The sequence below is a fragment of the Erythrobacter aureus genome (assembly GCF_003355455.1).
Lineage (GTDB): Bacteria > Pseudomonadota > Alphaproteobacteria > Sphingomonadales > Sphingomonadaceae > Qipengyuania > Qipengyuania aurea.
On sequence record NZ_CP031357.1, the window covers coordinates 1,800,151 to 1,913,636 of the forward strand.

Here is a 113,486-nt window from a genome sequence, read left to right on the forward strand (position 1 = left end):
TATCGCGTGCCTATTCCGACCGGGCCGGGTGGGATGCCTCGTTCAGGGGCGGTGCCTTTCTTCGGGCCAGCGATGCGATAGCTCTGCGCGCGGCGGCCTATTCGGGCTTGCGCTTGCCGACGCTGAACGAACTCTACCGGCCATTCGTCGTCTTCCCAATCGTGACCGAGGCCAATGCGGCCCTTGAAAACGAACGGCTCGAGGGGGTCGAGGCCGGTGTCGATCTGACCCCGGCCGACGGGGTGGCGATCGCGCTCACCGCCTTCGACAATCGCGTGAAGAACGCTATCGCCAATGTCACCATCGGTACGAATTTGCGCCAGCGCCGCAATATCGATGCGATCCATGCGCGCGGGATCGAGCTTTCCGCGTCGGCGACGTTCGGGCGTTTCGATGCGATAGCGTCCGCGGCCTGGACCGATGCGGAATCGCAAGGGTCCGGCTTTGCCGCTGCCCTCGACGGAAACCGTCCGTCGCAGACGCCCCGCTTCGTTGGCGAGACCACCTTGTCTTACCGACCGGCCGAGAACTGGGTGTTTTCCATGAGCTTGCGCCATGTCGGCGCGCAGTCCGAGGACGATCTGGAAACCGATATTCTACCCGCCGCAACGACGCTCGATGCTTTCGCGCGCGTTCCGATCTCGGACGGGATATCCCTCGTTTTTCGCGGCGAGAATCTGACTGGCGAAACGATCGTCACGCGCAATCAGGGCGGTTCGATCGACTTGGGCGTTCCGCGAACCGTGTGGGGCGGGGTGCGGTTCGGGTTCTAGAGCGCTCAGGTCTCCTCATCGACCGCATTTGCGACCGATTTCAGATCGTCGCCAAGCCCGCGAACAGTGTTGCATCCGCCGAGGATAAGCGTTGCCGTGAGAAGTGCGGCGATGGTTGCGCGTCGCATCGACTGGTTTCCGTCCCTTACTTCGAACGCCGCGGACTTGCGACGCGCGCGCCATCGCGCATGGATGCTTGCTGTACGATGAAGGGGAGCTGGACGTCCGACAATGCTGTTGGAGATGGCACGCATGTGCGGCGTTGCAATATGGCTCGTGTCTTGGCCTGCACTTCCAGCCCCGCATGGCGAGATTGCGAGCCGCAGTAAATATTCAACGTGTATTGAATATACGATCGGCTGCCCTATATCCCCTCCTCCAAGGAGCGATAGATGGCGCAGCGACGCGGCCGCGGGCGGCCTCGACAAACCGAACAGGACACGAGTCAGGCCTTGTCCAGGGCGGCGCTGCTGCGCTTTGCCGCGCAAGGGTATGAGGCCACGTCGCTGCGCGAAATCGCAGCCGACGCGAATGTCGATGTCGCGCTTATTTCCTATCGATTCGGCGGTAAGGCGGGTTTGTGGAAATCGATCGTGTCGGACGCTGCCTCCGACTTGCGGGATGCCCTTGCCCATGCGCTTTCGAATGCCGAGGCGGAGACGGATGCCGAACGTCTGCGATATTCGATGAAAGCGTTCCTTGCCTACCTTCTGGCGCGCCCCGAAGTACCACGTCTGCTGTTGCGCGATATCACTGTCGATACCGATAGATCCCGGTGGCTTCTCGACGAATTGACGACGCCGCTCCATCGGCATTTCTTCGAGCTGGCGCAATCCGCGGCAGGCAGCGTTGCAAACCCGCCTTCGCATATGCAGTTCCGGATCGCCAATTTCATCTATTCGGCGGCCAGCACGGTCGCGCGGCGCGAACGGCTGGCCAGGCTTGTCGAAAGCCTGGCGGACGATGCGGCATTCGAAGAGGCGCTGGTGACGACCCTGATCGACGGAGTATTGCCGGGTGACTGACCGCCACTCCCTTGTCGATGACGTGGACGGCTATCGCTTCAAGCCGCACGAGTTACCGATCCTCCCTGGATCACCGGCCAACCCGGATCATCCCCCGGGGCGGCGCGCGGCCTATCTTGGGATCGGCATCCTGCTGGGCCTGATCGGAGGCGCGCAGAACGGTTTTCTGATCGCCAATTCGCCCGCCTTGCGAGCCGGTTTCGCGCTGACTCCGGTCGAGGAGGGGTGGCTGACCGTTGCCTTCTATTCGACCTATGCCTGTATGAGCATGCTGCTGTTTCGCGTCCGGCAGGAGTTTGGCGTTCAGCCCTTCGTTCGCTGGGCCATGGCGGGATTGGTGGCCGCCAACTTCGTCCAGATGATGGGCCTGGCTATTACCCGGAGCTTGCCGCACGGGCAGTCGCGGGGATCGCCGCGAGCGGGTTGTCCGCGCTGTCGGTCTACTATTTGATGCAAGGGTTGCCACCTGCCTTGCGGGTCGGTGGCCTGATTATCTCGCTGGGGCTCATCCAATTCGCTTTCCCGTTGACGCGGGCCATATCCCCCGCGCTTCTCGTGGATGGCGATATGGATCACGTCTTCCAGTTCCAGTTCGCGATGTCCCTGCTGGGATTCGGCCTGGTCTACTGGCTGCGTTTGCCACCCGGCCTGCGCAAAGGCACTTTCGAAAAACTCGATATACCCAGTATCGCCTTGTTCATGCTGGGGGTGGGGGCACTGTGCGCATTCCTCGTTCAGGGACGTATCCAGTGGTGGGACACGCCGTGGCTCGGCTATGCTCTCGTGGCAGCGATCATCGGCCTCGGCGGGTGTTTTCTTATCGAGGCCAACCGCAAAAGCCCGATGCTGGATCTGAGCTGGTTGTCGAGCCGCGCCATTCTGGGTCTTGCAGCGATCGGCGCGACGGTCCGCATTCTCGTCGCCGAACAGGGCTTCGGGGCAAGCGGCCTGTTCGCCGCGTTGGGCTATGGCAATGAGCAGTTGACGGGATATTTCTGGATACTCGCCGGTGCGACGTTCGGCGGCGTGGTCCTTTCCGTCGTCCGGCTCGACCCCAAGGATCTCACGCGGCCGGTTCTCTTTGCCGTGGCGGTGATCTGTGTGGCTGCATTCGCCGATACGCGAACCGGTGTGATGACGCGCCCGCAGGATTTGTATGCCACCCAGGCGGCCATCGCATTCGCTGCGGTTTTCGCCATGGGTCCGATCATGATGGAAGGTATGCTTCGTGCGCTGGCGGCGGGGCAAAGCTATGTGATCAGCTTCATCGCCGTCTTTTCGCTCTCGCAATCGATCGGAGGGCTTGCGGGGATCTCGCTGCTGTCCGCTTTCCATACCATCAGGTTGAAAACGCATCTCATCGATGCCGGAAGCACATTGACACTTGGCAATTCAAAGTTCGCGGAGGCTCTGTCGAATGCTGTACAGCGGGTCGCTCCCGCGCAGGCAGACCCCGCGCTGCAACAGCAAGCGGCAGCGTCAAATATCTCGCAGCAGGTTGGGCGCGAGGCCGCCGTGCTCGCATTCAACGATGTCTTCTTTCTCATCGGCATGCTGGCCGCGGCGACCTTCGCGGTTCTGGCCATGCCCTGGCTCATCAACAAGATTCGCGGGCACAATCCGCTCGCCAAGGAACTGGCCTTTCTCGAGGCCATGCTTGCAAGGACAAGGAAATGACGAATTCCGCTCTTCCGCCTGCGGCAGACGCCGAGGTGAACGAGGACGAACCCCTTGAAGCGCAAACCGACAAGGGCTGGTCTCCCAATGCGTCGCGGCGCCGGATAGGCGTTGCGGTCCTGTTTATTCTGGCCGGTATCCTCGCAGCGCTCTTTGCCTGGAATCTCCCCCCCTTTGCGGGTGGCGATGAAACCACGAACAATGCCTATGTCCGTGGCCGGACGACAGTGGTCAGTCCGCAGGTCGCGGGATATCTCGTCGACGTGCCGGTCACCGATTTCCAACGCGTTGAGAAAGGCGACCTGTTGGCCCGGATCGACGACACGCCGTTCCGGGAAAAAGTGCAGCAAGGTGCGGCCAATACTGCCGCGCAGAAGGCTTCGCTGGCAAACAGCGACCAGAGCCTGCGGTCGGCCCAGGCCCAAGTCGAGTTGCAGGACGCCGCAGTGGCGAGTGCCCAAGCCGCCTTGAAAAGGGCGCAGGCGGACATGAACCGTATTGCCGAACTGGTCGGTGAGGGTTCGGTATCCCTGCGTGAGCGCGATCAGGCACGGGCCGCTCTCCAGCAGGCGCAAGCGGCTGTTCGGCAGGCACGGGCGCAGCGCGCCATCGCGCTCGAGAATGTGCGATCGGTGAATGTGGGCCGACGCGCGCTGGAAGCGCAGGTCGCCGGTGCCCAGGCCGCCAAGGGGCTCGCCGAGTTCGAACTTTCGCGCACCGAAATCCGTGCATCGCGTCCGGGCCGGCTAAGCGAAGTGACTGCCCGCGTGGGCCAGTTGGTGACCGCCGGTACGCAGCTCATGTACATCGTCCCGGACGAATTGTGGGTGGTGGCGAATTTCAAGGAAACGCAGACTGCGGACATGGCTGTGGGGCAACGTGCCACACTCGAAGTGGATGCGCTTGGCGGGCTCGAACTCACCGGGCGCGTTCAAAGCATCGCTCCGGCGGCAAGCAGCGAGTTCAGCCTGGTGAAACCGGACACTGGCGCAGGCAATTTCGTGAAGGTTCCGCAGCGCATAGCCGTACGCATCGTTATCGATGGCGGTCAGGAGGAGGCGGCGCGACTTGGCCCTGGGATGTCTGTCATCGCAACCGTTCACACAAAGGATTGACCGTGATCCGCCGAGCCAGTCTTTATCTTGCAACCTCTGCACTGTTCCTGTCCGCTTGCGCCCCGACGCTGCAGGATGCGCCACCAGGCACGGCAGTTGTTACCCCCGCCGATTGGCGCACGTCGCTGGGCGTGGCCGTGCCTGTCGAAACCCATTGGTGGGAAAGCTTCGGGGACCCCCAGCTCTCCAGACTTGTCGAGCAAGCACGCCGCAACAATCCCGATGTGCAGCTCGCCGCAGCTAGGGTGGAGGAAGCCCGCGCTACCGAACGCGGCTCGCGCGGTTTGCTTCTGCCTGCGCTGGGCGTGGGGGTCGACGGCGGTATTCGGCGCGAGGTTTCGCCGTTCGGGCGAGCGCAGGAATCGGTAGCCGTGCAACCGGCGTTTCGCGCATCCTACGAAGTCGATTTATTCGGCAAGAACGCCGCGCGTATCGATGCGGCGGAGGCGGGTGTGGCTGCGAGTGTCGCTGGCGCCGAAGCCGCGCGCCTATCGGTGACAGCAGCCGCAGCCAGCGGCTACATCACCTTGCTCGCACTCGACGCTCGTCTGGCGGTGCTCGAACAGACTCTCGACGCTCGTGGCCAGGCACGCAAATTTGCGCGCGACCGGGCCGAAGTCGGCTACACCTCGCAACTCGAATTGCGACAGGCCGAGGCCGAATACCAGGCGACGGCGCAACTGGTTCCCCAGCTCAAAGCGCAGATCGCGCGGCAGGAAAACGCCCTTGCAGTGCTGACCGGCCGGTTGCCGGGTGAAATCGAGCGCGGCGGGACTTTCAACGATTTGCGCGCGCCCGCACCTCCGGCAGCTCTTCCATCCGAGCTCTTGCGGCGTCGGCCCGACATTGCCGCTGCGGAATATCGGATCGTGGCCGCGGATGCGAATATGCGCGCGGCCCGAGCCGATTTCCTGCCGTCGATCGATCTCGGTGCCCAAGCAGGCGTCGCCCTGTCGGATCTGCTCGCCAACCCCATCGGCATCTGGTCACTCGGCGGCAGTATCCTGGCGCCGATCTTTCAAGGCGGGCGGCTCGAAGCTCAACTCGAAGGCGCCACCGCGCAGCGCGACCAAGCGGCATGGGCCTATCGTTCGACCGTGCTCAATGCCTTGCGGGAAGTGGAGGACCGCATGGCGGTACTGGCGCATCTCGGTGAACAGGAAACCGCCCTTCAGGCCCAGCGCGCGGCGGTTGCCGATGCGCTACGCCATGCCCGCAATCGGTATCGAGCGGGCTACACACCCTATATCGAGCAGGTCGATGCCCAGCGTGCCTTGCTGGGCGTGGAGCTCTCGCTCGTCCAGACGAGGGCGGACGAACTCACCACGCTTGTCGGGCTGTATCAGGCAGTCGGCGGCGCGCCTGGCTAAGCAGGACCGGCGTGCCGTTTCTCGGCGCAGCAGGAAATCCGGTGGACAATTGACGCCTGCGGGGCAGGGACCTAGCATTTTGCGATGCCAGGACGAGCTTCCATCGGTGAGGGTGAGCATCGCGATCCGGCGGATGGCGCATCCGCCATCGATCCCGATCTGTCGCCCTGCGAATATTTCGGCATGATGCGGGTGCGGCTGGCGGAAATCGAGGACGAGACCTGCGCCTTGTCGAGCAGGCCGCTCTTGCTCGGTGCGACCAATCTCGTTGGCGAACGTATTCGCGATGCGGCCAGCCTCGCCGATGCCATGCGCCTTTCCGCGCAGACTTACAATCTCCTCCACGGCGGGAGCTACAATCGTATCGAACGACAGGGCAACCGCATCCTCTACCGGATGGACGATGCCGAATTTCCCTTCACCTTCGCTGGCGGCCCTTCGACCCGCGCGACGGTGATGGAGGGGGTCCTGATCTTCGTTCACACATTGCTGGAGATGTGGGCAGGACGCGAGCTGACCTCGCATCTGCGCGCGGTACACAGTCGCCGGTCCCGGCGCGGAGGCGATGCCATGCTGGGCTACTGGTCGGTGCCCGTCCGATTGGGAGCGCCAGCCTATATGCTTGAATACGCCGGAACGGCAGGCGATCTCGCCCCTGGCTCTACGGCTCAGACGCTCGATTCAATCGACGTCTATGATCGCATCCTGACCTCTCTGGCTCGCTCGGATGGAGCGGATGCACACCAGCCGGGCGACTTGGTCTCAAGAGTTCGCAGCAAGCTTGAAAGCGGGCTGGACGATCAGGGCCAGGTCGCAAGAGCACTCGGCATGAGCGTGGCCTCCCTGCGCCGAAAGCTATCCGAGACCGGCCATGGTTTCCGCCAGCTCCGGGCCGAGATGCTCGATCGCCGCGCGAGGCGCCTGCTGGGGGCGGGGCGCTCGCCGGAAGCGGTCGCCGACCTGCTCGGTTTTGCCGACGCGCGCAGTTTTGCGCGGGCCTTCAAGCAATGGACCGGAACGACCCCCGCGCGCTTTGCCGCCGATACTTTGAGCGAAAATGTCCTCTCTGATTGCGCGAGCGCGTCCTCGACACCGTAGCCGGCTTCCGCGCACTGTCTCCCGTAAATAACGGACGCCGAATAGACGCGGCCGAATGGGAGGACATCTATGAATATCGCGAAAAAGCGGGCGCGTCTCGTAAGCACCCTGTGTGCCACTACGGCCCTGATCCAAGCCCTGCCGGCCTTGGCGCAGCAGGAAATGCCGACTGCCGAACCGACTGCCGAGGAAGCGAACACCATCATCGTGACAGCCCGTCGGCGAGAGGAATCGCTTCAGGAAGTGCCCATCGCGATTTCCGCCTTTGACGACGAAGCGCTTTCCAACCTCCAGGCGGATACGCTGTCGGGTATCCAGTATGCCACGCCCAATCTGTATCTCGACCAGGGCGATGCCGGTAATGCCGTTATCTATATCCGCGGTGTCGGCCAGAACGATTCGCTCGCCTTCGCCGATCCCGGGGTCGGCGTCTATGTCGACGATGTCTTCATCGCTCGCTCGCAGGCGGCGTTTCTCGAACTGTTCGATGTGGAACGGATCGAGGTCCTGCGTGGGCCGCAGGGCACGCTTTACGGCCGCAACACGATCGGCGGTGCGATCAAGTTCGTGTCCACCCGGCCGACCAATTACCTGTCGGGATATATGGAGGCGGGGGCTGGCAATTTCGGTTTCGTCACCGCCAAGGGCCGGATCAGCGGCCCGATCGCGGGAGATGTGCTGAAAGGCAAACTGGCCGCAGCCTATACCAAGCGGAACGGGTATGCGCGCAACAGCGTCACCGGCCAAGATGACGGCGATGTCGAAACGTTTGCGGGCCGCGCGACCCTGCTGTTCCAGCCGACCGACACTCTCGAATTCCTGCTCAGCGGCGATGTTCGGATCGACCGGCCGGATACCTCGCGCAGCCCCGTGCGCGAAACGCCGATCACCGGTTTCGATGGGACGGGCAACATCACCTATCCCGCATCGGACGATCCCTACCGCGTCGATGTAAATGCCAACGGTCTCAACGATCAGACCGGCTATGGGTTCGCGCTGACCAGCCGGTTCGATGCCAGCGACCGGATCACGCTGGAATCGATCACGGCTTTCCGGTCGTTCGAATTCGACCTGAATCTCGACACCGATGGATCGCCCTTGCCCATCCTCGATATCCTGCTGCTTCAGGAACAGGAACAGTTCAGCCAGGAACTGCGGCTGACCTATGACGATCGGGACCGGTTCAGCCTGACTGCTGGCCTGTATTATTTCCACGATGACGACACGACCTTTTCAGGGGTCGATAATGGCGCGGCAACATTGTTCGGCTTTCCGGTCACCGCTTTCGGGTTCCCGACATCCAGCCTGGCGGAAACCCGCCAGAAGACCGATAGCTATGCGATCTTCGCCGACCTCACCTATGCGCTAACCCCGCGGCTCACCCTCTCGGCCGGCGCGCGCTATACCTGGGAAAACCGCACCTCGGCGCGCTTGTTCGAGAACATCTTCGATCCCACGGTCTCGGTAATCGAGAACACGCCCGATTTCCTGACGGGCGTAGGTGTAGCCGGAACCCCGATCTCCGGCGAGGCGAGCTTCGAGGCCTTCACGCCCCGCGCTTCGATCAGCTATGACGTGACATCGGATGCCATGGTCTACCTGTCCGCCTCGCGCGGGTTCAAGAGCGGCGGGTTCGACGGGCGCGCGAATACCGATTTCGGGTTCAGGCCGTTCCGTCCGGAATATGTCTGGAGCTACGAGGCAGGGGCGAAGACGAGCTGGCTCGATGGCCGCCTGATGGTGAATGCAGCGCTGTTCTATAACGATTATACCGATGTTCAGGTGACGTCCTTCGGCTCCGATCCCGTGACCGGCGTATTCGTCAGCCTGTTCACCAATGCCGCGTCGTCGCGCGCTTATGGCGCCGAACTCGAGCTCTCCGCCCGCCCGACCGACGAGCTAACCCTGACCGGATCGCTCGGTCTGCTCGATGCGAAGTATCGTGAATTCGATATTCTGGTCGGCGGTGCGGTTACCGACGTCAGCGACAGGCGCCCGGTCAACGCGCCCGATTTCAACGCCAGCCTCGGCGCGACCTGGCAGCGGCCGATATCCGACAATCTGGCTCTGACAATCCATATCGACGGATCGTACCGGTCGGAAGTGGCGACGGAGATCACGGATTCTCCAGTGCTGCGCCAACCGGGCTATGAACGCATCAACGGGTTCGTGGCCATCGGCGATCTGGACGAACGCTGGGAACTTCGTGCCGGTGTGGAGAATCTCACCGACAATGCCGTGCGCGTTCAGGGCTTCAACCTGGCCGATTTTCCGGGGGTGCAGCTTGGCTTCTACGGCGCGCCGGCAACCTACGATCTGCGTTTCGTCCTGCGCTTCTGATGACCCGGACCACGCCTGAGGAACAGGGACCGCTGGACCGGCAGTCCCGGGCGCTGCTGCGCGATTACGATGCGATGCGCAGCGAATGGACGCCGCGCATCGAAGCGGAAGGCATGGCGGCGTCGAGAGCTTTCGCCGATGCCGTCTTCGATCGCTTTCGCGGTCCCGATCGCGACATCGCACCGGCGAAAGTCGTCGATCTCGCTGTGCCCTGCGGCGATGGGGAACGCAGTGCGCGGCTTTATCGGCCGGCGATTGCCGATGGCGCACCCGCACCGCTGGCGCTGTTCCTTCATGGGGGCGGCTGGTCGCTCGGGGGAATTCCCGCCTATGACGGGCTGGCCGGTTCGCTGGCTGCGCTGAGCAAGATTGCTATCCTCAGCCTCGATTACCGGCTTTCTCCCGAACACCGCTTCCCCGACGGACTGAACGATGCGTTATGCGCGCTCGATTGGCTCCATCGCCACGGCGCGAGCATCGGCGGCGATCCCGATCGGCTCGCGGTAATCGGTGACAGTGCCGGGGGTAATCTCGCCGCCGTGCTCGCACGGGAATCCGCCCTCGGCCATGCTCCGCCTCTGGCCTGTCAGGTCCTGATCTATCCGATGACCGACATTGCCAGCGCTCACGCCACCTTTCCGTCTCGTATGCGGTTCGGGCAGGGCGACTATTTCCTGGTCAGCGAAGCGATCGAATTTGCGCGTGACAATTACCTCGGCAAAAATGTCGGCCTGGCGGGCGATCCGCGCATCTCGCCGCTGCTTGCACCCGTCCCCGCGAATCTGGCCCCCGCGATGATCGTGACGGCAGGGTGCGATCCCTTGCGCGACGAAGCCATCGCCTATCACGACAAGCTTCGGGCCGCCGGTGTCGACAGTGTCCATCACTGTGCCGAGGAGACCATTCACGCCTTCCTGTCTTTCGGAGTGCTCGACACCGCTCAGGACATGCGTCGCAGGATCGCCGATTACCTTTATCGGAAGATGGAGTTCGCAAAACCATAGGGCAATCTGAAGGAGAGGGACGATGAAGCATGTTTGGAAACTATTGCTGGCGCTGGGTGCGCTGGCGTGGGGGCCATCTACCCATGCCGGATCGACCACGCTGGAGGCGACATACTCCAGCGGTATCGATAATGGATGGGTGCGGGTCGAACGGTGGCGCGACACTCTGACGGCCTTTACTCAGGAAAGCTTCCCCACCGACGGGCGCGGCGATCAGACGGGCCAACGGGCGACTTTTTTCGGAACGGCCCGGCCGCACAGCTCGCGATTTCTTCTCTACTATGCCCCCAATTGGAACGTGGGTACGAAAGTGCCGGTGCTGCTGGTGCATGGCGCCAACCAGGATGCCGATCTTGCCTGGGCCGATCCGAACGAGGCGGGCAGTTACGGCTGCGGCCGATCGAGCTGCCCGTCGACAGGTCTAATGCAGGATCTGTCGAGCCGGGGCTACCGCGTCTTCGCTCTCGGACTGCCGCACAAGAATGGCGATGGCTACTTCTGGTCGGAGCAGATCGCCGATGCGATCGCCATCATCAAGTCTCGCACCGGCGCAGGCCAGGTCGACGTGGTCGCCTGGTCGAAGGCTGCATCGAACGCGCGCATGTATATCTCGGGCGTGCGCAAATCATGGGGCACGGCCTATCGCGGCGACGTCCGCCGTCTGATCCTGCTGGGATCGGCCAACAATGGTATCGACCTGTCCTTCCGCCATGGATGGACCTTCAGCCTGACCGTCTATCCCGCCTGCGGCGGCGTGATCAACGGACCGACACCGCACGACAAGCTGATCTGCTATGGTTTCTGGCGCTCCGGCTCGGAATGGACTTATGATTCGCCCTATTTCCCGGGCTCGGCCCAGTTGCTCAAGGACTGGAGCGGCACCTATGGATTGCCGACTTACGAACAGGATTGGTACACCACGTTCCACGGTGGACAGGGCTTCTACAGTGCCGGGCCGGGCCTCGCCGCTTATCTGTCCAAATCGCTGGTTGACGTGATCCGTCAGGCGCCGTCGCCCTCGGCTGTGCGGATCCACAATATCTGCGGTAACCAGGCCGACATAGCTCTTCTGCACAACGAACATACCGGACCTTCGGACGGGGTGGTCTTCATTTCGAGTTGCCGCGACACGACCGGGATGACGACGCATGGCGGCAGCGTTACGACAGCGGTGAACCACTTGGAACTGGGATGGGTCAGCACGTCGACCAGCTATGTCAGGCAATACCTATCGGCGCCTTGATCCGAAAAAAAACGCGCGCTTGAGCCGGGCGAGGGGGCTGCGACGTCGCTTTAGACGAAGCACAAGCCACCCGCGCGGCTCCGCATCCATTCCCAAGCCGCAGTCGGCTGTGGTTCAGGCCTCACCGGAAACCGCGCAAGTACTTGAAAAATGGTCGGGGAGAGAGGATTCGAACCTCCGGCCCCTGCCTCCCGAAGACAGTGCTCTACCAGGCTGAGCTACTCCCCGACCGGATCGGACCGGGCCATCTGCGAAGGCCACGGCTGCGAGGCAGGCGCGCCCTATAGGTGTGGATTGAGGGCCGTGCAAGCGGGCAATTTGCACAAATCGGCATTACAGCGGCGTGACACATCCAGCGAGACTAAAACCGTGCCCGGACCGCACTTCGAACAGCAATATCTCGACCTCATGCGCAGGATCTGGCGCGAGGGAGGCGAGCGTAAAGACCGAACCGGCATCGGCACCCGGTCGATCTTCGGCGCGACTCTGCGGTTCGACCTCGCGGGCGGCGCGATGCCGCTGATCACGACCAAGCGTGTCTATTGGAAGACCGCCACGCGCGAGTTGCTCTGGTTCCTCACCGGGGCCACCAACATCCGCCCGCTGGTGCTCCAGAACGTCAAAATCTGGAACGAGTGGCCACATGCTCGCTACGTCGAGGAGACGGGCGACGAGATCGCACTCGACATCTTCGTCGAACGAGTCAGGGAAGACGAGGAGTTCGCAGCCAAGTGGGGCGATCTCGGCCCCATCTATGGTAAACAGTGGGTGGATTGGCCCACTTACCAGCCGGTTGCCGGAGGGCTGTTCCGCAAGGGGCCGGGCATCAATCAGGTCGCCGAGGTGGTCGATTCGCTGAGAGACAATCCGGGTAGCCGCCGACACATCATCGAGGGATGGAACGTCGCCGAGGTGCCGCAGATGGCGCTGCCACCGTGTCACAAGACATACCAGTTCCATGTCGAGGGCAATCGCCTGAACTGCCTGCTCTACCAGCGCAGTTGTGATGTCGCACTCGGCCTCCCGTTCAACCTGTGGTCGGCGGCGTTGCTGCAGTGCATGATTGCACAGCAGGTCGATCTCGAACCGGGCGAGCTGGTCTGGATGGGGGGCGATACGCATCTCTATCTCAATCACGAAGATCTGATCCGCGAGCAGCTTTCACGGGAACCGCAAGGCGCTCCGCGGCTTGAAATAGTGCGGCGCCCGCCTTCGATCTTCGACTATGCGATCGAGGATTTCGCGGTTCACGACTACGCGCCGCACGGGCCAATCAAAGCGCCCGTCGCGGTGTGATGCGGCGATGACTTGACCGTTTCCCACCGGTGAAATAAAATAACGCGCAAGCGTAAGATTGCGTCTGGGAGACGATTCTATGGCCGACAGGCCCGAGGGTAATGCAGCCAAGGGCGACAACCGTCCCAAGCTGTCGCTGCATGTTCCCGAACCGAAGTACCGACCGGGCGACGCGGTCGATTTTTCGCATATCGACGTGCCCGAGGCCGGGAGCATGGCGCGTCCCGACGAGGCCTGCGACCCGGCCGAAATGCGCGACATGGCTTTCGGCCTCGTGCGTGTGCTGGGCGAGGACAACAAGGCGCACGGTCCCTGGGACCCGAAACTGGACCCGGACACACTGCGCACCATGCTCGGCCATATGGCGATGACCCGCGCCTTCGATGAGCGCATGTTTCGCGGCCAGCGGCAGGGCAAGACCAGCTTCTACATGAAGTGCACGGGCGAAGAGGCGACCAGCGTTTCGGCCAGCATGGCGCTTGCCGCCGACGACATGGTGTTCCCCAGCTACCGCCAGCAGGGCATCCTGATCCAGCGCGGCTATCCGATGATCGAGATGATCAACCAGATCTACTCGAACAAGGGCGATAAGCTGAAGGGCCGCCAGCTACCGATCATGTATTCGAGCCGCGAACACAGCTTCTTCACCATCAGCGGCAACCTTGCAACGCAAACGCCGCAGGCGGTGGGCTGGGCGATGGCGAGCGCGATGAAGGGCGACAGCCGCATCGCCGCGACCTGGGTGGGCGAGGGCAGCACCGCCGAGGGCGACTTCCATTCGGCCTGCACCTTCGCAACGGTGTATAATGCACCGGTTATCCTCAATGTTATCAACAACCAGTGGGCGATCTCGAGCTTCAGCGGTTTCGCGGGCGCAGAACGCACCACCTTCGCCGCGCGCGCGCTGGGTTACGGGCTTGCCGGCCTGCGCGTCGATGGCAATGATGCGCTTGCCTGCTACGCCGCCGAGCAATGGGCCGCCAATCGCGCGCGCGCCAATGCCGGGCCGACGTTGATCGAATTCTTCACCTATCGCGCCGAAGGCCATTCCACATCGGACGATCCCAGCGGCTATCGCAGCGCGCAGGAGCGCGAGGAGTGGCCACTCGGCGATCCGGTGATGCGCCTCAAGAACCATCTCATCGCGATCGGCGAATGGGACGAGGAGCGCCAGGAAAAGATGGATCTCGAGGCGGCCGAGCACGTCAAGAAGGTTACCAAGGAAGCCGAAGCCAACGGCATTCTCGGTCATGGCTTGCACCACCCGTTCCGCACCATGTTCGAAGACGTGTTCGAGGAGTTGCCGTGGCACCTCCAGGAACAGGCCAACCAGGCCGTGCGCGAGCGTGAAACCAAGTTCCCGGAAGGGCTGCCGGCCAAGGGAGTGCAGGGCTGATGAGCGAGACCGCAACCCAGGACGCACCAGCTACCGAAGGCGCAACCGAACGCCGCCTCAACATGATCGAGGCGATCAACGATGCGCTCGACGTATCGATGGGCCGCGACGAGGATGTCGTCGTCATGGGCGAGGATGTCGGCTATTTCGGCGGCGTATTCCGATGCACCGCGGGCTTGCAAGAGAAATACGGCAAGACGCGCGTGTTCGACACGCCGATCAACGAATGCGGTATTATCGCAGTGGCCGTGGGGATGGGGGCCTATGGCCTGCGCCCGGTGCCCGAAATCCAGTTCGCCGATTATATCTACCCCGGTTTGGATCAGCTAATCAGTGAAGCGGCGCGCCTGCGCTACCGATCGGCGGGAGAGTACATCGCGCCGATGACGGTGCGCTCGCCTTTCGGTGGAGGCATCTTCGGCGGTCAGACGCACAGCCAGAGCCCGGAAGCGATCTTCACCCACGTCTCCGGCCTCAAGACGGTAATCCCAGCAACACCCTATGACGCCAAAGGTCTGCTGATCTCGTGCATAGAGGACAATGACCCGGTCGTTTTCTTCGAGCCCAAGCGGATCTATAACGGCCCGTTTTCCGGCTATTACGACAAGCCCGTACAGCCGTGGAAAAAATTCGACGCGAGCGTCGTGCCCGAGGGTTATTACAAAATCCCGCTCGGCAAAGCGCGCCACGTTACCGAGGGCGAACAGCTCACCATCCTCGCCTATGGCACGATGGTTCATGTGGTCGAAGCGGTGTGCAGGGAGAAGGGTGTCGAGGCCGACATTCTCGATCTGCGCACGCTGGTCCCGCTCGATATCGAGGCGATCGAAACCTCGGTCGAGCGGACCGGACGCTGCCTGATCGTTCATGAAGCCACGCGCACCAGCGGTTTCGGCGCCGAGCTTTCCGCGCTCGTTACCGAGCGTTGCTTCTACCATCTCGAAGCCCCGGTCGAACGTGTGACCGGCTTCGACACGCCCTATCCCCATAGCCTCGAATGGGCCTATTTCCCCGGCCCGATCCGCATCGGCGAGGCCATCGACAAGATCCTCAAGGACTGATCCTCATGGCGAAATTTACCTTCAACATGCCCGATATCGGCGAAGGCATTGCCGAGGCTGAAATCGTGCAATGGCACAAAAAGGTCGGCGACACGGTCAGGGAAGACGAGGAATTCGTCGACATGATGACCGACAAGGCGACCGTGCCGATGGAAAGCCCGGTCGATGGCAAGATCCTGGAAATTGCAGGTGCTGAAGGCGACATGGTCTCGATCGGCTCGATGCTGGTTGTGATCGAGGTCGAAGGCGAGGTGCCCGACGACGTGGCCGAGGAGGCTCCGGCCCCCGCGCCTGCTCCCAAAGCGGAAGAAGTCGAAGAGCGCATCGAGGTCGAGACTTCGGACGCCAGCGATGCCGATGACGCGCTCGCCGCAGATCCCGAGCCCGAACCGATCCCGGAACCGACCCCGGCGCCCGAGCCGACGCCGCAGGCTAAGGTTCTCGCTACCCCGGCGGTGCGCCAGCGCGCCAGGGATCTCGGTGTCGATCTCGCCCAGGTCAAGCCCGCCGAAGACGGTCGCATCCGCCACGGCGATCTCGACCAGTTCCTGTCTTACAATTCGGGATATGGCGCCGCCGCCAAGACCCGCGCGGACGAGGAAAAGAAGGTCATCGGCATGCGCCGTCGCATCGCCGAGAACATGGCTGCATCCAAGCGCAACATCCCCCATTTTTCCTATGTCGAGGAATGCGATGTCACCGCGCTGGAGGAACTGCGCGCGCAGCTCAATGCCAATCGCGGCGACAAGCCGAAGCTGACCATCCTGCCGCTACTGATCACCGCGATTTGCAAGACGCTGCCCGACTTCCCGATGATCAATGCCCGCTATGACGACGAAGCGGGTGTGGTCACGCGTCATGGAGCAGTGCATTTGGGCATGGCCGCGCAGACGGATGCGGGCCTGATGGTCCCGGTCATCAAGAATGCGCAGGCCAAAAACCTGTGGCAGCTTGCGAATGAGATTTCTCGCCTGGCCGACGCAGCCCGTGCCGGCACGGCCAAGTCGGAAGAAATGCAGGGAGGTACGCTCACCGTTACCTCGCTCGGTCCGCTCGGCGGTGTGGCGACGACACCGGTCATCAACCGTCCGGAAGTCGCCATCATCGGCCCGAACCGCATCATCGAGCGCCCGATGTACGTGACCGGCACCGACGGTGTGGAACGGATCGAGAAGCGCAAGCTGATGAACATCTCGATCAGTTGCGATCACCGCGTGGTCGATGGCTGGGATGCGGCGAGCTTTGTACAGGCGCTCAGGAGGCTGCTGGAAACCCCGGCGCTTATCCTCGTCGACTGACGGCTCACCCCAATCCTGGGGTGAGCGGAAGGATTGAAAAAAGGGCATCGGAGCACGGCTCCGGTGCCCTTGTTCGTACCGGAATACCGCTTGTGACGGGTCGCCAAATCGCTCCTCGCAAAAAGAGCAAAAAAGCGCGATATAGGCCATTGACAGGAATCGGAGCCGCCCGTAGATGCGCGGCTCCCAAGTGGCTACGCGGGTGTAGCTCAGTTGGTTAGAGTGTCGGCCTGTCACGCCGAAGGTCGCGGGTTCGAGTCCCGTCACTCGCGCCACTTGGGTTTCTTTTCACAGCAATTCGTCAAGTTCCCCGACTGTCCGTTCGCGGACCGGCGCAGGGGTGGCGTTTTCTGCAAGTCAGGGCCCCCCGGACCTGCTACGATGTCGCGCTGGTGATCCCTTTCTTCGAATTCTGACGATCAGGCGTGGAGCGAGTGTCTCGTAAACCGCTGTATCGCCACCTTGGCGAACCGGATCGGGTAAGAGCATCGCTCGTGATCGTGCTAGCGCATGTGTCCTTTCCGTTTGTCCATCTGGCGATCGGCGCGCCTTTCTCAGAGACGGTTCCGTTCGCGGGGAAGGGAAGGAGTATTCCCTTGCGATCAGCCCCAGCGGCCGGTTTCCATCCAGATCAGAAAGCGGCGCAGCGGCAGCAGCCAGACGAGGCCGAGAACTATATAAACGATCGTCTGCAACAGGGTCGGCCAATCGCCGATCAACTCCGGCGCATAACGAGCGATGACGAGGCCATAGATCGAAAGGCCCAGCAGGAGGCCAAGCAGGCCGACCGGAATGCGCCAGGTTGGTTCTTTCCTCATGCGAAGGGTCCATAAATACGGGTTGGAGTGACGATGGCGGACAGCGGGACGTCGTGCGGCTCGATCGGTAATTCGTCTACCAGTTGCGTGTCCCAGGCAAGGCCGATGGCGGTCGTGCCGGGATTTGCGGCGAGCCACCGGTCGTAGTGCCCGCCACCCTGTCCAAGCCGCGCGCCATTTGTAGTAAACCCGACGAGCGGGACGAAGAGGACGTCCGGTGCGGCCGGCTCTGCTGTGGCGCTTGGCTGCGCAATGCCGAAGGGACCGTTTTCGAGATCGCTTTCCTCAAAGGGATCGGTGAACCGTGCGAACTCCATCGCTCCGCGCCTGTCCGCAAACCGGGGGAGGGCGATGGCGTGACCCTGCTCTAGGAAGTAACGGGCGTAGGACGCTGCTGGCGCCTCGGTGGCTGTAGCCCGATAGAGTCCGATGATGGCGTCGTCAGGAACCAGTTTCAGCAAGGGCGCCGGAGGGCGCATGAACACGAGTGTGCGCATGCTGGCAGGCAGCGCCGCCACATGCTCGCGGCGCGCGGCGCGGAGTTGTTTGCGGAGTTCGTCTTTGGTCACGGCAGAGCTCTCTAGAGGCAGACTCCCTTGGCGTCTATTCGCGCCCTTCCGGTCCCTCCATCCTGCTCCCCGTCCCGGCCACCCACGGCACCGCTTCTTATGGGTGGTCGGGAGGGGAAGCGGGATGGCACAGCAAGGTAAGGACGGATGTCCTGACCGCACCAAGCTGGAAAAGTGGCGGGACCACCATGGGTCGTTTCCGGCGAAATCCTCTGACGCCTAAAACGTCAGGTGGGTGCCGTATGCCCCAATCCCACGGCCGAACCGGTGGACCAGGGCAGGGACAGCTCCCTTGGATTGCTTATAGCCTCAGGGATGTTCATGCGGCTCGTGCCGGGCAGCCCCGCCACCGCTTATTTAGGATGCACCCGCGCCACTCTCAAGAGTAGAGGCGGCATTCTCAAGCGCTATAGCAATGCGTTCGAGCTGACCGGCCAGCTTATCCGCGTCGATTGCCGGTTCCGCTGGATCGACAGCCGCTTTCTTCGCTTCGTCGAGCTCATCGGCCAGCAACAGCGCGGCAAAAAGCAGGTTCTTTGCTTCTTGGCCGGAAAGATTGGCGCCCATCGATCCGAGCTTTTCGTCGATCACACGGGCAAGCCGCTGGACGTGGTCTTCCTGTCCGTCTTCGCAGGAGACGGTATAGTTGCGACCGCCGACGGCGAGGGTGACATTGCTCATGCCTCGAGCCCTTTGATCAGTCCGTCGAGTTCCGAGATACTGGCAGCCACGCTTTCGCGAAGCGCTTCATGGCGGGCGACGAGTTCGGCATTGGTTGGCCCGCTCGATACGGGAGAATGCGCCTTAAGCGCTGCCTGAGTCTCGATCCGCGCCAATGCACGATCGATCCGGTCAAGAGCATTTTGAATACGTTCGGAATTCATGGCGGGGACGGAGTACCAAGATAGCCGCTGTCATGCAAAGGCTTGGGTCCTTCTGTTGACAAGTGGGGTGAGCAGATGGGCGGTGACAATGGCTGCGCGCGCGGGTTGACCTCGCGCGCGCGCTCCGCGAAGGCTTCGCGCGCGTCGAATCGCCGCTGTTTTCCGGAGAATATATTCTATGAGTCTCGACACTGCTCGCATGGTCCAGATGGCCAATGCCATCAGGGCGCTTTCTATGGATGCGGTGCAGGCGGCGAATTCGGGGCATCCCGGCATGCCCATGGGTATGGCCGATGTCGCGACCGTGCTGTGGAGCGAATATCTGAAGCACGATCCCAAGGCACCAGACTGGGCCGATCGCGATCGCTTCGTCCTGTCGGCGGGTCACGGATCGATGCTGATCTATTCCCTGCTCCACCTATCGGGCTACGAACGCCCGACGATGGAGGACATCCGGAATTTTCGGCAACTTGGGTCCCCCTGTGCGGGGCACCCGGAGAACTTCCTGCTTGATGGGGTCGAAAGTACGACTGGACCGCTGGGGCAGGGGCTGGCAATGGCGGTGGGCATGGCAATGGCCGAGCGTCATCTCAACGCGGCCTTCGGTGACGATCTGGTCGATCATCGTACCTGGGTGATAGCGGGTGACGGATGCTTGATGGAAGGCATCAATCACGAGGCGATCGGCCTCGCCGGACATCTCAAGCTCGGCCGGATGGTGGTGTTGTGGGACGACAACAACATCACCATCGATGGCACAACCGACCTGTCCACCAGCGAGGACATAAAGGCCCGGTACGAAGCGACGGGATGGCATGTCGTAAGCTGCGACGGTCACGATTTCGCGGACATCCGGCGCGCGCTCGACGAAGCTGTTGCTGACGACCGCCCGTCGCTCGTCGCCTGTAAGACGGTCATCGGCAAGGGGGCGCCCAACAAGCAGGGCACCAGTGCCACCCATGGCGCCCCGCTTGGCGACGACGAGATTTCCGCTGCGCGCGCCATGCTGGGATGGGATGCGAAACCCTTCGAAGTGCCCGAGAAGGTTCTGACCGACTGGCGTGACACCGCGGAACGCGGGCGCCAGTCCCATTCCGAATGGGACGTTCGCTTAGCCAACCAGGAGCAGAGGGGCGAATTCGAACGTCGAATGGCGGGTGATCTCCCGAAAAACTTCAGCCTCGACAATTATATCCAGTCGCTGATGGCCGAGCCGCAGAAGGTCGCGACCCGCAAGGCGAGCGAAATGACCTTGGCGCAGATCAACGGCAAATTGCCCGAGACCATCGGCGGCAGCGCCGACCTGACCGGATCGAACAACACCAAGGCGGGCGGTATTACCGCCTTCACCGCCGACGATTATTCGGGCCGCTACGTCTATTACGGTATCCGCGAATTCGGCATGGCCGCCGCGATGAACGGCATGGCGCTGCATGGCGGCGTCATTCCCTATGGCGGCACCTTCCTCGTCTTCACCGATTATTGCCGCGCGGCCATTCGCCTTTCGGCTTTGCAGCAGCAGCGTGTCGTCTATGTGATGACTCATGACAGCATCGGGCTTGGCGAGGACGGCCCGACCCACCAGCCTGTCGAGCATGTCCAGTCGCTGCGGATGATGCCGAATGTGCTGGTGATGCGCCCGGCCGACGCGGTGGAGACAGCCGAATGTTGGGAGATCGCCCTGCGGCAGAAGGCCCGTCCAACGGTTCTCGCGCTTAGCCGTCAGGGCCTGCCGCAAGTCCGCAACGCCCCCGACGAGATCGGCATGTGCTCAAGGGGCGCCTATCGCCTCAAGAAGAACGGCAACGCCCCCAAGGTCACGTTGGTCGCAAGCGGCAGCGAAGTGCATGTCGCGCTCGACTGTGCTGAACAGCTCGAAAAGCAGGGCGTTGGCGCGCAGGTCGTCTCGATGGTTTGCACCGAGCTTTTCGACGAGCAGGACGATGCGTATCGCAGCGATATTTTACCCGACAATACGCTCAAGGTTTCGATCGAGGCAGGCACCACCTTCGGCTGGGAACGCTATGTCGGGATCGATGGATTGACGATCGGGATCGACCGGTTCGGCGCCAGCGCCCCGGCTGGCGATCTGTTCGCGAAATTCGGTCTTACCGCGGAGGCCATCGTTCCGCAAATCATGAATAAACTGAACGATTAAGCAGGAGTTCTTATCAATGGCGACCAAGGTTGCAATCAATGGCTTCGGACGTATCGGCCGCCTCGTGGCGCGCGCCATTCTGGAACGTGACGATCATGATCTCGAGCTCGTTTCGATCAACGATCTGGCCGATACCAAGTCGAACGCCCTGCTGTTCCAGTACGACAGCACGCACGGCCGTTTCCCCGGCACGGTCGAAGTCGGCGACAATGCGATCATCGTGAATGGCAAGTCGATCGCGGTGACCAGCGAGCGCGATCCGGGCAACCTGCCGCATGGCAAAATGGGCGTCGATATTGTCCTCGAATGCACCGGCGTCTTCCAGAGCCACGAAGCGGCCGAACCGCATCTCAAAGCTGGCGCCAAGCGCGTGCTGATCTCCGCTCCGGCGAAAAATGTTTCGGCCACAATCGTATACGGTGTAAACCACGAAACGCTGACCGCCGAGGACGTGATCGTCTCCAACGCTAGCTGCACCACCAATTGTCTCTCGCCGGTTGCCAAGGTGCTGCACGACACCGTGGGTATCGAGCGCGGCTTCATGACCACCATTCACAGCTACACCAACGACCAGCGCATGCTCGACCAGATGCACGGCGACATGCGCCGTGCCCGCGGCGGTGCGCAGAACATGATCCCGACCACCACCGGCGCAGCCCGCGCGGTCGGCCTCGTGCTGCCCGAACTGGCCGGCAAGCTCGACGGCAGCTCGGTGCGCGTACCGACGCCCAACGTCAGCCTTGTCGATCTCGTCTTCACGCCCGGCCGCGATACCAGCGCCGAGGAACTGAACGCAGCCCTAAAGGCGGCTTCGGAAGGGGCAATGAAAGGCGTGCTCGACTATACCGACCAGCCGCTCGTCAGCAGCGATTTCAACCATCATCCGGCCAGTTCGACAGTCGACAGCCTGGAAACCAGCGTGATGGAAGGCAAGCTTGCCCGCGTCGTCAGCTGGTACGACAATGAATGGGGCTTCTCGAACCGCATGATCGACACCGCCGGCGTGATGGCGAAGTTCCTTTAAGGACGAGAAAAAATGAGCAGTTTCAGGACCCTGGACGACCTTGGCGATATTACCGGCAAGGTCGCATTGGTGCGCGTCGATCTCAACCTGCCGATGCAGGAAGGCCGCGCCTCCGATGTGACCCGGGCAGAGGCGGTCAAGCCGACCATCCTCGAGCTTGCCGACAAGGGTGCCAAGGTCCTGCTGCTCGCTCATTTCGGTCGTCCCAAGGGCCAGCGTCATTCGACCATGAGCACGAGCATGGTGCAAGGCGATGTGGAACGCGTGCTCGACCGCGAAATCATGTTCATCCCCGAGGTGATGGGGCCGGTTGTCGAACAGTCGATCGGTATCCTGCGCGATGGCGATATCGGCTTGCTCGACAATGTCCGTTTCTGGCCGGGCGAGGAGGCCAATGACCCGGAATTTGCCAAGGGCATTGCCGCTCACGGCGATTTCTACGTCAACGATGCCTTTTCCGCTGCGCACCGCGCGCATGCCTCGACCGAGGGATTGGCGCATCGCCTCCCGGCCTATGCCGGCCGTGCGATGGAAGCCGAGCTGAAGGCGCTCGACGCCGCGCTTGGCAACCCCGAAGCGCCGGTGGCTGCTATCGTCGGCGGAGCCAAGGTCTCGACCAAGCTCGACGTGCTCCACAACCTGGTCGGCAAGGTCGAGCATCTCGTTATCGGCGGGGGCATGGCCAATACCTTCCTCGCCGCGAAGGGCGTCGATGTCGGCAAATCGCTGTGCGAGCATGACCTTGCCGACACGGCCAACCGGATCATGGATGAAGCGGATCATGCCGGTTGCACCGTCCACCTGCCGTATGACGTGGTGGTGGCGAAAGAGTTTTCTGCCAACCCGCCATCTCTGCGGACATCCAACGTTCATGAGGTCGCCAAGGACGAAATGATCCTAGATATCGGTCCGTTGGCGGTGGAAGCCTTGGGCGATGTCCTCAAAACCTGTCGTACGCTGGTATGGAACGGTCCGCTGGGTGCATTCGAAACCGAACCTTTCGATGCGGCCACGGTCTCCCTAGCCAAAACGGCGGCTGCTCTGACGCAGGATGGTTCGCTGATTTCCGTAGCTGGTGGTGGCGATACCGTCGCCGCGCTCGCGCATGCCGGGGTCAAAGATGACTTCACCTTCGTATCTACTGCGGGCGGCGCGTTCCTGGAATGGATGGAAGGCAAGGATCTGCCCGGCGTTGCGGCGCTGACCGCATGAGCGAGAACGAAGCGGTAGGATCGAGCGGTGGTCTCGTGCCTGTCACCGAAGGGGACTGGGCAGGATGGTCGGTATGGCAGGGCGACGCCTTCGAGCAGCGCGCGGGGCCGTTTTACGAGCGCCGCGAGGACGATGGCTCGATGGTTGCGGCCTTCCGCGCCGAAGAACGCCATATGAATGGCGCAGGCTTCATGCACGGTGGCTGCATGATGACCTTTGCCGATAGCGCTATCTTCACGATCGCGACCGATGCTCTTGCCGGTTCGCACGGCGTGACCATGCATCTGGCAGGCGACTTCCTCGATCCGGCGCGCGTCGGCCAGTTGATCGAGGCGCGCGGAGAGGTTGTGCGCGCGGGCGGCAAGACGATCTATGTCGTCGGCATGATCCGGGCCGATGGTGCCCCGGTGCTCAGTTTCAACGGGATCATCCGAAAGATCACCAGGCGATAGGCTCGCATGCTTTTTTGGTGAGATTCGCTTGCTAGCGATATTCGGGATTGGGCGCGTCGAAGCGTCGTCCCTTGTTCCACAGATCGACCGAATTGCCATGCGCTGGGATGCCGCCCGCGTCCTTGAGCATCCGCGCCATGTGCATCAGGTTCCAGGTCATGAAGGTCGTGTTGCGGCGGGTGAAATCATTGTCGAAACCGACATAGCCCGACCCATCTTCCTTCGCGTCGCCATAGCTCGGCCCGGGGCCTGCTTCGCCGATCCAGCCGGCATCGGCCTGGGGAGGAATGGTGTAGCCGACATGCTGCAGGGAATAGAGCACGCCCATGCCGACATGCTTTATTCCGTCTTCATTACCGGTAACGATACAGCCACCGACCTTTCCGTAGAAGATATATTGGCCGCGATCGTTGGTGTCGCCCGAATGGCCGTAGAGCCGTTCGATCAGGCGCTGGCAGACCGAACTTTTCTCGCCCAGCCAGATCGGTGTTCCGACGACAAGGATGTCGGCTGCACGCACTTTTTCCCAGATTGTCGGCCAGTCGTCGCGCTCGGCGCCGTGCTCGGTCATATCGGGATACACGCCCGGGGCGATATCGTGGTCGACAAGCCGCACGCTTTTTAACGCGACATCGTTCCTCACCAAAATTGCCTCCACAACGCCGAGCAGCTTGTCGGTGTGCGAACCTTGCGGCGTCGGCTTCAACGTACAGTTTATCGTCAAGGCCTTTAGGTCTGAAAAATCGGACGCGCTTTCGTCGCAGAGCTTTTGCTGGATGTCGTCGAGCATGCAATCTCCCCATGTCCGTCGAGAATACGTTTGAGGACCGAGATAGTTACAGTTGCCGGTGCTCGCGGTGGCGGGGCCGCTCGCATTGACCGGGCACTGGTCCGGATGTCGCAGTACACTCGGTTCCTGCAACGTCTCCGCGATAGCTGACCATGGCTCGCCAATAAGTCACGCACCGCTGTTGCAGGCGCGAAATCGCTTTTGTATGGCGCGCGCGTACGAATGCACGATCAGTACCAGACGCGGGGTTTTCCAGATGACTTTTGATGAGATGAAGGCGCGTATCGCCGAAGGCCAGGGCTTCATTGCAGCACTCGATCAGTCGGGCGGTTCGACCCCCAAGGCACTCAAGGGGTATGGAGTCGATGATACGGCATGGAGCACGGAGGACGAAATGTTCGGCCTGATCCATGAAATGCGCCAGCGCATTATCGAAGCGCCCAGCTTCGGCAATGGCAAGGTGATCGGCGCCATTCTGTTTGAAAAGACCATGGAAGGGGTGAGTGGCGGTAAGCCGGTTCCGGCGCGCCTCAAGGAGCGCGGAATCGTACCGTTTCTCAAGGTCGACAAGGGGCTCGAAGACGAACGCGACGGTGCACAGCTGATGAAGCCCAATCCGGGCCTCGAAGCTATGTGCCATCGCGCCAAGGAACTCGGCGTTTTCGGCACCAAGATGCGTAGCGTCATCAAGTCGGCCAATCCGGTCGGAATCAAGGAAGCCGTCCACCAGCAGTTCGCCGAAGGCGCGCGTATCCTCAGCTCCGGTCTGGTGCCGATGCTGGAGCCCGAATACGACATCACCGCTGACGATCGTGCCGAAGGCGAAAAAATCCTGCTCGACGCGATCGAGGAAGGGCTCGATGCGCTGCCCGAAGGCCAGCAGGTCATGCTCAAACTATCGATCCCCAAGGAAGCTGGCCTCTATTCCGGGCTTACCAAGCACCCCAAGGTGCTTCGCGTTGTCGCTCTGTCGGGTGGGTATTCGACTGACGAAGCCTGCCGTGAGCTGGCAAAGAACCCCGGTATGATCGCCAGCTTCAGCCGCGGTCTGCTGCAGGACCTGCGCGCCACGCAGAGCGATGAGGAGTTCGACCGGACCCTCTCGGGCGCGATCGACCAGATCCACGCGGCCAGCGTCGCCTGAAGCTCAGCGTCTCTCGAAAATAAAGCGATAATCGCCGGGAGCGATCTGGCCGTCAGTGGTCTGCTCCGGCGTAGCGGACACCAGCACGTAGGTCCGCCCCATCACCTCATAGGGTTCGCCCAGGGTGAGCGGGGCGGTCTGCGTCCAGTGCGTGGCCGCAATGCGTGTCGAGACGGTGAGCTTGCCCGCCCAGACGCAGCGTGCGTTGACCGGGCAGCGGCTGTCTTCCTTCACCGCCAAGGGTGTCAGGATCGCATCGCCCGCCCAGACCGGCTGCGCTGTCGCAACCGCCGTACCCTGCGCTGCGGCCTCGCTGCCGGACATCGGCGTATCGGGAATGATGGCACAGGCGGTGAGGGGGATAAGCAGCGCGGCGGCAAATAGCGTTTTCATGCCTGCCATTAGAAGTGCCACACGCTTTCGCAGGTCTGAATGCGTGACGAAATGCGATCGGCGTTCTAGAGAGCGCCTCCGATGACTGATACCATGCCCTCGACCCAGCTCTATCTCATCTCGCCGCTCGATGTATCGGGCGATTTCCCAGCGCGGCTTGAACGCGCGCTCGATGCCGGACCCGGTCTCGTTACCGCCTTCCAATTCCGGGTAAAAGGTATCGACCAGCACGAGGCCGCAACGCTCGCCGAACCGTTGCAGGCTATTTGCGCGGCGCGCGACGTCGCCTTCATCGTCAACGATGACATTGCGCTTGCAAAGCGTCTCAGGGCGGACGGCGTCCATCTGGGTCAGGGCGACGGCGATCCCAGGGACGCGCGCGAGCAGCTTGGCCGCGAAGCACAGATCGGGGTGACCTGTCACGCATCGCGCCATCTCGCGCTCGAAGCCGGCGAGGCGGGAGCAGACTACGTCGCTTTCGGCGCGTTCTTCCCCAGCACGACGAAGGACACCGAGCATCGCGCCGAACTCGCACTGTTGGAATGGTGGAGCGAAATGGTCGAACTGCCCTCGGTCGCGATCGGTGGCATCACGCCTGACAATTGCAGGCCGCTGATAGAGGCAGGGGCGGACTTCCTCGCCGTGTCGGGTGCGGTGTGGAACGGCGACGAAGTTGCCGCAATAAAAGCTTTCGCGGAGCAAATCGCCCCTGCGTGAGTTTGGTGACCTGAAGGGGCGTAGCTGCGTCCCCCGTTTCAGGAAGGGTCCCCATGCGTATATTCGTTCTCGCCGCCGTTTCCTCGTTGGCCCTCGCCGCGTGTGGCATGCAGGGCCAGGACAATAAGCAAGAAGGCGATCCGGTCGCCAACAGCGATAGCGGCAGGGATTATGGCTACGAGACCTATGGCGACGACAACCTCGCCGATACCATGGCCTCAAACGACGATCGCTACCGGAACGAGATCGGCGCGGATGCCGGAGGCGAGCAGGCGCAGCCGTCCGAATTGCCCGATGCCGAAGAGCGCCCAATCATGCAGGCACAGGTTGTGCTCGACCGCGTTGGTTTCGGTCCCGGCGTGATCGACGGCAAGATGGGAATGAGTACGGAAAACGCCCTTCGGGGCTTCCAGGAAGCGAACGATCTCGAGATTACCGGCAAGCTCGACGAAGCGACCAAGAGCGCACTTGCCGATTGGGAGCGGATACCGGCGACCCGCGTGGTCACGATCCCCGCAAGCTGGGGCGAGGAACGCTATATCGATATGCCGGAAGACGTTGCCGAGAAAGCGAAGCTCGAACGCCTCGGCTACGCGTCGCTTGACGAGCGCCTTGCCGAGCGATTCCATACCACGGTGGAAGTGCTCAAACAGCTTAATCCGAACGGCCAGCCAGCTACAGCGGCGGATATCAAGGGGCCGAACCCACAGCCTACACCCACGCCCGACATCGCGCGTCCGGACGGACAAGAGCCGAGTTATTTCCAAGCGGGCCAACAGATCCGCGTTCCCAATATCGGCGGCGACCGCATTGCGCCGGGATCGATCGAGGACGGCAACTGGCAGCGCACGCTCGCCTCGCTGGGTGTCGGAACCGAACAGCCAGAGGTGGATCGCATCGTCGTGAGCAAGGCGGGCAAGACATTGAAGGCCTATCGGGGTGACGAGCTGGTTGCGCTGTTCACGGTGAGTTCGGGCTCGAGCGAATTCCCGCTCCCGATCGGAGAATGGGATATCCTCGGCGAGGCTTACAATCCGCCCTATAGCTACGATCCCGAAGTGCTCGGCGAAGGCGAGGGAGAGACTTACACTTTGGCTCCAGGACCCAATTCGCCTGTCGGCGTGGTGTGGATCGACCTCAGCAAGGAGCATTACGGTATCCACGGGACGCCCGACCCCGAAACGATCGGTCGGGCTCAGTCGAGCGGTTGTGTGCGCCTGACGAATTGGGATGCGGCGCGGCTTGCCGGGATGGTATCGCAATCGACGCAGGTGATTTTCGAACCATAAGGCGCTAGGGTTCGAACATGGCCTTGATCGATCGCATTCTCACCATCATCGTTACCGCCACGATTACCAGCGCGGTCTGGATCGTCGCTGGGGGCAGCCTCATCGAGAATGCGTCCAGTGTGAGCCAGCGCGAGCGGACACGTCCGGCAGAGGCCGCGCCGAGTCCGAACGCGGCGACCGCCGATCGAGGGGCAGAGCCTGATACAGAGGGGAGCGATACCCCTGCTGGCACAGCGCTCGATTCATCGGTTACTTCCGTGCCCGATGCGCGTAGCGGTCGCGAATTGGTCGTTCCCGTGCTCAACGTCCGCCCAAGCGAGCTAACAGATACATTCAGCGATTCGCGCGCGGACGGATCGCGCCTGCATGAGGCGATCGACATTATGGCGCCCAAAGGCACCAGCGTCGTGGCAGCGGGTCCGGGAGAAATCGAAAAGCTGTTTGAAAGCGATGCGGGTGGATTGACGATCTATGTTCGCTCGCCCGACCGCCGCACGATCCACTATTACGCCCATCTCGACGAATATGCGCCGGGTCTCAAGGAAGGGCAGCGGGTACGGCGCGGCCAACGTCTCGGTACGGTCGGCAGCTCGGGAAATGCCTCCGAGGATGCGCCGCACCTGCATTTCGCAATTCTGCAGACGACCGAAGAAGCGGCATGGTGGGAGCCCGCCAACGCGGTGAATCCCTACCCATTGCTGACCAGCCGCTGATCAGCTCTTGAGCGGCCCGGCGCGATGGCAGCGCAGGCGGCCCAGCTTTCCATCGCGTCCGACCTCTTGCAACAGACGCGATCCCAGCCGCATGAAGCGCGCGCCGCGCATGGGACCACGGGTAAAGAGCACTCGCTTGCCCTCCATGAGATAGGTCCCGCTGCCCTTGGCGGTGCGGTAGCTCGACCCGCCGGTGATCGCGAAATCGCGGCCTTCCTGTTCGATCCACGCGGCACCGGTCGCATCGCCGGGTAGAGCGCAGACATACTCCCCCTGTTCGAGCAGCGAGAGACGACCCTGCGCGAATGCAGGGGTCCAGGCAAGGCATGCCATCGCGGCGAAAACGGCTGTGTTTATGGCGTGTTTCATATGGTCCGTACACATAAGTAAATAGCGAATGCATCGCTGCTTTTCCACTCGCTTGCCCGAAAGGCGCGGCTCGGCTAAGGCGCGCCCACATATCCGCCGTTGGGCGGGTGCGCTCTTTTTACAAGTCGAAGGTAGCTTCCCCATGAAGATCAGCGGCGTGGACATCCGTCCGGGCAACATCATAGAGTACGAAGGCGGCATCTGGAAGGTTGCCAAGATCCAGCATACGCAGCCCGGCAAGGGCGGCGCCTATATGCAGGTCGAGATGAAGAACCTGCAGGACGGCCGCAAGACCAATGTCCGCTTCCGCAGCGCCGATACGGTGGAAAAGGTGCGTCTCGATACGGCGGACTACCAGTTCCTTTACGAGGACGGCGACATGCTGGTCTTCATGGACCAGAACACCTACGAACAGATCAACCTGCCGAGCGACCTGCTCGGCGATGCGCGCCCGTTTTTGCAGGATGGCATGCAGGTAAAGCTCGAACTGTGGGAAGAAAAGCCCATCTCGGTCGAACTGCCGCAGCAGATCGAAGCCGAAATCGTCGAGGCCGATGCGGTGGTGAAGGGGCAAACCGCCTCATCCAGCTACAAGCCTGCCGTGCTCGATAATGGCGTTCGCATCATGGTTCCGCCGCATATCGAAAGCGGTACCCGGATCATCGTCGACGTGTACGAGCAGAGCTACGTCGGCAAGGCCAACTGATTGCGCGTGGCCGGCGATCGGGTCACCGTCCACTTTCCGGCGCGCATGATTCGCGCCCTGACCGAGTAAGAGAGTTTCAATGGCCGTTCTATCGGGTGTCATCCGCGTAATGGAGAAAGCCGCGCGCAAGGCGGGTGGCCGCCTGCGCCGCGACTTCGGCGAGGTCGAGCATCTCCAGGTCAGCCGCAAAGGACCGGCCGACTTCGTTTCCAAAGCCGATCAGATCGCCGAACGCACGATCTATGACGAGCTTCTCTCTGCGCGCCCCGATTGGGGTTTCGTGATGGAAGAGGCCGGTATTATCGAAGGCGATGAAAGCAAGCCGCGCTGGATCGTCGATCCGCTCGACGGGACCAGCAATTTTCTCCACGGTATTCCGCATTTCGCGATCAGCATCGCCGTTCAGGAGCCCAAGCTCGGGGGAGGTGGCTGGGACGATGTCACAGCCGGAGTGATCTACAACCCGATTACCGACGAGACCTTCTGGGCCGAGAAAAGTCGTGGAGCATGGTTGCACGATGGCCGTCTGCGTGTCTCGGCCCGCCGAAATCTCCCTGAAGCACTGATTGCCACAGGTATCCCGTTCCAGGGCCACGGCGATTTTGGCGAATGGACCAGGATCTTCGGGGCTATCGGTCCGCAGGTGGCGGGCGTCCGCCGCTTCGGTGCAGCCTCACTTGATCTCGCCTGGCTCGCAGCGGGTCGATTTGACGGTTTCTGGGAAAGCGGCCTCAACGATTGGGATACGGCTGCCGGCTGTCTCATCGTGCGCGAAGCGGGCGGATTCGTTTCGGATTTCCGTGGGCGTTCGCAGCCGATACATTCCGCTCAGGTGCTGGCGGGAAATGATGCGCTGCATTCGAAGCTCCACAAGCTGCTTGTCGGTGCCCTCAAGGCGTAGCAGCCAGCGCGTTCCGGCAAAGGGATCGGGAACCGACCCGAACGTTCATACGTCTTTTCTCCATACGCAGGAATGGAGAGGTCGCCCATGTCCAGGAAACTGGCAATCGCATCTGTATGTGTCGCTTGCGCGGTTCCGGCCGTGGGGGCCGAAGGGCAGGGCAAGGCCGAGCGATCGATAGGTTCGTTGCCGCACGAATTCGATCTCGCACGCACGCTCATCAAGGATGGCCGGATGGTCACCGACCGGCAGCACCCGATCTCCTCAACGCTGCACGAGCCCGAACCGGCGGAGCCCGATTTCAAACCGCCCTCGCTCGCAGTTCAACTCGCCAAAGACGGCCCTATACTGGCCATGGGCGCCATGGGCGCCAAATTCAAAGATGCGCCGCGGCTTGCGCATATTGCGATCGGCATGGATTTTTAAGGGACAATGCAACGCGCCGCTTGAACCGCGCGGTGCCACGAGCTATCCGCCGCGCTCCCGACCCAGTGCCCCTGTGGCGGAATTGGTAGACGCGCTCGACTCAAAATCGAGTTTCTTACGAAGTGCCGGTTCGAGTCCGGCCAGGGGTACCAAACTAAATCCTTGCACATCGGTGAATAAACTGGGATTTTTGACACCGGATGATCGGGCCTCCTTCATACCACGCGATTGCAGCGATGATCATCACCATCGCCATGTTCGTCGCCTTTGCGCGCGGGCGCATGTCGGTGGAGATCATCTCGCTGCTGACCATCGCTGTGATTGCGGTCGGCCTCTATTTCTTCCCTCTGCCCGACACCCAGCCAACCGACGGCCTTAGTCTCGCCTTTTCGGGTTTCGGCCATTACGCGCTGATTACCATCTGCGCGCTGATGATCATGGGGCGGGGATTGGTGGTGACCGGCGCGCTGGAACCTGCAGCGCGATTTCTCGAACGGCTCTTCAAGATCAATCTTCAGCTCGGGCTGCTGTTTTCCCTTCTGGTGACCTTCTTTCTGTCTATGATCGTGAACAACACGCCCGTATTGGTGCTGTTGATCCCGATCTTCGTACAACTGGCTCTTCGTGGGCTGTTACCGGCATCCAAGGCGCTCATCCCGATCAACGCGGCATCGCTGATGGGCGGTCTTGCCACGACCATCGGCACTTCCACCAATATTCTCGTCGTTTCGATCGCGGTGGATCTCGGAATGCCCGAAATGGACGTATTCCATTTCACGCCGATCGTCCTGTTTGCCTCTCTTGTCGCGCTCCCCTTTGTCTGGATCGTGATGCCCCGCATGCTGGGGGACAACCGGGTCGAAACCGTGCATGCACAGCGTCTGTTCGAAACCCGGCTGAGAGTCACCGAGAATTCGATGCTCAACGGACGTGAACTATCCGAGCTCGAAACTCGTCTTCCCACGGGTATCGAATTCCACGACGTTCCGCCCGGTCTGCTAAGACCTCAGCATCGCTTGCGCATGACCGGGACGCACGAGGCTATCGAAGAGGCGATGGCGACGCTGCGCGGCGACGCCGCCCCCAGTTGGGTGCTCGACCGCATCCGGCGCCGGTCGAGCGAGACGCGCACCGATATCGCGGTCGGCGAAATGATCGTGACCGCCGATTCGCGCCTTATAGGCCGGACCTTGCCGAGCTCGGGGATCGCCGATCTCTACGGTGTCGCAATCATCGGGACCCATCGGCCCGAACGACTCGTCGGCGAAAAGGAGAAGTTCTCCGAGGGTGGCGATCACCGCTTTGCAGAAGGTGATGTGCTCCTCGTCATGGGCCTGCCCGACGACATGCAGCATTTTGCCCGGGCTGACAGCCTGCTGCAGCTCGAGGGCATGCGGGAGCTGCCCCGCCGTTCGAAGGCGACCCTGGCTGCCGCGATCATGGGTGGATCGATCGCATTCGCCTCTTTCGGTCTGGTCCCGATCGCAATTGCCTCGCTGGCCGGTGCGATACTCATGTTCGTTACGGGGTGCGTGAAGTTCGATCGTGTGGGGCGGGGCCTTTCCGGCAGCGTGATCGTGCTTGTGGCCGCCAGCATTGCACTGGGCCGGATCATCTTGGACAGCGGCGCGGCCGACTGGATCGGAACCGTGCTTGCCGCGGGGCTCGACTATCTGTCCCCCGCCGCCGCGCTTGCAGCGATCATGCTCGCTATGACTTTCCTGACCAACTTTGCGTCCAATGCCACGGCAGCAACCGTCGGTACGCCCATCGCCTTTGCAATCGCGACCAAGCTGGGCCTTCCGCCAGAACCGCTTGTCCTAGCCGTGCTGTTCGGCAGCAACCTCTGCTACGCGACACCCATCGCCTACCAGACCAACATGCTCATCATGGCCGAGGGGTCTTACGAGTTTAAGGACTACGTTCGTACCGGGGTGCCGCTGGTCCTTATCATGGTTACGGCGCTTTCGCTGGGCCTCGTCGTGACCTACGGATTGTGAACAAGGGCGGTGCGTGGCTGTCGGTAGCTGCGAAGCCGCTGGCGCTGCTTACCTACATCCTGTCGCTAACTCCCGGAGTCCTGGACCGGATTGCCGATATCGGGGGGATGGGCGGCAAGATCGCCTTTGTCGGCATGTTCGCGCTTGCAATCATCGGGATCGTGGGCGCCGCGTGGACACGCCCGGCATGGCTGCGTTGGGCGCTCGCAATCCTGTTCGCCGTCGGCTCTTGGTTCATGGAGAGCTACGAGAGCTCCTCGCTCGATTTCATGACCTATGCGGTCTACATCGACCTCGTAAACGCGACCGGTTTTGCAGGCGATGCCATCGAGCAGAACAGCCGGGCGCTAACCGCGGCAATCCCGCGCGCGCTGCTCCTCTTGCTGGCTATCGGTCTAAAGCCAACGGGCGCTTTTCAAATGCACGGCCGCCTCGGCCCAATCGTTCCCCTCGTGCCACTCGCAATAGTAGCCCTTTTCACCGGCTTTGCGTTTCTGCGAGGCGGTGACGGGCTGAAGGGCGTTCCGGGCAGCTATCCCGCGCTGACCTACACGCTGCTTGCCGGATACGAACGGTTGACGGGCGACCTGGGCCCGCAGGAAGCGGTGGCAATCGCGCAGGCCGCTAAGCCGCTCTACCGCAATATCGTGTTGCTCATCGACGAGAGCGTCACGGCGCACTACCTCGATATCAATTCACCTGCGGGCGTGTCCTCGGGCCTGGCCGCCCCGGGTGAAGGCATCACCCTCGCCAATTTCGGCATTGCGGCGGCCATCACCAATTGCAGCACCGGTTCGAACATCGCCTTGCGCTACGCGGGAACGCGCGACACCTACCGCCGCGACATCGGGGTAGGGCCGTCGCTCTGGGCCTATGCCAAGGACGCGGGATTGGAGACGGTCTATCTCGACGCACAACGCACCGGCGGTGCCATGCAGAACGGCATGGATGCGGACGAGCTGGCCGAGATCGACCGCTTCATCCAATTCGACGATGTCCCCGTGGTCGAGCGCGATATGGCGCTGGGCGAGACGCTCGCCGAACTCCTCTCGGACGACCGCTCCAGCTTCATAATCGCCAACAAGGTCGGCGCCCATTTCCCGGTGCATGACAAGTACCCGGCAGATCGCGCGCTCTACCTCCCAAACCTCGCGCAAGGGGGCTACGCGGACATCGTCGACACGGGTTCGCGGGCGGGCTTCGGAGGCAGCGAGTTGGAGTGGAAGCGCTATCGCAATTCCTATCGCAACACGCTGGCCTGGAACACGGGCGAGTTCTTCGCGCGCTTTCTGCGAGACGCCGACCTGAGCCGGGCGCTGGTCATCTACACTTCCGATCACGGCCAGGATTTGCACGAGGACCGACACGCAGGGACTACCACGCACTGCTCGTCCTCGCCGCGCTCGGAGGAAGGGGCGGTTCCGCTGGTTGCGATGCAGGGCGAGGGCGGGGCACTGGACTTCGCAACCAACGGTCCCGCCAGCCACTACATGATTGCACCGACCCTGCTTGCCGCGATGGGATACGAGCGTGCGGCAGTGCGGGCACGCTATGGCGGAGCGCTCGACGAACCCTCGACCGATCCGGGAACGTTCAACACGCTGTTCAACGCCCGTCTCAACCGCGAACCGCAGTGGCAGAAGGTGGACGAGGCCGGTTTCGTGGCGGTCCCCGATGATGGTCCCGCGAAGGAATAGGCCCGCCCTTTCCTACCGCGCGTCATTCTGCGAAAAGACCCCTCGCAAACGAGAGCAGGATTTTCCGCCAATGGACCGTGGTCCATGCGGTCCATGTGTAGGGAGACTAGTGCCGATGTCCAAAACCGTTCCAACAAGCTTGGCCGCGTTGGCGATGGTGCTATCAGCGCCCGCCGCCGCCAATGAATTGCGCGACGACCTGGCTGCCGACATGCCCGAGCTGATGGAACTCTACCGTGACCTGCATGCCAACCCGGAGCTGAGTTTCGAGGAGCATCGAACCGCTGCGAAATTGGCGGAACGCATGCGCAAGATCGGCTTCGATGTGACCGAAGGCGTCGGCAGAACCGGTGTCGTCTCCATCCTGCGAAACGGAGAGGGACCCACGGTGCTTTTACGTGCCGATATGGATGGCTTGCCGGTGATCGAGCAGACCGGGCTGCCCTATGCCTCGACAGTCACCGCCACTCCGGCCAGCGGCGTCACCACAGGCGTGATGCACGCCTGCGGTCACGATACCCACATGGCCGGCTTCATCGGTGCGGCGCAGCTTCTGGTGGGGCACAAAGACAGTTGGCGGGGCACGCTGGTCATGGTGCTTCAGCCTGCGGAAGAACTGGGTCTCGGCGCGCTCGCTATGTTGGAAGACGGGCTATACTCCCGCTTTCCCAAACCCGATTACGCGCTGGCATTTCATGATGCGGCAGCGCCTGCCCCTGCGGGGACCATCGGCTATACTCCCGGCTATGCACTGGCCAATGTCGACAGCGTGGACATCACGGTGAAGGGTGTCGGCGGGCATGGGGCCTATCCGCATACGGCGATCGATCCTGTCGTTCTCGCCAGCGCGATCGTCATGAAGCTGCAAACCGTCGTTAGCCGGAATTCCTCGCCGCTGGACCCGGCCGTCATCACGGTGGGCAGTTTTCATGCCGGCGCCAAGCACAATATCATCAGTGACGAAGCAAAGCTCCAGTTGACCGTGCGCAGCTATTCCGACGAGAGTCGGCAGCTTCTGTTGGACGGTATTCGCCGCGTTGCGCGGGGCGAAGCGATCACGGCCGGCCTGCCCGAGAATTTGATGCCCGAAGTGACGGTCAAGGACCCTCATACGCCGTCGACCTTCAACGATCCCGAGTTCAGCGAGAAGGTCACCGCGGGTTTTCGTCAGCGTTTCGGTGAAAATCGCGTCATGGAATGGCCTGCGGTTATGGGCGGCGAGGATTTCAGCCAGTATCGCCGGGCCGCGCCCGAAGATGTCAAATCGATGATCTTCTGGATCAGCGGCACACCGCAATCGATGCTCGATGCGCTGGAGAAGGACGGAACCCCGCTGCCCTCGCTTCATTCGCCTTTTTGGGCTCCCGATGCGGACAAGGTCGTCGCAGCCGGAGCGGAAGCCTTGGCGAGTGCGGCCATCGATCTGATGCCCATCGGCGAGAACTAGTCACCAAAAAAGAGTGGCCGCCGGAGCGTTGGGGACGCTCCGGCGGCCGTTTTCTCCTCCCCAGGAGAAATGATTAAACCGGGTTATATATCGCTACCCGTCCGAAGGGACGTAGGTGCCCAGGCGGTGGTGAAGGGCGTTGATCTTCGCCAGTTCCTCTCGGTCCTCGGTCTGCCGCGCATAATGCGTCAGGGCGGTACGCAGCAGCCGGAAGTCGGCGGTCGAGAACAGCGCGCGGGCGCGACCGGGCTCTGTCTTCGGAGTGTCGTCTGTCATGGTCGTCATCCTTCCTCTCCTTACGCAGCGGCGAACTGGTTCATCGTATTGTCTTTACCGCCCGCTTTCAGGGCTGCTTCGCCGGCGAAATATTCCTTGTGATCGTCACCGATGTCCGATCCGGCCATGTTCTGGTGCTTCACACAAGCAATGCCCTGGCGGATTTCTTCGCGCTGGACGTTCTTGACGTAGCCGAGCATCGCCTGTTCGCCAAAGTACTCGCGAGCCAGGTTGTCGGTGCTCAGTGCGGCCGTGTGATAGGTCGGCAGCGTGATGAGGTGGTGGAAGATACCGGCACGCTTCGCGGCATCGGCCTGGAAGGTGCGGATCTTTTCGTCGGCTTCGGCGGCCAGTTCACTGCCATCGTACTCGACGCTCATCAGCTTATCGCGATTATAGGATGAGACGTCCTTGCCCGCTTCGGCCCACGCATCGTAGACCTGCTGACGGAAGTTGAGCGTCCAGTTGAAGCTGGGCGAATTGTTATAGACCAGCTTGGCATTGGGGATCACTTCACGCACCCGGTCCACCATGCCGGCGATCTGCTCGACATGCGGCTTCTCGGTCTCGATCCACAGCAGGTCGGCACCGGCTTCCAGCGCGGTGATGCAGTCGAGCACGCAGCGATCCTCGCCGGTTCCCGGACGGAACTGGTAGAGATTGCTGGGCAGGCGCTTGGGGGCCAGCAGCTTACCGTCGCGGCTGATGAAGACCTGACCGTTTTTGATATCGGCTGCGTCGACTTCGTCGCAATCGAGGAAGCTGTTGTATTTGTCGCCCAGATCGCCAGGCTCCTTCGAATAGGCGATCGACTTAGTCAGGCCTGCGCCGAGGCTGTCGGTACGGGCAACGATGATGCCTTCGGGAACGCCCAGCTCGAGGAAGGCGTAGCGGATCGCGCGGATCTTCTGGTGGAACTCTTCGTGGGGCACGGTGACCTTGCCATCCTGGTGGCCGCACTGCTTTTCGTCCGACACCTGATTTTCGATCTGCAGGGCACAGGCGCCAGCCTCGATCATCTTCTTGGCCAGCAGATAAGTCGCCTCGGCATTGCCGAACCCGGCATCGATATCGGCGATGATCGGCACGACATGTGTCTCGTGCTCGTCGATTTCCTTGGTCAGACGTTGCGTATTGACCGCATCGCCAGCTTCCTTGGCTTCGTCGAGTTCACGGAACAGGCCGCCCAGTTCGCGGGCGTCGGCCTGGCGCAGAAAGGTGTAGAGCTCTTCGATCAGTCCGGGAACCGAGGTCTTCTCGTGCATCGATTGATCGGGCAGGGGGCCGAATTCGCTGCGCAGTGCGGCGACCATCCAGCCCGAGAGATAGAGATAACGGCGCTTGGTGCTGCCGAAATGCTTCTTGATCGAGATCATCTTCTGCTGAGCGATGAAGCCGTGCCACGTGCCGAGCGACTGGGTGTAGTTCGCCGGATCGCGGTCATAGGCTTCCATGTCTTCGCGCATGATCTTCGCGGTGTAGCGTGCGATGTCGAGCCCCGTGCGGAAACGGTTCTGGACGACCATGCGCGCGGCGCTTTCGGCGTCGATCGCAGCCCAGGGCGCGCCGTTGGCTGCGATGGTTTCGTTCAGTTCCTTGATCCGGGCCTGATAGGTCACGGGGGTGCTCCTTAGTCGTGTATAGGGCGTTATCGTCTGACATGTTGATGCCGGAACTCGGCGGGGCACGATAGAGCAATTTACAAAATTTCTTGTCTAAACGGATCAAATTCGCTTATCGGGCTAGTAAATATGTAAAGAAAGTTACACATGGCAGAGGAAGCACTATTTGCCGGTCCCGCCGTCCGTCGGCTTCGCAAGCGTGAACGGTTGACGCAGGCCGCCGCCGCTGCCCGGCTCGATATCTCCCCGAGCTATCTCAATCTGATCGAACGTAACCAGCGACCGGTCAGCGCGCGCGTCATGATGCGCTTGGTCGAACAGTTCGACTTCGATCCGCGTTCGCTACGCGAAGACGAGGCGATCGGCGGGATCGACGGGCTGGCCCGACGTTTTGCAGACGAGAGGTTCGCGGACCTCGGCATCGATCGCGATGAAATGCAGGAATTGCTGGCTGCTGCCCCTCAGGCTGCGGCGGCTTTCGCACGGCTGTATGATAGCGCCGGTTCCGTCGGCGTCCAGCCCGATGACCCTATGTCGGCTTCCCGGCGCGAGATCGAGCGTTGGCGCAACCATTTCGCGGACCTCGATATGGCGGCGGAGGAACTGGCCGACGAGATGCGGCTTTCGCGGGGAGACATTGGCATCGCCCTTACCGAACGACTGCGCGAGCGACACCAGCTCTCCGTTCGCGTTTTGCCGCGAGAGGTCATGCCCGACAGCCTGCGCCGGCTGGACCTGCATGCACGGCAGGTCCAGCTATCCGAGATGTTGAGCGTTGCTTCGCGGAACTTCCAACTGGCGATCCAGTTGGCTCAACTGGAATTCAGCAAGGCGATCGCTGCCATCGCAAATGCGGCTAAATTTGAGGAAGAGGCGGCCCGTGCGCTCTTCGCCCGTCACCTGACGGGTTACATGGCGGCAGCCCTTCTCATGCCCTATGGCCGCTTTTTACGCGCTTGCGAGGCGACCGGATACGACCTGCCTGTCCTGGAACGGCGCTTCGGCGTCAGTTTCGAGCAACTCGGACATCGGCTCACAACGCTGCAGCGCGTCGGGCAACGCGGTTTGCCGTTCTTCATGGTTCGGATCGACCGTGCGGGCCAGTTTTCGAAAACCTTCATCGGAGCCAGTACCGCGCGGTTCATCGAATCCGGTGCGAGTTGTCCCCTATGGCACGCCCATCGCGCCTTCGATCGTGCCGGTGAGCTGCAGGCCCAGTTCGTCGCGCTCGACAATTCGGGCGATCGGGATGGCGGCTGGCTGACCATGGCACGAACCGTCGAAGGTAGCGGTGCGCCGGGGGAGGCGCAGTTCGTCGTGGTGCTGGGCGTCGAGGCGGTTCTGGCCAACGAATTGGCACAGGCCCGTGGAATTTCGCTGCGCGCCGACGATGCTCAGCCAATTGGTCCCGGTTGTGCACAATGTCATCGAATCCAGTGCAGTCAGCGCTCGCTACCGCCGATTGGGCGCAGACTGGCTTTCGACAGGGTTCGCAGGGGTGTGACTCCCTTCGAATTCACCCGTGATTAGGGATAAATCGCACCGTTTTGGGGAACCGGTATTCTCGGGCAGGCGTTATCGGGCGCAGAACCTCTGTCTCGAGGAGAGAAGGCGATGACCGAAGAACGCATTACGGAAACGACCGACGCTACGGGGAATACGCATACCACCCATACCGTGGTGACCGACGGAGAATCGCGAGGCGGTGGCACCAACTGGGTGCTGATCGTGATCGTTCTGGCCGTCGCGGTAGTGGGAATATTCCTGCTGACACAGATGAACAGCGCCGAAGTGACCAAGGACAATGCAGTCGCCGAGGCGGCAAGCGAAGTTGGCGAAGCCGCGAATCAGGTCGGCGATGCTGCGCAAAGCGCCGGAGAAGCGGTAGAAAACGCCGTCGAGAACTGACGCCTTTGGGAATACCGAAAGGGCGATGCGTCGACGGCGCATCGCCCTTTTTACGTAAGTGTAAAATTTACCGACGGTTCATTCCTCTCTGCTAGTCAAGAATTCCGACACTAGCAATTTGCGAGCCGGACCGGATGCTCCGCCTGTTCAAGCATTACATTTCCTACAATGTCGTGCTGCTGTCCTTGATAGACCTCGCGCTGCTCGCCCTCGCTGGCGAAGTGGCCTGGCGGCTACGTGTGGTGCAGATCGGCGTGAGCGTAGGTGACTTTTCTCAAAGAGTGCTGGAGATCGTCGGCTTTTCGGGCGTGATCTGGTTGGCGATGATCGCGGTCGGTGGCTATGGGCCTGAAGCCCTGCGATCGATCCGCTTCGCCACTGCAAGGCTGTTGGTCGCGGTAAGTCTCGGCGTACTCGCGATTTCGCTGCTGAATTTCTTCCTGCCTGGCTCCGCGCTGTGGCGCTCGGTCTTGCTCTATGCGATGGGCCTCTCGATTGTTTTTCTGGTTTCAAATCGGGTTCTTGCAAACCGGCTTCTGGGACCGGTAGTTTTTCGTCGGACGGTCTTGGTTCTAGGCGCCGGCGAGCGGGCGGAGCGGATTCTCAGGCTTTCGCACCGACGGGAGAGCGGCTTTGCCGTGGCCGCCTTCGTTGCCATGGATGCGGCCACACCGGTGATTACTACGGCCGTCGCGCGCGATTCCATTTCAGACCTTGGCCGGTTCGTGGAGCGTGTCGGCGCGACCGAAGTGGTTCTGGCGCTCCAGGAACGGCGCAATGCGTTGCCGCTCAAAGACCTGCTCCGCGTAAAGACCAAGGGGGTTCAGGTGAGCGATTTCTCCAGCTTTCTGGAGCGGGAAATGGGTCGGGTGGATCTCGATACCCTCAACCCAAGCTGGCTGATCTTCTCCGACGGGTTTTCCTCCGGTCGACGATTATCGAGCATAGGCAAGCGCCTCTTCGACATCCTCGTGAGCCTCCTCATTCTGATCGTAGGCATTCCGCTGATCGCGATATTTGCAGTGCTGGTGAAGCTGGAGACCAAGGGACCGGCATTCTTCCGCCAGACCCGCATTGGCTTGTATGGCGAGCATTTCACCCTCTGGAAGCTGCGTTCGATGCAGGTGGATGCCGAGGCGGGCGGAGCGAAATGGGCGGAAAAGGATGATCCGAGGGTCACCCGCGTGGGCCGTTTGATCCGCAAGGTTCGCATCGACGAGCTCCCTCAGGTCTGGAGCGTGCTGAAAGGTCAGATGAGCTTCGTAGGTCCGCGTCCCGAAGTGCCGGAAATCGTCGTCGAACTCGAGAAAGAGCTTCCATTCTATGCCGAGCGCCATGTGGTCAAACCCGGGATCACCGGCTGGGCGCAGATCAACTATCCATATGGCGCGAGTATCGAGGATGCGCGGCACAAACTCGAATACGATCTCTATTACGCCAAAAACTATACACCCTTTCTGGATGTGCTCATCCTTTTGCAGACCGCGCGCGTAATTCTCTGGCCGGAGGGTGCGCGATGACCGGCTTGATCGGTACCTTCTCCTATATCGCCTACACCCTCGGCGCGATTGTCTGTGCCTTGGCGGCGGTCTGGATAGCTCGTCGGGGCGACAGCTCGCGCAGCGATCGCACGCCGGCTATCGTGGCTCTGGCATTGACGGCAAACTGGTGTTTCGCCTCGGCAAGTTTCGAACCCGGCCGCCCCATCGTCGAAGTGACCGAGATCGCGCGCAATCTGGCCTGGCTTTTCACCCTTTTCCGCTTGTTCGCCAATGACGGACGGGACGAAACGCTGCGGCTGGTACGACCGGCGGCCTTTTCCCTCGGCTTCGTCGAAGTCCTGCAATTCGCATTGTTGCTGAGTGCCCGGCGTTATGCCGTAACACCCGAACTTGCGACGCTGGTGTTTGAAACCGGAACCCTATTCAGAATCATGGTCGCTGTCGGGGCGCTCGTGCTGCTGCACAATCTCTATGTCGGCGCGGCGGTATCCTCGCGCCGGATTTTGCGCTGGAATGCCGCGGCGCTTGCCGGGCTTTGGGCATTCGACCTCAATTATTTCACCGTCGGCTATATCATTGGCGAGGTGCCGGTAGAGCTTGCCGCTCTGCGCGGGGTCGCGGCTGCGATTGTCGCGATACCCTTTGCAATGGGGTTTAACCAAAGCTCGTCGAATCTGGAGTTTCGCCCCTCTCGGGCAGCGACCTTTCGGTTTCTCTCGCTCATGGTTATCGGGGCGTATCTCGGGCTGATGCTCGCGCTGGCGCGCTGGCTGGATATGCTCACCGGCGATCTTGCACGAATGACCCAGGTCGGCCTGATCATCGCGGCGGGCGCCCTGGCCTTGATCTGGTTGCCATCGGAGCGGCTGCGAGGCTGGCTACGGGTCACCGCGATCAAGCATCTGTTCAAGCATCGGTACGATTACCGGAACGAATGGATACGCTTCACCAACACCATCGGCACGACGGGTCTCGACAACTCCACTCTGCAAGAGCGTACGGTGAAGGCGCTCGCCGATATCGTCGATAGTCCTTCCGGCATTCTGCTTGTCCCGGGTGATGAGGGCACCTTCGAAGTTGAGGCAAATTGGCTATGGCACAATTCGGGTATCCCCGCCCACGCAGCCTCTACCGCGCTGGGGGATGTGCTCGAAAGCAACGAGCTGATTATCGATTTCGACCAAGTGCGCGAGGGTATTGACCACCATGGCGAACTGGCGCTCGTCCCCGATTGGCTGCGCGAGGATCACCGGGCCTGGGCGGCGGTGCCCCTGCTGCATTTCGATCGCCTTGTCGGCATCGTGGTGCTCGCCAAGCCCTTGATCGGACGCAAGCTCGATTGGGAGGATTTCGATCTGTTGTCCGTGGTCGGGCGGCAGCTTGCCAGCTATCTGGCAGAACAAGCCAGTCAGGCCGCGCTGCTCGAAGCGGGCCGGTTCGATGAATTCAACCGGCGTATGGCGTTCGTCATGCACGACATTAAAAACCTGTCGAGCCAGATGTCTCTGCTCCTGCGCAATGCCGAAAAGCATGCCGATAAACCGGAATTTCGCAAGGACATGTTGGTCACTCTCCGCAACAGCGCCGACAAGCTTAATTCCCTCCTGGCCCGTTTGGGGCGCTATGGCCCGCCGCAATCGGACAGGGCCGTTCGGTTCGATCTTGCCGCGGCGGTAGGTCAGGTGTCCCAACGCCTCGGCCAAGCGCACCCATTGACGGTATTGAGGGCCGAACCGGCTATGGTCGAAGGAAGTCCCGAAGCGTTTGAACAGGCGCTGACCCATCTGGTGCAGAATGCCATCGATGCGAGCGATGCCGACAGCTCGGTCATGCTCGAGGCGTATAGCGACGGAATTTCCGGGAAGGTCGTGGTGATCGACAATGGCCAAGGAATGTCGCCCCATTTCGTTCGCAACAGGCTGTTTGAGCCCTTCGTCTCCTCCAAATCGGGCGGGTTCGGCATTGGGGCTTTCGAATCTCGCGAGCTTGTTCGGTCGATGGGCGGCAGATTGGATGTTCAGTCTCGCGAGGGGCTGGGGACGCGTTTCACGATCAGCTTGCCGCTGAAATCGGCTGCTTCGATCATCGGGCGCGACCAAACCCGCCACAAAAACGAGGTCGTATAATGGCAGAGGCCAAGCCCAAACTGCTGATCGTAGAAGATGATGAAGGTTTACAGGCCCAACTGAAATGGGCCTATGATGATTTCGACGTTGTGATTGCCGGCACCCGCGAGGCGGCTCTTGCTTCCCTACGTTCGGAGGAGCCGGCGGTCGTAACGCTCGATCTTGGGCTTCCCCCCGATCCTGATGGAACGAGCGAGGGCTTCGCCGTTCTCGAAGCCATCATGGCCATGAAACCGGATACGAAGGTCATCGTGGCCTCCGGCCATGGCGCGCGCGAAAGCGCCTTGCGAGCCGTCGAACAAGGGGCCTACGACTTTTACCAGAAACCCGTGGACATCGATACGCTGGGGCTGATCGTGCAGCGCGCCTATCGGTTGCATCATATCGAGAGCGAGAACCGGCGCCTTGCGGAAAAGGTCGGGGAAGACCGGACGGTGCTGGGCTCGATGGTCACTGCCGCACCGGAAATGGCCAAGGTTGCGCGAACCATCGAGCGCGTGGCGCCGACCAATGTTTCGGTGATGCTTTTGGGGGCCAGCGGTACCGGTAAGGAACTGCTGGCGCGGGGCGTCCATGATTGCAGCGGCCGCAGACAAGGCGCGTTCGTTGCCATCAACTGCGCGGCTATTCCCGAAAATCTGCTCGAGAGCGAGCTGTTCGGTCATGAGAAGGGTGCTTTCACCGGTGCCGTCAAGACAACCGAAGGCAAGATCGAACTGGCTGATGGCGGTACGCTGTTTCTCGATGAAGTGGGCGATATTCCGCTTTCGTTGCAGGTCAAGCTCCTGCGGTTTTTGCAGGAGCGCACCATTGAACGCATTGGTGGAAGAAAACCGATTGCGGTCGACACGCGTATCGTGTGCGCCACGCATCAAAATCTTGAATCGATGATCGGCGAGGGGACGTTCCGCGAGGACCTGTTCTATCGTCTGGCGGAGATTGTCGTGAAGGTTCCGACTCTCGCCGAGCGGCCGGGTGACGCGGTGCTGCTTGCAAAGCATTTCATGGTCCGCTTTGCGAAAGAGATGAACCCCCAGGTGAAGAGCTTCGCTCCGGACGCACTCGCCGCCATCGATAGCTGGACGTGGCCGGGCAATGTCCGCGAGCTCGAAAACCGTGTAAAACGCTCGGTGATCATGGCCGAGGGCAAGCAGATCTCCGTGGAGGACCTCGATCTCTCGCAGCCGGATGACGGTGGTGCCGACATCGCTCTGAATCTCAAGGCAGCGCGCGAACAGGCCGACCGCCGTATGATACGGCAGGCTCTGGCGCGAACCGAGGGGAATATTTCCAACACCGCAAAGCTCCTCGGCATCAGCCGGCCAACTCTGTACGATCTGCTCAAGCAGTATGATCTTCAGACGTGATCTCGGTATTGTCGCGGCTCTCGTTCTTGGCCTCGCGCCACTGGGCGCATGTAGCGAGGAAGGCTTCGAAGGCTCGCGGATAGACCAGGCGCGCGCGAGCATGGGCGGCGATGATCCACGCGCTGCTCGTCTTCATCTCGAGCGTGCGCTGGACGAGGGAGCGAATCGGGCGGAACTGGCCGCGCTTTTCGGGGAAGTCGAGCTTCTCTCGGGCGATTTGGCGGCGGCGCGCGCATGGCTTGCCCCGCAAGAGTTTTCCGACGCGACAAGAGCGCTCGGCTTTCGCATGCTGGGCCGGTTGGAGATGGCCGAGGGCGACCTGCGGGCTGCCGGGGCGGCCTTTGATCGTTCACACGCTGTCGACCCGGAGAATGCCGAACTGTGGGTGGATATCGGCCGCCTGCGCTATCGTGGCGGAGAGCAGTTCGAAGCGATTGAAGCGGTTGACCATGCGCTTGCCATCGACCCGGCCAATGGTGAAGCTCTCCGTTTCAAGGGGCAGCTTGCGCGCGATGCCCAAGGTATGGAAGCGGGGGCGAAGCTGTTGGGCAGGGCGCTGCGATCCCGGCCCGAAGACATCGATCTCCGCGTGGAATATGCCGCGACGCTGGGCGATGCGGGGCGCGCTGAAGAAGCCTTGCAGGTCTTGCGCGGCACGAATTCTTCGGCTGCGACAACCCCCAGAGGCCTTTTCGTTCAAGCGGTTCTGGCGGCGCGCGGCAGGCATTTTCGCCTTTCCCGGGATCTTCTGTCGAGATCTGGCCTGCAACAGGATGACGTTGCATCCGCCAGGCTTCTTTCGGCAATCATCGATCTGGAAGAAGGAAACTTCGCCAGCGCAGCGCAGGGGTTGGACCGGCTATATACATGGCAGCCGGACAATCCGCGCATCCGCGATCTGCTTGCCTATGCCCTGTCTCGCGATGGTGGTGAGCGCGAGCTGGTGCATCGTTTCGCCGGAATGGCGGCTTCCAACTCGAGCTCGGCCTATTTGCGGGTATTGGTCGGTCGCGCCTACGAAGCCCTCGGCAATCGTGAGCGGGCGGCAATTTATATCGACCTTGCGGCGCTTGGCGGCGGAAATTTTTCGGTACTTCCGAGCCTTACGCCGCCCGAACTGCTGGCTATATCCGAAGGCGAAGGAGGGCAAAAGGTCCGTGACTATGTTCGCAATGCGATAGCCGGGAGAGAGGCCGTCGCAGCGCTTCGGAAGGGGCGCGAATTCGCCAGAAGGTTTCCCGGGTCGGCAGATGCACAGGCTATTCTGGGTGATGCCGAATTCGCGCGGGGCAACAAGCGCGCCGCCCGCGAGGCGTATCGACGCTCCGCACAGGTGCGGCGGCCTTGGCCCTTGGCCTTGCGGCTTGCGGGCGCGCAGGAAGACCCGCAAAGTGCTCGCCAACTGCTAACGGCCTATGTGCGCGAGAACCCGATGAACGGAGACGCGGCGGCCATCCTCGCCGATGCCCTTGCGGCTGAAGGTGACTGGACGCGCGCTGTCGCATTACTCGATCATGCGATGGGTCTCGGCTTGGGGCGGGTGCCCTGGGTACTTGCCGCTCGCAGCGTCGGGGCGATCCAACTCGACAATCCCGAAGAGGCGTTGGATTTCGCGCTGGCGGCGCATGATTTGCAGCCGATGAATCCGTTGGCGATCTCTGCCCTGATCGCGGCGCTTCCAGAGGGAGAAGAGCGGGCGCGGCGGGAACTCGAAGCGAAGTTGCATTCGCTGCGTCCCGACTGAATCCCTCGACAAGATCGTGTTCCGGCGGCAACTGCACGCCATGACATTTCGCACCGTTTTTGCCGATCCGATGTTGCGGATGCTTGCCGCAGCGATCGCTCTTGCCGCGCTGCTGCCTGCGAGCGGAGACGCCAGAGGTGTTGCGCAAACCGTTGCGAATGCGGCGATTTTCACTCTGTTTCTGCTCAACGGAATGCGTATCGCCCGGCGTGATATCATTGCCGGTTTCGTGAATTGGCGGTTCCTGCTTCCCCTGGTTGTATGGGTGTTCGGCGCAATGGCCGTCATGGGCGCAGGTCTTGCATCGCTGGCCGAAGGGTGGTTGGCGCCTTCTGTCGCACTGGGATTCCTTTATCTCGGCACGCTTCCTTCGACGGTTCAGTCCGCAACATCTTACACCGCGCTAGCGAGAGGCAATGTGGCTCTGTCTGTGGTAGGTGCGGCCTTGCTCAACATTCTGGGCGTATTCGTCACGGTGCCGATTTTTCTGGCGCTGGGCGGCAGCGGAAGCGGCGGGGTGGGTTTCGAAACGATCGGCAAGATCATGGTGCTGCTGATTCTGCCATTCGCCATCGGACAGGCGGTTCAGGGGCTGACCGGTCCATTCGTGGCTCGACACGGGCTAAGGATAGTATGGGTGGATCGGTTTGCGATTTCAGCCGCGATCTATGTCGCTTTTTCCGGCGCGGTAGAGCAGGGGATCTGGTCGCGCGTGGATGGTCCCGACTGGGCAGTCATAGGTCTTCTCGTCGCGGTATTTCTCGTGGCCGGCAATCTGGGCGCGTGGCTGGCTGGCGGGGCGCTCCGGCTGGAACGGCCCGAACGTACCGCTTTTCTTTTCGCCGGAGCGCAGAAAAGCGCTGCTGTGGGTGCTCCCCTCGCGACCATTCTGTTTCCGCCGGAGGAAGCTGGATTCATCGTGATCGCATTGCTGCTCTATCACTTCTTCCAACTGGTCGTAGCGGCACCGATTGCTACTCGGCTGGCACAGTCTCCACGTCCGGGTGACGGCGGTTATAGCGTACCGACCACCAGAAGCTGAGCCCGATGAGAATGGCGCCGATCAATCCGGTAACGGTTTCGGGAATATGGATCTTCGCCGAAATGAGCATGATTGCACCCAGCACTATGATGGCCCAGAAAGCGCCGTGTTCGAGAAAACGATAGGCCGCCAACGTGCCCTTGCGCACGAGGTGGATGGTCATCGAGCGGACGAACATCGCGCCGATCGACAGGCCTAGCGCAATGACGATCATGTTGTTCGAAAGCGCGAAGGCGCCGATTACACCATCGAAACTGAAGCTGGCATCGAGGACGTTGAGGTAGAGAAAGCCCCCAAGCCCGCTGCGAACGACAGCACCGTGAAGTTTGGCCGTTTCTTCCTTCATTTCGAGGATCGCATTGATCCCTTCGACAGCGATGAAGGTCACGAGACCGAGAATCCCGGCGACAAGGAAGGTCAAGGCCTCGTCCGGATCGAGCGTCGTGGAAATGCCCCACAGGACGAGCAGCAGCAATGCGATTTCGGCGGCGGGCAGAGCAGCGAATTTCGCGAGGTGACGCTCGACGACGGCTATCCAGTGAATCTCTTTGTCGAGATCGAAAAAGAACTTGAGGCCGACCATGGCGAGAAAAGCGCCGCCGAAACCGGCGATGCCGACATGGGCCGATGAGACAATGCGTTCGTATTCCTGTGGGTCGTTCAGCGAAAGATTGACCGTTTCCACCGGCCCCAGGCCCGCCGCGATCGCCACGATCGCCAGCGGGAATACGATCCGCATGCCGAATACGGCGAATGCGATGCCCCAGGTCAGGAAGCGGCGCTGCCAGACCTCGTCCATCTCCTTGAGAACGGACGCATTGACGACTGCATTGTCGAAACTGAGCGAGACTTCGAGCACCGACAGGACCACCACAATCCAGAGGAGCGACAACGTGCCTGTGACCGAGGCAGTGCTTGCCCAGCCGTACCACACCGCAAGGCCGAGGCAGAACAGGGTGAAGACGAGCGAAAAGCCGTAGAAACGCCAGAGCGTAGCCATGTTTCGAGATCCCTAAATTCAGCGTTTGGGCTGGTAGGTCTGGTCTTCGGTCGGGAAGCGGCGCGCGCGCACTTCCTCGGCATAGTGCGCCACGGTCTTTTCGATGACGCTGGCGATGTCTTCGTACTTTTTCACGAAGCGGGGCACGCGATCGAACATGCCCAGCATGTCTTCGGTCACCAGCACCTGTCCGTCGCACTGTGCCGAGGCACCGATTCCGATAGTGGGGCAGGAAACCGATTTGGTGGCCTCGATTGCAATCGGCTCGAGCACCCCTTCGAGCACGATGGCGAATGCGCCGGCGTCGTCCAGCGCCTTGGCATCGCCGACGATCTTCTTGGCTTCCGCATCGTCCCGCCCCCGCGCGGCATAGCCGCCAAGGACGTTTACCGCCTGCGGGGTCAGCCCGACATGTCCCATGACCGGTATGCCGCGCTGGTTGAGGAAGGAAACCGTCTCGGCCATCTGTTCGCCGCCCTCGAGCTTCACGGCAGCCGCACCCGATTGCTTGAGCAGGAAGGTCGCGCTTTCGAAGGCTTGCTGTGGTGACTGTTCATAGGAACCGAATGGCATGTCCACCACGACCACCGAATGGTAACTGCCGCGCACGACTGCGGCGGCATGGTTGGCCATCATATCCAGCGTCACGGGTATGGTTGTCGGCAGGCCGTAGATCACTTGGGCCAGCGAATCCCCCACCAGCAGTATATCGCAATGGGCGTCGAGCAGTTGCGCCTGGCGCGCGGTGTATGCGGTCAGCATGACGAGTGGATCACGGGTCTCGCCATCGGCTTTGTGCGCGCGGATTTTCGGCACTGTCAGCCGCTTCATCGGCTGGGGTGTAGGGTTGGCCCGGCTGGTGCTCGTATCGAGCTGGAAGGTCGTCGACATGCGGCTCCACTAGCAAGCGCGTGGATGATGGCCAAGCGAAGCTTGGAATCCTGCGGAATTGCGTGTTTAAGGGCGCTCTTGTGATACGCGGCAGGGATCGCCGCGTCTGGAGAGGAAAAATCTGAACATGGTCGCCACCACGACTACGACGGGCGAGGGCTGGTCCTCACGCACCGCATTCATCCTCGCGGCGGTCGGTGCCGCCGTAGGGCTTGGCAATATCTGGCGTTTCCCGACGCTTGCCGGGGAAAGCGGCGGCGGGGCCTTTGTGATTTTCTATATCGGCTGCGTGTTTTTGCTGGGTCTGCCATTGGTGCTTTCCGAAATTTTCATCGGCAAAGTCGGGCAAACAGATGCGATCGGCTCGATCCGCCGTGTGGCGGCACAATCGCACGTAGCGCCAAGCTGGTCGATTTTCGGCGCGATTGGGGCAGTGGCGGCTTTTCTGATCGTCTCTTTCTATTCGGTCGTCGCCGGTTGGGTGCTCTATTACGCTGCCATCATGGGGGCCGATCTCCTCTCTGCCATCGCGGCCGGTGATCCCTTCCGCGGTGCGCTGGTGGGTGAAAGCCAGGAACAGATCCAGCAGCGCCTGGGAGACATGTTTGCCAACCCGGGGCTGCTTCTGGGCGTCCACTTCCTGTTCATGGGCGCGACCCTCTACATCGTGGCGCGGGGCGTCAGTTCGGGCATCGAGAAAGCTGCGACCTATCTCATGCCAATGTTTTTTGTCCTGCTTGTAGGTCTCGTGGTTTATGGTGCGATTGAAGGCGATATTGGCGATGCGGTGGCCTTCCTGTTCACTCCGGATTGGTCGAAGCTGACGCCGCAGGTCATGAATTCTGCTCTCGGGCAGGCGCTGTTCTCGCTGTCGCTGGGCGTGGCTGGGCTGATTACCTATGGCTCTTATATCAAGGAAGGCGGCGGATTGGGGCCGACGGCGGCAATGATCGCGATTGCCGATACCAGCGTGGCGCTTCTGGCGGGGCTGATGATCTTTCCCATCGTCCTTGCGGTGGGGCTCGATCCCGCAGCCGGGCCGACGCTGGTTTTCCAGACACTCCCCTTCGCCTTCCAGGCGATGCCGGCAGGCGCCCTGTTCGGTTTTCTGTTCTTCGTCCTGATTTTGGTGGCGGCGATTACGAGCTCGATTTCGCTGCTGGAGGTTCCGACGGCCTATGGCGTCGGCGAACGCGGTTGGAGCCGTCCGAAGTCGGCGCTCATTTTCGGCGGCGGCGCGTTTCTCATCGGGATCGCCTGTTTGCTCGGGTACAATGTCTGGTCGGATGTGCGCCCGCTGGGCTTTTGGTCGCTGTTCGAGAACACGGATATTCTCGATACGGTTGACGGCTTCACCGGGAAGGTCATGCTGCCTGTCGGTGCATTGCTGACGTCCATTTTCATTGGCTGGAAAGCCGATGAGAATTTGCTGCGTACAACGACAGGTCTTTCGCCTTGGGCCTTCAATCTGTGGCGTTTCCTGCTCGCATGGCTTTGCCCGCTTGCGGTGGCGACCATTCTGGTGACCGGCCTGTTTCCTGGAATCCTCGGGGCGTGACACGATAAAGGGCCGCTCCACCAGGGGGCGGCCCTTTGGCGACCGTATTCTTGTTGTTGGATCGGTGTTAGATATCGACTGATTCAGCGTGGCGATCTTCGGCTTCGTCATGGACATTCATGCCGAGCGCCATCTTGGCGGTATTGAGCAAACCAAGATCGCCGCTCCAGATTTCGGCTTCACCGAGATCCATGCGCAGGAAAAGGATGTCGGGATCATCCTTGCCGCCATCGTACCAGGCCTCGACGAAATTGTTCCAGAACTGGTCGAAGCGTTCCTTGCTGGTTTCGACGGCAAGCGTACCATCGAACCGGGCGAACATGTCGTGATCCTTGCCGGAAAAGCTGGCCTTGACCTTGCCGAGCTGGGCAAAGGTCGAGCTTTTCTGAGTGAAGAACCAGATTGCGCTGTTGGCGTCTTCGTCGAGCTGGGCGGTCATCGGCACCGATGTCTGCGATTGGCCGTCCAGTTCGAGGAAAAGGAAGGGCGAGTCGGCAAGCGCCAGCCAGAATTTTTTCTTGAGTTCTTCGGAATTGCCGTCGGAATATTTCATCGAATGCGCCTTTCGTAATTGCGTTTGGTTTTCAAACGAATGCGCGTGATTCGGTGTTCCCTTGGGTGCGCCGGAACGGGGCAGTGGAAGGACGAATTGCGAATCGATTGGATATGGAACATAATGAGAACGAATAGCTTGATTTCCTATGTCCCGATTCAACCCTGTCTCCATGCCGTCCACAGCCTTCGAAGACGTCGCTGCTCTTTCTGCGCAGCGAAGCATACGTTGGTGCCCGGGCTTGGCTGCAAGGCAGGGTCTCGCGCTGCACAACGAGGTTTTCGCCTCCTCGTGCGAGGGGGCGGGAGCGGGAGTCGCCCTGAGCCTGGCATTGGACGACTGGCGTAGCTTGCCGCGCGCAGAGGCTTGTGAAGCGCATGACCGGCGTAGCGTGCTGTGGGTCCAGACACGCGAAGCGGCGCGGCGCGTTGGACGCCCATACCGCGCGGGTTTGCCTGAATATCTGCAGGCACGGATTGTTCACGTACGCGCGGAAAAGACGGAAGATGCTCTCTTCGCCATCGAGGAAGGGCTGCGCTGCCGAGAACTCGCTTTCGTGATCGGGGAAATCGTCGGCAATCCCAAAGCGCTCGATTTCACTGCGTCGCGTCGCCTGACACTGGCGAGCGAAAAGCATGGTGTGCCCCTGTTTCTCGTGAGACTGGATGCGGTACGCGATCTCTCTTCTGCGCGAATGCGGTGGGAGGTGTCTTCGGCCCCATCGCCTGCCCCGCGCTGGAACGGGCAGGCGCCTGGAGCGCCGCGTTGGCGGGCTGAGCTGTTCCGCGCACGCATGCATGCGCCGGGCGAATGGGTGCTGGGCGAAGAGCAGGGCAGGTTGATAGCGGACAGGGTGCAGCGCAAAGCAGACGAAGCGGGGGCCGACTGGACGGCGGGATTGCGCTTGCGGCATCCGCCGCTACGGGCGTGAGCGCGCAGCCTGCGGGTGTATCGCGTTCCCGCCGTATCCTGTCGATCTGGCTTCCCGCGCTGGCGATGGATCGCTGGCAATTGGACAAGAGGAGGAAGGCAGAGACCGTTCGGGACGGGCCTTTAGTCCTGATTGCGGATCATGCGCATGGTCCACGGATCGAGGCAGTCAATCGCGCCGCGACTGCCGCTGGTGCGCGCAGGGGCATGATGCTTGCCGATGCGCGCGCATTGTGCCCCGCAATCGTCACCGCGCCTTCCGATCCGGCGGGCGATCTGACTTTCCTCGAAGATGTCGCCATATGGGCGCAGCGTTGGGGGCCTTGGTCTGCACTCGATGTACCCGATAGCCTGTTGGTCGATGTGACTGCGGTACCGCATCTGTTCGGTGGCGAGGAACGCCTGCTGGACGATGTGTACGAAGCTTTCGCCAGACGGCGGTTGACCATTCGTGCCGCCATCGCCCCGACTGCCGGAGCAGCCTGGGCCATGACCCATTTCGGCCCGGATAGGGCAATTGTGGAGCGGGGCGAGCCAATCGAGCGCGCCTTGGCCGACCTGCCCGTGGCCGCGCTGCGGCTCGATCAGGATGTGCTGACCGTTCTGCGCCGCCTCGGCCTCAAGCGCCTGGGCGAGATTGGCACCATTGGCCGCGATGCGATCCAGAGGCGTTTTCGCAATCGTAAATCGCCTGCCGCCAACCCTCTGATCCGGCTCGACCAATTGTTTGGCCGTGTACCCGAGCCGCTCTTGCCGGTGATCCCGCAACAAATGCCGCTGGTTCAGCGCCGTCTGGTCGAACCGATCCGGCATCGCGAATTGCTCGACCGGGTGGTTGCCGACCTTGCCGATGACATGGCACGCGAACTCGAGGGGCAGGGGCAGGGTGCGCGGCGGCTCGAACTGGGGCTGTGGCGCGTGGATGGCGAGCTGGTGGTTCGCCGCCTTGAAATGGCCGAGGCCACGCGCGATCCGGCGCATATCGTGCGGCTCTTCGCTGCCCGTCTCGACGATATAGATGCTGGCTTCGGGATCGAAATGCTGCGCCTGCGCGCCAACTGGGCCGAACCATTGGCGCTGGAGCAGGCCGATATCGAGGCGGCGACGGAAAACCGTGGAACCAGTCTTGCGGCCTGTATCGACAGGCTGACGGTACGGCTCGGTGCACAGGCGATCAACCGTCCGATACCGTTCGCCAGCCACATCCCCGAACGAGCGCAGCGTTGGCAGTCGCCGCTCGAACCCGAAGCGGCTTCGCAGGGGCAATTGGCCTTCCATGCGCGGCCGCTTTCGCTGCTCGACACTCCGGAGAAAATCGCGGTGCTTTATGCGACGCCCGATGGCTATCCGCAGCGTTTCCGCTGGCGTGGACAGGTCCATGAGGTCGCGCGGGTGGAAGGGCCTGAGCGGATCGCGCCCGAATGGTGGCGCGAATGGGGCAGGGCACGTCTACGCGACTATTACCGGATCGAGGACGAAGAAGGGCGGCGTTACTGGATTTACCGCCTGGGTATCATCGGCGACGGGCGCGGCGGTCCGCCCGACTGGTATCTGCAGGGGCTATACGCCTGACAGGCGAGTGCCACCCGACCGCCTGGGCCGGGTGGCAGAATACTTATTCCGGCGCGACCAGAAGGCGCGAGCCGAGCGGTTGTAGAGAGCGGGCGCTGGGACCGAGATTGGCTTCCATCGCGGCGATCTGTTCGGCGCTGGCGGTCATCGGCGCTTCGGCGACATGCCAGTTTACACCTTCGCTACACGGCGGCGTGGTAAGCGAGCCCATATAGCGATAGACGTCGAGCTCATCGGGGACCATATCGTTCACGTCGAAAGACACGGCAGTTCCCTTGCCCTTGCCGACACCGTCGACGATCGTGGTCAGCGCCGGGTTGGCCGCGCCCTCTTCGAACATTACGCCAAGCACGCCCAGTTCACCAGCCTTGGTGGCATGTACGAAATGTGCCACCAGCGGGTAGCGTTCGCCATCGACCGCATGTTCGGCAGGCGTATGGAAATGCACCTGAATGAGGTTGAATTCCTTGCCGCCCGAATTCATGCCGAGCCCGGCTGCGAAGTCGACCTGCACTTTTTCTTCGCCAAGAGCGATAGTGCCATTGGCATCGCCGAAATTGGTATCGAGTTGAACATCGCCGCGAGCATTGGGGGCGCCGAGGTCGATCGGCGACTGGTTGAGGCCAGCATCGCACAACGCATAGGCCGCGTTCACGCTGGCCCAGCGCTCGGGGCTGGTGCCGTCACCGAAATTCCAGTCCTTTTCCGCAGCGGCAAGAGGCGCGGTGGCGAAGCCGAGGATGGCAAGGGAAGCGAGATATTTCATTGCATACTCCAGACAGGCGACCTGGTGGCCGCGAGGTGTAGGTATGCCGACGATCACGTAAGAATTTGGTCAGGCCGTCGGCGTTACGTACGTCCGACATCACGAGCACATATGCACTCGCCAGAGGGGCCCGGTCCGTACATGCAGTATGCAGAAATCGACCAAAAGTTCCATCCTTTGTCATTTGACATTGGCGAAAGGCCGTGTGGAACATATAAGGAACAGATGGCTGCGCAATCCATCCTCCAGAAGCTTGAGATTCTCGCCGACGCCGCGAAATACGATGCCTCCTGCGCGTCTTCGGGCACGGCGAAGCGCAATTCGATGGGCGGCCCAAATGGACGTGGGGGGATCGGTTCGACCGAGGGGATGGGCATTTGCCACGCCTATGCGCCCGATGGACGCTGCATTTCATTGCTCAAAATCCTGCTGACCAACCACTGCGTGTTCGACTGCCATTACTGCGTGAACCGCAAGAGCTCGAATGTGGCTCGGGCGAGGTTCACGCCGCAGGAAGTGGTCGATCTCACACTCGCCTTCTACCGCCGCAACTATATCGAGGGGCTGTTCCTGTCCTCGGGCATCGTGAAAAGCTCGAACCATACGATGGAACAATTGGTAGAAGTTGCGCGCATCCTTCGGGAAGAGCACGATTTTCGCGGCTATATCCATTTGAAAACCATTCCCGAGGCGGATGCGGAGATGGTCCATCAGGCCGGTCTCTATGCCGACCGTGTGTCGATCAATGTCGAACTGCCGACCGACAGCGGCCTGACCCGCCTCGCGCCCGACAAGAACGCCGCGCAGATCGAAGGCGCTATGGGCAAAGTAAAGGCCGATCTCGTCGAGGCGAAGGATGCGCGGAAGCGTTTCAGGCATGCCCCCCGTTTCGCGCCCGCTGGCCAGTCGACGCAGATGATCGTCGGCGCCGATGCCGCGACCGACAGCGACATCGTCGGCAAGGCGAGCAGGCTCTACGACAGCTTCGGGCTGCGTCGGGTCTATTACAGCGCCTTCTCGCCCATTCCCGATGCCAGCGCGGTGCTGCCGCTGAAGCGCCCGCCGCTGATCCGCGAGCACCGGCTCTACCAGTCGGACTGGCTGATGCGCTTCTATGGCTACAAGCCGGCGGATGTGATGCAGGCGACCGAGCCGGACGGAAATCTGCCGCTCGATATCGATCCCAAGCTCGCCTGGGCGCTGAAGTTTCGCGGGGCATTCCCGGTCGATGTGAACCGCGCGTCTAAAGAGCAATTGCTGCGAGTTCCCGGCCTCGGCGTGAAGGCGGTGGGCAAGATCCTCGCCAGTCGTCGCCACCGTGCGTTGCGATTGGACGATGTGGCGCGTCTCACGCTGTCGATTACCAAGGTGCGACCCTTCATCTGCACCGTGGACTGGCGACCCGTGCTGCTGACCGACCGGGCCGATCTGCGCAGCCTGCTCGCGCCCAAGACCGAGCAGTTGGAGCTGTTTGCCGCATGATTGCGAAGCAGAATATGGGGCTCCAGCACGTCAAGCTCAGCAGCTATTACGTGGTGCACCTGCCCGAAGCGGACGACTTCGACTTCTGGCGCGAGCGCGCTCGTGTTCTTGTCCAGTGCGAGGTGCCGCCCGACCGGATCGCCTGGGTGGAACCGGGCGGCAGCGGCGACCTGTTTGCACATGGTGACCGGAACATGCCGGTTACTCCCGCCGATGCGCGACCCGTGCGCGCAAACCGGCGTTTCGTGAGCCTTGCGAGGAATGCGATCCTCCATTCCGACCCAGAACGTTTCGCGCTGCTCTATCGTCTGCTGTGGCGGCTGCAGGCCAATCCGCGCATGATGGAGGACAAAGCCGATACCGACGTGCGGCGGGTGGAAGACCTCGCCAAGAACGTCCGCCGCGACAGCCACAAGATGCATGCCTTTGTCCGCTTCCGCCTGGTCGAAAGCGAGGATGAGGGGTTGGGCGAGCACTATGTCGCCTGGTTCGAGCCCGAGCATCACATCCTGCGCGCCAATGCGGGCTTCTTCATGCGGCGTTTTTCCAACATGCGCTGGTCGATCCTGACCCCGCGCGGGAGCCTGCACTGGGACGGCAGCAGCATGTCCGAAGGCCCGCCTGCGCAGCGCAGCGATGCGCCGGGCGGCGATCCGATGGAGGACCTCTGGCGCAGCTATTACGCTGCGATCTTCAATCCCGCGCGGCTGAAAGTGGGCGCGATGCTGAAGGAGATGCCGAAGAAATACTGGAAGAACATGCCCGAAGCTGCTCTAATCCCTGAGCTTATCGCGGGCGCGCAGAATCGCGAGGCGGCGATGGTGGCGAAGGGCAAATCGGTTTTCTCCGGCGAATTCGAGAAGCGGCCCGACACGCTCGAGGCGATCGACAAGGCGATTCATGCCTGCCGCAAATGCCCGATCGGCGCGCTCGACAATCATGCGGTGATGGGCGAGGGGCCGCGCGATGCGGCGCTGATGATTGTCGGCGAGCAGCCGGGCGACCATGAGGACCAAGCGGGCCGTCCCTTCGTCGGGCCTGCCGGAAAGTTGCTCGATCAGCATCTTGATCGGGCCGGAATCGACCGCCGTTCGGCCTATGTGACGAATGCGGTGAAGCACTTCAAATATGTCCCCAAGATCGTTCGGGGCGGCAAACGGCGTCTGCACCAAAATCCGCAAGCGAAAGAGATCGACACCTGCCGCTGGTGGATCGAAGCGGAGCGCGCGATCGTGCAGCCGAAACTGGTGCTCGCCATGGGCGCCAGCGCGGCGCGCGGGCTGCTCGGCAGGACGGTGAGCATTTCGAAAGTGCGCGGGGTTCCGATCCCGCTGGAGGACGGCAGCGAGCTGTGGGTCACGGCGCACCCCTCCTACCTTCTACGCCTTGACGGCCCTGCGCGCGAGGAACAGGCGCGGTTGTTCGACGCCGACCTCGCGGCGGTGAAGGCAAGGTTGGGGGAGGTGGCAGGGTGAGATGCCCGACAACGACCTCCAGATTCCCAAGCGGACGATCGAACTCGATCCGGAAAGCATAGACGCGCCGCCGCGCAGCGCCTTCGTGGAACTCGGCGTTGCCTCCTGCTTCAGCTTCCTGCGCGGGGCGAGCGATGCGGTGGATCTCGTAATGCAGGCCCGCGCGCTCGGCTATGATGCCATCGGGATTGCCGATGCCAACACAATGGCCGGCGTCGTGCGCATCCATACCGAGGCGAAAACGCTTAAGTTGAAGCCGCTTATCGGCTGTAGGATAGAGATCGTCGAAGGGTTGGCCTTCCTCGCCTATCCGATCGACCGGGCGGCATATGGGCGGCTGTGCAGGCTCATCAGCGCAGGGCGCATGCAGACACTCGACGGAGAGTGGCAGGAGAAAGGGGCGTGCGACATCAGCCTCGCCATGCTCGCCGCACATGCCGGGGGTGTGCAACTGATCCTCCTGCCGCCGCGCGACCTGGGCACGAAGTTTGCGATTGAGGTCGAGAGCAACATAGTCCCTTTTCGTCACCCCGGACTTGATCCGGGGTCCCGCTCTTCTTCGAGCGCGACACCGGAAAAAGCGGGACCCCGGCTCGGGGGCCGGGGTGACGTTGAGAAGGTGGAGATGGAAGGCACCCTCTCCGAAATCCTCCCCAACCTCGCAGCCCAGCTCCCCACGCTCCGCCACATCGCCGCAAGCTATCTCTACACCGGCGACGACGTTGCGCGGATCGAGCGGCTCGATGCGCTGGCGAAGGCGAACGGCCTCTCCATCCTCGCCACCAACGACGTGCATTATGCGACGCCCGACAAGCGGCCGCTGCAGGACGTGATGACCGCGATCCGGCACAAGACCACGGTGGCGCATGCCGGGCACCTGCTCCACGGCAATGCTGAGCGCTATCTCAAGCCGCCCGAGGTGATGGTGAAGCTGTTCGAACGCTGGCCGCACGCCATCGCCGCTGCGCGCGCGGTGGCCGATGCCTGCGACTTCAGCCTGGACGAGCTGCAATATGAATATCCGGAGGAAATCTACCCCGACGGCCAGACTCCGCAGCAATTCCTCGAGAGCGAGACCTGGAAAGGCACGCAATGGCGTTATCCCGGTGGTCTGCCCGACAGTGTGCGCGCCACGCTGGAGCGCGAGCTGGCGCTGATCGGCAAGCTTGAGCTGGCGCGCTACTTCCTCACCATCAAGAACATCGTCGATTACGCACGCGGGGTCGATCCGCCGATCCTGTGCCAGGGGCGCGGCAGCGCGGCCAATTCGGCCGTGTGCTACTGTCTCGGCATCACCAGCGTCGACCCGGCCAAGCATGCGCTGCTGTTCGACCGCTTCATCTCCGAAGAGCGCAAGGAGCCGCCCGATATCGACGTCGATTTCGAGCATGAGCGGCGCGAGGAGGTGATCCAGTACATCTATCGCAGATACGGCCGCCACCGCGCCGGGCTATGCGCCACCGTGATCCACTATCGCCCGCGCATGGCGATCCGCGAGGTAGGCAAGGCGATGGGCCTGACCGAGGATGTCACCGCCGCGCTGGCCAAGACCGTCTGGGGCTGGTGGGGGCGTGAGATCAGCGACAAACATGCTGCCGAGACGGGCATGGACGTGCGCGATCCACACTTGCGACGTGTGCTCAAGCTGACCGAGCAAATGATCGGTATGCCGCGCCATTTATCGCAACATGTCGGCGGTTTCATCCTCACCGAAGGCGCGCTGACCGAGACCGTGCCGATCGGCAATGGCGCCATGCCCGAGCGCAGCTTCATCGAATGGGACAAGGACGATATCGAAGCGCTGGGCATCCTCAAGGTCGATGTTCTGGCGCTTGGCATGCTGACCTGCATCCGCAAGTGCCTCGACCTGCTTGAAGATCATCACAATCGCCCGCTGACGCTGGCCAGCGTCCCGCGCGAGGACCCGGAAACCTATGCCATGCTGCGCAAGGGCGATTCGCTCGGCGTGTTCCAGGTCGAAAGCCGGGCGCAGATGAACATGCTGCCGCGCCTGCGCCCGCGTGAATTCTACGATCTGGTGATCCAGGTTGCCATCGTGCGCCCGGGGCCGATCCAGGGTGATATGGTGCATCCCTATCTCAAACGCAGGCGCGGAGCGGAACAGGTGGCCATTCCCGCGCCATCGCCCGAGCATGGCCCGCCCGACGAACTGTCCAGCATCCTCGAGCGGACGCTGGGTGTGCCGATCTTCCAGGAGCAGGCGATGAAGATCGCGCTCGATGCGGCGAAGTTCTCCTCGCTCGAGGCGAACCGGCTGCGCAAGGCCATGGCGACCTTCCGCAGCCGCGGCATGGTCGACGAGTTGCAGGACATGATGGTCGAGCGCATGGTCCACCGGGGCTACGATCGCGACTTCGCGCAGCGCTGTTTCAACCAGATTCGCGGCTTCGGCGAATACGGCTTTCCCGAGAGCCACGCGGCGAGCTTCGCGCATCTCGTTTATGTGTCGAGCTGGCTCAAATGCCATTTCCCAGCCGCCTTCGCCTGCGCGCTGCTCAATTCGCAGCCGATGGGCTTCTACGCTCCGGCGCAGATCGTGCGCGATGCGCGAGAGCATGGCGTCACGGTGCTGCCTGCCGACGTCAATGGGTCGCAGTGGGACTGCACGCTGGAGGAATTACAACCGTCGAACACCCACCCCAACCCCTCCCTCAAGGGAGGGGTAGCGGAGCTTGGCGAGCCAGAGACGAGCCATAGCGAAGCGGGGTGGGTTCACAACGGTAGTGGGGAAGATAAAAGCCGCCTCGGCACCCAAATCGCCCTGCGCCTGGGCCTCGGACAGATCGACGGGCTGCCGGAAGCCGTGGCGGCACGGCTGATTGCCGAGCGCGAGGAACGGGGGCATTACGGCGACGTCATGGCGCTGCGGGACCGTGCCCGTCTCGCCCCGGCGCATATCGAGCGGCTCGCGAGCGCGGACTGCTTCGGGTCGCTACAGATGTCGCGCCGTCAGGCCCTGTGGGATGCGAGGAGCATCGTCGGCGGTCCGGATCTGCCGCTGTTCGCCGCAGCGGCGACGCGCGACGAAGGCGGCGAGGTTTCACCCACGCAGCTTCCGCAGATGCCATTGAGCGAGGAGGTCGTAGCGGATTACCAGACCACGCGCCTCAGCCTGAAAGCGCATCCGATGGCCTTTCTGCGTGCCAGCCTTGCCGAACGCGGCTTCGTGCGCGCTTGCGATCTGCGCAGTCGCAAATTCCGCTCCATGGTCCATGTCTCGGGCGTGGTACTGATCCGTCAGCGGCCAGGATCGGCGAAGGGCGTGTGCTTCATCACGCTGGAGGACGAGACCGGGGTCATCAACCTGGTCGTTTGGCCGGATCTCAAGGAAAAACAGCGCCGTGTCGTAATGGGGTCGCGCCTGATGGAAGTGCGCGGGCGGGTGGAATATGACGATGAAGTCATACACGTGATAGCGCATCATATGGAGGATGCGACGCACCAGCTATATCGCCTGTCGGATGATATGCTGGATGCACCTGTCGCGCGCGCCGATCACGTCACATCGCCCTTGCCCGACAAGTTCAATCCGCGCGACAACCTCAGGGAAGGGAGGGACGATCCCTACCGGCCTGTCGAACCATGGCAGGAACCTGCACCGGGCAATCGCGAATGCGGGTGGCATGGCGGGCACCCGCGCGATGTACGGATCATTCCCCCGAGCCGTGACTTTCATTAGGACGCGCCCGATGATCGATAGCGAAACGCCTGCCTTCCCGATGAACTGCGCCGCGGCCTGCAAAAGGGGCGGGCACAATGCTGGAGCTGCCAGTCCCGAAATTTCGGTGTTCGCATTTCTGCAATGACACGGCAGAAATCTGTGAAGCCGAGGCTATCGCGCCGCATCGGCAATTTCACCGGCGACAGGCGAGCGCTGCTGCTGCTCGTCACAATCGGCCTGCTATTGGCGGGGCGGGCGTGGCTGGCCGACCATCCCGAACACAATCCATGGGCACCGCTCGACCTGCGCGATCCGGTGGGCTGGGCAACCGAGACAAAGCTGCTCGCCCTGCGCGACGACGTGGCCGAATGCCGCGCCGTACTCGACCGCAGCGGAATCGCGCATGACGTGCTCGAACCGGCGGGCGAGGGAGCCTGCCGACGCGAAGACCGCATCAGGCTGAACAGCCTTCCTCTCTCGCCGCGAACCCCGCCTGTGACCTGCCCTGCATCGATTGCTCTGCTCTTGTGGGAACGAGACGTTTTGAATCCCTTGGCCGTGGACATTTTCGGATCGAAAATCTCCCGGATAGAGCATCTTGGAGCCTATTCCTGCCGTCGACTCTATGGCCGTGACACCGGTCCGTGGAGCGAGCATGCGAGTGCCAACGCCATCGACATCGCCGGGTTTGTTCTCGATAATGGTACGCGCATCAATGTGCTGCGGGACTGGCCGGGCGAGAGTGAGAAGGCGCGTTTTCTCCGTGTCGTGAGAGACGGCGCTTGCGAAAGCTTCGCAACGGTGCTGTCGCCAGACTACAATGCCGCGCATGCCGATCACTTCCACCTCGACATGAGCCCGCGCTGGCGGCGTGTCTGCCGCTAACGCGGCGAGGCGCAATCGACCTCTTTCGTTTCCGAATGATCCCCGGACTGCTCGATCGTCCGGCAGGGAGCACGGGAAAGGACCAGCCCGATCCGATCGGTCGACAGGAGAATCTCTTCCTTCCCGGCCCATTCGATCATCGGGCTGGCATGCAGGACACTCATGGCATCCCACTGGGTCGGCATATCGCCCGAACCGCGCTGCGGTTCGGAAAGCTCCGCGCAGGAGGCTGGGCTGGCGGGAATTGCCGGGCCGGACGTTTTCAGCAGCCGACCTTCTTCCGTGTAGCGATAGCCGAAATCATATTGCGGACAGCGTGTGTAACTGGCCGTCGTATCGGTAAGGATAACGCGACCCGGCACATCGGTCAGGCCGATACCCGCATGGCCATTGCCTTCCATATAGCGCGTCACGCCGATCAGCCGCCATTCGCCTGCGAGTTCTTCCGGGCGAGGGAGGAAGTCGAGCCGCCGCTCGTCGGGGCGCTGGAGCAGCAGTTCCTTTCCGTCTGCGCGAAGCAGTATCTTGCCGTCCGCCAGGCGTTCGACGCTCGGCGATTTTCCGAAGAAAGAGAACAGGGCTGTGTCACGCGCCTCGCGAACCGCGCCGCACCCCATTTCGGTCTGAAACGCGGCGCCGGGTTCGGGCCGAAACCGGCCATCGACGACGAAACCCGCTGCGCCGGAATAATTACACTCGATCCGCAACGCGACACCGCGATCGGTGAAATCGGCAAAGGCGACCCGCGTCGGTCCGTTCAAGCGGGCAGGCTGGTAGCCATCGAAGCGTACGATATCCCATTTGCCCTCGATTTCCCGGCTGTCGGTGACCGGAGCAGTTGCCGGAGCCGCGCTACCCTCTGCGGCGGGCAGATCGCCTTCTTCGGCTTCCCCCTTTTGGACCGCCGGGATGCAAGCGAAGACCAGGGCCGTGGAACAACAGGCCAGCAAGGCGGCAATGGGTCTTTCCAGCATTGGCATTCTCCCAAGAGGAAGAACGCTAGCGTGACGTGTCTGTTTCCTGGCTGAACGGCCGGATCAGGCTTCGAGCGAATAGCCGGCACTGCGCACGGTGCGTACCGGGTCCTTGGCGCCTTCGATCTCGATCGCCTTGCGCAGGCGGCGGATATGGACGTCGACCGTGCGGAGTTCGATTTCGCTTTCGGTACCCCAGACACCGTCGAGGAGCTGCCCGCGGCTGAAGACGCGCCCCGGACTCTCCATGAAAAACTTGAGCAAGCGGTACTCTGTCGGGCCGAGTTGAAGGGTGCGGCCCCGCCGCGTCACCTTGTGCGCCACCGGGTCCAGCGTGATATCGCCGACCTCGATGCTCTCCCCCGCCAGCGCCGGGCGGATGCGGCGCATGACCGCGGCCACGCGGGCAAGCAGTTCGCGCGGGCTGAACGGCTTGGTCAGATAATCGTCCGCCCCCGTATCGAGGCCGCGCACCCGGTCGTCTTCCGCCTCGCGGGCGGTGAGCATGATGATCGGAACGTGCGCGGTATCCTTGTCGCGGCGCAGTCGGCGACACACTTCGATGCCGCTGGTCCCTTCGATCATCCAGTCGAGGATGACGAGGTCGGGCACGTCTTCGCAAGCCAGCAACAGAGCCTCGTCGCCATCCGAGGTCGTGCGAACCTGATAACCTTCGTTGGAGAAGCGATATTCGAGCAGTTCGGAGAGGGCGGGATCGTCCTCTACCAGAAGCAGTTTGGCCGCGTGCAAATCTTTGCCTTTCCGGGAATTCTCAGTCTCGGTCGGCAAAGCTTTATGACCCCCGCGCTACAGTTTTGTGTCAGCCGTCTTCGTCGGGCGGATAATTGCCCGTCGCCGCAAAGTGCACCATTTCGGCAACATTCGTGGCATGATCGCCGACACGTTCGAGATTGCGCGCGATGAACAGCATCTGCGCCGCGCTCGAAATGGTGGAAGGGTTTTCGACCATGTGGCTGACGAGATTGCGAAAAATCGAATTGTAGAAGGCATCGACCTTCTCATCGGCCGCGATCACCTCGCGGGCCAGCTCGGCATCGCGGGCGGCGTAAGCGGTCAGCACGTCGTGGACCATTTCGGCGGCGACTTCCGCCATGGCGGGAAGCAGTGTGAGCGGTTCGAACTGCTTGCGGTTGCCGCCGATCTGCTTGCTCGCCTTGGCGATGTTCTTCGAATAATCGCCGATGCGCTCCACCACGCCGGCGATCTTGAGGGCGGCGATCACTTCGCGAAGATCGTCGGCCATGGGGGCGCGCAGCGCGATGATGCGCACGGCAAGCTTGTCGACCTCGCTTTCGAGCGCGTCGATCTTCTTGTCGCCTTTGACGACCTTGTCCGCCAGCTCATCGTCGCCCTTGACCAGCGCTTCGAGCGATTGGGCGACCGCCGCTTCGGCCAATCCGCCCATTTCGGCGATCAGGCCGCGCAGGCGGGTGATGTCTTCATCGAAGGCCTTTACTGTGTGTTCTTGCATGGAATTCATGGCCTTATCCGTAGCGACCCGTGATGTAATCCTGGGTGCGCTTTTCGTGCGGATTGGTGAATATGTCAGATGTGCGGCCGTATTCCACCATTTTTCCGAGGTGGAAGAAGGCGGTACGCTGGCTGACGCGGGCGGCCTGCTGCATCGAGTGGGTCACGATTACGATAGCATAACGGCCGTTGAGTTCCGCGATAAGTTCCTCGATCTTCGCGGTGGCGATCGGATCGAGCGCCGAACAAGGCTCGTCCATCAGAATGACTTCGGGATCGACCGCAATGGCGCGGGCGATACACAATCGCTGCTGCTGGCCGCCGGACAGCGCCGTACCGCTGTCCTGGAGACGGTCCTTTACCTCTTCCCACAATCCGGCGCGCTTGAGCGATTTCTCGACGATGGCATCGAGTTCGTCCTTGCCTTCGGCCAGACCGTGAATCTTGGGGCCGTAGGCGATGTTCTCATAGATCGATTTGGGAAAGGGGTTGGGCTTCTGGAAAACCATGCCGACTCGCGCGCGAAGCTGCACGACATCCATTCCGGAGCGGTAGATATCCTGGCCATCGAGTTCGATCATCCCCTCGACCCGGGCGGTGGGAATGGTGTCGTTCATGCGGTTGAGAGTGCGCAGGAAGGTGGACTTGCCGCAACCGGACGGACCGATGAAGGCGGTCACGTATTCGGTCGGGATGTCTATCGAAACCGAATCGATCGCCTTCTTGTCGCCATAGAAAACGGAGACATCGGTGGCGCTCATCTTGGCTTCGGTGGGCTCGAGGTTGTCGTGGACTACGGTCACCAGGTTTTCTCGAATTTGTTACGCAGGTAGATGGCGAGCCCGTTCATCACGAGCAGGAACAGCAATAGCACGATGATCGCCGCGCTGGTGCGTTCCACGAAACCGCGGTCGATTTCGTCCGACCACAGAAAGATCTGCATGGGCAGGACGGTCGCGGGAGAGGTAAAGCCATCGGGCGGGGTGGCGACAAAGGCGCGCATGCCGATCATCAACAGCGGCGCGGTCTCGCCGAGAGCGCGAGCCATGCCGATGATCGTGCCCGTGAGAATGCCCGGCAAGGCAAGCGGCAGGACATGGTGGAACACGACCTGGACGGGCGAGGCACCCACTGCCAGCGCGCCATCGCGAATGCTCGGCGGGACGGCCTTGATGGCGTTGCGACCCGAAATCACGATGACCGGCATGGTCATCAGGGCGAGCGTCATACCGCCGATCACCGGCGCCGACCGCAAATTGGGGAACAGCGTCAGGAATACGGCGAGCCCCAGCAGGCCGAAAATGATCGACGGAACGGCGGCCAGATTGTTGATCGACAGCTCGATGAAGTCGGTCCACCTGTTCTTGGGCGCATATTCTTCGAGATAGAGTGCCGCGAGAACGCCGATCGGGAAGGCAAGCAGGAGGGTGACGACCATCGTCAGCATGGAGCCCTTGAGCGCCCCCCAGATACCGACCTGCTGCGGGTTTGTCGCATCCGAGCGGGTGAGGAAGCCGACATCGAAGTTCTTCTCGATCTGCCCTTCTTGCGCCAGTTGCGCCGCGAGCGCCTGCATGTCCTGCGAGCCTTCCCCTTCATACCCCGAAGCGAGATTTGCCGATGCCGGCAGGGAGAAGGTGATCTCTTCGCGCAGGATCGCCGGATCGGCGATGATCGCCGCGGCGACATCGCGCCAGGCCTGAGCGCCGAGTTCTTCAGCGCCTTCCTCGCCCAGATGCTCTTCCGCGAAATACTGGACCACGTCGCGCAGGCCCTGTGCTTCGAGCGAGGCGAGAGCGCCCGGCTGTTCCATCGCGGCCGGGTCGGCGGCGATGCCGGCTTCGGCGAAATCGACCGGGACCTGCAGTTCCACGCGCTGGAACCCGCCAATCCCGTTGAAAGTCATCGTCGCGAGCAGGAGTATGAGCACGGCGATCGAGAACAGGATCGCCGACAGGCCGATAGCTTTGAACCGGCGCTCGGCAGCGTAGCGTTTCTTGAGACGCGCCTCGAAGGCGGGCGTGCGGGTAGGGGCGACACGCTCAGTCATATGCTTCGCGATACCTTTTGACCACGCTGAGCGCGATGAAGTTGAGGCCGAGGGTGACGAGGAACAGAACAAAGCCGAGGGCAAAGGCGCTGAGCGTGGCAGGGTGGTCGAAGCTCCCTTCGCCGGTCAGCATCTTGACGATCTGGACGGTCACGGTCGTCATTCTGTCGAGCGGGTTGGCCGACAGGTTGGCGGCCGTCGATGCCGCCATCACCACGATCATGGTTTCCCCGATCGCGCGGCTGATGGCCAGCATGATCCCGGCCACGATGCCGGGCAGGGCAGCCGGAACCAAGACCCGGCGGATCGTCTCGCTGGTCGTGGCGCCCATGGCGAGGCTGCCGTCGCGCATCGCCTGCGGAACGGCCGTGATGCTGTCGTCGGCCATCGAGGACACGAAGGGAATGATCATCACACCCATGACCAGACCGGCGGCGAGCGCGCTCTCGGTCGAAGGGTTCGTCACGCCGAGCTTCAGGGCGATATCGCGAATGGCCGGTGCGATCGTCAGAGCTGCGAAATATCCGTAAACGACCGTCGGCACGCCCGCGAGAATCTCGAGCGCCGGCTTGATCCATTTGCGCAGCCGGGGGTTGGCATATTGCGTGAGGTAGATCGCGCTCATAAGGCCGAGCGGGATGGCGACGATCATCGCGATGATCGCGCCGATGAACAGCGTGCCCCAGAACAAAGGCACCGCGCCATAGCGGGACGGATCGGGATTGTCGGGGTTGGCCATGGGGTCGGGACCCCAATGGGTGCCGAAAAGGAAATCGATCGGCGAGACCATGCCGAAGAACCGGACGGTCTCGAAAATGAGGCTGGCAAGGATGCCGATAGTGGTCAGGATCGCCACCAGCGAAGCGCCCAACAGGATCGACATGACGATCCGCTCGACCTTGGTGCGGGCTGCGAAATCCGGCCGCAGACGCAGAAAGGCGTAGGCACCGCCGAGAAACGCGATCAGCACCGTCACCGCGATCCCGATCAGGTTGTAATGCGACAGCGCATCGCGATAGGGTTCGACAAGCGCGGCAGCCTGGGGATTGAACACGGCAGGCGCCGCCCCCGTCGCGACCGCGCGGGCCTCGTTGAGGATCGTCTGGCGTTCGAAGCCGAACACGGGAAGGTCGGCCGCCGCGGGATCGGCCAGGACCGACTGGCTGACGAGACCCGGGGCTATCGCACCCCAGAGCGCCACGAATGCCAGTACCGGAAGGACGATCCACAGCGCGACATACCACGCGTGGTAGGTAGGCAGGCTGGCGAGCCTGCCATCGGCGCTTTCACGCCGAAAGGTCCATGCACGTGCACGAGCCGCCAACCATCCGGCGAGCCCGAGCCCGAGGGCCAGGAGGAGCAAGATGGCTGGCGACATGCGTTACATTCAACCTTACTTGAGCTGGGCGCCGTCGAGCGTCGTGAACTCGGTGGCCGCTTTCTGGTTGGCCGCCATAACGTCATCGGGCGAAGCCACAAGACCGATCTTTGCCAGATCGCCATCCTTTGCCCACATCTTGGTCCACTGGGCGAGATATTCCTTGAGCCCGGGGATCGCGTCGAGATGAGCCTTCTTCACATAGACGTAGAGCGGACGCGCGCCGGGATATTCGAAGCTCGAAATGTTCTCGTAAGTCGGGGCGACACCATTCATGTTGAGGCCCTGAACCTTGTCCGCGTTCTCTTCGAGATAGCTGTAGCCGAAGACGCCAACCGCGTTGGGATTGCCTTCGATCTTCTGGACGATGAGATTGTCCTGCTCGCCCTGGTCGACATAGGCACCGTCCGAACGCACTTCGGTACAGAGCTGGTCGTAGCGGTCTTCGTCGGTCTCTTTCAGAGCCTTCATGTCCGCGTTGGTCTTGCACCCGGCCTCGAGAACAAGTTCCTTAAGCGCATCGCGCGTGCCCGAGGTGGAGGGCGGGCCGTAGACCAGGATCGGCTGATCCGGCAGCGAAGGATCGACGTCGGACCAGGTCTTGGTGGTCTGTTCGCCGCCATAGGGGGATGCGGCCAGCGCTTCGTAGACCTGCTGCGGGGTCAGGTCCATGGTGATCCCGCCCTGGGCCGAAGCGAAGGCGATACCATCGAGACCGACCTGCAGTTCGATCACATCGGTCACGCCATTGGCCTGGCAGTCGGCGAATTCGCTGGCCTTCATGCGGCGCGACGCATTGGTCATGTCGGGCGTATCGGCGCCGACGCCGGAGCAGAACAGCTTCATGCCGCCGCCCGTGCCGGTCGATTCGATGATCGGCGAGCGGAATTCGGGGTTGGAGCGCACGAAGGCTTCCGAAACCGCCTTGGCAAAGGGGAAAACGGTCGAGGAACCGACCGCGCGGATCGAATCGCGCGAAGCGGAGTCGCCACCGCTGCCACCGCAGGCGGCGAGGGCGGCAGCGGAAACCGCGGCGAATATGATGGATTTGGTCTTTGTCATGGGTAGCCCCTTGGGTTGATAGCTAGCGGCGCCAAAGCGCCTCAATGTTACAGCGTTGCGACAATCGTTTGACTGGCCTTTTCGCGGGTCAGAAATCGACCTGCGCGCGCAGACCAACGGCGTCCACACCGTAAGAGGTGTCGCCATTGGCGGTCGGCAGAACGGCATCGGTATATTGCAGCCGGCCGTAGTTGACCATGAAGGCCGTATAATCCGTGGGCTTCCAGATCAGCGAGGCCAGATAACCGGCCTGCTGACCGCCCAGAATGCCGGCATCGTTCAAATCCAGGTGATCGTAGCGCAGGTTCAGCTGGAGCGAGCCGAAACCGCCTTCTCCGACCGGGTTGCTGGGTTTGGTACGGTCGAACTTGCCTGCCTTGTAACCGCGCCTGTCGTCGGTGAGGAAAACGCCCGCTTCGAAATAGGCACCGAAGAAGGTCGGGTCCATCGCCGCGCCGGGCATGTCGACCTTCTGCCAGTAGCCTTCCGCAGCGGCATGGAACCGTCCGGCGATCGCGGCGCCCTCAAGCCCGAATCCGGTCTCGCTCTTCGCGCCGAGTCGGCCGGTATTGACGAACCGTTCCGACGTGAAGTGAACCAGGGGACGTTGGCGATAGCGCACGGTGGCTGCGGGATCGTCGATGTCGTTGTAATGGAACGAGCCCCCGAAATGGAGCTGCGCTTCGCCCGATTTCGGCATGAAGACCAGACGGGCATCGACGCCGCGATTCTTGCTCGAAGTGTCGTCGAAATTGTCGGTGAAGACACCGGCCTGTGCCAGGATCGCGCCTTTCGAATAGGTCGCCGATGCACCGATACGGCGTTCGAAGCCGAAAGCGTCGGTGAAGGCGGCGCGCTCGATGAAGGTTGTGTGGAGGCTGCTGGTCAGCTCTTCCAGCGACTGGAAGTTGTTGTGATGGCCGATCGCGATTTCGAGCGGGCCGTCCTCGTAAGTCAGGATGGCGTCGGCCATCTCAACCTCGTTCCCGGCGAAATCGACTTCGACCTTGTAACCGAAGCCGCCCGGGATATCGCCCGAGGCGCCGAGACGGGCACGGCGCACTTCGTTGCCGAAACCATCGCTGGCGCCAGTCGATTCCGGGGCATTGGTCCAGCCGGCATCGTACATCAGGCGGCCGCGCGGCTTGAAACTCCAGCCATCCCCCTTTTCGAGCGTGGCGACAGCCGTCTCGGGCTTCGCCGCGGCGGCTGCGGTATTGGCCGCGATCGTTGCGTCCTGCGCCTCATTCGCAGCCCTGGCGGCCGCCAATTCGTTTTCGAGCTGGTCGATCCGCGCGTTCATCGCGGAAAGCTGGGCGCGCATCTGGGCCAGTTCGTCGGTCGAGACAGTTACGTCCTGGGCGAACAGCGGGGTGGCCATGGTGCAGCAGAGCGCCGCAGCCGCCAAGGACAGGCGGTAAGTACGGGTCATCGGGACGAATCCTTTGAACGGGAAATTACGGTGCGACGACGCCTCTATGACCGCTAAATTACATTTCGATGACAGGTTGCAGGCAAGCGTATGTACCGGCGCGATGCGCTGCGGGGCTTTGCAACGGGGTGTAAGGTCAGACAGTCTCGTCGGCTTTTTCGATCGGCAGGGTGACAGTGACCCTCGTGCCTTCGCCAGGCGTGCTGTCGATGTCGAGTCTGCCACGATGCCGCTCCACGATATGCTTGACGATCGCAAGGCCCAGCCCGGTTCCCCCCGATGCCCGGCTGCGACCCGGATCGGTACGGTAAAAGCGACGGGTGAGGTGGGGAATATGTTCGGGCGATATGCCGTCGCCGCGGTCGGTGACGGTCAGGCGCACACGGCTGTCACCTCTCGGATGCAAACGCACGGTGACCCGCTCGCCCGGACTCCCGTATTTGAACGCGTTGTCGACGAGGTTGCGGACGAGTTGTTCGAGCTGTTGCCGGTCACCGAGCACCTCGAATGCCTGCGCAGTCTCGAAATCGAGCAATGGCGCCCGCTCGCCGCTCGCCGCATCGTGAGCGGCGCGTTCCACCAGCTTGGAGAGGTCGAGTGTCTTGCTGGGGAGGTCGTGCTTCTCGGCTTCGATTCGCGACAGAGACATGAGATCGCTGACAAGATCCTGCAGCCGCTTGGCTTCGCGCTGGATAGTACCGAGAAATTTGTCGGCCATTCGGGGGTCGAGCCGGTCCACATCTTCGCGCAGCGTCTCGACATAACCGATGATCGAAGCAAGCGGCGTGCGCAGTTCGTGGCTGGCATTGGCAACGAAATCGGTATGCGCGCGGGCAATGTCGGCTTCGGCGGTCTTGTTGACGAATTCGATGACGGCAAGGCCTCCCGGAAGGCTTTTGCGGTTGATCCGCCAGATGTCCGTGCGCCGTGCCAGCCCGCGCACGACCGCTCCGCCATCGGCCTTGCGTGCCAGCAGCCGGATGGCTTCGGGCTGGCGCAGCGCCATACGTACGTCCTGTCCGACGATGTGCCCGCCGAGCAGTTTGCGCGCTGCTAGATTGGCCACGATCACCCGATCGCGTTCGGTGATTACGACCGGCGTTTCGGAGTGCTCGAACAGGTCCGCCATATTGTCGCGGGTGAAAGCGGGGCCGGTGGCAACGGGTTTGTTCTCGGGCGGTCGAGCCGAGACCAGATGGAGAGATCCCGTCCAGACGAGGAAGAGAACCCCCACATAGACCAGGTCGACACCGAGAATCGCAAGAAAGATGCAGGCGACAACCGCCACTGCGAATCCGGGCCAGGGGAAGCTTCGCTCGCTCATTGCCGCGCGCCTTACCCGTGCCCGGCAAGGGGCGCTACCCGCTTTTCCGAAGATGTGGGGAGATGGTGACCCGTACGGGAATCGAACCCGTGTTTCAGCCGTGAAAGGGCCGCGTCCTAACCGCTAGACGAACGGGCCACATATGTGGCGCTTTGCGCGGATTGCAGATGCAATACCGCCACCGTGGTGACCCGTACGGGAATCGAACCCGTGTTTCAGCCGTGAAAGGGCCGCGTCCTAACCGCTAGACGAACGGGCCACACCCGCGTTGCGGGTCGGTGGCGTGGCGGGCCAATTAGGCGTGGGGTTGCGGGCCGTCAACCCTCGAATGCATGCAAATGATTCAATCGGCCCACGCGGCGTCCTCGAGGTGCAGTTCCGCCTGGGGACGATTGCCCCAATCGTCGATCTTTACCCGGCCTGCCAGCCACAGGCGGCGGCCACGCGAACCGTGCAGCAGGGCCTGACCCATGTCGCTTTCCGCGGCACGGAAAGCGATGCCCTTGAAGCTCTTGCCATCTTCGCCGGCGGCGATCAGGCGAACGTGATCTGTTCCGACGATATCGCATTTGACCAGTCGCACCGGACCCACTGCAACGCGTGGGCCGGGCCAGCCTACTCCATAAGGTCCCCCTTCCTCGAGCGAGTGGACCAGTTCGGGCGTCAACCCACCGGGGGCGACCGCAAGGTCCAGCGCCATGGCACGCTCAGCCGAAGCGCGGGCGACCTGTCCTTCGAGCATACGGTCGAGCCAATCGGCCAACGCCTCGACTTGGTCTGCGGCCACGGTCAATCCGGCGGCCATTGCATGTCCGCCGCCCGCCACCAGCAATCCTTCGTCGCGGGCGCGGATGATGGCGGCGCCAAGGTCGACCCCGGCGATCGAGCGCCCGGATCCCTTGCCAGTGTCGCCGTCGAGCGCGACCACCAGCGAAGGCTTACCCGTCTTTTCCTTGATGCGCCCGGCCACGATGCCGATCACGCCGGGGTGCCAGCCTTCACCTGCCACGAGGTGCACCGCGCGATTGTGCTGCGCCGCCAATTGCTCTTCGGCGGCCTCTTGCACTTCCGCTTCGATCGCCCGGCGTTCCTCGTTGAGCGCGGACAATTGCGCTGCGATTTCGCGTGCCTCTTCGGGATCCTGCGTGGTCAGAAGTCTGACGCCTAGCGTCGATTCTCCCACGCGACCGCCGGCGTTGATGCGCGGGCCAAGCGCAAAGCCGAGGTCCGAACACGCCGGGGCGCGCTTGAGGCGGCTTGCATCGATGAGGGCGGACATGCCGATATTGTCGCGCCTGGCCATGACTTTGAGGCCCTGCGAGACGAAGGCGCGATTGAGACCATGTAGCGCGGCGACATCGGCGACTGTGCCCAGAGCGACGACATCGAGCAGCGCGAGCAGGTCCGGTTCCTTGCGCGCGGCGAAGAAATCGCGCTCGCGCAGAGTGCGGACCAGGGCAATCGCCAGCAGGAATGCCACCCCGACTGCGGCAAGGTGTCCATGTGCCGCCGCCTCGTCTTCTTCATCCAGACGATTGGGGTTGACCAGCGCCACCGTCTTGGGAAGGTCCGCGGCGCATTTGTGGTGGTCGACCACGATCACGTCGATGCCCGCCTCATGCGCCATGCCCAGCGCCTCATGCGCCATCGCGCCGCAATCGACCGTGACGATCAGGCTGGAACCTGCCTGGCCTAGCTTGACCAGAGCTTCGCCCGACGGTCCGTAGCCTTCCAGCAGCCTGTCGGGAATGTAATAGTCCGCTTCCACGCCCAGCTCGCGCAACAAACGGATCAGCAATGCGGAACTGGTCGCCCCGTCGACGTCGTAATCGCCGTAAATGGTGATTCTCTCACCCGCGATAACGGCCTGCGCGATGCGATCGGCGGCAACGTCCATGTCGCGGAACAGGGATGGGTCGGGCAGGAAATTCCGCAATGTCGGATTGCGATGTCGTTCGATATCCTCTGCGGCGACTCCGCGTGAAAGCAAGAGCTGACGCACGATATCGTCGCCCAGGCCCGGCGTGTTGCCGAGCTCCATATTCCCGCCACGCCAGCGCCAGGCACGGCCGGTAAGCGAGGAGGAAATACCAAATACGTAGGAGAGGGCCTGCGATGCCATGGGATGGCAATAGCTCGGGCATGGTCTTCGCGGAAGTTCTGGAGATTGACAATCGACAGGTGTTGGCGATGCTCTGCCGATGGCCCCAACGTCTCTGCTCATCGTCTGGCACAGCCGCACCGGTACCAGCGAGCAGATCGCTCGTGCCGCCAGTGAGGGCGCCGACGACGGCGGCGTGTTGAAGCGGGCGGCCGATGTTTCGCCGGAGGATCTGGTTGCGGCCGGCGGTTACCTGTTTTGTTGCCCGGAAAATCTAGCCAGTATGAGCGGCGAGATGAAGGAAATGTTCGACCGCTGCTATTATCCGGTCCTGGGGCGGATCGAAGGCAGGCCCTATGCCACGGTCATCGCCGCCGGATCGGATGGGGAGGGCGCGCAGCGGCAGATCGATCGCATCGCCACGGGCTGGCGGTTGAAGCGAGTGACCGATCCGTGGATCGAAATGACCGACGCGCAGGAACCGGAAGCGATTCTCGCATCGAAGACCGTTGCGCCCCAGACGCTTGCCAAGGCGACCGAACTCGGCGCGGGTCTGGCCGAAGGAATCGCGCAGGGGATATTCTGATAAAAGGGTCCGCTTTCGAGCATTAGCCTTTTGTGGACTCGACGGCCTGCCGGATTGCAGCCAAGGTTTGCTCTTCGCAGGGAGAAGGACGGCGTATTCTGGTGGCGGCCGGTGAGCGAAGCATTGGCGAAGGCAGCGCAGTCGGTTCCGGGCTCATCCTCTTGTTCGACAAGGGTAAAAGGCCGGATCGCGCCGATTTGCTTGCTGCCCTTTCGGACCAGCCGCGCATCGCGATCAGCCATGATCCCATCGCAGTCGAGAGACTTGACCCGGTAAACGGCGGCGCCCTGCCGAACGACAGCGATATCGACTGGGTCGAACTGCTCGCCGACGGGTTGACCTTCGATTTGCTCGGCTTGCGACCAGGCCCCGCGCTGGCCACGCCGGAAGTTGGCTACCTGTTCAACGTCCAGGTCGACCGCGAGGAGGGGAGCGAAGCGCTCGGACTGTATCCGGGACCGCATATAGCGCAGGGCGCCCATGCACTTCCGATTGTGCGAACCCTACTGGGGATCGGCGCCGCGCTGGTCCGATCGCTGGGCGGCGTGAATGCGGTGTGCTGGCCTCCCGCACGCTCTGCCATCGCGCCGAAGTTTTTTGCCAAAACGACCGAAAGCTGGCTCATCGGCGGACCGTTTCCCGCACTCGGACTGCTCGGCATCCGGTTCGACGGGCAGGGGGCATTGTGTAGCGAGGGGCTAAACTTCTTCACCGATTGCGAATTGTGGCTCGATCCCGCCCTGTGCCGCGATCGAACCGCCGCCACGCGCCTGGCTGTGCGCGTGGTCCAGGAATTGATCGGTTTCGACCTGCCGGAAAGCGCTTGCGAGTTTGCGACCGAAGACGGGACAATCCTGAAATTGGAACCGGATCGTCCGGCCGGTCTGCTCAGGATTTTTCCAGCCTGACTGCGGGATGGATTATCGCCTGCCAGCCACCTTGGGCGCCAATCGTCGCAACCTTCCATTCCGGGCCGTAAACCGACGCGGGTCTCCCCAGCACGATCCGGCGTTGCAGAGGCATCACCTGCTGCCACGCCAATTGCTTGGTGAGGCATGTTTCGAAGCCTTGTTCGATGCTTTGGGCACCGAACGGATCGGTTTCGACGACTTTCGCAGGAATGGTCTGCTGCTCCCCGCGCGCGAGGAGGCTGCGCGGCGCCTGGCCCTTCCGCTCCACCGCGGGCCGCACCGCGATTACAATGCGATGGTGATCGAACGGGTGGGCCGCATCGAACGCAAATGGGCGCGCCAATCCACGTCCGATCCGATCCACGCCGCCGAGACCGCGCTGATGCGGCTGGCGCTGTTGCAGCGGGCCTTGCGCCAAAGACTGCTGGACGAGCGAAAGCCCTTGCGGCTCAATCGCAAGGACCCCTTGGGCAGGGGAGTCGACTTTTCCGACCTCGATGCGATGGCTGAGGTTTTATGGGCCGCCGGGACCGCCGTGGTGCTTTAGGCGGTCACCTTTGCCAGCGCTTCCTTCGCTGCGATATATTCGCGTTCGAGCCGGGCGACCGTTTCTTCCACCGGCGCGCTCTTGGTCACGCTGCCAATGCCCTGGCCCGAACCCCAAATGTCCTTCCAGGCCTTGGCCTTGGTGTTGCCGCCGCTGCCGAAGTTCATCTTGCTGGGATCGCTTTCAGGGAGATTGTCGGGGTCAAGCCCCGCACCCTCGATGCTCGAGCGCAGATAATTCCCATGCACTCCGGTGAAGAGGTTGGTGTAAACGATGCCGTCGGCACGGCCTTGGACGATCGCGTCCTTGTACCGCTGATCCGCATTCGCCTCGCTCGCCGCGATCCATGGCGAACCGATATAGGCGAAGTCCGCGCCCAGAGCCTGCGCGCCCAGGATCGAGCGTCCATGAGCGATGGAGCCCGAAAGCGCCACCAGACCATCGAACCATTCGCGGATTTCCTGCATCAACGCGAAGGGGCTGAGCGTGCCGGCATGACCGCCCGCACCTGCGGCCACAGGAATGAGCCCGGAAGCGCCTTTCTCGATCGCCTTGCGAGCAAAGCGGTCGTTGATGACGTCGTGCAGCGTGATTCCGCCCCAGCTATCCACGGCCTTGAAAACCTCTTCGCGTGCGCCGAGCGAGGTAATCACCATGGGCACCTGCCATTTTGCGCAGGTCTGCATATCGGCATCGAGGCGATCGTTCGACCTGTGGACGATCTGGTTCACTGCATAGGGCGCTGCCGGTCGGTCGGGATTGTCGCGATTATGCGCGGCCAGCTCTTCGGTTATCTGGTGGAGCCATTCATCCACCTGGCTCTGTGGCCGCGCGTTCAATGCGGGAAAGCTCCCGACAATACCGGCCTTGCACTGCGCGATGACGAGTTCCGGCCCGGAAACGATGAACAGCGGCGATCCGATTACGGGAATACGCAACTTGTCGAACGGGGCGGGCAGGGTCATGCAGGAGGCTCCTCTGAGAACTGTGGAGGCGAGGGCCTATGGTGCGTCGAGGCGCTTGTCGAGAGTGACGTTACGTAAACGTCAAGCGTCGGTCGGGGCGCGGTCGAGGATATGCTCGATGTCGTAAACTCGCGCCGCCGTGGCTGCGAAAAGCGCGCGCTTATCGTCCTTGCTGTACCCGGCGGCAAGTCGCTTGAAGGCATTCCAAAGGGTCGGATAGCTGGCGCCCCAGCGATCCACCGGGTAATTGGATTCGAACATTGCGCGCCCCGGACCGAAGGCCTCGATGCAGGTTTCGACATAAGGCCGCCACAACGCCGCCAGATATTCGGAACCGTGCCCCTTCGCCGGACCATCCTCGGGCAGGCCGCAGAAAGCCATCGCCAGACCGCCGAGCTTCACCGCTACATTGGGACATTCGGCAAGGGCATGGATCGAACGGCGCCAGACATCGAAGCGTTCGTGCAGCTTGCCGCGATAGGATGCGATATTGAGCGGTGTGCCGCAGTGGTCGAGGACGATCTGCTGTTCCGGGAACGCCTTGGCGAGGTCGAGCAGGTCCCCGAGCTGGGGCTCGAGCAGCCAGGCATCGAAGGTCAGCCCGTAATCCGAGTAAGCCGCGAAACCGGCGCGGAAGGCGTCCGAGCGGTAGAGGCCCTCCGGTGCGTGAAAAGGCGGGCCGAGCACATCGGGATCCGCATCCCATGCTGCGGCATGGCGAATACCCTTAAAGCGTCCATTGCCGGCGGCGATCAGGGCTTCGACGACGGGCCTGACCGCCTCGCCAAGCGTCAGGTCCGCATGCCCGACGATTCCCGCACAGGGGCGATAATCGCCGTACTGGCCGCTGGCTCCCTGTGCCGCGACACCATTGGCGAATTCGACTTCGCCGACCGGCTTCATCGCGTCGGCGCGTGCAGCGTCGTAGAAGGCGCCGCATTCCATAAACACCGTGCCGATCACCTTATGTCCCGAATGCGTATCGGAGTGTAGTTCGTCGAAAGTATAGTAAGCGGCTCCGGCGACGGCTTCGATGAAATCGTGCCTCGGTTCCGGAAAAGCCGCGATCAGCGGGCGCAGGTCCCAAAGGTGATGGTGCGGATCGATAATCGGCAGGTCGGGTTCGAGGATATCTTCGGTCATCAGCGGCACTCTCCCCAATTTGTCGCGGTCGGCGCGATCTTCACCCATGGCAAAGCCTTCATGATGGAACACATGGACCACGATGCTGACAAGGAAAAGTGGTGGTTTCGATGGACGGCGTTACATCTCCTATCGATGGCGAGCGTCCTGACGAAACGGAAAGGTTAAGAAGCAGGGGGTCGTAGATGCGGCCCGTATCCTGGCTTTTTGCGAGCGCATAAGTGGAAATGCGTATGCAACTGCCTTTCCCGCGTTAAGCTTACCGGTCTAGCGACCTGTTATGGAGTGGTTGAACATATGATGCATTCCAGGGCACCGAATCCTGTGATGCAAATCGTCACCTACGGTGCGGTCTTTTTCTGTGTCACATCCCTGACGATCGTCTGGACTCGGTTTTCCGGGGGGCTTGCGTTGGTGTGGCCGGGCGCGGCCATTGCTGCGGCTCTGTTTCTCACAATTCCGCGCTCCCACTCCTTGGCTGCCGCCGTGACCCTCGCCGCCTTCAGCACTCTCGCTACCGCACTGTTTGGTTTGGGGCCGGTCTGGGCAATTCCATTCGCCCTTGTGAATGTCTTCGAAGCCTGGCTGATCGCATGGCTGCTGGTTCGCTTCCGGCCGCAACAGGACTATGTCGAAAGCGAAATCGGAATCGTCTGGCTGGGCTTTTTGGCGGGGATCGTCGGGCCGCTGGCGGCTTCCATTCCCGGAGGTATACTGGCCTCGCAGGTCATCGCCGGGGGGTGGCAGGAGCATTCCTTTTCGTGGTTTATCGCCCATGGATTGGGCACGCTTCTGGTGATGCCGCTTACACTGCTCCTGGCCTCGTACAAAAAGCCGGTTTTCGCGCGACTATTGAAACGTGACCGGATACTGCCCTTCATCGGCATGACCTTGCTGACGATAGGGATTTCCGCTGTCGCCCTTCTGCAATCGACCTTCCCCACGCTGTTTCTTCCGGTCGTGCCGCTCGTCCTCGCCAGTTTCCGCTTCGGGCGCTTTGGTGCAGCGATCACCGTGTTGCTCATTACGCTCGCGTCTGCCGGAACGCTTGGGACGGACACCGGCGTCTTTGCGGAACTGACCATTCCGTTGTGGCAGAAAGCCCTGTTCCTGCAATTCTATCTCAGCATCCTCGTGCTCCTGTCCTTCCCGCTCGCCGTGGCGCTCAAACAGCGGCAGCGGTTCATGGAAGAACTCGCCAATCGTGAAGCGATGCAGCGCCTTATCGCGGATCATTCCGACGATGCCCTGCTGCAGCTCGACCAGCATGGCATGATCCGCTTCGCCTCGCCTGCCTCCATCCGGTTGAGTGGTCGCGACAAGGTTGTCGACCTTCATCTTGCCGCGTTTTTCAGCGAGTTCGACAAGGAAATCGTGGATCGAACTCTACGATCTGCGGCACAATATCCCGGACACACGGAAATCATCGAACGGTCTGTCGAAAGGGGGGGCCAGACCCGCTGGCTGGAAGCGAAGCTACGCGCCATTGATTCCTCGAAACACCAGGCATCCGCCTATGTGGTTACGATCCGCGACGTCACTGCTCGCAAGCTCGACGAGATTCAGGCATCTCGGGAAGCGCGTACCGACGCGCTCACCGGTCTGCCCAACCGCCGGGCCTTCCTCGATGTGCTGGAAGACCAGCTCGAATTTGCCGGTGAGGAGCCCTTCGCCCTGGCGCTGGTCGATCTCGACTATTTCAAGCGTGTCAACGATTCCTACGGCCATGCGGTCGGGGATGCTGTGCTCAAACAGGTTGCTGAAATCATGCGCGAAAGCGCTAACGACAATTGCTTTTTCGCGCGCCTCGGTGGCGAGGAGTTCGGTATGATCGCTGTGGGTCCCGCGCGCGAGACCGCCGCGATCATATGTGAGAAGCTTCGGCTCGCTATCCAGCGTCATGTCATGACCGACAATGATGGCGGCACGTTCAACATCACCGCATCGCTCGGGATCGCACGCATCGCCGAACGGTGCAGTTCTTCGATGGCGATGCAGGCTGCCGACGGCCCGCTTTATTCCGCCAAGGCAGCGGGGCGCAATCGCCTGCGTCATGCACAGGACATGGGCCGACATGGCGAAAACCGGAAACCTCCGCTGGAGGATAGCCGGGTGGCCGCGAATAGCTAGATTGTCTCGACCGCCGAATTCGCAGCGCTTAGAACCGCCCGCACGCTCGCTGTGGCCACGTCCTCGTCGATGCCACACCCCCAGATAGTCCGGCCATCCTTGGCGCGGCATTCTAGGTAGGCGGCGGCGCGGCTGTCGCGGCCTGTGGTGAGCGCGTGTTCGCTGTAATCGACCACTTCGAGCGACAGGCCGAAAGCGTTCTCGATCGTCGTCAGCACGCTGGAAATGAGCCCGTTGCCGCGGCCCGAAACGGTCTGCTCCTTGCCCTCGACCGCGATGGTGCCGGTGAACAGGCGGGTCCCGTCGCTGGCGCGGCGTTCGTTGTAATCGACAAGCTGGAAATGCTTATCTGCCGTCTGGACGTGATAAGCGCCCTTGAAGGCCGCCCATATGTCGGCGGCATCGAGTTCGCGCCCTACTTCGTCCGCCATGCGCTGGACGTGGGGGCTGAAGTCGGCCTGCATGCGCTTGGGCAGTTTGAGGCCCTGATCCTGCTCGAGAACCCAGGCGAAGCCGCCTTTGCCGGATTGTGAATTGACCCGGATGACCGCTTCGTAGCTGCGGCCGAGATCGGCGGGATCGATCGGCAGATAAGGCACGCGCCAATGCGGATCGTTCTGAGTCTCGAGCGCGGCGAATCCCTTCTTGATCGCATCCTGGTGGCTGCCGGAAAATGCCGTGTAGACCAGCTCCCCGCCATAGGGGTGGCGCTGGTGGACAGGCAATTCGTTGCAATATTCCACGGTCTCGATGACGCGGTCGATATCCGAAAAATCGAGTTTTGGATCAACGCCTTGCGTGTACATGTTGAGCGCCATGGTCACAAGGCAGCAATTGCCCGTCCGCTCCCCATTACCGAACAGGCAGCCTTCGACGCGGTCCGCGCCTGCCATCAGCGCCAGCTCCGCCGCTGCGACCCCGGTGCCGCGATCGTTATGCGTGTGCAGCGATATAATCGCACTCTCCCGGTTGGGCAGATTGCGGATGAAATACTCCACCTGATCGGCGTAGATATTGGGTGTCGCCGCTTCGACGGTGGCAGGCAGATTGAGAATGATCGGGTGCTCGGGTGTCGGCGCGAGCACCTCCATCACCGCCTCGCAAACCTCCAAACTGAAATCGAGTTCGGCGGTCGAGAAGGTCTCGGGGCTGTATTGAAAATGCCAGTCGGTCTGCGGCTGCCTGCCTGCCTCGTCGCGCATGACCTTCGCGCCGTGCACGGCAATTTCGCGGACCTGTTCGGTGGTCATGCCGAACACGACTTCGCGCCATGCGGGGCTGACCGCATTATAGAGGTGGACGATCGCTGCCCGCGCTCCGGTCAGGCTGGCAAAGCTGGTGCGTATGAGATCTTCGCGGCTCTGAGTGAGCACCTGAACCAGTACGTCGTCCGGAACGCGGCCCGATTGCACGAGGCCGGAGATAAAGTCGAATTCGGTCGCACCCGCGCTGGGAAAGCCGACTTCGATTTCCTTCACGCCGATCTCGACCAGCAGATCGAAGAAGCGGTTCTTCTTGTGCGCATCCATCGGGTCGACAATGGCCTGATTGCCATCCCGAAGATCGGTGGAGAGCCAGCGTGGGGGCGTGGTGATGGTTCGGCTTGGCCATTGCCGGTCGGTCAGAGCGACCTGCGGGAAAGGCGAATACTTGGTGCTCGGGTTGTGGAGCATGGACATTACGAGGGTCTCTGGTCTTGCGGAAGCTTGCGGGGCGGTAGTTGGTCCCTTGGGCGCTCAGCGCACCGCGAAAGGCACGCCAGCTATCACGCCCAAGGGCGTGTAAGTCGCAGGATAATCAGACCGAGTGCGTAGTGCATGGCCATCGCTATGGTGCCCTTCCTCGGGGTTGTAAAGCAAAAGAAGCTTGGGCATCGCGTGACATATTGTTTCGCGAAGGGAGAGGGCATGGCAGACGGACATTCATTACACGAGACGATGGGGCTGGTGCGTATCGTCTCCACCGACCCGGAAGGGCGTGCGAGCCTGGAATACGAGGCCAAGCGGGAACAGTGCCATTCGGGCGGCGTGGTACAGGGTGGCTTCATCAGTGGATGGATCGACGCCGCAATGGCCCACGCCGCGATGGCGAAGAACGGGCAGGGCATCGTCCCGATGACGCTGGAGCTGAAGGTCAGCTTCTTCGCGCCGACGCGGCCCGGAACCGTGATCGCGGAGGCCTGGGTCGAGCGGCACGGCAAGCGCACCAGCTTTTACGAGGGACACCTCAAGGATGCGAGCGGAACCATACTCGCCAAGGCGACCAGTACGATTCTGCTGGCAGATATAAGCCGGGTGGTCGAGGCTTCGAAAAAGGCGACCGGAGGGTAGGCATGGGCGCAATCAGGCCGTTTGAGCTGACTGTTCCGGACGATGAACTGGTGGCGCTCGCCGACCGGCTCGACCATGCTCGCTGGCCCGAGGAGGAGCCGGTCCATGACTGGTCGCAAGGCACGAAGGTCGCAGCTCTCAAGGAGTTGGTCGCCTATTGGAGGATCGAATACGACTGGCGGCGCTGCGAGGCGCGGTTGAACGAGATCGGTCAGTTCATGACCGAGATCGACGGGCTCGATATCCATTTTCTGCACAAGCGCTCCAGCCGCCAAGACGCAATGCCGCTGGTGATCACCCATGGCTGGCCCGGATCGGTGGTCGAGTTCCTCGATGTTATGGATGAGTTGGCCGAACCCACGGACCCGGAGGCGATGGCCTTTCACGTGGTCGCTCCCTCGCTGCCCGGCTACGGTTTTTCGCAGAAACCATCCGCGACGGGCTGGGGTGTCGAGCGAATTGCACGAGCATGGTCCGAACTCATGCAGCGCCTCGGCTACACCCGTTGGGTGGCGCAGGGCGGCGATTGGGGCGCAGCGGTGACGACCGCCATAGGGCAACTTGCACCGCAGGGGTGCAAAGGCATTCACCTCAACATGCCGATCGGCAGGCCCCGCCCGGAAGACCTGCAGAGTGAGGATCCGCACGTGCTCGAGGCGATGCGGCGCCTTGGCTTTTATCGGGAATGGGACTCGGGCTATTCCAAGCAGCAGAGCACTCGCCCGCAGACGATCGGCTATTCGCTGGTCGATTCTCCCATCGGGCTGGCTGCATGGATACTCGAGAAGATCTATTACTGGACCGACAATGACGGCTCGCCCTGGGATGCGCTGTCGATGGATCAGGTGCTCGACGACATCATGCTCTACTGGCTGCCTGCCACGGGAGCCTCGGCAGCGCGGCTCTATTGGGAGAGTTTCGCCAAGCTCGGTGGAGACACGGTGGACATCCCTGCCGGTGTGAGCGCTTTTCCGAATGAGATACTGCCCGCACCGCGCGCCTGGGTCGAACGCACGCTGACCAATCTTATCTACTGGAACGATCTTGATGCGGGTGGCCACTTCGCCGCGTGGGAGCAACCCGAGCTGTTCATAGGCGAGTTGCGTGCCTGTTTCGCAAGGATGCGATAGGATGAGGCGTGCTCGGACCTTGAGGCTGATATGGGTCGTCTCTCTCGTCGCTGTCCTCCTCGTCACGATGGCGATCGGTGTGCGTTATCACTTGGATCTGACCGCTGCCGAAGAGCGGCTGACCGGCCGCAGCAGGGTTATCGATACCCCGCAGGGTCGTCTCGAGTATGCCGAGCAGGGAACGGGCCGCCCGCTCTTGATGATTCACGGAACGGGTGGCGGGTTCGATCAGGGGCTGCTTTTCTCCGGCGATCTTCACGAGCGCGGTTTTCGGGTCATCGCACCTTCGAGGTTCGGCTATTTGAGGAGCGCGCCCGATCCCGTCGCGCCAGAGCTTCAGGCCGATGCCTTTGCGATGCTGCTCGACGAGTTGGGAATGCAGGACGCGGTCGTGGTCGGCGGGTCGGCAGGCGCCAACTTTGCCGCGGCATTTGCCCTGCGCCATCCTGAACGGTGCCGGGCACTGGTATTGCTCGTTCCCGCCAGCAATCTGAATGACCGGGACCCGGTCGAAATGACCGAATGGGAGAAGGCGCTTGTCGCTCGTCTCGCTGGGTCCGACTTCCTGTATTGGGCTCTCCTGCGCCTTGCTCCGGACCAGGTCACCAAGACCCTGCTCGCGACCGACCCCATAGTTGTGCGTGGTGCCGCGAGGGAGCGGCGAGAGCGCGTGAGCGACATTGCGGAAGGCATGTTGCCCATCAGCCGGAGAACCGAGGGGATGTTGGCCGATGGTCGCCTTGCCGGGTCGCCGACTGAAATCGACTACAGCTCAATCAGGGTGCCTACGCTGATCATCTCGGCAAAGGACGATCTGTTCGGAACCGCGGGGACGGGGCGTCAGCTCAGTCGGATCATACCGAACTCCCGGCTCGTGCTCTACGAGACTGGGGGCATGTGTGGGTTGGACGCGAGGAGGCCGTTTCCCAAGAGATTGCCCGATTTTCCCGAAGCGTCGAACGGTCGAACTAGCCCTGGCGATAGCGCAATCGGTCGGGTTAAGCTGGTCCACCGAGGTCACGCCCATCAGGCGCATTGCGCGTTCGATTTCCTCCTTGAGGATGGTCAGCGCACGCTCGACACCGGGTTGACCGGCTGCGGCGAGGGCGTAGAGATATAAGCGCCCGCCCGAAGCCGCCGTCGCGCCAGCGGCAAGGCCCTTGAGAACATGCGTTCCGCGCCGCACGCCTCCGTCGAGGATGATTTCGATTTCGCCGCCGACCGCGTCGACGATCTCGCGAAGCTGATCGAAAGGCGCGCGGCTGCCGTCGAGCTGCCTGCCGCCATGGTTCGATATCCAGATCGCATCCGCCCCGATCTCGACCGCGCGGCGCGCGTCGGCGGCGCTCATCACCCCTTTCAGCGCGAAAGTTCCGCCCCAATCCTGCCGAATACGGGCGGCGGTATCCCAGTCCATATTCGTGTCGAGCATGGTGTTGAAATAGTCCTGGATGCTGACGGCTTTGCCCGTGCCCTCCTGCACATGTTCATCGAGATTGGGCAGGCGGAATTTCGGGCCGAAAACATAGTCTAACGTCCACCGTGGTCGCGTGGCATAGCTCCATAGTGCAGATGCACTGAACCGAGGCGGGGTGGTGAAGCCGGATCGCAGGCATCGTTCGCGCTTGCCCGAAACGATCGTATCGACCGTAAGAGCGAGCGCATCGAACTTCGCCGCCTGGCAGCGCTCGATCATACTGGTGTTCAGCCCTGCGTCCTTATGCACATAGAGCTGGAACAGCTTGGGGCCACCGGTAAGCGCGGCGATTTCTTCGATCGAGTGCGTGGCGAGGCTGGAAATGCCGAACCAAACGCCGAACTTCTCCGCCGCTTTCGCCACCGCACGCTCGCCATCGCGGTGAAAGGCGCGCTGCAATGCGGTCGGGCTGAGAATCAGGGGGAGGGTGCTTTCTCGGTCCATAATGGTGCGGGAGGTGTCGATTTCGGCGACGCCTGCCAGCACGTCGGGCACCAGGTCGACCTCGTCGAAGGCGCTGGTATTGCGTGCCTTGGTGATTTCGTCATCCGCCGCGCCGTCGATATAGTCGAACACCGGCCAGGGCAGGCGCTGCTTCGCCAGCTTCCGGAAGTCGTCGATATTGTGGCAGTCGGTGAGCTTCATGTGCGGCCGAGCGCCTGCTGTTCGGCCGACGACAGGTGGCGCGGCGGGGCGATGGGCTCGAGCGTTTCGGCATCGAAAAGAGCGCTTCGCCGACGATCCCCGCTCAGCATATCCTTGATCATCCGCCCGAAGAACCGGCGCATCAGGCGGTTGAACGGCATGGCGGTGAGAGCGCTTGCATCACCTGTTGCCTGTTCGAGAAAGACATGGCCGATGGGGCTGCCCAGCAGAGCATCGCGCCGTGCGAGATCGGTGTTCGCGAGAATCGTTGTCACATAGGGCACTTTGCCATTGGCATAGGTGTTGAACAGCGGCGAATTGCAGCAGGTCGTGTACCAGCGCAGCGTCTTGCCCTCTGTCATGTGAAGGCTGGCGAGTTTTTCGCGGCCGGAATGCAATTCGACCCGGGCGCAGCGGGATTGATAGAGATCGGTGCCGCCCAGATCGTCGAGCACGCGCTCTTCCTGTCCAAGATGGCGGACAAGGTCGCGGCAATCGACACAGTGGCATACCACCCGATCGCCTTCGGACGGGCTGGCCTTCAGAACGACGCCGGTCACGGCACCGCATTTGCATGCAAAGGGCAAGCTGTCGGTCGCGCTCATGGTCTCTTCTTCCATGAGCGCGACCCTAGCTCAGTTCTTGTCCTTGTCGACCAGCTTGTTGGCACCGATCCACGGCATCATCGCGCGCAGTTGGGCGCCGGTCTGTTCGATCGGATGGGCGGCGGCGGCCTTACGGCTTGCCTTGAGTTCGGGCTGGCCCGCCTGATTATCGAGCACGAAATCCTTCACGAAGCGGCCCGACTGGATGTCTTTGAGGACGCGCTTCATTTCGGCCTTGGTTTCGTCGGTGATGATGCGTGGGCCGGTCTTGATGTCGCCGTATTCGGCAGTGTTCGAGATCGAATAGCGCATGTTGGCGATGCCGCCTTCATACAGCAGGTCGACGATCAGCTTGGTTTCGTGGAGGCATTCGAAATACGCCATCTCGGGTGCGTAGCCAGCCTCGACCAGCGTTTCGAAACCGGCCTGGATGAGATGGGTGATGCCGCCGCACAGCACGGCCTGTTCGCCGAAGAGGTCGGTCTCGCATTCTTCCTTGAAATCGGTTTCGATGATGCCCGAGCGGCCGCCGCCAACCGCGCTGGCATAGGACAGGGCAAGCTGCTTGGCGAAACCCTGGCCCCCCGATTGCTCGCTTTCCTGATGGACGGCGATGAGGCACGGGACGCCGCCGCCCTTGATGTACTCGCCGCGCACGGTGTGACCGGGACCCTTGGGCGCGATCATGATGACGTCGATATCGGCGGGCGGATCGATCAGGCCGAAATGAATGTTGAGGCCGTGCGCGAAGGCGAGCGCGCTGCCCGGCTTCATCTTGCCTGCGACTTCATTCGCATAGATCGCGGCCTGATGCTCGTCCGGCGCGAGGATCATGAGAACATCGGCCCATTCGGCGGCTTCGGATACGGTCTTCACGGTGAAGCCCGCGCTTTCGGCCTTCTTTGCGGTGGCCGAGCCTTCGCGCAGCGCAATGACAACTTCGCCGACACCGCTGTCGCGCAGGTTCTGCGCATGGGCATGACCCTGGCTGCCATATCCGACGATGGCGACCTTCTTGTCCTTTATCAGTTGCTGGTCGCAATCGGCATCGTAGTAGACTTGCATGTTCGCACCTTCGTAAAATGAACCGTCATCCTGAAACTGTTTCCGCATCCATTCTTCGGCCTGGACGGTGTTGCCGGAGGTTGAATGGACCCTGAAAGCGAGGCCGGTGAAAAGCCGCCCGGATTCAGGGTGACGAAGTAATCCTGCTGCTGGTCAGTCGGAACCGTCCCCGCGCATCATTCCCACAATCCCCGAACGGCCCACCTCGACGAGGCCGAGTTCACGCATCAGCACAATGAAACTGTCGACCTTGTCGCGCGAGCCGGTCAGCTCGAACACGAAGCTCTGCGTGGTGGTATCGACCACATTGGCGCGGAAAAGCTCCGCGATCCGTAGCGCTTCCACCCGATTGTCGCCCTTGCCGGCCACCTTCACCAGCGCAAGCTCACGTTCCACATGGGCGCCGCTTTCGGTCAGGTCGATGACCTTGTGCACCGGGACCAGCCGTTCGAGCTGCGCGCGGATCTGGTCGATGACCGGTTCCGGTCCGCGCGTCACGATGGTGATGCGGCTGATCGCGTGGTCTTCGGATATATCGGCCACGGTCAGGCTGTCGATATTGTAGCCCCGCGCGGTGAACATACCGGAGATTTTGGCGAGAATGCCGGCCTCGTTGTCCACGATGACGTTGAGAACGTGCCGTTCGGCGGTCTGTTCTTCTATCTTCATTGTTCACGATCCTGCCACACAGGTTCGAACATGCGCCCATCGCCGTCATATTCGGCAAGGAAGACGCGGCCCATGCGCACCGCCTCGAAGTTGTCTGTCTGGCGGCTGAGGTCGAGGCTGTCAGGCAGGAGAACCCACGCCTCGTCCGGTTGTTTCTGGGCAACATCCATGCCGAGGAAGCGCTGGCCGGTATCCTCGATCCAGTCGAGCAGTCGCCCGGCATCCTGGCGGTTGAACCAGACGCGGCGTTCCGCGCGATCCGCGAATTGGGGCGGGAATTTCGGTTGCATACCCATCACACCAGCGCCTTCGCTTCGTCGTCCATGGTCCCCTCGACCTGGTCGCCGTAAAGCAGCATCTCGGTATGGGCGGCGCCGCTTGGGATCATGGGGAAGCAATTGGCTTCCTTGGCCACCTGGCAATCGACCATCACCGGTCCGTCATGGGCGAGCATGGCCTCGATTCCGGCGTCGAGCTGGCTTTCATCCTCGATCCGGATACCCTTCCAGCCGTAAGCTTCGGCCAGTTTCACGAAATCGGGCAGGCTGTCCGAGTAGCTGTTCGAATACCGGCTCTCATAAGTCAGTTCCTGCCACTGGCGGACCATGCCCATATATTCATTGTTGAGGATGAAGACCTTCACCGGCAGGCGATACTGGCTGGCCGTGCCAAGTTCCTGGATATTCATCTGGATCGAGGCCTCTCCCGCGATATCGATCACGAGGCTGTCGGGATTGCCCAGTTGCGCACCGATGGCGGCGGGCAGGCCGTAGCCCATCGTCCCGAGACCGCCGCTGGTAAGCCATTTGTTCGGCCCCATGAAACCGAAATACTGCGCGGCCCACATCTGATGCTGGCCTACTTCGGTGGTGATGATCGGGTCGCGATCACCGGTCAGCGCGTGGAGACGCTCGATACTCTTCTGCGGCATGATGAGATCGCCACTGCGCTCGGGATAGGCAAGGCAGTCACGCGCCTTCCAGCCGAGAATGCGGGCCTTCCATTCGGACAGGTCGCGCCCCTTCCGGCTGCCCCATGCCTCGACCAACTGCTCGAGGACATGCGCGCAATCGCCCACGATTCCGAGATCGACCGGCACGATCTTGTTGATGCTCGCGCGGTCGATATCGATATGAATCTTCTTGGCTTGCGGAGCAAAGGCGTCGAGCCGTCCCGTCACGCGATCGTCGAAGCGGGCTCCTACCGCAACGATCAGATCGGCGCGGTTCATGGCCATATTCGCTTCGTAGGTACCGTGCATGCCCAGCATGCCGAGCCAGTCCGGATGATCGGCGGGAAAAGCGCCGAGGCCCATCAGCGTACTCGTCACCGGGGCAGTGGTTGCCGCTTGCAATTGGCGCAGCAACTCGCTCGCTTTGGGTCCGGCGTTGATAACGCCGCCGCCGGTATAGAGCACGGGACGCTCTGCCGTGGCGAGCATTTCGACAGCCTCGGCGATCTCGTCCGCCGCGCCGACCATGCGCGGTTGGTAGCGATGCGAGGGCAGCGGGGTATCGTCCTGCTCATCCCACCGCGCCGATGCGATCTGCACATCCTTGGGGATATCGACCACGACCGGGCCGGGGCGGCCCGACGTGGCGATGCGGAAGGCTTCCTCGATCGTCGCGCCAAGGCGTTCGGGGTCCTTCACGAGGTAGTTGTGCTTGGTGCAGTGGCGGGTCAGCCCCACGGTGTCCGCTTCCTGAAAGGCGTCGGTGCCGATCAAAGCAGTAGGCACCTGCCCGGTGATCACCACCATGGGAATCGAATCCATATAGGCATCGGCGATGCCGGTGACCGCATTGGTCGCCCCCGGGCCGCTGGTCACGAGCACCACGCCGGCCTTGCCGGTCGAGCGGGCATAGCCTTCGGCGGCATGGGCCGCCCCCGCTTCGTGGCGCACCAGGATATGGCGGATATCCTCGTCGGCAAAGAGCTCATCATAGATCGGCAGCACCGCGCCGCCGGGATAGCCGAAGACGAATTCGACACCCTGCCGTTTGAGGCATTCGATCAGGATAGCGGCGCCGCTGCGCTCTTTGTTCACTTTACCCTCCGACCCGTTTCACGGTGTTCAAGAGACACAAATCGGCCCGGCGCTGGGGTCTATAGCGCCGGACCGACTTTGCTCCAGATAGGTGTGTTGAATTTCACGGTCAACCGTCATTTTGAAATAATGAAACAAAAAAATCGCATTCGGCATCATTTTTGTTATCCGTGCTCGGCCAATTTTCCGGTGGCTGGTTACGGAACCATGTGTACTGCCGTTTGGCATACCGGCGCGTCGCGGTCTGGCCAGCGGCGATAGCTTGAGCCCGCGATAGTTCGCCTTGGAGGAGGGCGGCGATTTCCGGCACGCCGATGGCGCGCATCACGGGCAGGCCTGGATCGAGGTTGCGGGCCAGAAGCGCCTCGACTTCCTCGATGGCCCCGGCATCCAGCATGCGTTCGAACCGCAGGTCGCAGCGGGCGAAGAGCCATTCACGATCCGGCAGGAGAACCAAGGGGTGCAGCGTGACGTCCTGCCCGATACCGCCGGACCTGTCCTTCTGCCACTCGCTCAGCGTCCGTCCGGTCGAACGAACCACTTCGAGCGCCCGGGCGGTTCGCGTGACATCGGCGGGGGCGAGGCGGGACGCTGCTTCCGGGTCTTCGGTTTCAAGGGCAACGCGCGCCTCCGTTTGCGCCAGAGACCGCACGGCCTCGCGAATGCCGGGGGCGATCTCGGGAACCGGAGCGATACCGTCGAGCAGCGTGCGCAGGTACAGGCCTGTCCCGCCACACAGGATCGGTACGGCGTTATCCGCATGCGCCTCTGCGATCGCCTGTTTCGCCACGTCGGCCCATTCGGCGGCCGAGCAAATCTCGGCTCCGTCCCAGGTTCCGAACAGGCGATGCTCGATCCCGCCCATCTCTTCTTCCGTCGGGCGGGCGGACAGGATGCGCAGGTCGCGATAGACCTGCTGGCTATCCGCATTGACGATGACCCCCCGACGGCCACCCCGTTCGAGTCGCTGTGCCAGCCTGACCGCGAGATCGCTCTTGCCGCTCGCCGTCGGCCCTGCGATGAGCGCGACCGGTTTTTCACATGGAGACGTTTTGGTGCTCATCGCCCGGCTGATAGCAGACATGGACAGCGTGGAAACACGGCTCGACGCAGCGATGGGGGCGCTGGCTGCCGCCGACATGCCGGTCGCGATGGCAGGCATGCACGATTCTTGCGGAGACGTGCTGCAGCTTTCGCTTCCCGAAGGCGACCGGGCGCGGCTGACAGGAACGCTCGCCGAGCATTTCGGCGAGTGCGACCTGCTCGTGGCCGATCACGAGATCGAGGTGCCACGTCTGTTCGTGTCGGACATGGATTCCACCATGATCGGGCAAGAGTGCATCGACGAGCTCGCGGATTTCGCCGATCTCAAGGACAGGGTCGCCGCGATCACCGAACGCGCAATGCGGGGCGAACTCGATTTCGAAAGCGCGCTGAAAGAACGCGTAGGGCTGCTGGAAGGTCTGGAGGAAGCCGCTATCGAGCGGTGCCTCTCCGACAGGATCCGGCCGGTCGAAGGCGCCCGGACGCTGGTCGCGACGTTGCGGAGCAAAGGCTGTCGCTCCGTGCTCGTAACCGGGGGATTCCATCACTTCGCCGATCCGGTTGCCGAGCAACTGGGGTTCGAACGCGTGGTCGGCAATCGCCTCGGTGTCGCGGGCGGAGCGCTTACCGGGCTGCTCGCCGGTCCGGTGAGCGATGCATCGACCAAGCTGGCAACGCTGGAGGAAGAGCGCGCGCAATTGGGCGAGGGTGCTCGCGTGCTTGCCACGGGCGACGGCGCCAACGATATCCCCATGATCGAAGCGGCGGACTACGGCATCGCTTATCGCGCCAAACCCAAGGCGCGCGACGCCGCGAACGGGCGGATCGAGAGCCGGAGCCTGACTACGATACTCAAGCTGCTGGGCATTCCGGAACGCGAATGGATCGACGAGGCCACGCCTGCGTGACGCTTGGCGCGCTTTTCCAATTGTGTAGGCCGGGTTTTTGATAGAAACCTACACCCATGGACAACCAGATGAACGTCAGCAGCTCTATCATTGCCGATCTTGAAACCGCCCGCGATGGTACGCCGCTGCGTCATCCTCATCGGCCCAGGGCACGCTATCGCCCTCTGACCGCGCTCAGACATTTCCGCGAGTTGCTGAAGGACAAGGAAAACACCGCCGAGGTCTTCCGGATCTACGACGCGCTCCCCTCGGGACAGTTCATACCGCGTGTTCGCGCGCTCACGCTCAGCCCCCACGGTGAAGCCTTGCGCGCGAGCGAACCCTATCTTCCGGCGATCCTCGACGACCACGATGCCTTGCGCAGACTTCCTGAGGGATCGGTTGCGCATGCTTATTGCGATTTCATGGAACGCGAAGGTCTCTCGGCCGCAGGTCTGGTCGAGGAATCCGAGAAAGCCGACCAACCCGTTTACGACGATCTGGTTCAATGGTTCGGTTTTCGCCAGCGGGATACGCATGATCTCATGCATGTGCTGACGGGATACGGCCGCGATGCGCTGGGCGAGCAATGCGTGCTGCTCTTCACGCACGGGCAAAGCCCGAGCCACGGGCATCTGCTGTTGGGCTATGCCGGTTCCCTCCATCTGAAGAAGCTGGTGAAGAGCCAAGCGCCAGTCATGAAGGCGACACGACAGGCGCACCGCACGGGCAAGGCGTGTCCCGCACTCGTTGGCCTATCGATCCGCGAACTGCTGACGAAAGACCTCAAGCAGGCCCGTGCCGAACTCAATATTCCCGAACCACACTGGTACCGCGAATGCCATCGGATCTGGCGAGAAGAGGGGATCGACCCCTACGACCTGCTTGCTCACCAGCCCGAAAAGCAGCTGGCCGCCGCCTAAACACGTACGGTTCTGTGCCGCGGCCAGCGGACGGCGATGCGGAGAATAAACGCTGCCACCAGCAAGCTAGTCCCGACAAGACCCTCGACCTGCTTCTCTGGTTGGAAGATGCGGCCTGCGTAGGACGCGGTATAGACCAGCCAGATGTAATGCATTCCGAGCGTGTGAAGGCGCTTCCAGCTGCGGCCCAGCTTGCGCATGGAGTAGGCGTTCGACGTCACCGCCATCACGTAGATCATCGCATAGGCCAGACCGCCGGGAATGAGTGAGACCGGCGATCGGCTGTCGGGTCCGACCACGAAAACCATTGTGAGGGCATAAAGGTGGATCGTGTGCGACGCGGCAAATCCGAGCCCCCACCATCGCCGATCGCGCAGCAGAGCCTTAGTCGATTTGCTGGGCAATAGTCGAACGAGCGTCGATGCCGAATACACCAGCAGAAAAATCGGCAAGCCGACCCTTGCCGTCCACCGCGCGGCCAGCTGCCAGTCTTCAGCGAGGTTCTCGCCTGCCGCGAAGCCAGCCCAAATCGCTGACAGGGCGACTACTATAGCTAATAGCAGCGGCCAGCGCTTAGCTGTCTTTTCCAAATTCTGTCCCTCGTCTTCGTAACTGCCTAGAGCCAGCTAGCGATCTGTTCCAGCGGCTTTTTCTTCAGCGCATGGGCGGGAACGCTCGCCTCCTTCTCGGGGTGGCCTACCACGACCACCATTAGCGGTTTTTCCCAGTCGGGGCGTTCGCAGATATTGCGCAGGAAACCCATGGGCGAGGGTGTGTGTGTCAGCGTTGCGAGACCTGCTTCATGGAGCGTGGCGATCAGCATCCCACAGGCGATGCCGACGCTTTCATTGACATAATAGTTCTGCGTTTTGCCATCTTCCTCGATGCCGCCCTTGCGCTGGGCGAAGACGACGATCAGCCAAGGTGCGGTTTCGAGAAACGGCTTGTCTTCGTTGGTGCCTAGTGGAGCCAAGGCGGTCAGCCATTCCTCGCTCGCCTTTCCGGCATAGAAGTTGCGCTCCTCTTCCTCCGCGGCCTCGCGGATGGCGCGCTTCTTTTCGGGCGATGAGACCACGGCGAAATGCCATGGCTGGTGATTGGCGCCGTTGGGCGCGGTCCCGGCGGCCTCGATCGCGGCCTCGATCACCTCGCGCGGCACCGGCTCGTCTGAAAAATAGCGGCATGTGCGCCGCTGCTTCAGCCGGTCACGCATGGATCGCGCCCGAGCGATGCTTTCATCGTCTGCAATATCGGGAAGTGAGTAGGGAACGGTTTCGTGATCGCGCATAATCCCAGACCTATCGCATGATGCCGCGCGCTTCGACCCCCTGGTTCAAAGCGGTCGAATGGGTATCCCCGGTCGAGCGCGGCAGGCAGCTCGAATCTGATGTCACGATTACGGGTATTTGGCTTCAGCGCAATTCCTTGCGGATCACGAGCTTGAGGCCGGACCAGATATCGTCGACCGCGCAGACCTTGGTATCGACCAGGCCCATGGGAAGCGCGATCTCGCGGATCGTGTCTTCCGTGATGTCGGTTTGCATCGTTCCGGCTGTCTTCGGCCAGCTCACCCAGATGTGCCCATCGCGGGCCATATGCTCGCACAGGACGCCCAGCTTCGCTTCGAGGTCTGTGCGCTCGGTGACGAAAATATGCGCCGCGTCCGGTGTCTCCTCCGGCCCGCTGACGAAGGTCAGTTCCAGGGCATATTCGCCGATTTCGTCCTGAACACTCTCGGGCATCGCGTCGAACCATACGCGCAGTCCATCGCGCAGACTGAGCTTCTTGGCGAGCGGCGTTCCGGAATAGCCCGCCGCCACGGCCTTACCGCTCCATCCAATCGGAAAAGAAGCTGCGATGCGCAGCGCGCATGTCTGCAATGGTGTTGCCGAACAATGTGTTGCCACCCGTCTTGCCAATGCGACGAATGCCGATGGAGGCGGTCTCGTCGTTTTCCGTGCCCTTGGCGAGGGCTTGGTTGAGTGCCTCCGTGTCGGGAACGGTCACGACATAGCGACCCTGATCCTCGCCGAACCACCATGCGGCTTGCGAATATTCCTCGTTCCACTCCACATCTGCGCCAATGCCGCCGGCCATGGCCATTTCGGCAAGCGCGATGGCGAGACCGCCATCCGATACGTCGTGAACTGCGCTGACCAGACCGTCGGCGATGAGCTGCAGAATGATTCTGCCTGCGCTCTTCTCGACCGTGAGATCGGTGGGTGGGGTTCGCCCTTCGTCGCGGCCGTGAATTTCGCTGAGCCAGAGCGACTTGCCGAGATGCGAACGCTCGGGATCGGCGGTGGCCCATTCTTCGGCATGGATGAGGTAGATCGCCTCGCCCTCGGCCTTGAACGGCATGGTCATCATGCGGTCGTAATCGTCGATCAGGCCCACGCCGCCGATGGCCGGGGTGGGCAGAATCGCCGAACCGCCACCGGTTGCCTTGCTCTCGTTATAGAGGCTGACATTGCCGCTCACGATCGGGAAATCGAGCACGCGGCAGGCGCGGCCCATGCCCTCGAGCGCATGAACGAACTGCGCCATGATTTCCGGGCGCTGCGGATTGGCGAAATTGAGGCAGTTGGTCACCGCCAGCGGACGCGCGCCGACCGCGCACAGGTTCCGATAGGCCTCGGCAATGGCCTGTTTGCCGCCTTCATAGGGATCGGCATGGACATAGCGCGGGGTGCAATCGGTGCTGATCGCCAGCGCCTTCTTGGTGCCGTGCACGCGTACCACGCCCGCATCGCCGCCGGTCTGCAGCGTGTCCGCGCCGACCTGGCTGTCATACTGCTCCGAGATCCACTTGCGCGAAGACAGATTGGGCGAGGCAAGCAGTTTCATCAAATCGCCGCCGACATCGTCCGTGTCGGGTCGCTCGGCCATCGGTTTGATACCGGCCCAGGCGATATAGTCTTCCTTCGAAAGGTAGGGGCGGTCGTATTCGGGTGCATCGGCCGCAAGCGGACCGAGCGGGATGTCGCACACCACCTCGCCGCCGAATTCGAGCACCATGTGCTGCGTGTCGGTGACTTCGCCGATGACTGCGAAATCGAGCTCCCACTTCTCGAAGATGGCCGCAGCCATCTCTTCCTTGCCGGGCTTAAGCACCATGAGCATGCGCTCTTGGCTCTCGCTCAGCATCATTTCGTAGGGGGTCATGCCCTCTTCGCGGCATGGCACCTTGTTCATGTCGAGGCGGATGCCCGCCTTGCCATTGGTCGCCATTTCGACGCTGGAGGAGGTGAGGCCCGCCGCGCCCATATCCTGGATGGCGACGATCGCATCGGTCGCCATCAGCTCGAGGCAGGCTTCGATCAGCAGCTTCTCGGTGAAAGGATCGCCCACCTGCACCGTGGGGCGCTTGGCGTCGGCGTCTTCCTCGAAATCCGCACTGGCCATGGTCGCGCCGTGAATGCCGTCCCGGCCGGTCTTCGAGCCGACATAGACGATCGGGTTCCCGACGCCGGTGGCCGCCGAATAGAAGATCTTGTCCGCATCGGCGACGCCCACCGTCATCGCATTGACGAGGATATTGCCGTCATAGGCAGGGTGGAAATTGGTCTCGCCGCAAACGGTCGGCACACCGACGCAATTGCCGTAGCCGCCAATGCCTGCAACCACGCCCTGCACGAGGTGTTTCATCTTCGGGTGCTCGGGACGGCCGAAGCGAAGCGCATTGGCGTTCGCCACCGGGCGCGCGCCCATGGTGAAAACGTCGCGCAAAATACCGCCGACGCCGGTCGCGGCGCCCTGATAGGGTTCGATGTAGCTCGGGTGGTTGTGGCTTTCCATCTTGAAGATGGCGGCTTGGCCGTCGCCGATATCGATCACGCCCGCATTCTCGCCCGGGCCGCAAATGACCCACGGCGCTTCGGTCGGCAGTTTCTTGAGATGCAGGCGGCTCGACTTGTACGAGCAGTGCTCCGACCACATGACCGAAAAGATTCCCAGCTCCACCAGATTGGGCTCACGGCCCAGCGCGTGCAGGACGCGCTCGTATTCCTCGGTGGAGAGCCCATGTTGCTCGACGACTTCGGGAGTGATTTCGCTCATGGGTCGCGCCCTTACGGTGCAGCGGCGCGAGGTGCAATACGGCAGCGCGTCATGGCGGTGGGCTGGCAACCCCCAGGCCGACGGTCGTGCGGTGCCAGCGCGTTGAGGACACCCATGTCCCGAGACATATCATAATGGCGAAAGACATCAGGCCAAGAATCAGGAAGCCCGGCCCTGCGGATACCGGTTCCGGCCCGAACCATGCGAAAGCCTGCATCGCCAGCAGGATAGCCAGCATGATGATGGGTGGAAGGACCGGCCCCTTGGTCCGTCGCAAATACATCCAGAATGCCAAGCCAAGAATACCAAGTTCCACCCCGATCGTGGCCAGTGGATAGTCCCACAGACCAAGACCGTAAGTTTGCCCGTTCCCTGAAATCGTCAGGTCCGGGCGGTGCGTCAGCCAGTCGAGCACCCAATGCGATATGACCACGATACCGGCCCAACTTGCCGCGACGAGATTGCGCTGCGCGAAGCCGATCACGATCGCGAAGCCGATTGCCCATATCGCGGAGCCGAGCAGGCTGTGCGTGAAGGGATAGTCGTAAAGGTCGAGCGGGCTCATGGCGGTAATGCCGGGCGAAATCCGGAAATTCTCGATCCCCACCAGCGTAAACGAGAAGAAAGCTATGTCGACGAGCTGGGCACCCAGAAACAGGACGCCGAGCTTTGGCGCTTCGTCCGTTAGTGCGCGTGCCGCGAGTGCAGGCGCTAGATGGCCGATGAACATGGCCCTATCCGACCTTGCTGCCGACCCAGCTCACCAAGCCTGCAACCAGCGCCCCGAACATCAGTGCCGCAGCGATGGCAGCGACAATCCACGTCATAATCGCCCCCCTGTTTTGGGGTTTACTTGACCGCGCGCAGACGGGCCGTCAATGCTTGCCTGCAATGGCAGAGGAACAGTCACAGATTTCGGAAATGAGCTTCGAGCAGGCATTGCGCGAACTCGAGGGCGTGGTCCGGCGGCTCGAAAGCGGCGATGTGCCGCTCGATGAGAGCATTACGCTGTACGAACGCGGCGAAGAATTGCGCAAAGCTTGCCAGTCCCGTCTCGACGCGGCGCAGGCGCGGATCGAGAAAATCGTTGCCGGAACCGATGGCAAGCCTGCGGGTACGCAGCCTTTCGACGCGGATGGCAACGCGTGAGCGTGACGATGGCGATGCCCGATCTGCTTGGAGAAGCCTTCGAGCGGGTTCAGCAAGAGGTCGACAGCGCTTTCGACGCTTTCCTGCCTGTCCCGGACGATACGCGCGCCCGCTTGATCGAGGCCATGCGCTATGCCACGATCGGCGGCGGAAAGCGCGTCCGTCCGCTTCTTCTGGTCGCCACCGCCGAACTTTTCGGCGTTAACCGCGATGCCGCGATCAATGCGGGCTGCGCGGTCGAGGCGATCCATGCCTATTCGCTGATCCACGATGACTTGCCGTGCATGGACGATGACGATCTTCGGCATGGCAAACCCACGCTTCACAAAGCCTTCGACGAGGCGGCCGCAGTGTTGGCGGGTGACTGTCTGCATGCGCTGGCCTTCGACATTCTGACCCAAGCCGACACCAGCACCGATCCCTTCGTTCGGGCCGAACTCGTCGCCACTCTCGCGCGGGCAAGCGGACATGACGGCATGGCCGGGGGGCAGATGATGGATATCGTCTCTGAAGAGGAAAGATACGATCTGAGGCAGGTCACCCGTCTGCAGCAACTCAAGACCGGTGCCCTGCTCGCCGCCAGCGTGGAAATGGGTGCCATTCTCGGCCGCGTGCCACCCGAAGGCAGAACCCATTTGCGCGCCTATGCCCGCGATATCGGCTTGGCGTTCCAGATCGCGGACGATCTCCTCGATGTGGAAGGTGATGAAGAAAAGGCAGGCAAGGCGCTGCGCAAGGACGAGATACAGGGCAAGCAAACCTTCGTGACCCTGATGGGGCGCGAACAGGCCAGAACGCAGGCGGAAATGCTTGTCGACCAGGCGGGCCGTCATCTCGCCAGCTATGGTGAGGAGGCGCGGTTGCTGGTCGATCTGGCGCATTTCGTCGTGAAAAGGGATCACTGATGGTGAAGCGCATTGGCATCTATCCGGGTACCTTCGACCCGATAACGCTTGGTCATATGGACATTATCGAGCGCGGCGCGAAGCTGGTGGACGAACTGATTATCGGGGTTACCACCAATATCGCCAAATCACCCATGTTCGACGATGACGAACGCATCGCCATGGTGGAGCGCGAGGTTGCCGGGATCGATTGCGAACGAATCCGCGTGGTCGGTTTCAATTCGCTGCTGGTCGATTTCGCCCGGGATATGAAAGCCGGGATCGTCATCCGCGGCATTCGCGGCGTGACCGATTTCGAATATGAATACCAGCTCACGGGTATGAACCGTCAGCTCAACGATCAGGTCGAAACCGTTTTCCTCATGGCCGACATCGAATTGCAGCCGATCGCCAGCCGCCTGGTCAAGGAAATCGCATTTTACGGCGGGCCGATTGGGAAGTTCGTGACATCGGCCGTGCGGGACGATGTCGAGGCCCGGGTAAGGAAGCTCGGCCTGCGCGGCGGTCGCGGCGAGGGTTGAACCTATTCATTGAACCGACAGACGCCGCTCGCTAGACGGGGCGCAATCCAGGACATTGCTACGGAATGACGATGCTCAAGACTTCGCTTGCCATTGCTGCCGCGCTGACGCTCGCTGCAACTCCCTTCGCCGTCCACGCGCAGGACGAGGCCGCTGCGGCGGAACCTGAACCCGCTGCCGACACGCGCGTCTTCACGCCCGTCAGCTTCGACGTCAACGAAGATCCCGAGAACATCCTGCTGCTCGACCTGTCGAATGGCGAGCGGGTGGCAATTCGCCTGAAGCCCGACTGGGCACCCAATCACGTCGACAGGGTCAAAAGGCTGGCCCGCCAGGGCTTTTACGACGGCGTGATTTTCCACCGCGTAATTGACGGTTTCATGGCGCAGACGGGCGATCCCACGGGCACCGGGACGGGCGGTTCGGACCTTCCGGATATCGCCGAAGAGTTCAGCCGGATGCCGCATGTGCGGGGCACGGTATCCATGGCGCGCGCGGCGGACCGCGACAGCGCCAACAGCCAGTTCTTCATCGTGTTCTACCCGCGCCTGAATCTGGACAACAATTACACCAATTTCGGCCGTGTGATCTCCAACATGGCTGCGGTCGACGCCATCGAGCGTGGCGAGCCGCCCGCAAACCCGACACGCATTCTCCAGGCCTCGATCGCGGCCGACAACAAGCCGGTGCCGGTCAACACCGCCCCGCGCGTAGCCGACGAGATCAGCGTGGACGATCTCAACGCGCCGATCCGCGAATAGCATTTGCGCGTAATGGGCCGCGTCCCTAAGCGGCGCTGGCGATGAAAGTCGACCTTTTCGATTTCGAGCTTCCGCCCGAGCGGATAGCGCTACGCCCCGCGCGTCCGCGCGATGCCGCGCGTATGCTGGTCGTGCCCAAGGAAGGCCCCTTCGAGGATCGCGGTGTACGCGATCTACCGAACTTGCTGCGCGCCGACGACATCCTCGTCTTCAACGATACTCGCGTCATTCCCGCCCAGCTAGAGGGTCGTCGCGGGCAGGCCAGGATCGGCGCCACATTGCACAAGCGGATCGATTTGCGGCGATGGCAGGCCTTTGTCCGCAACGCCAAACGCTTGCGTGTCGGCGATGTCGCGGAATTCGGAGGCGGCGTAACCGCTATCGCCGAAAAACGCCTTGCCGATGGCAGCTTCGTTCTGCATTTCGAAGGCGATGAGCCGGTCGAGGTGCTGCTGGAACGGGCGGGGCGCATGCCTTTGCCGCCATACATCGCCGGAAAGCGCGACACCGACGAACGCGACCGCGAGGATTACCAGACCATGTTCGCGGCGGAGGACGGCGCCGTTGCCGCGCCGACGGCAGCCCTTCATTTTACGCCCGAATTGATCGCGGCTCTGGAAAGGGCGGGGGTCGGACGCGAGACGCTGACATTGCATGTCGGGGCGGGGACCTTCCTTCCGGTGAAGGCCGAGGATACCGACGATCATGCGATGCATTCCGAGTGGGGACGCATCGAGCCCGACATGGCTTCACGGCTCAACGCGGCCCGCAAGGCCGGGGGGCGGGTGATCGCGGTCGGTACGACCAGCCTCCGCCTGCTCGAAAGTGCCACGGATGAGGGCGGCGTAATCCATCCTTTTGCCGGAGACACCGACATCTTCATCACGCCGGGTTATCGGTTCCGCGCGGTCGACGGGCTGATGACGAATTTTCATTTGCCCAAATCCACTTTGATGATGCTGGTCAGCGCGCTGATGGGCCGAGAACGCATGATGGCCGCCTATGAGCACGCTATAGCCAACGAGTACCGCTTCTACAGCTACGGCGATTCTTCGCTCCTGCTTCCCTGATCAGGAAAACAGGTTTTCGGTGTTGAGCAGCCTGTCGATGAGCGCATCGTCGGCCGGTATGCGGCCATCCAGCATGAGCATTGCGATACCATGCGCGATCGACCACGCTTGCAGAGCGAGCGTTTCGGCCCGTTCCGGATTGTCGGCCAGTGCCTGCGTATAGGCAGTCAGCAGTGCGCGTGCTTCGTCGGGCGGGTCACTGTCGGGTACAGGGCGGCCCTGCGTGAACATAAGCCGGAAAAGGGCGGGATGGGCGAGCGCAAAGCGAACATAGGTTCGCCCGGTTTCGGCGAAACCAGCAGACCCGCCACCGGCTTTCGCAGCGGCGGTCTGCTGTTCGGTGGCGAGCAGCTTGAGACCCTCCTGCGCCAGGGCGGCGTCCAAAGCCTGCTTGTCCGGAAAGTGACGGTAAACCGCGGTGGGAGACACACCGACCGCGCGGGCAAGCTCACGCAGCGATGGGGGCTTGCCCGCCGACGCCTCCAGCGCGCCCAGTCCTGCGGCGACAAGTGCGTCGCGCAGGTTTCCATGATGATAGGCTACTGTCGATGTTGACACTGTTACCTTTGCCTTTATGTTTACGCCGTTCACTTTAAACGGAGCGAATCGGGCATGGCAAGCGTCGTTGAAAAAACCATCCGCAAGGCAGTCACTCCGGCCATTCAGGCGGTTGCGAGCATCAACCGCAAACGACTGCCCCGTGCCGACGAGAATCCGTTTCTCAAGGGCGTGCACACGCCCTTGAAAGAAGAATCCACTCTCGAAGACCTGGCCGTCACCGGAATAATTCCCGCCGAACTCGATGGTCGCTATGTCCGCATCGGCCCGAACCCGTTCGGCCAGGGCACCAAGGGCCATCACTGGTTCCTTGGCGATGGGATGGTCCACGGTGTGCGGCTGAAAAACGGCACGGCCGAATGGTACCGCAACCGCTTCATCCGTTCCCGCGATCTCGAAGCCAAAGGCGGCCCAGCCGCAGTTGGCGGTCCGCGTCGCGGCTTGGGAGACATGGTCAACACCAACGTTCTCGATATCGGCGGCAAGATCATGGCGCTGGTCGAGGCGAGCAGCTTCCCGGTCGAGCTCGACGACAACCTCGAGAGCGTGGCCTATTCGGATTTCGGCGGCGGCCTGACCGGCTCATTCACCGCTCACCCGCATCGGTGCCCGACAACCGGCGAGTTCCATGCGATCTGCTATGAGGGCACATCGCAGGACACCATCCGTCATGTGGCCATGGACCGTAGCGGCATGGTGATACGCCAGACCGAGATCGCGGTGCGCCACGGCCCTTCGATTCACGACTGTGCCCTGACGGAAAATCATGTCGTGATTCTCGACCTGCCAGTGACCTTTTCGATGCAGGCGCTGATAGCGGGCCACAAGTTCCCCTATCGCTGGAATCCCGCACACAAGGCACGTGTCGGCCTGCTGCCGCGCAACGGTCGCGGCGACGAGGTCGTCTGGCACAAGGTCGACCCGTGTTATGTGTTCCATGTCGGCAACAGCTTCGAGGATGATGCGGGACGAGTGATCGTCGATTTGTGTGCTTACGAGACGATCTTCGATGGAGAAATGCCCGGCCCCTACGGTAAGTCGCTGGGCCTCGAACGCTGGACCGTCGACGGGAACGGCGGGAAAGTGGTTCGCAATACGCTCGATGCGGCGGGTCAGGAATTCCCGCGACCCGACGAGCGCTATTTCACGAAGCCGTACCGCTATCTGTGGACCATGGGCCTGCCCGAGGATGGTGACCTGGAATTCGTCGCTCCCATGCCGTTGTATCGCCATGATCTCGAAACGGGCCAGCGCGTCCAGCGCGATTTCGGCGAGGGACGTATACCGGGTGAATTCGTGTTCGTACCGCGCAGCGAAAATGCGCCAGAGGGCGATGGCTGGGTCATGGGCTATGTCATCGATCGTGACGAGCGAACCAGCGCCTTGGAGATCCTAGATGCGATGAGCTTGGATCTGCTCGCGGCAGTTCACATCCCGCATGTTATCCCCCCGGGCTTCCACGGCAACTGGATCGCCGCTAGCTAGGAGGACGTGGAGCCGATTCTCGAACTCAGCGGCCTGTCGAAGGTCTATCCCGGCGGGCTGAAAGCGCTCGACGGTGTCGATCTCACCATCCGCAAAGGTGAGATATTTGCGCTGCTTGGCCCTAACGGGGCTGGCAAAACCACGCTGATCGGCGCGGTTTGCGGGCTTGTGCGTCCGACCTCGGGGATGATCCGCGCTTTCGGTCACGACATGGCGAGGGACTGGCGCAAGGCGCGCAGCCGGATCGCGCTCGTTCCGCAGGAACTCAGCACCGACATGTTCGAACCGGTTCACCGGGCGGTGAGCTATTCGCGTGGGCTTTTCGGCCTTGCTCCCGATAGGGCACGGATCGAGGAAATCCTGCGCAGCCTCAGCCTATGGGAAAAGCGCGACGAGCGGATCATGGCGTTGTCGGGTGGAATGAAGCGCCGGGTATTGATTGCCAAAGCCCTGGCGCACGAGCCCGACCTGTTGTTCCTCGACGAGCCGACGGCGGGCGTCGATGTCGAGCTGCGTAAGGGCATGTGGGCAATCATCGACGAGATGCGCTCGCGCGGGGTCACGATCATCCTGACCACGCATTACATCGAAGAGGCGGAGATGATGGCCGATCGCGTGGGCATCATAAATCGCGGGCGTCTCCTGATGGTCGACGAGAAGGATGCGATGATGGCGCGGCTAGGGCGGACCGAAGCACATATCACGCTTGCCGAAGCGCGAAGTTCCCTACCGCCGCAAATCGCGCGTTTCCCGGTGGAGTTGGAAGAAGGCGGTACCTCTCTGCGCTATCGCGGCGGCGATGGCACGGGGAAGGGCAAGACCGAAGTCGCGGATCTCACCAAGGCGCTGATCGCGGCGGGTATAGACTATACCGGGATCGATACGCGCGAGAGCAGCCTCGAGGACATCTTCGTCACGTTCCTCGGCGAAGAGGGGGACGCGGCATGATCTCTTGGCGTTCGACATGGTCGATTTACACCCGCGAGCTGATGCGTTTCCTGCGCACCGCCTTCCAGTCGGTACTCGCCCCGGTACTGACGACCTCCCTCTACTTCATTGTCTTCGGTGCTGCGATCGGCGGGCGGATGCCCGACCTTGGCGGAGTGGATTACGGGGCATTCATCATTCCCGGCCTGCTGATGCTGACGCTGCTTGGCGAGACCACCAGCAATTCCAGCTTCGGTATCTATATGCCGCGGTTCACCGGAACGATCTACGAATTGCTCAGCGCGCCGGTCGGCGTGGCTGAAACTCTCATCGGCTTCGTCGGCGCGGCGATGACCAAGAGCCTGATCCTGGCCACGATCATCCTGCTGACTGCCCGCCTGTTCGTCGATTACTCGATCGCGCATCCGTTCCTGGCGGTCTTTTATATCATGCTTGTCGCCGCCGCCTTCAGCCTGTTCGGTTTCATTCTCGGCATCTGGGCCGACAATTTCGAAAAACTCGGCATCATTCCGATGCTGTTCCTGACCCCGCTGACCTTCCTTGGCGGAACCTTCTATTCGATCGACATGCTGCCCAAGCCTTGGGACACGATCGCGCTGGCCAACCCGATCGTCTATCTGGTCAGCGGCTTACGCTGGACCTTTTACGGATCGGGCGATGTCGACATCTGGATCAGCTTCTCCATCACTTTGGGTTTTCTTGCGGTCTGCGTCGGAGTGATCGCCTATATCTTCAAGACGGGATGGCGATTGCGCGTCTGAATCTTTTCGTCTTTTCTGACCGATCCATTCAGCAAGCCGTAAGTCGCCTGGCAACACATGCCCTCTCGTCCCGTATCCAACGGACGAACCGAATGAGGACATTAATGAAAACCAAAAACCTCCTTGTCGCAGCACTCGCAACGAGCGCTGCAATCGCTCTTCCTTCCGCCGCTCAGGCGCAGGCCGCCGTTCCCGGCGAAGGCTTTATCGGCGTTTCCGCAGGTGTGCACAGCCTCGGTCTCGAAGACGAGGTGGAAGCCGTCGTTCCCGGCCTCGATATCGACGATTCCAGCCCGATCTTCGGCGTTTTCGCAGGATATGATTTCCCCCTCGGTCAGAGCCTGTTCGCCGGCGTCGAAGCGAATTACAACTTCGGCACAGACGCGCTCGATGGCGATTATGGCGCATCCGCCCGTCTCGGTTTCCGTGGCCCCGGCGGCGTGAAAATCTATGGCCGCGCTGGATATCAGGCGATCAAGGTCGACTATAACGAGATAATCGACGACGATACGGTAAACTTCGATGCTTTCGACGATACCGAAAGCGATTTTCTCGCCGGGATCGGCGTCGACGTTCCCGTGGGCAAGGCTTTCGTCCGTGCCAACCTCGACACGATTTCGTTCGATACCATGCGCGCCACGGCAGGTGTCGGCCTTCGCTTCTGAACATATCGGCGTCCGGATCGCAAAAGCGGCCCGGACGCCTCTCTACGATTGCGGGGTGGCAGTGCGGCGAGGGAGCCGCTACGCGCGCGCCATGCGAACTGTACTGTTTTCCCTCTCAGCTATATCGCTGCTTGCGGGGGTACCCGCCCAGGCCGAACTGCCCGAAGGTGCTCAGGCGATGATCGATGCCGCCATCGCGACGGGCGACAAGGCGAAAGTGGCCACGGTAATCGAACTGGCGCGGAATACTTGGCCAGAAGATCGCGCCGAAATCGACGCTATCGAGAACGACTTTCGCTCCACCCTTGCTGCCAGAGAGGCAGCAGCGGCGAAAAAAGCGCAGCACGCTATCCGCAATGCGGGCCTCTTCGAGCGCTGGAGCGGGGAGGGCGAGCTTGGGGCCTTCCAGTCGAGTGGCAATACGGAATCGGTCGGCATCGCGGCCTCGCTCAAGCTTAAGCGCACGGGCATCGACTGGACTCATCTCGTTCGTCTACGCGCAGATTACCGCCGCCAGAACGGGGCGACCAACCGCGAACAGTACCTTGCCGCATACGAACCGCGCTGGCAGTTCGATGACGATGTCTTCGCCTACGGTCTCGCGCAGTATGAGCGTGACAGGATTCAGGGCTTCTCCGCACGGTACTCGCTTTCCGGCGGGCTCGGCTACAAGATCGTCGACAGTAAGGCACTCCAGCTTTCGCTCAAGGCCGGTCCGGCCTATCGAGTGACCGAATTTACCGATGGGACGAGTTCGAACAGTCTGGCTGCGCTGGCCGGTTTCGATTTCGACTGGCAATTGCTGGACCGGCTCAAGTTGACGCAGGATCTCAATGCACTGGCGGAAACCGGCGGTGAGGCGACGATCATTCTGGAAAGGGCCAATACCTCAATCAATCTCGTCACCGGTCTGGATTTCCAGGTTAGCGATCGCTTGCGTTCGCGCCTGTCCTATCAGGTCGAATATGACAGCAACCCTCCGCCCGGAAAAGTGAGTACCGATACGCACACCCGCGCGACATTGATTTACGGTTTCTGACCATGGCCGAACGCTTTTCCTTTTCCATCCAGGCAACCGATGGCGCGGCGCGCACGGGGTATATCGAAATGCAGCGGGGGGATATCCGCACGCCTGCTTTCATGCCTGTCGGGACGGCAGCCACCGTCAAGGCGATGAAGCCGGAGACCGTGCGCAAGACCGGCGCCGATATCATCCTCGGCAATACCTATCACCTGATGCTGCGTCCGGGTGCAGAGCGGGTGGCGAAGCTTGGCGGGCTCCATAAATTCATGAACTGGCAGCGCCCGATCCTGACCGACAGCGGCGGCTACCAGGTGATGAGCCTGTCGGACCTCAGGAAACTTACCGAGAAAGGCGTCGAGTTCCGCAGCCATATCGACGGCTCGAAGCACATGCTCACGCCCGAACGGAGCATGGAAATCCAGTGCCTGCTTGGCAGCGATATCGTCATGGCCTTCGACGAATGCCCGCGCGCCGACCGTCCGCGCGACGAGATCGCCGCCAGCATGGAGATGTCGATGCGCTGGGCAAAGCGCAGCCGTGACGGCTTCGATGCGGGTGGCGAACATGCCGAGCGTTCCGCCCTGTTCGGCATCCAGCAGGGCGCGCTCGACGAGGAACTGCGCAGGATAAGCGCCGACAAACTCACCGACATCGGCTTCGACGGCTATGCCATTGGCGGGCTGGCCGTGGGCGAGGGGCAGGAGGCGATGTTCGCCACGCTCGATTTCGCGCCCGGCCAATTGCCGCAGGACCGCCCGCGTTACCTTATGGGCGTGGGCAAACCGGACGATCTCGTCGGCGCGGTGGAGCGCGGTGTAGACATGTTCGACTGCGTCCTGCCGAGCCGATCCGGCCGCAACGGTCAGGCCTTCACCTGGAACGGTCCGATAAACCTGCGCAATGCGCGCTTTGCCGAGGATCAGGAACCGCTCGACAGCCGCTGCGCCTGCGACACCTGCGGCACCTATACGCGGGCCTATCTTCACCATCTCGTCAAATCGCAGGAAATCCTCGGCGCGATGCTGATGACCGAACACAATATCGCATTCTACCAGCAGCTGATGCAGGCGATGCGCGATGCGATCGGGCAGGGGCGCTTTTCCGCGTTCGCGCGTGAATTTCGCAGGGATTACTTGCGTTAGACCTGTCTGGCGATACTCTCGCCGGATGGAAGAGAAACCCCGGCCACTCATCGTTCCAGCCAAATGGGGCCTGCCTTACGCGGAGGACGAAGTGGAACCGGCCATACAGCGCGAACAGAGCTATATTGTCGCCTTCGCGGTGCTGACGATGATTGCCTGGCAGACCGAGATCGGGACGCTGGCATTGATGCCGTTCACTTTGCTCGCGACGTGGTTTCACGAGATGGCGCATGGTCTTACGGCTGCCGCTCTCGGCGCGGACTTCGATAGGCTCGTGATTTACGCGAACGGTTCGGGTTTCGCCGAATATTCGGGCAGGTTGGGGGGTGTCGGGCAGGCGATCGTGGCGGCGATGGGTCTGCTGGGGCCGACAATCGCGGGTTGCCTGATGATTATCGCCGCGCGGTCCCGCCGCGCAACCAGATGGGGCTTGCTAGTGCTGGGCTTGGTACTGGCGATCAGCACGGTGATCTGGGTGCGATCCATTGCCGGGTGGATCGTTTTGCCGCTCTTCGCAGTCGCTGCCTTCGCGATTGCGGTTCGCGGGAACGAACGATGGCAGCGGATCGCGGTAGAGTTCCTAGGCGTCCAGGGTGCTGTCAGCGTCTATCAAGACATTGGCTATCTGTTCAGCCCGGGAGGTGTAGTCGGCGGTCAATTCGTGTTGTCGGATACGGGCCGTATCGCGCAAGCGCTGCTCTTGCCATATTGGTTCTGGGGCGGGGCGATCACTATCGCGATTGTCGCGATGGTCTGGAAGTCGCTACAGATTGCCGGGCGCTATTGATGGATAGCCAGGGCCTCGGCAGTTCTCGAACTGCTGAACCGGAAATCTATCGTTCAACGGAGCGGGAACTTCTTCCAACGATATGGAGGTACTCCGCAATCGAACTATGCAATTCTACGAGGTCTGCTTCATCCCAGAATTTCGGGTTACCGCAGCCCATCTAAACTGATAATACTTGCTTCAAATATTGGGTTGTCAGACCTGCCATCCCGTGTTTATTTTCAGAATTCAGGATGTGAGGGTCGAAGATTATGCAGATACTGTCGAAGGCGGTCGTAGCCGCCAGTCTCCTTGCGCTTGGAGGAACGGCGATTGCCCTGCCCGCCCAAGCAGAAACCCGCGAAGAAACAGCCGCGCGCTATGGGGTTCGTGCGTCGGTTCTCGACATCAGCCTTTCGCCATCGGGTGATAAAATCGCGTTCATTGCACCGGGGCCGCAGCATTCGGAGGTGTTGAATGTGATCGATCTTTCCGGTGATGCATCGGTCAAGACGATTGCTGGAAATACTGAGATCAAGGCCGATATGACTCAGTGCGAGTGGGCGACGGAATCCCGGCTTGTCTGTAAAGTCTGGGTGATGACGCAGAATGATCGGGGATTGTTGTTACCGTATGACCGCATGTTCGCGGTTAATGATGACGGGTCGGAATCCAAATTGTTGACCGAGCGGCGTAGTTCGAGCGCTTTAGGCATCAGGCAGGATGGCGGCGACATCGTCGCACTGGATGTCGCCGGCGAGGATGGCCATATCCTGATGACGCGTGAATATGTGAAAGAGTTTTCCGTCGGATCGCGGTTTGCAAATGACAAACAGGGGTTGGGCGTCGATTTGGTCGACATCGTTAGCGGCAGTCGCGCTGTGTTGGAGCGTCCCGATCAGAACGCGACGCGGTTTATCGCAGACCAAACTGGCCGAATTCGAATAAAGGTCCGCTCCCTTGCGGATGGCCGGGGAGTACTGACTGGTGATAGCGTCTATATGTATCGCACGGAGGACAGCGATGCTTGGAGGCGGCTCGACGACATTACCATTGACGGCGAAACCGTCAGCGATTTTCACGCGGTTGCAGTCGATAGCGATAGGGACGTCGCGTTTGGGTTCGTAACCCGTGATGGCTTCGATGCATTGGCCGAAGTGACGCTTGACGGATCGGCCAAAGGAAGGATGCTGCTCGCACGGGATGACGTAGACGTAGACAGGTTGATCAGGATTGGTCGCCAGCGCAGGGTAGTCGGGGCCAGTTACGCCACGGAAAAGCGTGAGGTTGAGTATTTCGACGAGGAGTTGAAGGTCCTGGCCAGCGGTCTCTCGCAAGCCTTGCCAGACACGCCGCTCATCAACATCGTCGGTGCGAGTGCGGATGAAAACCGGCTGTTGATTGTCGCTTCCAGCGATACACAGCCTGGGACCTCGTATCTTTTCGACAAGGAAACAAAGAGCCTCGAGCCGCTTCTCGCGATTCGCAATTACCTGGTCGATCGGACGATGGGAGCGATGACTTCGATTGCCTATCCGGCTTCGGATGGGACCAGTATTCCTGGCTATCTCACTTTGCCACCCGGGAAAGAAGCCGTGGGGCTACCCGCAATTGTCCTACCACACGGGGGCCATCCGCTCGCGATGAGTGGGGGTTCGACTGGATCGTGCAGTTCTTCGTCGCGCGGGGTATGCTGTTCTACAGCCGAATTACCGCGGATCTTCTGGTTATGGTGAAGCGTGGTATGGCCGGAATGGCTTCAAAGCCTGGGATGTTGCGATCGGCGATGTCAACGATGCCGGTCGCTGGCTTGTCAGTCAGGGCATTGCCGATCCGGAAAGGCTTGCTATCGCGGGCTGGTCTTACGGAGGGTATGCCGCGCTGCAATCCCAAGTGCTCGATCCCGAACTGTTCAAGGCGGTTGTTGCAATCGCACCGGTTACCGATCTCAAATATCTCCGCGAGGACGCGCGCGGATATACCAATTCCCGCGTCGTGAGCCGCTTCATCGGTGAAGGCCCGCATATCGATGCAGGCAGCCCGCTGCGACACGCGGAAAAATTCTCAGCACCGGTCGCGCTGTTTCATGGAACATTCGATCTCAATGTCGATGTGCGGCACTCTCGTGCCATGGCACGAGAACTGAGCAAAGCCGGGAAACAGGTCAGCTACAGTGAATACGAGGACCTCCAGCACAACCTGTCCGACAGTAAAGTAAGGACGGAAATGCTGCTGGAGATCGACGCATTTCTGACCAAGGCGTTGGGTGGCTAGGCGAATTGGATTTCGAGACCTGGCCGTAGCAGGAGAGGGTGGTCTTGCATGAAACCCCTCTCCCTATCGTGGCGCGTGCAGGCTCGCATGGGGCTATCTTTGACGGGCAGCTTCTTGCCCCGCCGCACGCAGTGTTTGCGTACTTCGACGAGATATCCGGCGGAAGCGTGGGATAACCGGGAATGTGGGCCCACGTTTCGAGGGCGGTCAGCGTCGCCTTCGGCGCACTAACGTTGTCGCTCAAGGAAGTCCGGAAGCCTTGCGCGCTTCTCTTGCGGCTTTGCCTGCGAGATCGAGCGCGCCATGCGTTCGATCTTTCGGCGCCATTTCGGAAGGCCTTTCTCCCAAGCTCCGTTCTTGATCGGCCCGCATGCCCATACGCGAACGGGTTTGAAGCCGCAAAATCCGAGCACCTGTCGTTTCCAGCGCTTCACCAAGGCATTCCCATACATCAGACGCAGGAACAGAGGTGGCGTGTCCATCGTCGCGATGACATCGGCCGAGCGTCCGGCCATCAGCTTGTCCCACAAGGAGCTGCCTTCGCGATAGGCGAAAGTGAAGCCGGGCAGGAATAGGCGATCAAGCAACCCTTTGAGTTCTGCCGGTTCACTTCCCCACCACATGGGAAAGGCGACAACAAGGTGATCGCAGGCATCGAGTTTGGCCGCGAGTGCTCGCAACCCTGGTTCCCATTCGGTTCTACGGGCGTAACCGTGACGCAGGATGGGCGTGAATGTGATGTCGCGGAGGGCGACCACTTCCACGTCGACGTCAGGGGGCAAGGCTTGCCGATAGAGATCGAGCAAATGGGACGAAAACCGGTCACGGTCGGGATGTCCGTCGAGCAGCAGAATCTTCATCGTCGGACACTCCCGAGCAGCGATTGACCGCTTCTCGCACCGATTTGCGTCGGACAAAAGAAAAAGGCGGCTCCGCAAGGAACCGCCTTTTTCGTGTCGCGGATTTCGCGGTTTAGCGCGAGTAGAACTCGACCACGAGGTTCGGTTCCATAGTGACCGGGTAGGGCACTTCGTCGAGCTTCGGCACGCGGGTGAAGGTCACCTTGTCGTTGCCGTCGGGCGCGACGTAGTCGGGAATGTCACGCTCGGGCAGGCTCTGCGCTTCGATGACCAGCGCCATTTCCTGGGCTTTCTTGCCGAGGCTGACGACGTCGCCGACCTTGACGCGGGCCGACGCGATGTTGGTCTTCACGCCGTTGAGGTAGATGTGGCCATGGCTCACGATCTGGCGGGCGGAGAAGATGGTCGGCGCAAACTTGGCGCGATACACGACCATGTCGAGGCGCTGTTCGAGCAGCCCGATCAGGTTCTGACCGGTATCGCCCTTCATGGCCGACGCTTCCTTGTAGGTGCGCTTGAACTGCTTCTCGGTCACGTCGCCGTAATAGCCTTTGAGCTTCTGCTTGGCGCGAAGCTGCAGACCGAAGTCGCTCATCTTGCTCTTGCGGCGCTGACCGTGCTGGCCGGGACCGTAGGAACGCTTGTTGACCGGGGAATTCGGACGACCCCAGATGTTTTCACCCATCCGGCGGTCGAGTTTGTACTTGGCGCTCTTGCGCTTCGACATAGGTCTTTCCTTCAATTCGCTGAGCCACCCAGTGGCGGCCATCCAACCCGGCATCGCACCGCTGGAAAGTGTTCCAGCGCGGCTACCGCTTCACCGGGGTGCGGAGCCA

The 113,486-nt window shown here is 61.8% G+C and carries 106 protein-coding genes, 5 tRNA genes, 1 other RNA gene and 1 pseudogene (1 of these 113 running past the window's edge); 67 read left to right on the forward strand and 46 right to left on the reverse strand.

The window, feature by feature from the left end; all coding sequences use genetic code 11:
* Positions 1-773, forward strand: partial view of a TonB-dependent receptor plug domain-containing protein gene (locus DVR09_RS08805; protein ID WP_115416599.1) — the 3' end only. Its footprint begins 1,237 nt before the window's first position; 773 of the gene's 2,010 nt are visible here — the last part of the coding sequence; its start codon lies beyond the left edge, outside the window; it ends in the stop codon at positions 771-773.
* Between the two features lie 5 nt (positions 774-778).
* Here DVR09_RS08805 and DVR09_RS17790 read toward each other — a convergent pair whose 3' ends face one another.
* Entirely contained in the window at positions 779-901 is a 123-nt protein-coding gene (locus DVR09_RS17790; protein WP_255703634.1) for a hypothetical protein, read from the reverse strand.
* Between the two features lie 264 nt (positions 902-1,165).
* Here DVR09_RS17790 and DVR09_RS08810 point away from each other — a divergent pair, with 264 nt between their 5' ends.
* From DVR09_RS08810 to DVR09_RS08845, 9 genes are all read left to right on the forward strand, one after another.
* Entirely contained in the window at positions 1,166-1,798 is a 633-nt protein-coding gene (locus DVR09_RS08810) for a TetR/AcrR family transcriptional regulator (RefSeq protein WP_115416600.1), read from the forward strand.
* Positions 1,791-2,249, forward strand: coding sequence for a hypothetical protein (locus DVR09_RS17605; protein ID WP_234041382.1), 459 nt, complete (start codon positions 1,791-1,793; stop codon positions 2,247-2,249). Before DVR09_RS08810 ends, DVR09_RS17605 begins: the two co-directional genes overlap by 8 nt.
* Positions 2,250-2,365: 116 nt before the next feature.
* A complete protein-coding gene (locus DVR09_RS08815; protein ID WP_234041383.1) occupies positions 2,366-3,475 on the forward strand; it encodes a hypothetical protein in 1,110 nt (369 codons plus the stop codon).
* Positions 3,472-4,590 (forward strand): HlyD family secretion protein, encoded by a 1,119-nt coding sequence (locus DVR09_RS08820; protein ID WP_115416601.1) that lies wholly within the window; start codon positions 3,472-3,474, stop codon positions 4,588-4,590. The genes DVR09_RS08815 and DVR09_RS08820 overlap by 4 nt, the downstream gene beginning before the upstream one ends.
* Positions 4,591-4,592: 2 nt before the next feature.
* On the forward strand, positions 4,593-5,960 hold the full coding sequence (locus tag DVR09_RS08825; RefSeq protein WP_174223736.1) for an efflux transporter outer membrane subunit: 1,368 nt from the start codon (positions 4,593-4,595) through the stop codon (positions 5,958-5,960).
* 84 nt (positions 5,961-6,044) lie between these two features.
* Positions 6,045-7,058 (forward strand): helix-turn-helix domain-containing protein, encoded by a 1,014-nt coding sequence (locus DVR09_RS08830; RefSeq protein WP_115416602.1) that lies wholly within the window; start codon positions 6,045-6,047, stop codon positions 7,056-7,058.
* A 69-nt stretch (positions 7,059-7,127) separates the two neighbouring features.
* Positions 7,128-9,398, forward strand: a complete 2,271-nt coding sequence (locus tag DVR09_RS08835; RefSeq protein ID WP_115416603.1) for a TonB-dependent receptor — start codon at positions 7,128-7,130, stop codon at positions 9,396-9,398.
* Entirely contained in the window at positions 9,398-10,402 is a 1,005-nt protein-coding gene (locus DVR09_RS08840; protein WP_115416604.1) for an alpha/beta hydrolase, read from the forward strand. The genes DVR09_RS08835 and DVR09_RS08840 overlap by 1 nt, the downstream gene beginning before the upstream one ends.
* Positions 10,403-10,424: 22 nt before the next feature.
* Positions 10,425-11,645 carry an esterase/lipase family protein gene (locus tag DVR09_RS08845; protein WP_115416605.1) on the forward strand — a complete coding sequence of 407 codons (1,221 nt, stop codon included), beginning with the start codon at positions 10,425-10,427 and terminating at the stop codon, positions 11,643-11,645.
* A gap of 151 nt (positions 11,646-11,796) precedes the next feature.
* Here the strand turns inward: DVR09_RS08845 and DVR09_RS08850 are convergent.
* Positions 11,797-11,873, reverse strand: a tRNA-Pro gene (locus DVR09_RS08850).
* A 141-nt stretch (positions 11,874-12,014) separates the two neighbouring features.
* Between DVR09_RS08850 and thyA the strand changes: the two genes are divergently transcribed.
* The 5 genes from thyA to DVR09_RS08875 all read left to right on the forward strand — a co-directional run bounded on the left by thyA (position 12,015) and on the right by DVR09_RS08875 (position 16,971).
* Positions 12,015-12,941 carry a thymidylate synthase gene (gene thyA / locus DVR09_RS08855; RefSeq protein WP_115416606.1) on the forward strand — a complete coding sequence of 309 codons (927 nt, stop codon included), beginning with the start codon at positions 12,015-12,017 and terminating at the stop codon, positions 12,939-12,941.
* 79 nt (positions 12,942-13,020) lie between these two features.
* Complete coding sequence (locus DVR09_RS08860; protein ID WP_115416607.1) at positions 13,021-14,337, forward strand: 3-methyl-2-oxobutanoate dehydrogenase (2-methylpropanoyl-transferring) subunit alpha; 1,317 nt, start codon at positions 13,021-13,023, stop codon at positions 14,335-14,337.
* A complete protein-coding gene (locus tag DVR09_RS08865; protein WP_115416608.1) occupies positions 14,337-15,398 on the forward strand; it encodes an alpha-ketoacid dehydrogenase subunit beta in 1,062 nt (353 codons plus the stop codon). The genes DVR09_RS08860 and DVR09_RS08865 overlap by 1 nt, the downstream gene beginning before the upstream one ends.
* A gap of 5 nt (positions 15,399-15,403) precedes the next feature.
* A complete protein-coding gene (locus DVR09_RS08870; RefSeq protein WP_115416609.1) occupies positions 15,404-16,696 on the forward strand; it encodes a dihydrolipoamide acetyltransferase family protein in 1,293 nt (430 codons plus the stop codon).
* Positions 16,697-16,894: 198 nt separating this feature from the next.
* Positions 16,895-16,971 (forward strand) — tRNA-Asp (locus tag DVR09_RS08875).
* Positions 16,972-17,298: 327 nt separating this feature from the next.
* On the opposite strand, the gene DVR09_RS08880 is transcribed toward DVR09_RS08875, so the two are convergent.
* The 5 genes from DVR09_RS08880 to DVR09_RS08895 form a co-directional block, all read right to left on the reverse strand.
* The gene (locus tag DVR09_RS08880; RefSeq protein ID WP_115416610.1) at positions 17,299-17,514 is read right to left on the reverse strand and encodes a DUF2842 domain-containing protein; all 216 of its coding nucleotides are present in this window, start codon (positions 17,512-17,514) and stop codon (positions 17,299-17,301) included.
* On the reverse strand, positions 17,511-18,083 hold the full coding sequence (locus DVR09_RS08885) for a 5-formyltetrahydrofolate cyclo-ligase (RefSeq protein WP_115416611.1): 573 nt from the start codon (positions 18,081-18,083) through the stop codon (positions 17,511-17,513). Before DVR09_RS08885 ends, DVR09_RS08880 begins: the two co-directional genes overlap by 4 nt.
* Before the next feature lie 176 nt (positions 18,084-18,259).
* Positions 18,260-18,430: non-coding RNA, 6S RNA (gene ssrS / locus DVR09_RS18025), on the reverse strand.
* Positions 18,431-18,440: 10 nt separating this feature from the next.
* Complete coding sequence (locus tag DVR09_RS08890) at positions 18,441-18,764, reverse strand: cell division protein ZapA (RefSeq protein WP_115416612.1); 324 nt, start codon at positions 18,762-18,764, stop codon at positions 18,441-18,443.
* Positions 18,761-18,967, reverse strand: a complete 207-nt coding sequence (locus DVR09_RS08895; RefSeq protein ID WP_115416613.1) for a hypothetical protein — start codon at positions 18,965-18,967, stop codon at positions 18,761-18,763. Before DVR09_RS08895 ends, DVR09_RS08890 begins: the two co-directional genes overlap by 4 nt.
* A gap of 178 nt (positions 18,968-19,145) precedes the next feature.
* On the opposite strand from DVR09_RS08895, the gene tkt reads away from it, so the two are divergent.
* The 4 genes from tkt to DVR09_RS08915 are packed head-to-tail and all read left to right on the forward strand — an operon-like array spanning position 19,146 to position 23,813.
* Positions 19,146-21,125 (forward strand): transketolase, encoded by a 1,980-nt coding sequence (gene tkt, locus DVR09_RS08900; protein ID WP_115416614.1) that lies wholly within the window; start codon positions 19,146-19,148, stop codon positions 21,123-21,125.
* 16 nt (positions 21,126-21,141) lie between these two features.
* Entirely contained in the window at positions 21,142-22,149 is a 1,008-nt protein-coding gene (gene gap / locus DVR09_RS08905; RefSeq protein WP_115416615.1) for a type I glyceraldehyde-3-phosphate dehydrogenase, read from the forward strand.
* A 12-nt stretch (positions 22,150-22,161) separates the two neighbouring features.
* Complete coding sequence (locus tag DVR09_RS08910; RefSeq protein ID WP_115416616.1) at positions 22,162-23,361, forward strand: phosphoglycerate kinase; 1,200 nt, start codon at positions 22,162-22,164, stop codon at positions 23,359-23,361.
* Positions 23,358-23,813 carry a PaaI family thioesterase gene (locus DVR09_RS08915; protein WP_115416617.1) on the forward strand — a complete coding sequence of 152 codons (456 nt, stop codon included), beginning with the start codon at positions 23,358-23,360 and terminating at the stop codon, positions 23,811-23,813. The genes DVR09_RS08910 and DVR09_RS08915 overlap by 4 nt, the downstream gene beginning before the upstream one ends.
* Positions 23,814-23,844: 31 nt before the next feature.
* Here DVR09_RS08915 and DVR09_RS08920 read toward each other — a convergent pair whose 3' ends face one another.
* Positions 23,845-24,603, reverse strand: a complete 759-nt coding sequence (locus DVR09_RS08920; RefSeq protein ID WP_115416618.1) for a flavodoxin family protein — start codon at positions 24,601-24,603, stop codon at positions 23,845-23,847.
* Positions 24,604-24,859: 256 nt separating this feature from the next.
* On the opposite strand from DVR09_RS08920, the gene DVR09_RS08925 reads away from it, so the two are divergent.
* Entirely contained in the window at positions 24,860-25,747 is an 888-nt protein-coding gene (locus DVR09_RS08925) for a fructose bisphosphate aldolase (protein ID WP_115417873.1), read from the forward strand.
* A 3-nt stretch (positions 25,748-25,750) separates the two neighbouring features.
* On the opposite strand, the gene DVR09_RS08930 is transcribed toward DVR09_RS08925, so the two are convergent.
* Positions 25,751-26,140 (reverse strand): hypothetical protein, encoded by a 390-nt coding sequence (locus DVR09_RS08930; RefSeq protein ID WP_234041384.1) that lies wholly within the window; start codon positions 26,138-26,140, stop codon positions 25,751-25,753.
* A gap of 81 nt (positions 26,141-26,221) precedes the next feature.
* On the opposite strand from DVR09_RS08930, the gene thiE reads away from it, so the two are divergent.
* Genes thiE through DVR09_RS08945 form a run of 3 tightly spaced genes read left to right on the forward strand, consistent with a single transcriptional unit; the run spans position 26,222 to position 28,859 of the window.
* Positions 26,222-26,857, forward strand: a complete 636-nt coding sequence (gene thiE, locus DVR09_RS08935; protein ID WP_115416620.1) for a thiamine phosphate synthase — start codon at positions 26,222-26,224, stop codon at positions 26,855-26,857.
* Between the two features lie 53 nt (positions 26,858-26,910).
* Entirely contained in the window at positions 26,911-28,146 is a 1,236-nt protein-coding gene (locus DVR09_RS08940; protein ID WP_115416621.1) for a L,D-transpeptidase family protein, read from the forward strand.
* A 17-nt stretch (positions 28,147-28,163) separates the two neighbouring features.
* Complete coding sequence (locus tag DVR09_RS08945) at positions 28,164-28,859, forward strand: M23 family metallopeptidase (RefSeq protein WP_115416622.1); 696 nt, start codon at positions 28,164-28,166, stop codon at positions 28,857-28,859.
* Here the strand turns inward: DVR09_RS08945 and DVR09_RS08950 are convergent, their stop codons facing one another.
* Positions 28,860-29,228, reverse strand: coding sequence for an elongation factor P (locus tag DVR09_RS08950; RefSeq protein WP_162814921.1), 369 nt, complete (start codon positions 29,226-29,228; stop codon positions 28,860-28,862).
* A gap of 142 nt (positions 29,229-29,370) precedes the next feature.
* Here DVR09_RS08950 and efp point away from each other — a divergent pair, with 142 nt between their 5' ends.
* The 7 genes from efp to DVR09_RS08985 all read left to right on the forward strand — a co-directional run bounded on the left by efp (position 29,371) and on the right by DVR09_RS08985 (position 36,405).
* Positions 29,371-29,934 carry an elongation factor P gene (efp, locus tag DVR09_RS08955; RefSeq protein ID WP_115416624.1) on the forward strand — a complete coding sequence of 188 codons (564 nt, stop codon included), beginning with the start codon at positions 29,371-29,373 and terminating at the stop codon, positions 29,932-29,934.
* 79 nt (positions 29,935-30,013) lie between these two features.
* Positions 30,014-30,835, forward strand: a complete 822-nt coding sequence (locus DVR09_RS08960; protein WP_115416625.1) for an inositol monophosphatase family protein — start codon at positions 30,014-30,016, stop codon at positions 30,833-30,835.
* Between the two features lie 87 nt (positions 30,836-30,922).
* Positions 30,923-31,261: a hypothetical protein gene (locus DVR09_RS08965; protein ID WP_115416626.1), complete on the forward strand. Its 339-nt coding sequence runs from the start codon at positions 30,923-30,925 to the stop codon at positions 31,259-31,261.
* 67 nt (positions 31,262-31,328) lie between these two features.
* Positions 31,329-31,413 (forward strand) — tRNA-Leu (locus DVR09_RS08970).
* 84 nt (positions 31,414-31,497) lie between these two features.
* A complete protein-coding gene (locus DVR09_RS08975) occupies positions 31,498-33,261 on the forward strand; it encodes an SLC13 family permease (protein ID WP_306664110.1) in 1,764 nt (587 codons plus the stop codon).
* Positions 33,258-34,958 carry a sulfatase-like hydrolase/transferase gene (locus tag DVR09_RS08980; protein ID WP_115416628.1) on the forward strand — a complete coding sequence of 567 codons (1,701 nt, stop codon included), beginning with the start codon at positions 33,258-33,260 and terminating at the stop codon, positions 34,956-34,958. Before DVR09_RS08975 ends, DVR09_RS08980 begins: the two co-directional genes overlap by 4 nt.
* A 115-nt stretch (positions 34,959-35,073) precedes the next feature.
* Positions 35,074-36,405 carry an amidohydrolase gene (locus DVR09_RS08985; protein WP_115416629.1) on the forward strand — a complete coding sequence of 444 codons (1,332 nt, stop codon included), beginning with the start codon at positions 35,074-35,076 and terminating at the stop codon, positions 36,403-36,405.
* 93 nt (positions 36,406-36,498) lie between these two features.
* Here DVR09_RS08985 and DVR09_RS08990 read toward each other — a convergent pair whose 3' ends face one another.
* Complete coding sequence (locus tag DVR09_RS08990; RefSeq protein ID WP_369828415.1) at positions 36,499-36,690, reverse strand: hypothetical protein; 192 nt, start codon at positions 36,688-36,690, stop codon at positions 36,499-36,501.
* 11 nt (positions 36,691-36,701) lie between these two features.
* A complete protein-coding gene (locus DVR09_RS08995; RefSeq protein ID WP_435867813.1) occupies positions 36,702-38,282 on the reverse strand; it encodes an isocitrate lyase in 1,581 nt (526 codons plus the stop codon).
* Between the two features lie 168 nt (positions 38,283-38,450).
* Here DVR09_RS08995 and DVR09_RS09000 point away from each other — a divergent pair, with 168 nt between their 5' ends.
* From DVR09_RS09000 to DVR09_RS09030, 7 genes are all read left to right on the forward strand, one after another.
* The gene (locus DVR09_RS09000) at positions 38,451-39,833 is read left to right on the forward strand and encodes a helix-turn-helix domain-containing protein (RefSeq protein WP_115416631.1); all 1,383 of its coding nucleotides are present in this window, start codon (positions 38,451-38,453) and stop codon (positions 39,831-39,833) included.
* Positions 39,834-39,917: 84 nt separating this feature from the next.
* The gene (locus DVR09_RS09005) at positions 39,918-40,211 is read left to right on the forward strand and encodes a hypothetical protein (protein WP_115416632.1); all 294 of its coding nucleotides are present in this window, start codon (positions 39,918-39,920) and stop codon (positions 40,209-40,211) included.
* 134 nt (positions 40,212-40,345) lie between these two features.
* Positions 40,346-41,731, forward strand: coding sequence for a TIGR03013 family XrtA/PEP-CTERM system glycosyltransferase (locus tag DVR09_RS09010; RefSeq protein ID WP_115416633.1), 1,386 nt, complete (start codon positions 40,346-40,348; stop codon positions 41,729-41,731).
* Positions 41,728-43,839 carry an XrtA/PEP-CTERM system histidine kinase PrsK gene (gene prsK, locus DVR09_RS09015; protein ID WP_115416634.1) on the forward strand — a complete coding sequence of 704 codons (2,112 nt, stop codon included), beginning with the start codon at positions 41,728-41,730 and terminating at the stop codon, positions 43,837-43,839. Before DVR09_RS09010 ends, prsK begins: the two co-directional genes overlap by 4 nt.
* Positions 43,839-45,206, forward strand: coding sequence for a PEP-CTERM-box response regulator transcription factor (gene prsR, locus DVR09_RS09020; RefSeq protein WP_115416635.1), 1,368 nt, complete (start codon positions 43,839-43,841; stop codon positions 45,204-45,206). The genes prsK and prsR overlap by 1 nt, the downstream gene beginning before the upstream one ends.
* Positions 45,190-46,950: a tetratricopeptide repeat protein gene (locus DVR09_RS09025; protein WP_115416636.1), complete on the forward strand. Its 1,761-nt coding sequence runs from the start codon at positions 45,190-45,192 to the stop codon at positions 46,948-46,950. The genes prsR and DVR09_RS09025 overlap by 17 nt, the downstream gene beginning before the upstream one ends.
* A 40-nt stretch (positions 46,951-46,990) precedes the next feature.
* Positions 46,991-47,992, forward strand: coding sequence for a bile acid:sodium symporter family protein (locus DVR09_RS09030; protein ID WP_115416637.1), 1,002 nt, complete (start codon positions 46,991-46,993; stop codon positions 47,990-47,992).
* On the opposite strand, the gene DVR09_RS09035 is transcribed toward DVR09_RS09030, so the two are convergent.
* Entirely contained in the window at positions 47,925-48,992 is a 1,068-nt protein-coding gene (locus tag DVR09_RS09035; protein WP_115416638.1) for a DUF475 domain-containing protein, read from the reverse strand. The two genes, DVR09_RS09030 and DVR09_RS09035, sit on opposite strands and share 68 nt — an antisense overlap.
* A gap of 18 nt (positions 48,993-49,010) precedes the next feature.
* Positions 49,011-49,883: a 3-methyl-2-oxobutanoate hydroxymethyltransferase gene (gene panB / locus DVR09_RS09040; protein ID WP_115416639.1), complete on the reverse strand. Its 873-nt coding sequence runs from the start codon at positions 49,881-49,883 to the stop codon at positions 49,011-49,013.
* 127 nt (positions 49,884-50,010) lie between these two features.
* Between panB and DVR09_RS09045 the strand changes: the two genes are divergently transcribed.
* Complete coding sequence (locus DVR09_RS09045; protein ID WP_115416640.1) at positions 50,011-51,441, forward strand: sodium-dependent transporter; 1,431 nt, start codon at positions 50,011-50,013, stop codon at positions 51,439-51,441.
* Between the two features lie 67 nt (positions 51,442-51,508).
* On the opposite strand, the gene DVR09_RS09050 is transcribed toward DVR09_RS09045, so the two are convergent.
* Positions 51,509-51,994: a pyridoxamine 5'-phosphate oxidase family protein gene (locus DVR09_RS09050; RefSeq protein ID WP_115416641.1), complete on the reverse strand. Its 486-nt coding sequence runs from the start codon at positions 51,992-51,994 to the stop codon at positions 51,509-51,511.
* Positions 51,995-52,235: 241 nt separating this feature from the next.
* On the opposite strand from DVR09_RS09050, the gene DVR09_RS09055 reads away from it, so the two are divergent.
* Both DVR09_RS09055 and DVR09_RS09060 read left to right on the forward strand, forming a co-directional pair.
* Positions 52,236-52,925 carry a hypothetical protein gene (locus DVR09_RS09055; RefSeq protein WP_369692521.1) on the forward strand — a complete coding sequence of 230 codons (690 nt, stop codon included), beginning with the start codon at positions 52,236-52,238 and terminating at the stop codon, positions 52,923-52,925.
* A gap of 65 nt (positions 52,926-52,990) precedes the next feature.
* Positions 52,991-54,496: a DUF6504 family protein gene (locus tag DVR09_RS09060; protein WP_115417874.1), complete on the forward strand. Its 1,506-nt coding sequence runs from the start codon at positions 52,991-52,993 to the stop codon at positions 54,494-54,496.
* A gap of 43 nt (positions 54,497-54,539) precedes the next feature.
* On the opposite strand, the gene DVR09_RS09065 is transcribed toward DVR09_RS09060, so the two are convergent.
* Positions 54,540-55,262 (reverse strand): carbonic anhydrase, encoded by a 723-nt coding sequence (locus DVR09_RS09065; RefSeq protein ID WP_115416643.1) that lies wholly within the window; start codon positions 55,260-55,262, stop codon positions 54,540-54,542.
* A 225-nt stretch (positions 55,263-55,487) separates the two neighbouring features.
* On the opposite strand from DVR09_RS09065, the gene DVR09_RS09070 reads away from it, so the two are divergent.
* From DVR09_RS09070 to DVR09_RS09085, 4 genes are all read left to right on the forward strand, one after another.
* Positions 55,488-56,744 (forward strand): putative DNA modification/repair radical SAM protein, encoded by a 1,257-nt coding sequence (locus DVR09_RS09070; protein ID WP_115416644.1) that lies wholly within the window; start codon positions 55,488-55,490, stop codon positions 56,742-56,744.
* Complete coding sequence (locus tag DVR09_RS09075) at positions 56,741-58,219, forward strand: UdgX family uracil-DNA binding protein (RefSeq protein WP_234041385.1); 1,479 nt, start codon at positions 56,741-56,743, stop codon at positions 58,217-58,219. Before DVR09_RS09070 ends, DVR09_RS09075 begins: the two co-directional genes overlap by 4 nt.
* Position 58,220: 1 nt before the next feature.
* On the forward strand, positions 58,221-61,919 hold the full coding sequence (locus tag DVR09_RS09080) for an error-prone DNA polymerase (protein WP_115416645.1): 3,699 nt from the start codon (positions 58,221-58,223) through the stop codon (positions 61,917-61,919).
* A 123-nt stretch (positions 61,920-62,042) separates the two neighbouring features.
* Entirely contained in the window at positions 62,043-62,786 is a 744-nt protein-coding gene (locus DVR09_RS09085; protein WP_115416646.1) for an extensin-like domain-containing protein, read from the forward strand.
* Here DVR09_RS09085 and DVR09_RS09090 read toward each other — a convergent pair.
* From DVR09_RS09090 to recJ, 12 genes are all read right to left on the reverse strand, one after another.
* Positions 62,783-63,760 carry an META domain-containing protein gene (locus DVR09_RS09090; RefSeq protein ID WP_115416647.1) on the reverse strand — a complete coding sequence of 326 codons (978 nt, stop codon included), beginning with the start codon at positions 63,758-63,760 and terminating at the stop codon, positions 62,783-62,785. The genes DVR09_RS09085 and DVR09_RS09090 overlap by 4 nt on opposite strands.
* A 63-nt stretch (positions 63,761-63,823) precedes the next feature.
* Positions 63,824-64,510 (reverse strand): phosphate regulon transcriptional regulator PhoB, encoded by a 687-nt coding sequence (gene phoB / locus DVR09_RS09095; RefSeq protein WP_115416648.1) that lies wholly within the window; start codon positions 64,508-64,510, stop codon positions 63,824-63,826.
* A gap of 70 nt (positions 64,511-64,580) precedes the next feature.
* A complete protein-coding gene (gene phoU, locus DVR09_RS09100; RefSeq protein ID WP_115417876.1) occupies positions 64,581-65,252 on the reverse strand; it encodes a phosphate signaling complex protein PhoU in 672 nt (223 codons plus the stop codon).
* Between the two features lie 13 nt (positions 65,253-65,265).
* The gene (gene pstB, locus DVR09_RS09105; protein WP_234041612.1) at positions 65,266-66,012 is read right to left on the reverse strand and encodes a phosphate ABC transporter ATP-binding protein PstB; all 747 of its coding nucleotides are present in this window, start codon (positions 66,010-66,012) and stop codon (positions 65,266-65,268) included.
* Positions 66,013-66,050: 38 nt separating this feature from the next.
* The gene (gene pstA / locus DVR09_RS09110) at positions 66,051-67,301 is read right to left on the reverse strand and encodes a phosphate ABC transporter permease PstA (RefSeq protein WP_115416650.1); all 1,251 of its coding nucleotides are present in this window, start codon (positions 67,299-67,301) and stop codon (positions 66,051-66,053) included.
* The gene (gene pstC, locus DVR09_RS09115) at positions 67,294-68,679 is read right to left on the reverse strand and encodes a phosphate ABC transporter permease subunit PstC (RefSeq protein ID WP_115416651.1); all 1,386 of its coding nucleotides are present in this window, start codon (positions 68,677-68,679) and stop codon (positions 67,294-67,296) included. The genes pstA and pstC overlap by 8 nt, the downstream gene beginning before the upstream one ends.
* Positions 68,680-68,694: 15 nt before the next feature.
* Positions 68,695-69,741 carry a substrate-binding domain-containing protein gene (locus tag DVR09_RS09120; protein ID WP_115416652.1) on the reverse strand — a complete coding sequence of 349 codons (1,047 nt, stop codon included), beginning with the start codon at positions 69,739-69,741 and terminating at the stop codon, positions 68,695-68,697.
* A gap of 88 nt (positions 69,742-69,829) precedes the next feature.
* Positions 69,830-71,173 (reverse strand): OprO/OprP family phosphate-selective porin, encoded by a 1,344-nt coding sequence (locus tag DVR09_RS09125; RefSeq protein WP_115416653.1) that lies wholly within the window; start codon positions 71,171-71,173, stop codon positions 69,830-69,832.
* A gap of 136 nt (positions 71,174-71,309) precedes the next feature.
* Positions 71,310-72,497 carry an ATP-binding protein gene (locus DVR09_RS09130; RefSeq protein ID WP_115416654.1) on the reverse strand — a complete coding sequence of 396 codons (1,188 nt, stop codon included), beginning with the start codon at positions 72,495-72,497 and terminating at the stop codon, positions 71,310-71,312.
* A gap of 63 nt (positions 72,498-72,560) precedes the next feature.
* Positions 72,561-72,635, reverse strand: a tRNA-Glu gene (locus tag DVR09_RS09135).
* 46 nt (positions 72,636-72,681) lie between these two features.
* Positions 72,682-72,756: transfer RNA gene (locus DVR09_RS09140), tRNA-Glu, on the reverse strand.
* An 84-nt stretch (positions 72,757-72,840) separates the two neighbouring features.
* Positions 72,841-74,619 carry a single-stranded-DNA-specific exonuclease RecJ gene (gene recJ, locus DVR09_RS09145; RefSeq protein WP_115416655.1) on the reverse strand — a complete coding sequence of 593 codons (1,779 nt, stop codon included), beginning with the start codon at positions 74,617-74,619 and terminating at the stop codon, positions 72,841-72,843.
* Positions 74,620-74,698: 79 nt separating this feature from the next.
* Here recJ and DVR09_RS09150 point away from each other — a divergent pair, with 79 nt between their 5' ends.
* The 3 genes from DVR09_RS09150 to DVR09_RS09160 all read left to right on the forward strand — a co-directional run bounded on the left by DVR09_RS09150 (position 74,699) and on the right by DVR09_RS09160 (position 76,642).
* The gene (locus DVR09_RS09150) at positions 74,699-75,184 is read left to right on the forward strand and encodes a flavodoxin family protein (RefSeq protein WP_115416656.1); all 486 of its coding nucleotides are present in this window, start codon (positions 74,699-74,701) and stop codon (positions 75,182-75,184) included.
* Positions 75,185-75,285: 101 nt separating this feature from the next.
* Complete coding sequence (locus tag DVR09_RS09155) at positions 75,286-76,092, forward strand: hypothetical protein (protein WP_115416657.1); 807 nt, start codon at positions 75,286-75,288, stop codon at positions 76,090-76,092.
* Between the two features lie 103 nt (positions 76,093-76,195).
* Complete coding sequence (locus tag DVR09_RS09160; RefSeq protein ID WP_234041386.1) at positions 76,196-76,642, forward strand: AHH domain-containing protein; 447 nt, start codon at positions 76,196-76,198, stop codon at positions 76,640-76,642.
* Here the strand turns inward: DVR09_RS09160 and DVR09_RS09165 are convergent.
* Positions 76,639-77,607: an NAD(P)H-dependent flavin oxidoreductase gene (locus DVR09_RS09165; protein ID WP_115416659.1), complete on the reverse strand. Its 969-nt coding sequence runs from the start codon at positions 77,605-77,607 to the stop codon at positions 76,639-76,641. The genes DVR09_RS09160 and DVR09_RS09165 overlap by 4 nt on opposite strands.
* A gap of 81 nt (positions 77,608-77,688) precedes the next feature.
* Entirely contained in the window at positions 77,689-78,750 is a 1,062-nt protein-coding gene (locus tag DVR09_RS09170) for an amidohydrolase family protein (protein WP_115417877.1), read from the reverse strand.
* Positions 78,751-79,077: 327 nt separating this feature from the next.
* On the opposite strand from DVR09_RS09170, the gene DVR09_RS09175 reads away from it, so the two are divergent.
* Positions 79,078-80,880 (forward strand): sensor domain-containing diguanylate cyclase, encoded by a 1,803-nt coding sequence (locus tag DVR09_RS09175; RefSeq protein ID WP_162814923.1) that lies wholly within the window; start codon positions 79,078-79,080, stop codon positions 80,878-80,880.
* Here DVR09_RS09175 and leuA read toward each other — a convergent pair.
* Positions 80,877-82,559 carry a 2-isopropylmalate synthase gene (gene leuA / locus DVR09_RS09180; protein WP_115416661.1) on the reverse strand — a complete coding sequence of 561 codons (1,683 nt, stop codon included), beginning with the start codon at positions 82,557-82,559 and terminating at the stop codon, positions 80,877-80,879. The two genes, DVR09_RS09175 and leuA, sit on opposite strands and share 4 nt — an antisense overlap.
* A gap of 228 nt (positions 82,560-82,787) precedes the next feature.
* On the opposite strand from leuA, the gene DVR09_RS09185 reads away from it, so the two are divergent.
* The 3 genes from DVR09_RS09185 to DVR09_RS17915 all read left to right on the forward strand — a co-directional run bounded on the left by DVR09_RS09185 (position 82,788) and on the right by DVR09_RS17915 (position 85,460).
* Positions 82,788-83,210: a PaaI family thioesterase gene (locus DVR09_RS09185; protein WP_115417878.1), complete on the forward strand. Its 423-nt coding sequence runs from the start codon at positions 82,788-82,790 to the stop codon at positions 83,208-83,210.
* Between the two features lie 2 nt (positions 83,211-83,212).
* Positions 83,213-84,340 carry an epoxide hydrolase family protein gene (locus DVR09_RS09190; protein WP_115416662.1) on the forward strand — a complete coding sequence of 376 codons (1,128 nt, stop codon included), beginning with the start codon at positions 83,213-83,215 and terminating at the stop codon, positions 84,338-84,340.
* Positions 84,341-84,539: 199 nt separating this feature from the next.
* The gene (locus DVR09_RS17915) at positions 84,540-85,460 is read left to right on the forward strand and encodes an alpha/beta fold hydrolase (RefSeq protein WP_369692569.1); all 921 of its coding nucleotides are present in this window, start codon (positions 84,540-84,542) and stop codon (positions 85,458-85,460) included.
* Here DVR09_RS17915 and DVR09_RS09200 read toward each other — a convergent pair.
* The 7 genes and pseudogenes from DVR09_RS09200 to miaA all read right to left on the reverse strand — a co-directional run.
* Positions 85,392-86,462: pseudogene (locus DVR09_RS09200) on the reverse strand (alpha-hydroxy acid oxidase); the annotation flags it as partial. The gene DVR09_RS17915 and the pseudogene DVR09_RS09200 sit on opposite strands and share 69 nt — an antisense overlap.
* Entirely contained in the window at positions 86,459-87,067 is a 609-nt protein-coding gene (locus tag DVR09_RS09205) for a DUF6151 family protein (RefSeq protein ID WP_115417879.1), read from the reverse strand. The gene DVR09_RS09205 and the pseudogene DVR09_RS09200, both read right to left, overlap by 4 nt.
* A 30-nt stretch (positions 87,068-87,097) precedes the next feature.
* Positions 87,098-88,132, reverse strand: a complete 1,035-nt coding sequence (gene ilvC / locus DVR09_RS09210) for a ketol-acid reductoisomerase (RefSeq protein ID WP_115417880.1) — start codon at positions 88,130-88,132, stop codon at positions 87,098-87,100.
* A 153-nt stretch (positions 88,133-88,285) separates the two neighbouring features.
* Positions 88,286-88,801, reverse strand: coding sequence for an acetolactate synthase small subunit (gene ilvN / locus DVR09_RS09215; protein WP_115416664.1), 516 nt, complete (start codon positions 88,799-88,801; stop codon positions 88,286-88,288).
* On the reverse strand, positions 88,798-89,097 hold the full coding sequence (locus tag DVR09_RS09220) for a hypothetical protein (RefSeq protein WP_115416665.1): 300 nt from the start codon (positions 89,095-89,097) through the stop codon (positions 88,798-88,800). The genes ilvN and DVR09_RS09220 overlap by 4 nt, the downstream gene beginning before the upstream one ends.
* Positions 89,097-90,848 carry a biosynthetic-type acetolactate synthase large subunit gene (ilvB, locus tag DVR09_RS09225; protein ID WP_115416666.1) on the reverse strand — a complete coding sequence of 584 codons (1,752 nt, stop codon included), beginning with the start codon at positions 90,846-90,848 and terminating at the stop codon, positions 89,097-89,099. Before ilvB ends, DVR09_RS09220 begins: the two co-directional genes overlap by 1 nt.
* Before the next feature lie 109 nt (positions 90,849-90,957).
* Positions 90,958-91,911 (reverse strand): tRNA (adenosine(37)-N6)-dimethylallyltransferase MiaA, encoded by a 954-nt coding sequence (gene miaA, locus DVR09_RS09230; protein WP_115416667.1) that lies wholly within the window; start codon positions 91,909-91,911, stop codon positions 90,958-90,960.
* Between miaA and serB the strand changes: the two genes are divergently transcribed.
* Positions 91,904-92,800 carry a phosphoserine phosphatase SerB gene (gene serB, locus DVR09_RS09235; protein ID WP_115416668.1) on the forward strand — a complete coding sequence of 299 codons (897 nt, stop codon included), beginning with the start codon at positions 91,904-91,906 and terminating at the stop codon, positions 92,798-92,800. The genes miaA and serB overlap by 8 nt on opposite strands.
* Positions 92,801-92,868: 68 nt before the next feature.
* Positions 92,869-93,702: a Coq4 family protein gene (locus DVR09_RS09240; protein ID WP_115417881.1), complete on the forward strand. Its 834-nt coding sequence runs from the start codon at positions 92,869-92,871 to the stop codon at positions 93,700-93,702.
* Here DVR09_RS09240 and DVR09_RS09245 read toward each other — a convergent pair.
* The 5 genes from DVR09_RS09245 to DVR09_RS09265 all read right to left on the reverse strand — a co-directional run bounded on the left by DVR09_RS09245 (position 93,699) and on the right by DVR09_RS09265 (position 98,491).
* On the reverse strand, positions 93,699-94,292 hold the full coding sequence (locus DVR09_RS09245; RefSeq protein ID WP_162814924.1) for a cytochrome b family protein: 594 nt from the start codon (positions 94,290-94,292) through the stop codon (positions 93,699-93,701). The genes DVR09_RS09240 and DVR09_RS09245 overlap by 4 nt on opposite strands.
* A 26-nt stretch (positions 94,293-94,318) precedes the next feature.
* Positions 94,319-94,990 (reverse strand): nitroreductase family protein, encoded by a 672-nt coding sequence (locus DVR09_RS09250; protein ID WP_115416670.1) that lies wholly within the window; start codon positions 94,988-94,990, stop codon positions 94,319-94,321.
* A 124-nt stretch (positions 94,991-95,114) separates the two neighbouring features.
* Entirely contained in the window at positions 95,115-95,522 is a 408-nt protein-coding gene (locus tag DVR09_RS09255) for a DUF3052 family protein (protein ID WP_115416671.1), read from the reverse strand.
* Between the two features lie 4 nt (positions 95,523-95,526).
* On the reverse strand, positions 95,527-97,761 hold the full coding sequence (gene purL, locus DVR09_RS09260; protein ID WP_115416672.1) for a phosphoribosylformylglycinamidine synthase subunit PurL: 2,235 nt from the start codon (positions 97,759-97,761) through the stop codon (positions 95,527-95,529).
* Between the two features lie 49 nt (positions 97,762-97,810).
* Positions 97,811-98,491, reverse strand: coding sequence for a metal-dependent hydrolase (locus DVR09_RS09265; protein WP_115416673.1), 681 nt, complete (start codon positions 98,489-98,491; stop codon positions 97,811-97,813).
* Positions 98,492-98,652: 161 nt separating this feature from the next.
* Between DVR09_RS09265 and DVR09_RS09270 the strand changes: the two genes are divergently transcribed.
* The 5 genes from DVR09_RS09270 (at position 98,653) to queA (ending at position 102,167) form a co-directional block, all read left to right on the forward strand.
* The gene (locus DVR09_RS09270) at positions 98,653-98,910 is read left to right on the forward strand and encodes an exodeoxyribonuclease VII small subunit (RefSeq protein ID WP_115416674.1); all 258 of its coding nucleotides are present in this window, start codon (positions 98,653-98,655) and stop codon (positions 98,908-98,910) included.
* A gap of 14 nt (positions 98,911-98,924) precedes the next feature.
* Positions 98,925-99,815 carry a polyprenyl synthetase family protein gene (locus tag DVR09_RS09275; protein ID WP_115417882.1) on the forward strand — a complete coding sequence of 297 codons (891 nt, stop codon included), beginning with the start codon at positions 98,925-98,927 and terminating at the stop codon, positions 99,813-99,815.
* A complete protein-coding gene (gene coaD / locus DVR09_RS09280) occupies positions 99,815-100,336 on the forward strand; it encodes a pantetheine-phosphate adenylyltransferase (RefSeq protein WP_435867792.1) in 522 nt (173 codons plus the stop codon). The genes DVR09_RS09275 and coaD overlap by 1 nt, the downstream gene beginning before the upstream one ends.
* A gap of 71 nt (positions 100,337-100,407) precedes the next feature.
* Positions 100,408-101,097, forward strand: a complete 690-nt coding sequence (locus tag DVR09_RS09285) for a peptidylprolyl isomerase (RefSeq protein ID WP_115417883.1) — start codon at positions 100,408-100,410, stop codon at positions 101,095-101,097.
* Between the two features lie 41 nt (positions 101,098-101,138).
* Positions 101,139-102,167 (forward strand): tRNA preQ1(34) S-adenosylmethionine ribosyltransferase-isomerase QueA, encoded by a 1,029-nt coding sequence (gene queA / locus DVR09_RS09290; protein ID WP_115416676.1) that lies wholly within the window; start codon positions 101,139-101,141, stop codon positions 102,165-102,167.
* Here queA and DVR09_RS09295 read toward each other — a convergent pair whose 3' ends face one another.
* Positions 102,168-102,725 carry a TetR/AcrR family transcriptional regulator gene (locus tag DVR09_RS09295; protein WP_234041387.1) on the reverse strand — a complete coding sequence of 186 codons (558 nt, stop codon included), beginning with the start codon at positions 102,723-102,725 and terminating at the stop codon, positions 102,168-102,170.
* Between the two features lie 54 nt (positions 102,726-102,779).
* On the opposite strand from DVR09_RS09295, the gene DVR09_RS09300 reads away from it, so the two are divergent.
* The 9 genes from DVR09_RS09300 to DVR09_RS17615 all read left to right on the forward strand — a co-directional run bounded on the left by DVR09_RS09300 (position 102,780) and on the right by DVR09_RS17615 (position 111,790).
* Positions 102,780-104,210 carry an 8'-apo-carotenoid 13,14-cleaving dioxygenase gene (locus tag DVR09_RS09300; protein ID WP_115416677.1) on the forward strand — a complete coding sequence of 477 codons (1,431 nt, stop codon included), beginning with the start codon at positions 102,780-102,782 and terminating at the stop codon, positions 104,208-104,210.
* A 6-nt stretch (positions 104,211-104,216) separates the two neighbouring features.
* Positions 104,217-105,158, forward strand: coding sequence for an ABC transporter ATP-binding protein (locus DVR09_RS09305; protein ID WP_115416678.1), 942 nt, complete (start codon positions 104,217-104,219; stop codon positions 105,156-105,158).
* Positions 105,155-105,919 carry an ABC transporter permease gene (locus DVR09_RS09310; protein WP_115416679.1) on the forward strand — a complete coding sequence of 255 codons (765 nt, stop codon included), beginning with the start codon at positions 105,155-105,157 and terminating at the stop codon, positions 105,917-105,919. Before DVR09_RS09305 ends, DVR09_RS09310 begins: the two co-directional genes overlap by 4 nt.
* A 104-nt stretch (positions 105,920-106,023) precedes the next feature.
* Entirely contained in the window at positions 106,024-106,584 is a 561-nt protein-coding gene (locus DVR09_RS09315; RefSeq protein ID WP_162814925.1) for an outer membrane protein, read from the forward strand.
* 91 nt (positions 106,585-106,675) lie between these two features.
* Complete coding sequence (locus DVR09_RS09320) at positions 106,676-107,623, forward strand: DUF481 domain-containing protein (RefSeq protein ID WP_115416681.1); 948 nt, start codon at positions 106,676-106,678, stop codon at positions 107,621-107,623.
* A 2-nt stretch (positions 107,624-107,625) separates the two neighbouring features.
* The gene (gene tgt, locus DVR09_RS09325) at positions 107,626-108,750 is read left to right on the forward strand and encodes a tRNA guanosine(34) transglycosylase Tgt (protein WP_115416682.1); all 1,125 of its coding nucleotides are present in this window, start codon (positions 107,626-107,628) and stop codon (positions 108,748-108,750) included.
* A gap of 25 nt (positions 108,751-108,775) precedes the next feature.
* On the forward strand, positions 108,776-109,537 hold the full coding sequence (locus DVR09_RS09330) for a M50 family metallopeptidase (RefSeq protein WP_115416683.1): 762 nt from the start codon (positions 108,776-108,778) through the stop codon (positions 109,535-109,537).
* A gap of 251 nt (positions 109,538-109,788) precedes the next feature.
* Positions 109,789-111,252, forward strand: a complete 1,464-nt coding sequence (locus tag DVR09_RS09335) for an alpha/beta hydrolase family protein (RefSeq protein WP_234041388.1) — start codon at positions 109,789-109,791, stop codon at positions 111,250-111,252.
* A complete protein-coding gene (locus tag DVR09_RS17615) occupies positions 111,164-111,790 on the forward strand; it encodes an alpha/beta hydrolase family protein (RefSeq protein ID WP_234041389.1) in 627 nt (208 codons plus the stop codon). The genes DVR09_RS09335 and DVR09_RS17615 overlap by 89 nt, the downstream gene beginning before the upstream one ends.
* A gap of 227 nt (positions 111,791-112,017) precedes the next feature.
* On the opposite strand, the gene DVR09_RS09340 is transcribed toward DVR09_RS17615, so the two are convergent.
* Positions 112,018-112,650 (reverse strand): NAD(P)H-dependent oxidoreductase, encoded by a 633-nt coding sequence (locus DVR09_RS09340; RefSeq protein WP_115416684.1) that lies wholly within the window; start codon positions 112,648-112,650, stop codon positions 112,018-112,020.
* A 112-nt stretch (positions 112,651-112,762) separates the two neighbouring features.
* On the reverse strand, positions 112,763-113,377 hold the full coding sequence (rpsD, locus tag DVR09_RS09345; RefSeq protein ID WP_115416685.1) for a 30S ribosomal protein S4: 615 nt from the start codon (positions 113,375-113,377) through the stop codon (positions 112,763-112,765).
* Positions 113,378-113,486 lie beyond the last annotated feature (109 nt).

Coding starts and splice junctions, on each gene's coding strand:
- DVR09_RS09250 (WP_115416670.1), bottom strand. CDS start 94,990: ATGCGCGATCACGAAACCGTTCCCTACTCACTTCCCGATATTGCAGAC.
- DVR09_RS09085 (WP_115416646.1), top strand. CDS start 62,043: ATGACACGGCAGAAATCTGTGAAGCCGAGGCTATCGCGCCGCATCGGC.
- DVR09_RS09065 (WP_115416643.1), bottom strand. CDS start 55,262: ATGAAATATCTCGCTTCCCTTGCCATCCTCGGCTTCGCCACCGCGCCT.
- efp (WP_115416624.1), top strand. CDS start 29,371: ATGAAGATCAGCGGCGTGGACATCCGTCCGGGCAACATCATAGAGTAC.
- pstC (WP_115416651.1), bottom strand. CDS start 68,679: ATGTCGCCAGCCATCTTGCTCCTCCTGGCCCTCGGGCTCGGGCTCGCC.
- DVR09_RS17915 (WP_369692569.1), top strand. CDS start 84,540: ATGATTCACGGAACGGGTGGCGGGTTCGATCAGGGGCTGCTTTTCTCC.
- prsR (WP_115416635.1), top strand. CDS start 43,839: ATGGCAGAGGCCAAGCCCAAACTGCTGATCGTAGAAGATGATGAAGGT.
- recJ (WP_115416655.1), bottom strand. CDS start 74,619: ATGGCATCGCAGGCCCTCTCCTACGTATTTGGTATTTCCTCCTCGCTT.
- DVR09_RS08840 (WP_115416604.1), top strand. CDS start 9,398: ATGACCCGGACCACGCCTGAGGAACAGGGACCGCTGGACCGGCAGTCC.
- pstA (WP_115416650.1), bottom strand. CDS start 67,301: ATGACTGAGCGTGTCGCCCCTACCCGCACGCCCGCCTTCGAGGCGCGT.
- tkt (WP_115416614.1), top strand. CDS start 19,146: ATGAGTCTCGACACTGCTCGCATGGTCCAGATGGCCAATGCCATCAGG.
- purL (WP_115416672.1), bottom strand. CDS start 97,761: ATGAGCGAAATCACTCCCGAAGTCGTCGAGCAACATGGGCTCTCCACC.
- DVR09_RS09080 (WP_115416645.1), top strand. CDS start 58,221: ATGCCCGACAACGACCTCCAGATTCCCAAGCGGACGATCGAACTCGAT.
- DVR09_RS09220 (WP_115416665.1), bottom strand. CDS start 89,097: ATGGGTATGCAACCGAAATTCCCGCCCCAATTCGCGGATCGCGCGGAA.
- DVR09_RS09170 (WP_115417877.1), bottom strand. CDS start 78,750: ATGACCGAAGATATCCTCGAACCCGACCTGCCGATTATCGATCCGCAC.
- DVR09_RS09275 (WP_115417882.1), top strand. CDS start 98,925: ATGCCCGATCTGCTTGGAGAAGCCTTCGAGCGGGTTCAGCAAGAGGTC.
- DVR09_RS08845 (WP_115416605.1), top strand. CDS start 10,425: ATGAAGCATGTTTGGAAACTATTGCTGGCGCTGGGTGCGCTGGCGTGG.
- DVR09_RS09030 (WP_115416637.1), top strand. CDS start 46,991: ATGACATTTCGCACCGTTTTTGCCGATCCGATGTTGCGGATGCTTGCC.
- DVR09_RS09010 (WP_115416633.1), top strand. CDS start 40,346: ATGCTCCGCCTGTTCAAGCATTACATTTCCTACAATGTCGTGCTGCTG.
- DVR09_RS09185 (WP_115417878.1), top strand. CDS start 82,788: ATGGCAGACGGACATTCATTACACGAGACGATGGGGCTGGTGCGTATC.
- DVR09_RS09025 (WP_115416636.1), top strand. CDS start 45,190: ATGATCTTCAGACGTGATCTCGGTATTGTCGCGGCTCTCGTTCTTGGC.
- DVR09_RS08950 (WP_162814921.1), bottom strand. CDS start 29,228: ATGAAACACGCCATAAACACAGCCGTTTTCGCCGCGATGGCATGCCTT.
- DVR09_RS09035 (WP_115416638.1), bottom strand. CDS start 48,992: ATGGCTACGCTCTGGCGTTTCTACGGCTTTTCGCTCGTCTTCACCCTG.
- DVR09_RS09265 (WP_115416673.1), bottom strand. CDS start 98,491: ATGTTCATCGGCCATCTAGCGCCTGCACTCGCGGCACGCGCACTAACG.
- DVR09_RS09125 (WP_115416653.1), bottom strand. CDS start 71,173: ATGACCCGTACTTACCGCCTGTCCTTGGCGGCTGCGGCGCTCTGCTGC.
- DVR09_RS08830 (WP_115416602.1), top strand. CDS start 6,045: ATGCCAGGACGAGCTTCCATCGGTGAGGGTGAGCATCGCGATCCGGCG.
- DVR09_RS08960 (WP_115416625.1), top strand. CDS start 30,014: ATGGCCGTTCTATCGGGTGTCATCCGCGTAATGGAGAAAGCCGCGCGC.
- DVR09_RS09315 (WP_162814925.1), top strand. CDS start 106,024: ATGAAAACCAAAAACCTCCTTGTCGCAGCACTCGCAACGAGCGCTGCA.
- DVR09_RS08835 (WP_115416603.1), top strand. CDS start 7,128: ATGAATATCGCGAAAAAGCGGGCGCGTCTCGTAAGCACCCTGTGTGCC.
- DVR09_RS09270 (WP_115416674.1), top strand. CDS start 98,653: ATGGCAGAGGAACAGTCACAGATTTCGGAAATGAGCTTCGAGCAGGCA.
- DVR09_RS08910 (WP_115416616.1), top strand. CDS start 22,162: ATGAGCAGTTTCAGGACCCTGGACGACCTTGGCGATATTACCGGCAAG.
- DVR09_RS08860 (WP_115416607.1), top strand. CDS start 13,021: ATGGCCGACAGGCCCGAGGGTAATGCAGCCAAGGGCGACAACCGTCCC.
- DVR09_RS08985 (WP_115416629.1), top strand. CDS start 35,074: ATGTCCAAAACCGTTCCAACAAGCTTGGCCGCGTTGGCGATGGTGCTA.
- DVR09_RS08925 (WP_115417873.1), top strand. CDS start 24,860: ATGACTTTTGATGAGATGAAGGCGCGTATCGCCGAAGGCCAGGGCTTC.
- DVR09_RS08895 (WP_115416613.1), bottom strand. CDS start 18,967: ATGAATTCCGAACGTATTCAAAATGCTCTTGACCGGATCGATCGTGCA.
- DVR09_RS09165 (WP_115416659.1), bottom strand. CDS start 77,607: ATGACCCTGCCCGCCCCGTTCGACAAGTTGCGTATTCCCGTAATCGGA.
- DVR09_RS08820 (WP_115416601.1), top strand. CDS start 3,472: ATGACGAATTCCGCTCTTCCGCCTGCGGCAGACGCCGAGGTGAACGAG.
- DVR09_RS09090 (WP_115416647.1), bottom strand. CDS start 63,760: ATGCTGGAAAGACCCATTGCCGCCTTGCTGGCCTGTTGTTCCACGGCC.
- DVR09_RS09150 (WP_115416656.1), top strand. CDS start 74,699: ATGGCCCCAACGTCTCTGCTCATCGTCTGGCACAGCCGCACCGGTACC.
- DVR09_RS09130 (WP_115416654.1), bottom strand. CDS start 72,497: ATGAGCGAGCGAAGCTTCCCCTGGCCCGGATTCGCAGTGGCGGTTGTC.
- DVR09_RS08930 (WP_234041384.1), bottom strand. CDS start 26,140: ATGAAAACGCTATTTGCCGCCGCGCTGCTTATCCCCCTCACCGCCTGT.
- DVR09_RS08890 (WP_115416612.1), bottom strand. CDS start 18,764: ATGAGCAATGTCACCCTCGCCGTCGGCGGTCGCAACTATACCGTCTCC.
- thiE (WP_115416620.1), top strand. CDS start 26,222: ATGACTGATACCATGCCCTCGACCCAGCTCTATCTCATCTCGCCGCTC.
- DVR09_RS09205 (WP_115417879.1), bottom strand. CDS start 87,067: ATGAGCGCGACCGACAGCTTGCCCTTTGCATGCAAATGCGGTGCCGTG.
- DVR09_RS09050 (WP_115416641.1), bottom strand. CDS start 51,994: ATGAAATATTCCGACGGCAATTCCGAAGAACTCAAGAAAAAATTCTGG.
- DVR09_RS09070 (WP_115416644.1), top strand. CDS start 55,488: ATGGCTGCGCAATCCATCCTCCAGAAGCTTGAGATTCTCGCCGACGCC.
- DVR09_RS08870 (WP_115416609.1), top strand. CDS start 15,404: ATGGCGAAATTTACCTTCAACATGCCCGATATCGGCGAAGGCATTGCC.
- DVR09_RS08920 (WP_115416618.1), bottom strand. CDS start 24,603: ATGCTCGACGACATCCAGCAAAAGCTCTGCGACGAAAGCGCGTCCGAT.
- queA (WP_115416676.1), top strand. CDS start 101,139: ATGAAAGTCGACCTTTTCGATTTCGAGCTTCCGCCCGAGCGGATAGCG.
- DVR09_RS08990 (WP_369828415.1), bottom strand. CDS start 36,690: ATGACGACCATGACAGACGACACTCCGAAGACAGAGCCCGGTCGCGCC.
- DVR09_RS08940 (WP_115416621.1), top strand. CDS start 26,911: ATGCGTATATTCGTTCTCGCCGCCGTTTCCTCGTTGGCCCTCGCCGCG.
- ilvC (WP_115417880.1), bottom strand. CDS start 88,132: ATGCAAGTCTACTACGATGCCGATTGCGACCAGCAACTGATAAAGGAC.
- tgt (WP_115416682.1), top strand. CDS start 107,626: ATGGCCGAACGCTTTTCCTTTTCCATCCAGGCAACCGATGGCGCGGCG.
- DVR09_RS08975 (WP_306664110.1), top strand. CDS start 31,498: ATGATCATCACCATCGCCATGTTCGTCGCCTTTGCGCGCGGGCGCATG.
- DVR09_RS09330 (WP_115416683.1), top strand. CDS start 108,776: ATGGAAGAGAAACCCCGGCCACTCATCGTTCCAGCCAAATGGGGCCTG.
- DVR09_RS09320 (WP_115416681.1), top strand. CDS start 106,676: ATGCGAACTGTACTGTTTTCCCTCTCAGCTATATCGCTGCTTGCGGGG.
- coaD (WP_435867792.1), top strand. CDS start 99,815: ATGGTGAAGCGCATTGGCATCTATCCGGGTACCTTCGACCCGATAACG.
- DVR09_RS08945 (WP_115416622.1), top strand. CDS start 28,164: ATGGCCTTGATCGATCGCATTCTCACCATCATCGTTACCGCCACGATT.
- DVR09_RS08810 (WP_115416600.1), top strand. CDS start 1,166: ATGGCGCAGCGACGCGGCCGCGGGCGGCCTCGACAAACCGAACAGGAC.
- DVR09_RS09075 (WP_234041385.1), top strand. CDS start 56,741: ATGATTGCGAAGCAGAATATGGGGCTCCAGCACGTCAAGCTCAGCAGC.
- DVR09_RS08865 (WP_115416608.1), top strand. CDS start 14,337: ATGAGCGAGACCGCAACCCAGGACGCACCAGCTACCGAAGGCGCAACC.
- rpsD (WP_115416685.1), bottom strand. CDS start 113,377: ATGTCGAAGCGCAAGAGCGCCAAGTACAAACTCGACCGCCGGATGGGT.
- DVR09_RS09190 (WP_115416662.1), top strand. CDS start 83,213: ATGGGCGCAATCAGGCCGTTTGAGCTGACTGTTCCGGACGATGAACTG.
- DVR09_RS09285 (WP_115417883.1), top strand. CDS start 100,408: ATGCTCAAGACTTCGCTTGCCATTGCTGCCGCGCTGACGCTCGCTGCA.
- prsK (WP_115416634.1), top strand. CDS start 41,728: ATGACCGGCTTGATCGGTACCTTCTCCTATATCGCCTACACCCTCGGC.
- gap (WP_115416615.1), top strand. CDS start 21,142: ATGGCGACCAAGGTTGCAATCAATGGCTTCGGACGTATCGGCCGCCTC.
- DVR09_RS09005 (WP_115416632.1), top strand. CDS start 39,918: ATGACCGAAGAACGCATTACGGAAACGACCGACGCTACGGGGAATACG.
- DVR09_RS09240 (WP_115417881.1), top strand. CDS start 92,869: ATGAACGTCAGCAGCTCTATCATTGCCGATCTTGAAACCGCCCGCGAT.
- DVR09_RS09340 (WP_115416684.1), bottom strand. CDS start 112,650: ATGAAGATTCTGCTGCTCGACGGACATCCCGACCGTGACCGGTTTTCG.
- pstB (WP_234041612.1), bottom strand. CDS start 66,012: ATGAGCGCCACCGATGTCTCCGTTTTCTATGGCGACAAGAAGGCGATC.
- DVR09_RS08915 (WP_115416617.1), top strand. CDS start 23,358: ATGAGCGAGAACGAAGCGGTAGGATCGAGCGGTGGTCTCGTGCCTGTC.
- DVR09_RS08815 (WP_234041383.1), top strand. CDS start 2,366: ATGGATCACGTCTTCCAGTTCCAGTTCGCGATGTCCCTGCTGGGATTC.
- DVR09_RS09300 (WP_115416677.1), top strand. CDS start 102,780: ATGGCAAGCGTCGTTGAAAAAACCATCCGCAAGGCAGTCACTCCGGCC.
- DVR09_RS09175 (WP_162814923.1), top strand. CDS start 79,078: ATGCAAATCGTCACCTACGGTGCGGTCTTTTTCTGTGTCACATCCCTG.
- leuA (WP_115416661.1), bottom strand. CDS start 82,559: ATGTCCATGCTCCACAACCCGAGCACCAAGTATTCGCCTTTCCCGCAG.
- DVR09_RS09000 (WP_115416631.1), top strand. CDS start 38,451: ATGGCAGAGGAAGCACTATTTGCCGGTCCCGCCGTCCGTCGGCTTCGC.
- DVR09_RS09045 (WP_115416640.1), top strand. CDS start 50,011: ATGGTCGCCACCACGACTACGACGGGCGAGGGCTGGTCCTCACGCACC.
- miaA (WP_115416667.1), bottom strand. CDS start 91,911: ATGAGCACCAAAACGTCTCCATGTGAAAAACCGGTCGCGCTCATCGCA.
- panB (WP_115416639.1), bottom strand. CDS start 49,883: ATGTCGACGACCTTCCAGCTCGATACGAGCACCAGCCGGGCCAACCCT.
- DVR09_RS08965 (WP_115416626.1), top strand. CDS start 30,923: ATGTCCAGGAAACTGGCAATCGCATCTGTATGTGTCGCTTGCGCGGTT.
- DVR09_RS09120 (WP_115416652.1), bottom strand. CDS start 69,741: ATGACAAAGACCAAATCCATCATATTCGCCGCGGTTTCCGCTGCCGCC.
- DVR09_RS09335 (WP_234041388.1), top strand. CDS start 109,789: ATGCAGATACTGTCGAAGGCGGTCGTAGCCGCCAGTCTCCTTGCGCTT.
- DVR09_RS09310 (WP_115416679.1), top strand. CDS start 105,155: ATGATCTCTTGGCGTTCGACATGGTCGATTTACACCCGCGAGCTGATG.
- phoU (WP_115417876.1), bottom strand. CDS start 65,252: ATGCAAGAACACACAGTAAAGGCCTTCGATGAAGACATCACCCGCCTG.
- DVR09_RS09060 (WP_115417874.1), top strand. CDS start 52,991: ATGGATCGCTGGCAATTGGACAAGAGGAGGAAGGCAGAGACCGTTCGG.
- DVR09_RS17790 (WP_255703634.1), bottom strand. CDS start 901: ATGCGACGCGCAACCATCGCCGCACTTCTCACGGCAACGCTTATCCTC.
- ilvN (WP_115416664.1), bottom strand. CDS start 88,801: ATGAAGATAGAAGAACAGACCGCCGAACGGCACGTTCTCAACGTCATC.
- DVR09_RS08880 (WP_115416610.1), bottom strand. CDS start 17,514: ATGAGGAAAGAACCAACCTGGCGCATTCCGGTCGGCCTGCTTGGCCTC.